Annotated in this window: 96 protein-coding genes, 2 rRNA genes and 1 riboswitch (1 of these 99 running past the window's edge); of the genes, 34 read left to right on the top strand and 64 right to left on the bottom strand. The window is 50.3% G+C overall.

The window, feature by feature from the left end:
* The 4 genes from EZV61_RS07060 to EZV61_RS07045 form a co-directional block, all read right to left on the bottom strand.
* A protein-coding gene (locus EZV61_RS07060) for a choice-of-anchor Q domain-containing protein (protein ID WP_131414790.1) crosses the window boundary here: on the bottom strand, positions 1-2850 show its 5' portion. 69 nt of this gene lie to the left of the window's left edge; 2850 of the gene's 2919 nt are visible here — the first part of the coding sequence; it begins with the start codon at positions 2848-2850; its stop codon lies off the left edge, out of view.
* Positions 2851-3167: 317 nt separating this feature from the next.
* Entirely contained in the window at positions 3168-4373 is a 1206-nt protein-coding gene (locus EZV61_RS07055; RefSeq protein WP_131414789.1) for a hypothetical protein, read from the bottom strand.
* A gap of 85 nt (positions 4374-4458) precedes the next feature.
* Positions 4459-5904, bottom strand: a complete 1446-nt coding sequence (locus EZV61_RS07050; protein ID WP_131414788.1) for an OprD family porin — start codon at positions 5902-5904, stop codon at positions 4459-4461.
* Positions 5868-6824, bottom strand: coding sequence for a type 2 periplasmic-binding domain-containing protein (locus EZV61_RS07045; RefSeq protein ID WP_131414787.1), 957 nt, complete (start codon positions 6822-6824; stop codon positions 5868-5870). Before EZV61_RS07045 ends, EZV61_RS07050 begins: the two co-directional genes overlap by 37 nt.
* 314 nt (positions 6825-7138) lie before the next feature.
* Here EZV61_RS07045 and EZV61_RS07040 point away from each other — a divergent pair, with 314 nt between their 5' ends.
* The 4 genes from EZV61_RS07040 (at position 7139) to lepB (ending at position 14093) form a co-directional block, all read left to right on the top strand.
* A complete protein-coding gene (locus tag EZV61_RS07040) occupies positions 7139-11836 on the top strand; it encodes a response regulator (RefSeq protein WP_131414786.1) in 4698 nt (1565 codons plus the stop codon).
* A 160-nt stretch (positions 11837-11996) separates the two neighbouring features.
* Positions 11997-12284, top strand: a complete 288-nt coding sequence (locus EZV61_RS07035; protein ID WP_131414785.1) for a winged helix-turn-helix domain-containing protein — start codon at positions 11997-11999, stop codon at positions 12282-12284.
* Positions 12285-12435: 151 nt separating this feature from the next.
* On the top strand, positions 12436-13128 hold the full coding sequence (locus EZV61_RS07030; protein WP_131414784.1) for a hypothetical protein: 693 nt from the start codon (positions 12436-12438) through the stop codon (positions 13126-13128).
* Positions 13129-13148: 20 nt separating this feature from the next.
* Positions 13149-14093, top strand: coding sequence for a signal peptidase I (gene lepB, locus EZV61_RS07025; protein ID WP_131414783.1), 945 nt, complete (start codon positions 13149-13151; stop codon positions 14091-14093).
* A gap of 61 nt (positions 14094-14154) precedes the next feature.
* Here lepB and EZV61_RS07020 read toward each other — a convergent pair whose 3' ends face one another.
* The 5 genes from EZV61_RS07020 to EZV61_RS07000 form a co-directional block, all read right to left on the bottom strand.
* On the bottom strand, positions 14155-15384 hold the full coding sequence (locus tag EZV61_RS07020; RefSeq protein WP_131414782.1) for a serine hydrolase domain-containing protein: 1230 nt from the start codon (positions 15382-15384) through the stop codon (positions 14155-14157).
* 109 nt (positions 15385-15493) lie between these two features.
* Complete coding sequence (locus tag EZV61_RS07015; RefSeq protein WP_131414781.1) at positions 15494-16648, bottom strand: helix-turn-helix domain-containing protein; 1155 nt, start codon at positions 16646-16648, stop codon at positions 15494-15496.
* Positions 16649-16727: 79 nt separating this feature from the next.
* Entirely contained in the window at positions 16728-18416 is a 1689-nt protein-coding gene (locus EZV61_RS07010) for a GMC family oxidoreductase (RefSeq protein ID WP_131414780.1), read from the bottom strand.
* Between the two features lie 2 nt (positions 18417-18418).
* Positions 18419-19087 (bottom strand): gluconate 2-dehydrogenase subunit 3 family protein, encoded by a 669-nt coding sequence (locus EZV61_RS07005; protein WP_131414779.1) that lies wholly within the window; start codon positions 19085-19087, stop codon positions 18419-18421.
* The gene (locus tag EZV61_RS07000) at positions 19081-19671 is read right to left on the bottom strand and encodes a peroxiredoxin family protein (RefSeq protein WP_131414778.1); all 591 of its coding nucleotides are present in this window, start codon (positions 19669-19671) and stop codon (positions 19081-19083) included. Before EZV61_RS07000 ends, EZV61_RS07005 begins: the two co-directional genes overlap by 7 nt.
* A gap of 224 nt (positions 19672-19895) precedes the next feature.
* Between EZV61_RS07000 and EZV61_RS19425 the strand changes: the two genes are divergently transcribed.
* The 4 genes from EZV61_RS19425 (at position 19896) to EZV61_RS06980 (ending at position 24379) form a co-directional block, all read left to right on the top strand.
* Entirely contained in the window at positions 19896-20054 is a 159-nt protein-coding gene (locus tag EZV61_RS19425; RefSeq protein WP_165419335.1) for a hypothetical protein, read from the top strand.
* Positions 20055-20637: 583 nt separating this feature from the next.
* A complete protein-coding gene (nirB, locus tag EZV61_RS06990; protein WP_131414776.1) occupies positions 20638-23202 on the top strand; it encodes a nitrite reductase large subunit NirB in 2565 nt (854 codons plus the stop codon).
* Positions 23199-23525: a nitrite reductase small subunit NirD gene (nirD, locus tag EZV61_RS06985; RefSeq protein WP_131414775.1), complete on the top strand. Its 327-nt coding sequence runs from the start codon at positions 23199-23201 to the stop codon at positions 23523-23525. The genes nirB and nirD overlap by 4 nt, the downstream gene beginning before the upstream one ends.
* A gap of 35 nt (positions 23526-23560) precedes the next feature.
* On the top strand, positions 23561-24379 hold the full coding sequence (locus EZV61_RS06980; RefSeq protein ID WP_114337473.1) for a formate/nitrite transporter family protein: 819 nt from the start codon (positions 23561-23563) through the stop codon (positions 24377-24379).
* Between the two features lie 92 nt (positions 24380-24471).
* On the opposite strand, the gene EZV61_RS06975 is transcribed toward EZV61_RS06980, so the two are convergent.
* The 6 genes from EZV61_RS06975 to EZV61_RS06950 all read right to left on the bottom strand — a co-directional run bounded on the left by EZV61_RS06975 (position 24472) and on the right by EZV61_RS06950 (position 30080).
* Positions 24472-25122, bottom strand: coding sequence for a fimbrial biogenesis chaperone (locus EZV61_RS06975; RefSeq protein ID WP_131414774.1), 651 nt, complete (start codon positions 25120-25122; stop codon positions 24472-24474).
* A 155-nt stretch (positions 25123-25277) separates the two neighbouring features.
* On the bottom strand, positions 25278-25685 hold the full coding sequence (locus tag EZV61_RS06970; protein WP_130566770.1) for a GNAT family N-acetyltransferase: 408 nt from the start codon (positions 25683-25685) through the stop codon (positions 25278-25280).
* 141 nt (positions 25686-25826) lie between these two features.
* Entirely contained in the window at positions 25827-27026 is a 1200-nt protein-coding gene (locus EZV61_RS06965; RefSeq protein ID WP_130566769.1) for an ABC transporter permease, read from the bottom strand.
* Positions 27023-28234, bottom strand: a complete 1212-nt coding sequence (locus EZV61_RS06960; RefSeq protein WP_131414773.1) for an ABC transporter permease — start codon at positions 28232-28234, stop codon at positions 27023-27025. The genes EZV61_RS06965 and EZV61_RS06960 overlap by 4 nt, the downstream gene beginning before the upstream one ends.
* Positions 28227-28919: an ABC transporter ATP-binding protein gene (locus EZV61_RS06955; RefSeq protein WP_131414772.1), complete on the bottom strand. Its 693-nt coding sequence runs from the start codon at positions 28917-28919 to the stop codon at positions 28227-28229. Before EZV61_RS06955 ends, EZV61_RS06960 begins: the two co-directional genes overlap by 8 nt.
* A gap of 12 nt (positions 28920-28931) precedes the next feature.
* Positions 28932-30080: an efflux RND transporter periplasmic adaptor subunit gene (locus EZV61_RS06950; protein ID WP_205695339.1), complete on the bottom strand. Its 1149-nt coding sequence runs from the start codon at positions 30078-30080 to the stop codon at positions 28932-28934.
* Between the two features lie 317 nt (positions 30081-30397).
* On the opposite strand from EZV61_RS06950, the gene EZV61_RS06945 reads away from it, so the two are divergent.
* Both EZV61_RS06945 and EZV61_RS06940 read left to right on the top strand, forming a co-directional pair.
* Positions 30398-31738, top strand: a complete 1341-nt coding sequence (locus EZV61_RS06945) for a ferredoxin reductase family protein (protein WP_131414771.1) — start codon at positions 30398-30400, stop codon at positions 31736-31738.
* Between the two features lie 113 nt (positions 31739-31851).
* Positions 31852-32070, top strand: coding sequence for an RNA-binding S4 domain-containing protein (locus EZV61_RS06940; protein WP_114337466.1), 219 nt, complete (start codon positions 31852-31854; stop codon positions 32068-32070).
* A gap of 82 nt (positions 32071-32152) precedes the next feature.
* On the opposite strand, the gene EZV61_RS06935 is transcribed toward EZV61_RS06940, so the two are convergent.
* From EZV61_RS06935 to EZV61_RS06915, 5 genes are all read right to left on the bottom strand, one after another.
* Complete coding sequence (locus tag EZV61_RS06935; RefSeq protein ID WP_114337465.1) at positions 32153-32395, bottom strand: hypothetical protein; 243 nt, start codon at positions 32393-32395, stop codon at positions 32153-32155.
* A gap of 220 nt (positions 32396-32615) precedes the next feature.
* On the bottom strand, positions 32616-36152 hold the full coding sequence (locus tag EZV61_RS06930; protein WP_131414770.1) for an ankyrin repeat domain-containing protein: 3537 nt from the start codon (positions 36150-36152) through the stop codon (positions 32616-32618).
* Positions 36153-36505: 353 nt separating this feature from the next.
* A complete protein-coding gene (locus EZV61_RS06925) occupies positions 36506-37084 on the bottom strand; it encodes a hypothetical protein (protein WP_131414769.1) in 579 nt (192 codons plus the stop codon).
* 199 nt (positions 37085-37283) lie between these two features.
* The gene (locus EZV61_RS06920; protein WP_131414768.1) at positions 37284-37784 is read right to left on the bottom strand and encodes a Mut7-C RNAse domain-containing protein; all 501 of its coding nucleotides are present in this window, start codon (positions 37782-37784) and stop codon (positions 37284-37286) included.
* Between the two features lie 144 nt (positions 37785-37928).
* Positions 37929-39392 carry an MATE family efflux transporter gene (locus tag EZV61_RS06915; protein WP_131414767.1) on the bottom strand — a complete coding sequence of 488 codons (1464 nt, stop codon included), beginning with the start codon at positions 39390-39392 and terminating at the stop codon, positions 37929-37931.
* Between the two features lie 204 nt (positions 39393-39596).
* Between EZV61_RS06915 and EZV61_RS06910 the strand changes: the two genes are divergently transcribed.
* The gene (locus tag EZV61_RS06910) at positions 39597-40361 is read left to right on the top strand and encodes a ribonuclease H family protein (RefSeq protein ID WP_114337458.1); all 765 of its coding nucleotides are present in this window, start codon (positions 39597-39599) and stop codon (positions 40359-40361) included.
* Here the strand turns inward: EZV61_RS06910 and EZV61_RS06905 are convergent.
* From EZV61_RS06905 to EZV61_RS06885, 4 genes are all read right to left on the bottom strand, one after another.
* Positions 40358-42391, bottom strand: coding sequence for a sensor histidine kinase (locus tag EZV61_RS06905; RefSeq protein WP_131414766.1), 2034 nt, complete (start codon positions 42389-42391; stop codon positions 40358-40360). The two genes, EZV61_RS06910 and EZV61_RS06905, sit on opposite strands and share 4 nt — an antisense overlap.
* A gap of 390 nt (positions 42392-42781) precedes the next feature.
* Complete coding sequence (locus EZV61_RS06895) at positions 42782-43540, bottom strand: class I SAM-dependent methyltransferase (RefSeq protein WP_131414765.1); 759 nt, start codon at positions 43538-43540, stop codon at positions 42782-42784.
* Positions 43540-44241: an LrgB family protein gene (locus tag EZV61_RS06890; RefSeq protein WP_114337454.1), complete on the bottom strand. Its 702-nt coding sequence runs from the start codon at positions 44239-44241 to the stop codon at positions 43540-43542. The genes EZV61_RS06895 and EZV61_RS06890 overlap by 1 nt, the downstream gene beginning before the upstream one ends.
* Positions 44238-44612, bottom strand: coding sequence for a CidA/LrgA family protein (locus EZV61_RS06885; protein ID WP_114337453.1), 375 nt, complete (start codon positions 44610-44612; stop codon positions 44238-44240). The genes EZV61_RS06890 and EZV61_RS06885 overlap by 4 nt, the downstream gene beginning before the upstream one ends.
* Positions 44613-44719: 107 nt before the next feature.
* Between EZV61_RS06885 and EZV61_RS06880 the strand changes: the two genes are divergently transcribed.
* Positions 44720-45730, top strand: coding sequence for a 2-hydroxyacid dehydrogenase (locus EZV61_RS06880; RefSeq protein WP_131414764.1), 1011 nt, complete (start codon positions 44720-44722; stop codon positions 45728-45730).
* A 64-nt stretch (positions 45731-45794) separates the two neighbouring features.
* Here the strand turns inward: EZV61_RS06880 and EZV61_RS06875 are convergent, their stop codons facing one another.
* On the bottom strand, positions 45795-46340 hold the full coding sequence (locus tag EZV61_RS06875; RefSeq protein WP_114337451.1) for a DUF308 domain-containing protein: 546 nt from the start codon (positions 46338-46340) through the stop codon (positions 45795-45797).
* Between the two features lie 242 nt (positions 46341-46582).
* On the opposite strand from EZV61_RS06875, the gene EZV61_RS06870 reads away from it, so the two are divergent.
* Complete coding sequence (locus EZV61_RS06870; RefSeq protein ID WP_165569553.1) at positions 46583-47494, top strand: carbohydrate kinase family protein; 912 nt, start codon at positions 46583-46585, stop codon at positions 47492-47494.
* A 64-nt stretch (positions 47495-47558) separates the two neighbouring features.
* Here EZV61_RS06870 and EZV61_RS06865 read toward each other — a convergent pair whose 3' ends face one another.
* Positions 47559-47924 (bottom strand): DUF3192 domain-containing protein, encoded by a 366-nt coding sequence (locus tag EZV61_RS06865; protein ID WP_131414762.1) that lies wholly within the window; start codon positions 47922-47924, stop codon positions 47559-47561.
* A gap of 327 nt (positions 47925-48251) precedes the next feature.
* Between EZV61_RS06865 and EZV61_RS06860 the strand changes: the two genes are divergently transcribed.
* The 4 genes from EZV61_RS06860 (at position 48252) to EZV61_RS06845 (ending at position 55278) form a co-directional block, all read left to right on the top strand.
* Positions 48252-48908, top strand: coding sequence for a BUD32 family EKC/KEOPS complex subunit (locus EZV61_RS06860; protein WP_131414761.1), 657 nt, complete (start codon positions 48252-48254; stop codon positions 48906-48908).
* Between the two features lie 307 nt (positions 48909-49215).
* Positions 49216-50364, top strand: a complete 1149-nt coding sequence (locus tag EZV61_RS06855; RefSeq protein ID WP_114337447.1) for an efflux RND transporter periplasmic adaptor subunit — start codon at positions 49216-49218, stop codon at positions 50362-50364.
* A 21-nt stretch (positions 50365-50385) separates the two neighbouring features.
* A complete protein-coding gene (locus EZV61_RS06850) occupies positions 50386-53511 on the top strand; it encodes an efflux RND transporter permease subunit (protein ID WP_131414760.1) in 3126 nt (1041 codons plus the stop codon).
* Between the two features lie 114 nt (positions 53512-53625).
* Positions 53626-55278, top strand: coding sequence for an alpha-amylase family glycosyl hydrolase (locus EZV61_RS06845; protein WP_131414759.1), 1653 nt, complete (start codon positions 53626-53628; stop codon positions 55276-55278).
* A 118-nt stretch (positions 55279-55396) separates the two neighbouring features.
* Here the strand turns inward: EZV61_RS06845 and EZV61_RS06840 are convergent, their stop codons facing one another.
* Positions 55397-55861, bottom strand: a complete 465-nt coding sequence (locus EZV61_RS06840; RefSeq protein ID WP_165569552.1) for a methyltransferase family protein — start codon at positions 55859-55861, stop codon at positions 55397-55399.
* Positions 55862-55898: 37 nt separating this feature from the next.
* Entirely contained in the window at positions 55899-56864 is a 966-nt protein-coding gene (locus EZV61_RS06835; protein WP_240695163.1) for a LysR family transcriptional regulator, read from the bottom strand.
* A 134-nt stretch (positions 56865-56998) separates the two neighbouring features.
* Between EZV61_RS06835 and EZV61_RS06830 the strand changes: the two genes are divergently transcribed.
* Together EZV61_RS06830 and EZV61_RS06825 are read left to right on the top strand one after the other, a co-directional pair.
* Complete coding sequence (locus EZV61_RS06830; RefSeq protein WP_131414757.1) at positions 56999-58270, top strand: efflux RND transporter periplasmic adaptor subunit; 1272 nt, start codon at positions 56999-57001, stop codon at positions 58268-58270.
* A 1-nt stretch (position 58271) separates the two neighbouring features.
* Entirely contained in the window at positions 58272-61424 is a 3153-nt protein-coding gene (locus EZV61_RS06825; RefSeq protein WP_131414756.1) for an efflux RND transporter permease subunit, read from the top strand.
* Here EZV61_RS06825 and EZV61_RS19420 read toward each other — a convergent pair.
* Together EZV61_RS19420 and EZV61_RS06820 are read right to left on the bottom strand one after the other, a co-directional pair.
* A complete protein-coding gene (locus EZV61_RS19420; RefSeq protein ID WP_165569551.1) occupies positions 61391-61531 on the bottom strand; it encodes a hypothetical protein in 141 nt (46 codons plus the stop codon). The two genes, EZV61_RS06825 and EZV61_RS19420, sit on opposite strands and share 34 nt — an antisense overlap.
* 84 nt (positions 61532-61615) lie before the next feature.
* Positions 61616-62263 carry a PEP-CTERM sorting domain-containing protein gene (locus EZV61_RS06820; protein ID WP_131414755.1) on the bottom strand — a complete coding sequence of 216 codons (648 nt, stop codon included), beginning with the start codon at positions 62261-62263 and terminating at the stop codon, positions 61616-61618.
* Positions 62264-62813: 550 nt separating this feature from the next.
* Between EZV61_RS06820 and EZV61_RS06815 the strand changes: the two genes are divergently transcribed.
* Positions 62814-63278 carry an OsmC family protein gene (locus EZV61_RS06815; protein ID WP_131414754.1) on the top strand — a complete coding sequence of 155 codons (465 nt, stop codon included), beginning with the start codon at positions 62814-62816 and terminating at the stop codon, positions 63276-63278.
* A gap of 137 nt (positions 63279-63415) precedes the next feature.
* Positions 63416-64336 (top strand): CHAD domain-containing protein, encoded by a 921-nt coding sequence (locus EZV61_RS06810; RefSeq protein ID WP_165569550.1) that lies wholly within the window; start codon positions 63416-63418, stop codon positions 64334-64336.
* Here the strand turns inward: EZV61_RS06810 and EZV61_RS06805 are convergent.
* From EZV61_RS06805 to EZV61_RS06790, 4 genes are all read right to left on the bottom strand, one after another.
* Positions 64333-65799 carry a sensor histidine kinase gene (locus EZV61_RS06805; protein ID WP_165419331.1) on the bottom strand — a complete coding sequence of 489 codons (1467 nt, stop codon included), beginning with the start codon at positions 65797-65799 and terminating at the stop codon, positions 64333-64335. The genes EZV61_RS06810 and EZV61_RS06805 overlap by 4 nt on opposite strands.
* Entirely contained in the window at positions 65793-66500 is a 708-nt protein-coding gene (locus tag EZV61_RS06800) for a response regulator transcription factor (protein ID WP_114337436.1), read from the bottom strand. The genes EZV61_RS06805 and EZV61_RS06800 overlap by 7 nt, the downstream gene beginning before the upstream one ends.
* A gap of 177 nt (positions 66501-66677) precedes the next feature.
* Positions 66678-67382 (bottom strand): spondin domain-containing protein, encoded by a 705-nt coding sequence (locus EZV61_RS06795; RefSeq protein WP_114337435.1) that lies wholly within the window; start codon positions 67380-67382, stop codon positions 66678-66680.
* A gap of 13 nt (positions 67383-67395) precedes the next feature.
* Positions 67396-68100 carry a spondin domain-containing protein gene (locus tag EZV61_RS06790; RefSeq protein ID WP_170308600.1) on the bottom strand — a complete coding sequence of 235 codons (705 nt, stop codon included), beginning with the start codon at positions 68098-68100 and terminating at the stop codon, positions 67396-67398.
* A 501-nt stretch (positions 68101-68601) separates the two neighbouring features.
* On the opposite strand from EZV61_RS06790, the gene EZV61_RS06785 reads away from it, so the two are divergent.
* Positions 68602-71226 carry a TonB-dependent receptor plug domain-containing protein gene (locus EZV61_RS06785; protein WP_131414752.1) on the top strand — a complete coding sequence of 875 codons (2625 nt, stop codon included), beginning with the start codon at positions 68602-68604 and terminating at the stop codon, positions 71224-71226.
* A 336-nt stretch (positions 71227-71562) separates the two neighbouring features.
* On the opposite strand, the gene EZV61_RS06780 is transcribed toward EZV61_RS06785, so the two are convergent.
* From EZV61_RS06780 to prlC, 6 genes are all read right to left on the bottom strand, one after another.
* A complete protein-coding gene (locus EZV61_RS06780) occupies positions 71563-72162 on the bottom strand; it encodes a hypothetical protein (RefSeq protein ID WP_114337433.1) in 600 nt (199 codons plus the stop codon).
* Between the two features lie 321 nt (positions 72163-72483).
* Entirely contained in the window at positions 72484-73131 is a 648-nt protein-coding gene (locus EZV61_RS06775; RefSeq protein WP_114337432.1) for a hypothetical protein, read from the bottom strand.
* 155 nt (positions 73132-73286) lie between these two features.
* Complete coding sequence (locus EZV61_RS06770) at positions 73287-73571, bottom strand: hypothetical protein (RefSeq protein WP_130566745.1); 285 nt, start codon at positions 73569-73571, stop codon at positions 73287-73289.
* 38 nt (positions 73572-73609) lie between these two features.
* Complete coding sequence (locus EZV61_RS06765; RefSeq protein ID WP_114337430.1) at positions 73610-74170, bottom strand: NADAR family protein; 561 nt, start codon at positions 74168-74170, stop codon at positions 73610-73612.
* A 43-nt stretch (positions 74171-74213) separates the two neighbouring features.
* Positions 74214-74738 carry a phosphatase domain-containing protein gene (locus EZV61_RS06760; protein WP_158537977.1) on the bottom strand — a complete coding sequence of 175 codons (525 nt, stop codon included), beginning with the start codon at positions 74736-74738 and terminating at the stop codon, positions 74214-74216.
* A 96-nt stretch (positions 74739-74834) separates the two neighbouring features.
* The gene (gene prlC, locus EZV61_RS06755; RefSeq protein ID WP_114337428.1) at positions 74835-76880 is read right to left on the bottom strand and encodes an oligopeptidase A; all 2046 of its coding nucleotides are present in this window, start codon (positions 76878-76880) and stop codon (positions 74835-74837) included.
* A 320-nt stretch (positions 76881-77200) separates the two neighbouring features.
* On the opposite strand from prlC, the gene gorA reads away from it, so the two are divergent.
* Positions 77201-78568: a glutathione-disulfide reductase gene (gene gorA / locus EZV61_RS06750; RefSeq protein WP_131414751.1), complete on the top strand. Its 1368-nt coding sequence runs from the start codon at positions 77201-77203 to the stop codon at positions 78566-78568.
* A 67-nt stretch (positions 78569-78635) separates the two neighbouring features.
* On the opposite strand, the gene EZV61_RS06745 is transcribed toward gorA, so the two are convergent.
* On the bottom strand, positions 78636-79040 hold the full coding sequence (locus tag EZV61_RS06745) for a hypothetical protein (RefSeq protein WP_114337426.1): 405 nt from the start codon (positions 79038-79040) through the stop codon (positions 78636-78638).
* A 204-nt stretch (positions 79041-79244) separates the two neighbouring features.
* Here EZV61_RS06745 and EZV61_RS06740 point away from each other — a divergent pair, with 204 nt between their 5' ends.
* Entirely contained in the window at positions 79245-79940 is a 696-nt protein-coding gene (locus EZV61_RS06740; protein ID WP_131414750.1) for an esterase/lipase family protein, read from the top strand.
* A gap of 32 nt (positions 79941-79972) precedes the next feature.
* Here EZV61_RS06740 and EZV61_RS06735 read toward each other — a convergent pair whose 3' ends face one another.
* From EZV61_RS06735 to EZV61_RS06720, 4 genes are all read right to left on the bottom strand, one after another.
* Complete coding sequence (locus tag EZV61_RS06735) at positions 79973-80587, bottom strand: hypothetical protein (RefSeq protein ID WP_114337424.1); 615 nt, start codon at positions 80585-80587, stop codon at positions 79973-79975.
* Between the two features lie 76 nt (positions 80588-80663).
* A complete protein-coding gene (locus EZV61_RS06730; RefSeq protein WP_205695337.1) occupies positions 80664-81704 on the bottom strand; it encodes an oxidoreductase in 1041 nt (346 codons plus the stop codon).
* A gap of 136 nt (positions 81705-81840) precedes the next feature.
* A complete protein-coding gene (locus tag EZV61_RS06725) occupies positions 81841-82908 on the bottom strand; it encodes a M48 family metallopeptidase (protein WP_240695171.1) in 1068 nt (355 codons plus the stop codon).
* Positions 82909-82910: 2 nt separating this feature from the next.
* Entirely contained in the window at positions 82911-84017 is a 1107-nt protein-coding gene (locus EZV61_RS06720) for a YjgN family protein (protein ID WP_131414747.1), read from the bottom strand.
* A 324-nt stretch (positions 84018-84341) separates the two neighbouring features.
* On the opposite strand from EZV61_RS06720, the gene EZV61_RS06715 reads away from it, so the two are divergent.
* Positions 84342-84920: a YtfJ family protein gene (locus tag EZV61_RS06715; protein WP_131414746.1), complete on the top strand. Its 579-nt coding sequence runs from the start codon at positions 84342-84344 to the stop codon at positions 84918-84920.
* Between the two features lie 63 nt (positions 84921-84983).
* On the opposite strand, the gene EZV61_RS06710 is transcribed toward EZV61_RS06715, so the two are convergent.
* Positions 84984-85166 (bottom strand): helix-turn-helix domain-containing protein, encoded by a 183-nt coding sequence (locus EZV61_RS06710; protein ID WP_407642913.1) that lies wholly within the window; start codon positions 85164-85166, stop codon positions 84984-84986.
* A gap of 238 nt (positions 85167-85404) precedes the next feature.
* On the opposite strand from EZV61_RS06710, the gene EZV61_RS06705 reads away from it, so the two are divergent.
* The 4 genes from EZV61_RS06705 (at position 85405) to EZV61_RS06690 (ending at position 89659) form a co-directional block, all read left to right on the top strand.
* Positions 85405-86298, top strand: a complete 894-nt coding sequence (locus EZV61_RS06705; RefSeq protein WP_240695162.1) for a DMT family transporter — start codon at positions 85405-85407, stop codon at positions 86296-86298.
* A gap of 250 nt (positions 86299-86548) precedes the next feature.
* Positions 86549-87976, top strand: coding sequence for a GH1 family beta-glucosidase (locus EZV61_RS06700; RefSeq protein ID WP_165569549.1), 1428 nt, complete (start codon positions 86549-86551; stop codon positions 87974-87976).
* Between the two features lie 24 nt (positions 87977-88000).
* A complete protein-coding gene (locus tag EZV61_RS06695; protein WP_131414744.1) occupies positions 88001-88858 on the top strand; it encodes a mechanosensitive ion channel family protein in 858 nt (285 codons plus the stop codon).
* Positions 88859-88942: 84 nt separating this feature from the next.
* Positions 88943-89659, top strand: a complete 717-nt coding sequence (locus tag EZV61_RS06690) for a flagellar brake domain-containing protein (protein ID WP_158537975.1) — start codon at positions 88943-88945, stop codon at positions 89657-89659.
* Positions 89660-89683: 24 nt separating this feature from the next.
* On the opposite strand, the gene EZV61_RS06685 is transcribed toward EZV61_RS06690, so the two are convergent.
* The 3 genes from EZV61_RS06685 to EZV61_RS06675 all read right to left on the bottom strand — a co-directional run bounded on the left by EZV61_RS06685 (position 89684) and on the right by EZV61_RS06675 (position 91938).
* Positions 89684-90169, bottom strand: coding sequence for a glutathione peroxidase (locus EZV61_RS06685; protein ID WP_131414743.1), 486 nt, complete (start codon positions 90167-90169; stop codon positions 89684-89686).
* A 58-nt stretch (positions 90170-90227) separates the two neighbouring features.
* Entirely contained in the window at positions 90228-90977 is a 750-nt protein-coding gene (locus EZV61_RS06680; RefSeq protein WP_114337415.1) for a HesA/MoeB/ThiF family protein, read from the bottom strand.
* A 61-nt stretch (positions 90978-91038) separates the two neighbouring features.
* A complete protein-coding gene (locus EZV61_RS06675; protein ID WP_131414742.1) occupies positions 91039-91938 on the bottom strand; it encodes a diacylglycerol/lipid kinase family protein in 900 nt (299 codons plus the stop codon).
* Between the two features lie 260 nt (positions 91939-92198).
* On the opposite strand from EZV61_RS06675, the gene EZV61_RS06670 reads away from it, so the two are divergent.
* Positions 92199-92807: an HAD-IA family hydrolase gene (locus EZV61_RS06670; RefSeq protein WP_114337413.1), complete on the top strand. Its 609-nt coding sequence runs from the start codon at positions 92199-92201 to the stop codon at positions 92805-92807.
* Between the two features lie 16 nt (positions 92808-92823).
* Here EZV61_RS06670 and EZV61_RS06665 read toward each other — a convergent pair whose 3' ends face one another.
* From EZV61_RS06665 to imuA, 11 genes are all read right to left on the bottom strand, one after another.
* Entirely contained in the window at positions 92824-93264 is a 441-nt protein-coding gene (locus EZV61_RS06665) for an Rrf2 family transcriptional regulator (RefSeq protein ID WP_114337412.1), read from the bottom strand.
* A 91-nt stretch (positions 93265-93355) separates the two neighbouring features.
* Positions 93356-94468: a 2-iminoacetate synthase ThiH gene (thiH, locus tag EZV61_RS06660; RefSeq protein WP_130566728.1), complete on the bottom strand. Its 1113-nt coding sequence runs from the start codon at positions 94466-94468 to the stop codon at positions 93356-93358.
* Complete coding sequence (locus EZV61_RS06655) at positions 94465-95244, bottom strand: thiazole synthase (protein WP_130566727.1); 780 nt, start codon at positions 95242-95244, stop codon at positions 94465-94467. Before EZV61_RS06655 ends, thiH begins: the two co-directional genes overlap by 4 nt.
* A gap of 21 nt (positions 95245-95265) precedes the next feature.
* Entirely contained in the window at positions 95266-95469 is a 204-nt protein-coding gene (gene thiS, locus EZV61_RS06650; RefSeq protein WP_131414741.1) for a sulfur carrier protein ThiS, read from the bottom strand.
* Positions 95466-97076 (bottom strand): thiamine phosphate synthase, encoded by a 1611-nt coding sequence (gene thiE / locus EZV61_RS06645; protein WP_131414740.1) that lies wholly within the window; start codon positions 97074-97076, stop codon positions 95466-95468. Before thiE ends, thiS begins: the two co-directional genes overlap by 4 nt.
* Entirely contained in the window at positions 97073-99070 is a 1998-nt protein-coding gene (gene thiC, locus EZV61_RS06640) for a phosphomethylpyrimidine synthase ThiC (protein WP_130566724.1), read from the bottom strand. The genes thiE and thiC overlap by 4 nt, the downstream gene beginning before the upstream one ends.
* A 119-nt stretch (positions 99071-99189) precedes the next feature.
* Positions 99190-99305, bottom strand: a riboswitch (TPP riboswitch).
* 81 nt (positions 99306-99386) lie between these two features.
* Positions 99387-99548, bottom strand: coding sequence for a hypothetical protein (locus tag EZV61_RS19415; protein WP_158537974.1), 162 nt, complete (start codon positions 99546-99548; stop codon positions 99387-99389).
* Between the two features lie 409 nt (positions 99549-99957).
* Positions 99958-100545 carry a DUF4202 domain-containing protein gene (locus tag EZV61_RS06635; protein WP_131414739.1) on the bottom strand — a complete coding sequence of 196 codons (588 nt, stop codon included), beginning with the start codon at positions 100543-100545 and terminating at the stop codon, positions 99958-99960.
* Positions 100546-100597: 52 nt separating this feature from the next.
* Complete coding sequence (locus EZV61_RS06630) at positions 100598-103705, bottom strand: error-prone DNA polymerase (protein WP_131414738.1); 3108 nt, start codon at positions 103703-103705, stop codon at positions 100598-100600.
* Between the two features lie 18 nt (positions 103706-103723).
* Positions 103724-105172, bottom strand: a complete 1449-nt coding sequence (locus tag EZV61_RS06625; protein ID WP_131414737.1) for a Y-family DNA polymerase — start codon at positions 105170-105172, stop codon at positions 103724-103726.
* Positions 105173-105174: 2 nt separating this feature from the next.
* Entirely contained in the window at positions 105175-105879 is a 705-nt protein-coding gene (imuA, locus tag EZV61_RS06620) for a translesion DNA synthesis-associated protein ImuA (RefSeq protein ID WP_131414736.1), read from the bottom strand.
* 257 nt (positions 105880-106136) lie between these two features.
* Here imuA and EZV61_RS06615 point away from each other — a divergent pair, with 257 nt between their 5' ends.
* Both EZV61_RS06615 and EZV61_RS06610 read left to right on the top strand, forming a co-directional pair.
* Entirely contained in the window at positions 106137-107600 is a 1464-nt protein-coding gene (locus EZV61_RS06615) for a multiheme c-type cytochrome (RefSeq protein WP_114337402.1), read from the top strand.
* A gap of 70 nt (positions 107601-107670) precedes the next feature.
* Positions 107671-108240, top strand: a complete 570-nt coding sequence (locus tag EZV61_RS06610) for a NapC/NirT family cytochrome c (protein ID WP_130566719.1) — start codon at positions 107671-107673, stop codon at positions 108238-108240.
* A 71-nt stretch (positions 108241-108311) separates the two neighbouring features.
* Here EZV61_RS06610 and tpx read toward each other — a convergent pair whose 3' ends face one another.
* Complete coding sequence (gene tpx, locus EZV61_RS06605) at positions 108312-108893, bottom strand: thiol peroxidase (RefSeq protein WP_131414735.1); 582 nt, start codon at positions 108891-108893, stop codon at positions 108312-108314.
* A gap of 670 nt (positions 108894-109563) precedes the next feature.
* A complete protein-coding gene (nhaD, locus tag EZV61_RS06600) occupies positions 109564-110940 on the bottom strand; it encodes a sodium:proton antiporter NhaD (RefSeq protein WP_165569548.1) in 1377 nt (458 codons plus the stop codon).
* Positions 110941-111243: 303 nt separating this feature from the next.
* Here nhaD and EZV61_RS06595 point away from each other — a divergent pair, with 303 nt between their 5' ends.
* Entirely contained in the window at positions 111244-112215 is a 972-nt protein-coding gene (locus tag EZV61_RS06595) for a DUF3344 domain-containing protein (RefSeq protein ID WP_165569547.1), read from the top strand.
* 89 nt (positions 112216-112304) lie between these two features.
* Positions 112305-114221, top strand: coding sequence for a tetratricopeptide repeat protein (locus EZV61_RS06590; protein ID WP_165569546.1), 1917 nt, complete (start codon positions 112305-112307; stop codon positions 114219-114221).
* A 554-nt stretch (positions 114222-114775) separates the two neighbouring features.
* Here the strand turns inward: EZV61_RS06590 and rrf are convergent.
* Together rrf and EZV61_RS06580 are read right to left on the bottom strand one after the other, a co-directional pair.
* Positions 114776-114891, bottom strand: a 5S ribosomal RNA gene (gene rrf / locus EZV61_RS06585).
* An 89-nt stretch (positions 114892-114980) separates the two neighbouring features.
* Positions 114981-115343 (bottom strand): 23S ribosomal RNA (locus EZV61_RS06580); the annotation flags it as partial.

Below are 115343 nucleotides of genomic sequence, written 5' to 3'. Positions count from 1 at the left end.
ACTATTAAACAACTCCGACATATCTTCACCAGCATCGATTGCCTGTTCGGTTAACAATTCATCAATTAGCATATCCTCGGTGACCGTCGGCAACAATAATATGTTCTGGTTAATATAAAGAGCATCAAGATCACTGACTAAGTTACTTCTAAAATCAACATATTTTGAATAATCATCATTGGAATTAATCGTTAAATTAAGTAGTTTGGCAGAAGGTAACTCTGAATCTCGATAATAAAGGTTGTTGACAATTAAAAAATGACTCCCATCACGAATGTAGTGGTTTAATAAATGATCCACATTTATCAGTGTATTGTTGGCGATAATGCTGGAGTTGGCAGATGGTTGATAACTATTGTCATCAAAAAAACTTAGTCCCACCCCCAAATCCTCAACCAAATTGTTAGTTAAGTAACACTCACACCCCTCACTGTCATAATTAGCTTCAGCCTCAATTGCCGCACGATGATAGTAAAATTGGCTTTCCTCAATGTTCGTTTCAATAAAGTGAAAATGATTAGCATTGGCAGTGAAATCCTGATAAGTAGCTGAATCGACAACAACAAATTTTTCAGTATCAAAACCGACGTCGTAAAAAGTATTGTGATGCAATATTCCACCAGACATTACCAAAGGAGTATCAGCAACATGAAATGTCATGTTTTGAACAGTAATCGCATTTTGCGTTTCAAAACTGTACGAAGTCGAAAGGGTGGAACCTGGTTGAGCTTTAGTAAGCCATAAAATGGTACCCGCCCCTCCATTAAGCGACAAGTCACCCGAAACACTTAAAGGACCAATATAGTTGCCACTGGGTAAGTCCAAAGACGGCTCATTGTCAACAATGGCACTGTCTATTAATTCCTGCAGCTCTATACTTGGGAGACCAAAAGCCAAAACTCGTTCGGTCGTTGAACTACGGGTATACCCCTCTGCAAATTGGGCAGTAATTTCCCAACGAATAGTTGCAGTGCCCACTTGAGTGGCAGGTAAATAGGATAGTTCTAAAGCTCGTACGTCAGCATAACCACCGGAACATTGGAAGCGCTCAGCATCAATCAATTCGCAGTCAGGTGAACGAAACTCTGTATCGCCATCAACACCTAACAAATCGATACCAGCACTGTTTTCAACTAATTGACCACTCACGGTAACCGTCTCAGGAAAGGCAAAGATATAATTTTGATCAGTCAGATAGATTGGGTAACGCATCGCTTGTTCATCTAACTCAGAAAAAAGGTAGGCTTTACTTGGTGACCCCAATGCTGGGGCGAGTAATTTTCCCGCAAAAGAATAACACAACAGGTTACTTTCTATATCTAAATCTACTGACGTCAACAACGACACATAGGGACACGCCAAGTCAAGATCATTCCCTGCCGTTACCGTTAATTTGACGATAGGCAAATTGTCCTGCAAGTCGCTAAAAAGAGAAGATGGAATATCAAAACAGTTTAAGATATCACCAATGTTTTCCGTATCTTCAATGAGCTGACAATTAAAGGTAGATTCAAATTGCCAATTACCACCAAATGTACCCAGCTCGAACATTACATCAAGGGTTTCAATATTCGCGATAAAAGCTTGGTCTAACTTACCATCTAGGTAAATTTCATTAGAAGACGTTTCATTCGCTGCCAACACTTTATCCAACACCCTGTCACTGCGCGCCCGTAACCAGCCTCCTGGGTGCCAATGTTTGCTATTGGGACTATAGAATGTAATAAACTCTTGATAATTGGTAAAGCCATCCTTATCAGGGTCTTCACTAGCGTCGTTAACTGAAGGATCTAAACTGTAAAAAACCTCCCATCCTCGCCACATACCATCATTATCGCCATCAGACATATCCATCATACCTTGAGTGACTAGCCAGGAAGAGGGAACCGATGCATCAATCTGATATACACCATCATTATGCTGGTCAAAAAGTACGTGGATGAAATAACGATCAGGAATTTCTATTTCATCTTCATCTTGCCTACCAGTAAAAATAGCAGTGGCTGAACTATTGGAAATAGTTAACTCCCCCTCGACTAGAAAATCAGTCACTCCACGAGAAAGACGGGCATCATAAATATCGACAGCGAAAAGTAAATCTTGCCCATTCAACGTAACTTTGCCGAGACTCGCTATGTAGATGGCACCAGAGAATGACCGACGCTCAAGGGAAAGATAATCTTTACTATTCTCATCACATTGATGACGAATCACCATATTTTCTAGCATATAACTATTATCTGGATTTAGATCGTCAACAATTATGTTTATTGTTTCGCTGGCATCACAAGATCCTTCCCCCCGAACAACTTGCGTACCAAATATAGTTTTTAAATCACTGTTACCAGTGCTAATACTTAAATTGTCGTATCGGATAGTGAAGTCCGTCGGTTGTAACAACGCCGGATCGATTTCTTCAATGGTCATCTCAAAGAGCCCTGAAAGGATCAAACCATCTTGATAACACTCATCAAAAGTCGCAGTTACCGTACCCAACAAATTCGTATCATCCAAGCTTCCAGAAAGAACAGCACTGCCATAAGTGCAGTCAATTGGCTCATTAATCGCCACTGCGGCTGTAGCGTAAAATTGTGGGGAAATAAGATTTTCTAGAGGGTTTATAGTGCTATCACCGTCAAAGATAAGATCAACAAATTTAGCGATGTTTTCTGTATCTAAAGCGGCATCCGATCGCAACCCATCGTAACTGATTGGCTCTTCAACGGGAGGTTCTATAGGTGGAGGTACCACAACAGGCTCTTTGCCCCCTCCCCCACCACCACCACCACCACAGCCAAAGGTCGATAGAGAAGCTAAAATAATAAAGGCATTCATTCGTCCTTGAAACATACAAACTCCCAAAAAAAACAAAACTTATTCAGCCCTATCTTATGACAAGTTAATTTATTAAAAAGTTAATAAAGTCAATAAATGTACAAAAAGGAGAGTGCTCATCTGGCTTCTGAAAAGATAGTGACGCAACGGAGTCCAACAGTCATGCTTGATTAACAATGCAATGCGCACGGGCTAAACTCAAAACAAAGTGGATTAAGAGAGATAAAGGTGAGGGATAGCCAGTCGCAACAACCAAGAAGTAAAAGAATTGGAAAGATCATAATGAACAAGCAAAGCCCCCTTACCGGAGCTTTGCTTTTCAAAACATGTAGTTATTCTTCTTCAGCGGGAAAATCGCTCTGATTCATCGGATGGGTATGCGCGACAAATTCTTGCAAGTTAGTAAAGCCGTCATTGTCACTATCCAACGCACCATCGGCCACAGTAGGATCAAGCCCATGGGCGAGCTCCCAACCACGCCACATACCATCACCATCACTGTCTTCCATATCCATCATGTCAGGAGAAGCCATCCACCATGCGGGAATAATCATGTCGACTTCAAGCTCACCGTCGAGCCCCTTATCCAGCATAACTTTAACTAAAAATTCTCTTGGCGCAGGTGAAGTATCATCTTGATACAAGCCTTCGAAAACGAGACTACCAGTGCTATTTTGAATACTGATACTCCCATCAGCCAGCAAAGTCATTTCCCCCAACGGCGAATCAAAGTCATAAACATTCAAAGCGAAAATAGCATCTTCACTAGACACCATGATCTTACCTAAATCGCCTATGTATATGCTGCCAGAGTATGTGTACTTTTCAGTTTCGTAGGAGGTCGATAGCGAATAATCACACTCAATACGTAATCTATATTCCTCCATCAAAATACTATTTTCTGGCATCGAACTTTGCATAATCAGATCAGAAACAGACAGCATGTCACACGTCCCCATACCGCTCGCAGAGACCATGCCAGAGATAATCATCTCCTCACTAGTATCCAAGTTCACGCCTGACAGGTCGTTATACTTCATAGTGATATCAATTGGATCGCCGTAATAAGGATCAGCCTTAGTCCACGAGACTTCAATCTCCCCCGTGATTCGATCATTATCATCAACACATTCATCGAATCTCATCACATAGGAACCAAGGTAAGTGACGTCATCTATTGAACCGCGAACTTCACCAAAGCCGCTATCACAGTCCAGAGCTTCTTCTACACGGACGACAGATTTTTGATGTGCCCCTGGAGACGATAAAGCAGCAAATGCCTTGGGGACTGGGCGCAGAGAAACTGTCGGTTGAGATTGACGAGGAGAAGGAGAGAAAAATGGTAAAGATGACTCTTCGGAAGGCAAAAATTCAACCAAAGCCGCGGCCGACTCTCGATTAATAGGCGCATCTGAAGTTAGACCGTTATATGTGGTTTCTACAACGGGAGTTGAGTCGCCACCGCCGCTACCGCCGCCACAACCCACAAGAATGAATGTCAGCGCCGAAGCTGCCGATAATATACGTCCGTGTGTCATACTATTTCCTATAAATGTTCAATAAATAAAGTATTTCTCGCCTAGGCATATTAAACCGAAGCCTAATAGATGAAAAGCGGTAACATTACAGAAAATCAATTGGTAGGCTGAATTCCAGCTTAATATCCCGCTCGGAGGTAAACATATTGGCGTAGTAAAAGCTGCCTTTGTCATCCTGATGATTACGGTAATGGGTGTAATGCAAGCGGGCGATTAACCCATCCAAGATTCCGCTATTCGCCGCATAGATAATATCGATATTCCAAGCACTCTCTTTGCCATCTTTAGCCTGATGATCTTGCTGCTGATCTACCCAACGCTTGGCTCCCCAACCATAAGCTGCCGACGCACCGATTTGCCAGTCCGGCAAATTAAATGATGACAGTTGATACCAAACGCCGCTGTAGATAGCAGTTTCACCATCGTTGTTCCAGTCAGAGCGACTGTCCCACCAGTATTCCAACGCGCCTTGGGAGTTGGCATAGCCACGGGTCAGCCGTGGCAGATAAGTACCGATACCTTCCGCCTTGGTCGCCAACAGTTCCGCTTTCCACAGCCAGTCTCCACTGATTAGTTGCGCCCGCACCCCCTGCTGCCATGCCAGCCCCTGATACAACTCATAACCGGGGTCATTTTTAGAATCTGCGCCGTAAAACTGATAACTGACACTCAAGCCATCTGCAATCGCCCACTGCTTAGCTAATTTAAAGAAATAGGCATCGACATAATCAGCGGATTGCCCTGCTGAAAATGCCAACGACCAGTCAGCCTCTGGCGGCTGATAATTGGCACTTAGTCCATGAATATAATCGATGCGATTGTCGCCGCTGACGGGGTTCGGATCCCACGCATTCACTTTAGAAAAATGTTGGGTTTTGAGATACCAGGGCGCCTTGTATTCATCCGCCCAGGCGTAGGTTACTGTCCAGTTCTGCGGGGTATATTTGGCTTGGACACCACGGTATGTACCAGGCTGAAATGACCAGTTAACACCGATAATACCCGGCACATGCATCGGCGCGTAACCGGCTTTAACGCGGAATTGTTTATCTTCAGTCCGATATTTCAACACCGCACGGGAAACACTGACGCCACTTTCCGCTTCGCTGCTGTTTTCATCACTCCAACGTTCGCCAGCAAACGAAAACTCATTCTCGATATTTCTTGGCAGCTCATCATCATAGGTCAGGTCAGTGGCGCCAAACGCACTCAGGTTGACGCCAAACTGCTGGTACAACCAACCCGACTTAAACTTCAAAGTGGTTTGCAGTGTGCCGTGATTGAGGTCATCTTTGAAGCGGTTACTTTGACCGCTTTCATCACGCCGCTTTCGCTTCCGCTGCATGTAGGAGAGCAACCCCTGCATCGATGACTTATCAGCCAATTCATCAGCAAAATCTTTATCAACGACGGTAGGGGCTCGGTCATCGGCCATCAATCTGGCGCTGCAGCTCAACAACAGCACACTCAGACAGATAAGTGTCGCGCACGTACTCACTGCTTGCGCTGTTTTACCGGTAACTGCAGCCAATATTCACGCTCATACAGGGGGATAGATTTTGACAGGGTCGGGTTGGCGACTTCAAAAACCACTGCGTCTTTCCATTTATGCAGTGGAAATGCCACCTTAGTCACCTCATGCTTCTTCATGAGTTCAAGCAATGCTCCCTGCTCAATCGCGCGCTGCAAGCCCAACTCCAATCTGGCTGCCAACTCAAAATTTTGATGACTGGTAAAAAAATAGAACGGCACGACATAATGCAGCAGGGTCTGATCATAAGCCAATAGAGGCGTGTCAGGATGGGCTTCATTGTAGGCATCTAACTCACCATAGCCTTCGGTAATGGCACGGGGGAAATAATCGCATAGGCCGCTCTGCAGATACTCAAACATCTGCGTAAACTCCTCAACCCTCACCACTTGATACCCCTGATTTTCAAGAATATCAGTATCCGGCCAGTACTTTCCTTGGCAAGCCTTCAATGCTTGCAACTGCTCAGGTTCAGTGACTGCCGCAAACTTCTCTTTGTCCTCTGGACGAATAATCATCATACGATAGCCAAGCAACCCCATTAGCAACGGCACCCGCGCTGCTCGAAACAAGGTTTCACGTTCTGCGGTAGGCGCAGAAGCCACCACATCAAGCACGCCGCCAATATCCAGCAGATGCAGGATCAAACCTTGATTCAATGCTATCGGCATAAATTCAACCCGGGCAGGCCCATATTCGGGTTCAGTGTTGTCTAGCGCCAGCGCCAATAGAGCCACAAGATAGCTATGGGAAGCATCTTCAGCCGATTGCTTAGGCGTCATCCGTACGATGGTTTCCGCGGCCGAGACGGTTGCCGTCGACGGGCGCTCATCCATCCGGTCGTTAGCTTGACAAGGCTGCAAGGCGACCATCACCAAAGCCGCCAGAAATAAACTAAACCACTTGTCCATGCGCTTCATCTATAACCCATCTTTTCTATCGTGTTTCATCGTCAGCATCACTGCGATAACGGTATTACTCGCCGTACCTCAACTGTAGCAAATCACCAACAGCTGACGACGATGTATGAACGTAGGTTGCTTAAATTGCGATCTAGCCAAGAAAAATCTAATAAAAGCAAAGGCTAGCCCCCGATTATTCACTCGCCTCTAGCCACTTTCATCTATCATTATTTAGTCTGCAACCCTTGACTTGGAGCCTTGCATTGAACATACCTCCGTTATCCTGCCTGAGCCCCCTTATTCGCTGCGGGCGCAAATTTTTCATCGCGCTCATGACGGTTGCAATCAGTGCATTTTTATCGCTGGCAACAGCGGAAGAACAACCGTTACCAGCTGATCTGGCCGAGTGGGTGGAAAAAAATCCGGTGGTCTATTACAGCCCGTCGGGCGATATTCCTCCCGACGACTTTATAAATGCCAAAGGCCAGCATGAAGGGTTTGCCATCGATTTCTATCAAGCCCTGGACGCAGTGCTGCCGATACGGTTTGTGCCCCTCCAAGTACGCACATGGGGCGAGCAGATGGCAGGGCTAAAAGCGGGGGAAATCGATATCGTTTCGGTCTGCGCCGAAACGCCTGAGCGGGCCAAACATTTCCATTTTTCCGATCCCATCGTCAACCAAATCCCGGGATTTATCATTAAAAAAGATAACCCCATTCTGACCAATATCAGTAACTGGTCTGAAGATTTCAAAATTGGTAATACCCATGGCTCTGCATTGGTCGAATATCTAGATGATCATCAATTTGCAGCAGAACTCGTCACGACGAAAGATTATGAAGAGGGGGTGATAAAAGTTGCCAGCGGCGACCTGGATGTTTTTCTCGCCTACAAAGCCACCGCTAACTATTGGGCTCGGTTAGGTAGGCTGACCTCGCTGCGTTTTGTGCCTTTTCCTAACGTCCCTGCCGAACCGAATAATATGTGTGTGCGTCAAGGAGCAAAACCGCTGGCAGCGCTGATTAACTGGGGGATAGATCGCCTCGGACCGGATGAGATGGATCGTATACGCCACACCTGGTATCGAGACGACCTCAATGACATCGTCGAAGGTGGCCGCACTGGTATTAACGAGTCGCTAAGTCCTAATAAAAGCGATCAACTACTGATCGCCACCAGTGTTGGCTTTGGTTTAGTATTCACCGTTATCTCGATTATCTTTCTGCGCCTGCACCGAACTGACCGATTAGCGGATTTCTTTGGCCAGAAAAAATTTCGTCACGGTTTTATTGCCCTGGTACTGATCATCTGCGGTCTGTTCTCCACCTCACTGTTCTTTGCCAGCGATAGCTTCAAGCAAAGCGCCTATCAAAGCTATTTCGATCAACTGCATATCGCCGAAGAGGGCACCGAAACCATCCTCTTTGAATGGTTTAATGAAAAGAGAAACCAGGCAGACCTGATCATTAATCGGGATTTTTCAATTCTCACGCAAATCTTAATTCAGCTGGCGCAGATCAGCGATCAAAACGGTGAAACAGTCAGCGATGTCGACCCTCAGCTGTTACAAAAATCACCCGTCCAAACAAAACTCAGAGATTATATCAGCAGCCGGGTTAATCTCACCGAAGCCACCGGCTATTTCATCCTTGGTCCGGGTAATCTAACCCTCGCTTCCGACAACAGTAATGACATCGGCAAAATCAATTACTTAAATACAGAGGTGCCGGATCTACTAGCAAGGGCCTGGGACGGCGAAACAGTGCTGGTACCACCATTACGCTCCCATGTGCATTTTTTCCAAGAATCAAGCGATCCGATAAAACCACCGACGATGTTTTTGCTCAGTCCCGTGGCGAATCCTCAGGGGCACGTGATCGCAATTTTTGCACGCCGCTTTGATCCGAAAGCGGGCTTCTCTAGTGTGTTCCGCGCCGCGCGTATTGGCCAAACAGGTGAAGTCTATGCCATTAACTCGGCAGGCGAATTTATCACCCGCAGCCGTTTTGAAACTGAAATGATCGAGAATGGCCAACTGAAGGGTAGCCTGACTTCCATTCTCGCACTGGAGATCACGCCAGAGGCACGTGCCAACCTGTTAAATGCAGTGATGCAGCCAGACCAGATTGGTCATAAGAGGGTGCAGGGTTACCTCAACTATCGCAATGACCAGGTGATTGGCGAATGGCACTGGTTAGAAGATTTCGGCATCGCCACCGTGGCAGAAGTGCGCACCGATGAAGTATTGAAAAACTACCGCAATATCGCCAACCTGATGATGGCGACGTTGGTAGTAGCGCTAATCACCATTCTCTCTATCGCCGGTTTCATGCTATATGTCGGCCAGCGCGCCCACGAAGTCAATACTCGCTCTCGCAGTCAATTGGAGCAACTGGTCAGCGAGCGTACCGAGGAGCTGCAGGTGAAGCAGGCGCTTTTAGCGCAATCGGAACAAGATACCCGCACCCTGCTCGATTCTGCCCCCACCGCCATGCTTACACTGACCACGGATGGCGCCATTGTTCAGGCCAACCAGGAAGCCATCACACTGCTGCAGCGCTCTGAGCAAACCATCTGTAACAACGGTTTTGTTGAACTGTTTTTACCATCGCAACAGCATGAGGTGACAGACGCGCTGAGAGGTTATTTCGCCGACTCAAAAACACAAGAGTTACTCCCTGATACAACACTGCAGTGTCCATTACCCAATGGCCAAACCATTTTCGTCGAAGTATCACTGACCCCTATCCAACTGTCCGATGAGATCCTGACCGTTATCGCCATTCGTAATGTCACCGCCGCCCATGAAGCCGCGCAGGCATTAAAAGATGCCAGTCAGGCCAAATCGGATTTCCTTGCCAATATGAGCCACGAGATCCGCACACCAATGAACGCCATCATAGGTATGTCGAGCCTGGCCTTGGATACCGATTTGGGCAGGAAAGCGCGTAATTATGTCAGCAAGGCAAATAAAGCCGCCGTTTCTCTGCTCGGCATCATTAACGACATTCTCGACTTCTCAAAAATTGAAGCCGGCAAACTAGAGATGGAAAGCGTTCCCTTCCGACTCGATGACACCATGGAAGGGCTCGGCACTTTGCTCTCTGTACAAGCCGAAGATAAGTCGCTTGAACTGCTTTTTGACGTTGACCGACGCCTGCCCAAGCAGCTGCTAGGTGATCCATTACGTTTACACCAAATTTTACTCAACCTGGGTTCAAATGCCGTCAAATTCACCGACGAAGGTGAAGTTGTGATCAGCGTGAAAGAGTTAGAGCGCCATGGCGAACGGCTTAAATTGGAGTTCTCTGTACGCGATACCGGCATAGGTATGACGTCTGAACAGCAGGCGCGGCTGTTCCAATCATTCTCACAGGCCGATACCTCGACCACGCGCAAATATGGTGGCACCGGCCTTGGCCTGACGATATCGAAGCGCCTGGTTGAACTGATGGGTGGCGAGATTTGGCTGACCAGCGAACAGGGTAAAGGCAGTAACTTTATCTTTAGCGGTTGGTTTGAGTTAGACCCCAATCACAACGAAAGCGAAGACAGCCCACTGCGCCTCGACGGGCTGAGAGTCTTGTTGGTAGACGACAATCCATCAGCGTTAGAGGTACTGGGCAACATCATGTCCTCGTTTGGTTGTGAGGTAATGAGCACCAGTTCCGGTGAAAAAGCGATCACCTTAATGAAGGAAGATAATCGTGTCTTCGACTTGGCGATTGTGGATTGGAAGATGCCTGATATGGATGGCATCGACACCTGTTTAGAACTGAAAAAGCTATCATCAGGCAATCTTCGCGGTTTCATTATGGTCTCGGCAACAGCCAAAGATCAGGTACAAAAAGACGCTGCTTCGCGGGGAATCGATAGCTTCCTCAAAAAACCGCTTACCGCCTCCTCAGTGTTTGACGCCATGATGTCAATCCTCGGTCAAGAGTACCAGCTCACCCAACGTGCTGCGGCACGCGCCACAGAAGACCGTTCAAGTCGAGATAAGCTTGCTGGCGCACACCTACTACTGGTCGAAGATAATGAGCTCAACCAGGAGTTGGCGATAGATCTGCTCAAAGACGCAGGTATTAGTGTCGAGCTGGCAGAAAATGGCGAGATAGCGGTCGAAATGGCACGAGAAAAAACCTTCGACGGTATTCTCATGGATATTCAGATGCCGATCATGGATGGCTATACAGCGACAGCGAAGATCCGCGAGTTCAATAACGATATCAGCATCATCGCCATGACCGCCAATGCCATGAGTGGCGACCGTGAAAAAGTACTGGCCGCAGGCATGAATGACTATATCTCCAAGCCGATCCAGGTGAATGAGATGTTTGCCACCATCGCCAAATGGATCACCCCAGCCCACACCGCGCTAGCCGCTATGCCCATGCCAAGCGGCCCGTCAGTGGTTGATGATGTCATGGAGCAAGCGTTTAAGTTCATCGATGCCAAGGCAGGCCTGCAAACATGCAACGGCAACCCAGCCCTGTACGCCAAGCTGTTACGTCGTTTTATTGATGGCCAATCTGATTTTCATGAGCGCTTCAGCGAGTTCTGGGGCGAACTGGAATGGCTTGATGCCACCCGTATTGCCCATACTCTAAAAGGAAACGCGGGTAACATCGGCGCCAAGGCGTTGCAAGCCGTGGCCGGCGAACTGGAGCTAGCCACCTCTAATCAGGCCGAACATGAGGTTATCGCCACCTTACTGCATAAAACTCAAAACGAACTCAACGGTGTGCTCGAAGACCTGCGCGTGCTGTTCGATCAAGATGAGTCAGCCGACGCCGACGGTGAGTTTGCCTCGCCCGAGCTTATCCGTGAACGTTTTGAACAGCTAGAACAATATATCAGCAACTATGACAGTGAAGCCCTTGAGGTGGTTGAGGAGTTGGCCGAGCATCAGTTCAGCCCGGCGATCCAAGACAAACTGAAGCAACTGGCGCGACATATCCAGGAGTATGACTTTGAAAGTGGTCAAGACAGTCTAGAAGCCTTACGGCTGGTATTACCGGTAAGCTAAACAGCATAAATCACATAACGGAGAGCGATATGACTCTTCGTTATGTGATTTAGGTTAACCGCTTTACAACCAATCCAGTGACCGCACCAAGCAGATGATTTACTCTAACCATAACGCGCAACGGGGCAGCCCCTCCCCCAATGACAGGAAGCACGCAGTTGTGACTCAGGCCTACAGTAAAACCCAAACCAGCTTCTATCGCCGCTTATATCTGGCCCATTTGATTGATGCAGGTGTCAACACAGTACCAGCGATTATTGAAGCGACGGATATGCCGCGACGTACAGCGCAAGATACCCTGAATGCCTTGAGCGAACTCGGCGTAGAGATTGAGTTTGTCGGTGCCAATAAGAATGGCCACTACAAAATAGTGAGCTGGGGGCCGATCAATCCGCAGTGGGTTAAAAGCCACCAGAGCGAAGTTAAGAAGGTGCTGGGTTACCTGTGAATATCCAGACAACACTGCTAGGTGGCCCTCTGCCACCGCAAAGACCCGCACGATATCGGTGAACCAGCTCCCAGTTTGAAAACAAATAAAAACTAATATTGAGCAAAGGCAAGTAAGCTAGCCAGTCAACGAAGTTAACAATAAATTAACATTGAAAACACTGACGCAAAAATCCTATGCTCAACTTATCGAAGGTGCCGAAGCGCTGCTAACTGATGCGAACGGCGATGCCTTAGTGCTTAAGCTGTTAGATGATGTCATCGTCAAAAAGATTGAATGGCAGAAAAAATTGCGCGCCAAGCTCTACCCACGCGTGAAGCGTTTTGCGGTCAAAAGTCGCCGTTTACGTGCCATGGGTTTTAACTCCGCAAAAGTAGTCGACCTGTTCGACTGTCCAGAGATGAAATGCGGGGTGGTGCTATATGAGATGGTGCCCGGTGAGGAACTGATCCAAAAGCTGGAACGTTCGGACATCGAGACAAAAAGAGGCATACTGAAGAAGGTCGCTGGCTATTACGGCGAACTGAACAATAACGGCGTCTATTGCAGTCCCACCCACTTCCGCAACGTCATGATTGATGAGCAACTCAATCTCGGCTTAATTGATGTCCACAACATCGATTTTCGTCCATGGCGCTTAGGGATGGACGCTCGGGCGAGAAACTTTCGCCGAGTATTCAAATACGCAAAGCACTCAGCGCAGGTAATTGAGTGCGGTGCAGAACAGTTTTTTGTAGAGTATATGAATTACTGCCGACTCAGTGATCGGCAACGCAACAACTTTTTACAACGGCTACGTAAAAACGTGCCGATCTTTTTTAGTGGCGAGCAATTTGTCAGCTAATCATTGTTAAAGGAATTATTGTGACAACGGAATGGAAACCTAAGCGCTGGATAGCGCTGTTACTTGCAATCTTCGTTCAGCCCTTTGGCTTTTTATATATCAACCGAGCAAGTCTGTTCTGGCTCTACTTGCTACTGTTATTCACTGGCGCTATGGCAGATATCGCCCTTCAGCGCCATGTATCTGCGAATGCCTGGTACCAGTACTTCTCATTTTCCCTGTTGGTGATGATCGTCGGGCCCGTTCACACCTATTTTGCTGCCACTGCTAACCATCAGCCGCTTCGCCGTTGGTACAGCCATTGGTGGGGGCTGCTGCTCAGCTGTTTCAGCTTACTGGCTATCCTAGGCGGCCTGCGGATCCTGTTCATTGAACCATTTCAGATCCCGTCCGCATCGATGAGCCCCACACTGACACCAGGGCAACATGTGATCGTCAACAAGATAGGATTTAATAATCTTAGATTTGCTGATCGTACATTCCATCAAGCGGCACCACGTAACCCACCCAAGCGCGGTGATCTAGTGGTATTTCAATATCCGCTAGCGCCTGAAATTGCTTATGTCGACCGCGTTGTCGGTTTACCGGGTGATCGTATTATTTATCGCGACAAGAAGATCTTCTTGCAGCCTGCCTGCAACAAGCCCCTTCAGCCTTGCACTGCGCTAAACGCACTTGAACCAAGAAATAGCGAAGCCTCCCAAGTAATTAATGGCCAACACGGCGCCGTTGTCGTCGCAAACGAACAGCTTGGCGATACTCAGTATCAAATCTGGCTCACGCCAAATCGCCAAGAGCCATCGGCACACTATTATCGTCAACCCAATCAGGATATTGGTGAATGGACCGTACCGGCGGGCCACTATTTCGTCATGGGTGATAATCGCGACAACAGCGTCGATAGCCGATTTTGGGGCTTTGTACCGGCAGAAAACCTCATTGGTAACGTTGCTTTCGCTTGGTAAGGCAAGTACACGCTAGGTGCGCCGTCACCTAGCGTGTACTTGTGCTATTAAATGGCAATGACTACTGCAAACCTCTATGACCCGCTTGCAGGTAAGTGACCACCAGTCTGTCCATCAGCCCTGCCAGCGCGTTCGGTTGTGGCCCCAGCGTTTCCAGACTATCCGCATTGGTTAAGATCGCCACCGCAACCCCAAGCTCAGGCAAATAAGCAGCCACACTCCGATACCCTGGTAGTCTTCCGCCATGGCCGATAATGCGCGAAGTGTACTCCCCATGGAGAAACTCCCCCATCACCACACCTAAGCCATAATTTGTCCCATCAAACGTGGTTTGCAGCTCACTCACCATCGCATCAGACAACAAGCCGCTCTCAATCACAGCGCGAACAAACTGCGCGGTTTCCGTTGCAGTTGAGACCATGGCACCGGCGCCCCATGCCTGCGCCGCATAGATCGCCAACGCCTGTTGTCCGGCATTATCAAGCGCGTCCGAACCATCACCCGGTAACCCTAACCGGTCCATATCCAGCCAAGCATCAGCCAGCGCTTTAGGCATCTCGCTCCCCTCAACCTGCCAGGTTTGGGTCAATGCCAACGGCACCCATAGCTGCTGTTGCATCACTGTCGCCAACGGCATCTCATAAATACGTTCAAGTATTATCCCCAGCAGCAAATAGTTACTGTTGGCGTAATGCCATTGCTGGCCCGGCAGCGAAACCGGTGAGCTTATTGTTGCCAACAACTGCTCGGGGGACCACTGGAATTGGTGTTGTTGTTGCGGAGACACTCCCGCCAGCAACAGCCCCGCTACCTGATCATCTAACTCACCTAAGCCGCTGCTGTGCTGCAATAGCTGCCGTATAGATATCGCGCCGCTCACCTGTCCGTGGCTCAAAGCTTCAATGTCCGGCAACCAGTCTATCAAGGCACCATCTAAGCGCAGCAGACCACTATCTACCGCCATTAGCACCAAGGCCGACAGGTAGATTTTACTGACGCTACCGATGGCAAATTGGCTATCAGCCGTCACCGCTTGCCCCGTGCGGTACTCGCCATAATGCAAGCGATAGTTATCATCATCGCTAACAATCGCCACCGCCATCCCCGGTACCGCGAACGCCTCAGCAAAACTATCCAGTTGCTGCTGTAACTGTTCGGGCACACTGCCACTTGGCTGCACGGTAGGTTGCCCTGGTTTATGTGTCACCGTCGTTTTACTGGAGTGACCACACCCCGATAAGCCAATGGAAAAGGTTAAAAAAAATGCAGATAAAAGTGCACGAAAGGCCATCTGAAGTTCCCTTGTATTGTTGCAGTTTCAAAAGTGATAACCACAGTTTGCAAGGACACAACAGATTGGACGACAGCGCCGATAAACAGCGACGTCTCAGGGTGCGAGTTTATCCACTCACACCCTGTTCAAGGCGAAATTGCGACGGCGTCATGCCGGTTAACTTTTTGAAAAAACTATTGAAAGATGACTTAGAGTTGAAACCAGACTGATAAGCGATATCAAGTACCGTCAGTGCTGAACTCTCAGGCTGAATAAGTAATGATTTCGCCTGCTCTACCCGAAAACGATTAATAAATTGATGAAAGTTCTCATCAAACCCAGCATTAATCACCTGAGAAGTTTGATGCGTTGACCACTGCATCATATCGGCCAGCCGCCCTAAGGTAATGTTCGCGCTCAGGTAAGGACGTTGCTCCTCAATGAGTAGCAACAGCTTGGCTTTGGCTTGCTGCTGTTCCAAATCACTTAACGCATGACGCTGATACTTGGGAGGCTGTTCAAGAGCGTGTAGCTGCGCAGTATCCTGTACATCAAAAAATGTCGTTGGGCTCCATACCAGCCAGATACTCGACGCGATGATCACCAGTGCCATGCCGATATCCAGCAAGGGGGACCAGTCAAACGCCAGCGCCTGATTAAATTGATTAAACACGGTGGCAAACAGCGTCATTAGAAACACCAACGCCGTTGCAACTAACAAACCAACTAACCAATGGAAGCGCGCCAGCATCGGCCCGGCATCATAGCCCTCCAAACAGCGCTGATAGCGATACAGCATCCACGCCAACGCCAGCAAATAGCCAACATAGATAGGGTTAATCAACTGAAACCAGAAGTTCACCTGACTACCGATGGCATAGCTGGGGCGATCCCACGCCATAATGCGCTGAAAATCATCTAAGCCCCACAGCAACCACTGAATATGGAGCAAGGCGAGTAGCGCAGGAATAAAATGCAGCAGTAAACGCCGAGACCAAACAGAGTCACCATGCAACATGCAACGGAAATACAGATACAACAGCGGCGGGATCAACAGCGTTAATGGCAAATTCAGATAAACCAGCCAGGGGTAATCAACATGACGGTCTAGCGGGTAGCCACTGTGTACCCAAAGATAGGCTGATGCAGTTAGCAGCAAACTACTGCTGATAATCGCAACCGGGGCACCACGCTGCTTGCCCAGCACCACCAGCGCAATAATTATCCCCTGCAAAATACCCAACTGGGTGATCAACAGCCCCATCGCCCTTACACCCGCCATGCCATCATCAATGGTTTGAATAGTGTCAGTCTAAACAGCGGCGCATGACAGCTCCATGGACTGGATCATATCTTTGGGCTCACCCCAACTGCGCCTTGATCTTATCCGCCACCCGAAACGCATTGGCGTAGATGGTAAAGGTGGGGGTCACACTGCCGCCGTTGGGCATAAAGCTGCCGTCGGTGACAAACAGGTTATCGGCGCCATGCACGCGGCAGTCGGCATCCAGTACCGATGTTTTAGCATCGGTGCCGAAGCGACACCCGCCAGCAACCAGGTTCGAGGTGGGTGAAGAAAACGCATTACCCCAGGCGTGTTGTGCGCCCATCGCTTTCATCACGGCCACACCTTTATCCACCAGGTACTGCGCGACTTTTAGATCGTGGGGATGAAAGCCAGCCCGCACTTTGGCGACAGGCGAGCCCCAGCGGTCCTTCTCCGTTGGATCCAGCGACACATAACACTCGTCATTAGTCAGCCAGTCGCAGAACACTTCAAACTTAAAATCTTTCTCGCCGCTAAAGTGCGATTTCAGCCGCCGCTTTAACGCACTGCCCCACAACAGATTGCCATCCTGCCACTTCAGGCTGTTGGCATCTGCCGTTGGACTGGGAGGATCAAACACGAAATCCAACGTGCCGCCTTTAACTGGCCGCGAAAAAGCCTGTTTGTCGTCGATCACGTACCAATCTTGTAGTGCACGATTAAAGAACGGCCCGCGCATATGAAACTGCGCCGCTTCCAGTTCACTGAATTTATCGTATTCAAACACGCCATGGCCGGTGCCACCGGCGCAGCAGTGCAGATTCTTGCCCACTTGGTCATGGTTATTACCTAACCCCTGTGGGTGTTTCGGCCCCGGTGAGCTCAGCAGTAATCGGGCACTTTCAATGGCATAACAAGCCACCACAAACACTTTCGCCTGTACCCGTACCGACGCCCCTGCTTTATCAAAGTAATCAGCTGAAGTGACCTGCCCCCGGTTATCGCTATTTAAGCGATACACCTTGGCGTGAGGGATCACCTGACAGTGGCCTTTCGCCACCACCTGATCTAGCAGCGCCGCCCGCGAGCTGGCCTTGGCCCCGGAATGGCAACCGTAGCTACCGCAATAACCAGAGTATTCACAACTACTGCGGCCATTAAATGGCAGCGACAAAATACCCCGCGCCATCGGCAATGGGTGGTATCCCAGAGACTGACACGCCTTATCAAAGCGATTGGCAATAGGGTGTTCTGCAGTCGGAGGAAACGGATAATCAGGGGTTGAACGTGGCTCTAAGTGGGGATGCTTCACCACCTTGCCGGACACGCCCACCAGTTGTTCTACTTTGGCATAATAGGGCTCAAGTTCATCGTAACTTATCGGCCAATCGACGGTGTTCGCCCCTTTTATCCCGCCAAACTCTGATTTTAACCGAAAATCGATCGGCTTCAGGCGATGAAAATAGCCACTCATAAAGTTGCTGGCGCCGCCAACAATGTTGCCCCCCCAAAACTGCGCAGTGGTTTGCCGCGACCACTCACCATCGTCGGGCTCTTCCAGTACATGATGTTCCGCATTTAACTGCGAACGAAACGCATCATGGCGGGTAAGCTGCTCATCTTTGAAGAAGTCGTTTTCTTTAAACCAACCGCCCTTCTCCAGCACGCCAACCGAATAGCCGGCTTCAGCTAACGTATGTGCCACTGGGCCAGCACCTGCGCCACTGCCAACAATGCAGATATCGAACGCCAGACCTTGTCCCTGCTTGATCTTATCTTCCATGACTAAGACTCCTGCATATAACGGTGATAGGTATGATCTTTATCCGGGCGGGGATAGCCGGGTTGGTGCTGTAACCACTGCCAGCCAACCCCATTAGGGTTACCGCCATACACAGGATCTAAGGTCAGCGCCTCCATCACGTAGTAGAGCAGCAGTGACAGCCAGTTTTCACCGGCCTGACTTTGGCTTACCTGACGTAATAGCGTGTCTTGTTGCTCACGGTTAAGCGCGCTGAACGACTGGCCATGGCTGGATTTAGCAAGATCTTCCAGCCAGCCGACGCCCTGCTTCACAAACGCTTTATCGCCCTCTTCTGCATTGGGGGGATCGTCCAGTGCCCACTGCAGATAATCGAGGGCATGAAGATCCCGCGCCGACGGGCCATCGCCATCATCGGGGAATAGCTGCATCTGTACAGCATCCAACACCGCCAGTTCTTGTTTACTCAGATTATCGCTGTCCGCAGGGGCTGCACCTTCTGCATCCGCGGCCAACACCTGCCCCGGCTTACTGGCCAGTAGCCCGGCCAGCAGCAGTGCCGCGCCACTGCGCTGCAAAAACGCACGCCGACTAACGCCGCTGTTAAAGATAAATGCCTGCGACTTAGCAGCGCGTGGCGAACCCTGCAGCGATTTAAACTTGCCTGCCGTTTGCCGATCAGGTTTTAGCATGCTGCGTCTCCCTCACACTGCCCGGCCAACTGGGTGTCGCTCGGTTCAGATAACTGATTCCAGGCCGCCAGATGAGATGCCAGCTGCTTCGGCACACCATCCCGATGTCGGATCACCCCATTGATGTCGACAATAAACTCTGTGGGGGTACCCCATACGCCATACTGGTCGGTCACCTGCGCCCCATGATCGAAGGCCAATGGGTAATTGATGCCGTACTCAGCCTGAAACTCCGCCATCAAAGCAATGGAGTCATCCCAACCGGTATTAATCGCGAATATCTCCAGCTGCTGAGCAAACTGTTGCTGGCGCTTAATCAAGGTAGGCACTTTATGAATACAGTGGCCACACCAGGTATTCCAAAACACCAGGTACACCGCCTTTTTGCCCTTGTAATCACTGAGGCGAAACGCTCTACCATCGGCGTCCGTCAGGGTAAAGTCAGGGGCAATGTTGCCCTCTTCACTGCCAACCACTGGCGCGACGCTGAGTGGTGCCCTCCCCCCCGTATCGGCAGCCAACCTAGGCGAAATAAACGTCAGGCTCAGCAGTGTGCTGGTTAGAAAGGCGTTAATAAAAGACATCTCAAGCGCACCTATGATGATTAAAAAGATAGCCGTTGTTAGCAGGCAGACCGCCTAACCTCTGATTATCGTTCACACTGGCGCTAACAAACTCAAGCCACGCGCCCATCTGTTGATCTTAGTCAGTTTTCACCCGCAGCCGCCACGCGATAACTAAGCAACACGGAACTCAACTGCTGATTTTTTGTCCAACGCCAGTATGAACGGATTAAAGAGGTACCGTTATGTTGATGTTACTACTGACCGTGATGGCATTATTTTTACACATCTATTTTTGGCTTTTCTGCCGCTTAGACAAAGGCATAGAAACAAACTACAACCAAAGCGGCGAGCTGGAGATCGTGCGATTTAAAGACCCAGAGCATGGGCCGAGAATGGTTTAGGTTAATAGCTCCAGTTTAATGCTGAGTGCGGCTATCTCTAGCGGTATATCAACTTAAAGGTGTTATACCGCTGGCCAGTAACCAAGCAGTTTACCCACTAAAAATATAATTAGACCTACCTCGGCGACAAAAAACGTGCCGCTTATTAAGATATCACCCACCACCAGCCACGAATTCATTTTGCGGTATTCTACGGCCACTTCACGCCTGTAGCTTGCTGAGAATATCAGCCCCCAGATCCGAACCAACCAATGTGGTCCACTCGCTATCTCAGATAAGAGATCAAAGAACACTCCACTCCCCCAACAAACACCATTCTCAATATAAAACTCTGCTGTGACATAGATATCCACCCAACTTCAACCAGCATAACCGATTGACTAAAAAGGCATAAATTATTGGCGACAATAAAATCACACACCAGATTAAATAACACACCCGACACCTACCCCAAAAGTAACTTTTGAAATACCACTTTAGGGATAATCGCTAGTGCAAGTTGATCTGACCCCGCGTCAGATTTGATCTCATTTCGTTAACATCCGCTCGTTTTTTATTCCGATGGTCAGTATTAGGAAGTGGTATGAGCAAAACACGTTTAGTGGTGATTGGTAACGGTATGGTGGGTCACCGCTTTATCGAAGAGCTGGTGGAACGTGCCCCAGCTGAACAGTTTGAGATCACCGTGTTTTGTGAAGAGCCAAGAGTCGCTTACGACCGTGTGCATCTCTCCGCCTATTTTGGCCACCATACAGCCGAAGAGTTGTCACTGGTTAAGCCCAATTACTACGAAAAGCACGGTATCAAGGTGCTGATTGGCGAGCGTGCCATCAATATCAATCGAGCTGACAAAATTGTTTACTCCAGCGCTGGGTATGAAGTCAGCTACGACAAACTCGTTATGGCAACCGGCTCTTATCCCTGGGTGCCGCCAATTAAAGGCGCTGAGCAGAAAGATTGCTTTGTGTACCGCACCATCGAAGATCTGAAAGCGATTAAAGCCGCATCCAAAAACAGCAAGTCTGGTGTTGTTGTCGGTGGCGGCCTGCTAGGACTGGAAGCGGCAGGCGCACTGCAGGCACTAGGCATGGAAACCCATGTCATCGAGTTCGCTCCGGTACTGATGGCAGAGCAACTCGACCAACAGGGTGGCGAACAACTACGCCGCAAAATCGAGCAGCTGGGTGTGCAGGTACACACAGGTAAAAACACGCAAGCGATCATCTATCACGGCGATAACGCAGCAGGGGAACAAGCCCGCAACACCATGCAATTCGCCGATGGCAGTCAGTTAGAGGTCGACTTTATTGTGTTCTCTACCGGTATTCGTCCCCAAGACAAGCTGGCTCGCCAGACCGATCTTGCGATCGCCGAACGCGGTGGTATCTGCATTGATAATCACTGCCTCACCTCAGACAAAGATATCTACGCCATTGGCGAGTGCGCATCCTGGAATGGCCGTTTCTTTGGCTTAGTTGCGCCGGGTTACAAGATGGCGCAGATCACCGCAGATCATCTGCTCGGCGGTGACAGCCAGTTTGCAGGCGCAGACATGAGCGCCAAACTGAAACTGCTGGGCGTGAATGTCGGTAGTATTGGCGATGCCAACGGCCGCACAGCGGGGTGTAAAAGCTATGTTTACCTCGACGAGCAAGAAGAGGTCTACAAACGCCTGATCACCTCCAACGATGGCAGCAAACTGCTTGGTGCCGTATTGGTGGGTGATACTTCAGATTATGGCAATCTGTTGCAGTTGATGCTGAACGAGATCGACCTGCCGAAGCACCCAGACACATTGATTCTGCCCGCTCATGCCGGTGCGGAAAAGCCCGCCATGGGTGCCGATGCGCTGCCCGATTCAGCCGTGCTCTGTTCCTGTTTCGACGTCACAAAGGGCAAGATCGCCCAAGCGGTAGCCGACGGTCACACCAGCATGGCCGAATTGAAAGCGGCCACCAATGCCGGCACCGGTTGCGGCGGCTGTGTCCCTATGATCACCCAGGTACTGAATGCCGAGCTGGCCAACGCCGGTATCGAAGTGAAAAACCACCTGTGTGAACATTTTGAATACTCACGCCAAGAGCTGTTTCACCTGATCCGCGTCGACAAGATCAGCAGCTTCGAGCAACTAATCAGCAAATATGGCCAGGGTTATGGCTGTGAAGTCTGCAAGCCGACCGTGGGCTCTATGCTCGCCTCTTGCTGGAACGAGCACATCCTTAATCCAAACCTCGTCGGCTTGCATGACACCAACGACAACTTCCTTGGCAATATGCAGAAAGATGGCACCTATTCGGTGATCCCGCGGATGGCCGGTGGGGAAGTCACCCCGCAAGCACTGGCGGCACTGGCAGCCGTTGCTGAAGAGTACAAGCTGTACACCAAGATCACCGGCGCCCAGCGTATCGGCCTGTTTGGCGCACAAAAGGATGATCTACCCGCCATCTGGGGCAAGCTGATCGCCGCAGGATATGAAACCGGGCAAGCGTATGCGAAAGCACTACGGATGGCGAAAACCTGTGTTGGTAGCACCTGGTGCCGCTTCGGTGTGCAAGACAGTGTTGGCCTTGGCTCTCAAATTGAACATCGCTATAAGGGCATTCGTACGCCACACAAAATGAAGTTTGGTGTCTCCGGCTGTACCCGCGAATGCGCGGAGGCACAGGGTAAAGATCTCGGCATTATCGCTACCGATGCCGGCTGGAACATCTATGTATGTGGTAATGGCGGCATGCAGCCCCGCCACGGCGATCTGCTGGCCAGCGATCTCGACCAAGCTACCCTGCTGAAGTACATAGACCGTTTTATGATGTTCTATATCCGCACCGCCGACAAACTGCAGCGCACCTCGGTATGGCTGGATAACATGGAGGGCGGCGTCGACTATCTGCGTGACGTCATCGTCAACAACAAATTAGGCATTAACGACCAGTTAGAACAAGACATTTGCACGCTGATCAATAGCTATCAGTGCGAGTGGCAAGCCACACTGGATCAACCAGAGCAGCTAGAACGTTTTGCGCACTTCATCAATAGCGACCAGCGTGATGACAACGTGCAGTTTGTGCCTGAACGAGAGCAGCATCGCCCAGCATCCATTCAAGAAAAATCCCCCGTATTTAACATCTCACTGGAGGAAACGGTATGAGCCAGTGGACCGACGTTTGTCAGTTAACACAAATCACCCCAGGCACAGGTGTATGCGCACTGGTAGGCGGCCAACAAGTTGCGATATTTCGCCCCCACACCGATGAGCAGCTATTCGCTATCAGCAACATGGACCCATTTGCTCAGGCCAATGTGCTGTCGCGGGGCATTATTTGCCAGCATGACCAGCAACTGTGGATAGCCAGCCCGCTTAAAAAGCAAAGATTTAACCTTGCCGATGGCCGTTGCTTGGACAACCCAACCGTCACGGTGGCCAGCTATCCGGTGCAGGTTCGCAGCGGTGTGGTCTCGGTACAGGCATAACGAATTCAATTTAACTTAGAAAATTAGGGAACAATATGGCTTACGTAAAACCGGCAGAACTTGCCCAACAGATGATAGATGCGGGTGAAAGCAAAGTATTTATGTCGACCCGCGACACTCTTATTCGCGGCATCATGGCTGGTGCCATCCTGGCCATTGCGGTAGCACTGGCAGTCACCACCGCGGTACAAACTGGCGTACCCATTATTGGTGCCTTGGTCTTCCCCGTTGGCTTCTGCATTCTCAACCTGATGGGCTTCGACCTGTTAACCGGTGTGTTTGCCTTAGCCCCGTTAGCCTTATTCGAGAAGCGCCCCGGCGTGACTAAAGCGGGCGTATTCAGGAACTGGTGTTTAGTCGCCTTAGGCAACTTGATCGGCGCGCTTGCCGTGGCTTTCTTAGTCGCGCTCACCTTTACCATGACTTTTACCGTTGAGCCCGGCGCCGTCGGCCAAGCCTTTATCAAAGCGTCCACCGCCCGCTCGTTAGGCTTCGCCGAACATGGCTTAGCCGGTTGGGTCACCGTCTTCGTCAAAGGCATTCTGTGTAACTGGATGGTCTGTCTGGGTGTCGTCGGTGCCATGGTATCGCGCTCAGTCGGCGGCAAGGTGATAGCCATGTGGCTGCCTATCTTTATCTTCTTCGGCTTGGTGTTCGAGCACGCCGTGGTGAACATGTACCTGTTCCCACTGGGCATGATGTTGGGCGCTGAATTCACCATCGCGGACTGGCTGATCTGGAATCAGATCCCGGTAACGCTAGGTAATTTAGTGGGTGGCTTACTGGTCACCGGTATGAGCATCTATATCACCCACGGAAAAACCCTGCCAGCGCGTAATGCAGAAGCGGTGTAACTCGATATAACCGTCGATTTTTAAAAACCAAAACAGAAAAGGGCAAGCGGAATCGCTTGCCCTTTTCTGTTTTCATGCTCAAGACTTATTCTCTATTCATCTTTTCCATCGACACTATCACTATCCTTGTTCACTACCTTCTCAACTGCATCAGCAAGCCTTTTCGCTTCACGATTGTTCTGTTCAGTTGACTTCACCTGTAATTCCATCAGATCCACCATCTTCTGTTGAGGTGAATTCTTGCCGTTATATATTCGAGCAACAACGAGCCAAATAATGACCACTATAATCATTGGCCCCCACCCAACCAAGAACGCAGCCAGCGGACTTCTTTCATCATCTGATGAAGCTGTGCTATTGCTGCATTCTCCGCTAGGTATTATGTCATACGAGTTTAGAATACGGACTGTGTGAGAGGCGTAGGAAGAGCTCGGCATTGTGGCCAACGTGTAGACTTTAAAAGTTCCTTTCTCGCCTTCAGGCACAACCAATGGATAGAGGTTCTCAGCAACAGCATCAATAAGGTTGCCCTGTTCATCAAAAAAGCTCACCTCAACCAAGACTTCTTCAGCAGGGTAAAGGTTTCCATTATTGATAATGCCAACAACATTGACCCATTGAGCACCGTCATTTTCACTGTATATCAATGACGATCTTTCCACTGTGAGCTCTGCATAGGCAGAAGCCATAGCAGTGGACAAAATAATAAACAAACTGAATAAACTTAAAAATTTCCTTTTCATTACGACTCCTGAACAACCTATATCCACTGTCACTGACCAGCATAAAAATTTAAATTAAACAAAAGATTACAACAAACAGCTACCGACTACGAATTTACTGAATACGCAAAAGCAGTTCGATGGCAAGCTTTCCATCGTTTGTAGACCTACCCAGTTCAATGCTCATCCCCAGCATAGATCCACATTGACGCTGTGCTGCCTGCACGCTCAAAACCCATGGTTTGATAGAAAGCGATGGCGTCACCGTCGGCGGTGAGCATCTGCTGGTGAAAATCTGCATATTTGCTTTGTAGCGCTGTCATGATCTGGCGGCCAATACCTTTGCCCTGAAACTCGGGATGCACCAGCATATGCGGGTAGTAGACCACCAGGTGACCATCAGAAATGGCGTTGGCTAAGCCGATTAAACGCCCATCCAAGCGGGCGGTCACTAAGCCGTGGGAGCCTCGCAGTGCGGCGAGGAGTTGTGACGGTTTGTCTGCCGCAGACCAGCCAACGGCGCGATACAGGGCGACCACTTCGTCGCTGGTAAGCTCATCCTGTGAACTGATAACCACTTCCATCTAAATCTCTTATATCAATGAGTTGCTGTGGCTCACTAGGTTCTAATAAATCGTGACTGGATTGCAAATAAAGATAAACGTTCCATCGATTACGTAAGTACCATCACTGACAACACAAGTTAACTGGATCGCCCTTAACGCTCAGCCTCCATGCAGTGCCTGCACCGGATCTTGGCGCATCGCGCGCCACGCAGGCAGCAATCCGGCGAGTAGCCCCACCAGTGCCGATAGCAGCAGGGCGGCAAACAGAAATAGCGGCTGGATCACCAGCGGCAATCCGGGCACTGCCAAGGCCAGTAGACTTTGGGTCGCCACAACGATCAGTAAACCCGCAACCCCGCCGGCAAGTGCCAAGGTCACCGCTTCACCAAGAAACAGAATGAGTATCAGATATCGGTTGGCACCGAGCGCAGTTAACAAGCCCACCTCAGGAATTCGCTCCTGCTGGGCGATACTCATGATAGTAAAAATCCCCACTGCGCCCACCAAGAGAGAGATCCCACCCAATCCACCGATGGCGGCTTTGATGATGGTCAGCACCTTATCCAGACTGGCCAACATATCCTGTTGGCTATAGAGGGTAAAATCTTCACGCCCATGGCGACGATACAGGTGATTGAATATGCGACGATTAATCTGTTGATCGGTCAACTCCGGCCGGTACACCACATCGATCTCCATCAGGCTTTCACGATCGAATATCGCCAACGCCAGCGCGGCAGGAAGATAGATCACATCGTCCAGATCAAAGCCCAGAAACTGCCCTTTCGGTGCCATCACCCCGATGACACGAAAGCGGCGGTTATCCACCCGGACAAACTCGCCTAACGGATCTTTGAAAGGAAACAGTTCTGCAGCGAGCTTAGACCCCAACACGGCCAATGCCCGCGGTCGTTTACTGTCATCGTCTGGCAGAAACTGGCCGCGGGCGACACTGAAACGCCAGGCATCTGCAGCTTGATGGTTCACCCCCAGCAGATCGCTACTGCGGAGCAAGCCGCCCGCTTTTAGCTCCGCGGTACCTGAGATCACCGGCACCACCTGCTCCACGCCCGGCAAGCGTTGCAGGCTGTCGGCATCCTCCAAGGTCAACGGACGCACCGTGCTGATAATGCCGCCGGAGATCCCCTGGGTGGTGACTTTACCCGGCGTTACTGCCACCAGATGGCTGCCAAACTGGGAAAAGTTATCCAACAAATAGAGCCTGACCCCCTCGCCAATGCCAGTCAGCGTTGTGACCGCCGCGATCCCGATCGCAACCCCCAACGCAGACAGCAGATTTCGGCTGCGTCCGGCAGTCAACGAACGCCACAGCCAGCGCAACATATCTTGTGTTCTCATAGCGCACCACCGCGCAAGCTTTCTACCGGCGGTTTTTGTGCCGCACGGGACGCTGGCATCAGCGCAAACAGCAGCGCCACCAGCGGTGCACAACAGAATGCCGAGACCGCCGCCCATAACGGTACCGCCAGCGGAAACGCCGGATACCACCATGCCATGAGCGCCACTAGCAGGTAGCCGCAAACCATCCCCAATAGCGCCCCAGCCAGTGACAGCAGCGCCGCCTCAGTAAGGAAGATAGCCCGTACCGTGTGATTATCTGCCCCCAGCGCCTTTAACAGGCCGATCTCACTGGCCCGTTGATGGGTGCTGATGAGCATGATGTTCATCATCATGATCCCGGCCACCACCAGGCTGATTGTGCCGATCCCTGCCACCGCCAGCGTCAATGTCAGCAGGATATCGCCAAAGGTACTGAGTAAGGCATCTGGACGCAGCACAGTAATATCTTCCACCCCTTGATGACGATCGGCCATCAGATGGATCACCCGCTGCTGTAACCTGACCAGCGACTGCCCGCCCGCCGACTGAATAAACAAACGAAACAGACCTGAGGTGTTAAACAGCGCCTGTGCCGACGCCACCGGGATCAGTACCGCCTCGTTCAGACGCAAGCCCATATTGCTGCTGTTACTCTGAAAGACACCAATGACCCGAAAGCGGCGGTTATCGAGACGCAGCCATTGTCCCAGAGGCGACTGCTGCGGATACAGTTCGGCGGCCAGATCACTGCCGATAACACTGACCGATTGCGCCCGCTCTACAGCCCCTTTCGGCAGCCCTTGGCCAGCAATCAGATCGAGGTTGTGGGTAGTAAAAAATGCCTCACTGGTGCCCAAGGTAATAGCCTGACGATTACGGGCGCGATAACTGGCTTCTGTGGTGCCAATAATCAGCGGGGCCGCGACAATATCGGCGATCTGCTGTTGCAAGTAGCGCATATCATCGAGGGTAATATCTCTGGCACTGGCACCAGTGATCGGCGGTAAACCACCGGTGGTCTCTTTTTTGCCCGGCAGCAGGATCAACAGGTCTTTCCCAAGAAAGGCAAACTCGTTATCAACGAAGTTCTTGGCACCTTGTCCCAGCGCGGTCATCACCACCACGGAAGCGACACTGATCCCGATGGCCAGCAATAGCATGACGCCACGCAACTTCTGGCGCACCAGTGCCGCCAGCGCAAAACTCAGTAGATCGGTACTACGCATGGTCACTATTACCGTCACTGTCACTGACGATAGCGCCATCAGCCATACGGATCTGCCGACTGGCGCGGGCACCGAGTTCAGGATCGTGGGTGACAATCAACAGCGTGATCCCCTGCTCTCGATGCAAAGCTTCCAGCAGTTCAATCACCTCCTGACCGGACTGACTATCAAGATTACCTGTGGGTTCATCCGCCAGCAGTAAGCTCGGCGACATGGCCATCGCCCGACCTATCGCCACCCGCTGGCGCTGGCCACCGGAAAGCTGATGGGGTTGATGCCTAACACGATCCTCCAGCCCCAGTTGTGCCGCCAGTCTATTGATGATCTCATGGCGCTGTGGCGGTGCTATGCCTGCCAGCGTTAACGGCAACTCCATGTTTTCGAAGGCAGTTAGCCTTGGCACCAGATGAAATGACTGAAAGATAAAACCGATAGAGCGGCTACGCAGCGTTGCCAACGCCGATTCTCCCAAGTGGGCGGTATCTTGAGCATTGAGCAGATAGTGACCGCTATCGGGGCGATCCAGTAAACCAAGCACGTTGAGCAGTGTCGACTTACCTGAGCCTGATGGCCCCATCACCGCCACATATTCGCCATCCCGTATCGCTAAATCGACCGCTTTCAAGCCATCCACCCACTGATCGCCTAACTGAAAACGTCGACTGACATGCTTTAGTTCAATCATCTGCTAGCTCAATCACCGTTCCGCCTGCTGCTGACTCGGTTTTGCACTCACGACCATACCCGGAGTGAACTCAATCTTGGCGGGGTAGCGCACCAGCTGATCGCCCTCGCTGAGGCCTTGTTCGATGCTGATCCAGCTCCAATTACGCAGCCCGGTTTCAGGTGTCACCAGATGCAGGATTTGGCCATCCCAAATATAGCCCTCGCCCTCCTCCCCTAACGACTCAGCCGGCAGACGCAAAGTGTCGTCTAAGCGCGCCACCTCAATCTCCATATCTGCGCTGTAACCGATCAACATAGGGCGATCGACAGGAAAATTGGACAGTTCCGCTTCCACCTCCACCGTCCGTGACTGCTTTTCCAGATCTAGTACATAGGGCGCAATACGACGAACCCGCGCGGCAAAGGATTGCCCGGGGAGCGCGTCCAAGGTAACGATCACGGGCATGTCGAGTGCCAGCTTAGCGGCATCCACCTCATCGATAGGCGCGGAGACATAGAAACAGCGATCATCCAGCAGGTCGATCGCCGGTGGCGTTGCCACACCAGGGGGCGAAGGCGTCAGGTACTCGCCCAACTCACCATTCACTTCGGCGATCACACCATCGAACGGCGCATAAAGCTGGGTCTGTTTGATATGGGCCCGCTGCAGTAACAAACGCGCGGCGATCGTTTGCTCACTGACTTTCGCGGCTTCGCACGCCAGTTCACTGTTGGTAGCGCGGGTACGGGCATTATCAGCACTGGTTTCTGATGCCATGTTGCGTTTGACCAAGGTTTCCAAACGCGCAGATTCGCGGCGGTCGAACTGTGCTTGCAAACAGCTTTGCTGACGCACCAAGGCACTGTGAGCCAATTCCGCCTCGGCTTGCGTCACACTGGCGGTGAGATCCTCATTCCACAGCTCCAGTAGCTTATCGCCCGCTTTTACTCTATCCCCCTCTTGCACCAACAGGGTGGTAACAACACCACCTAACGGCAGCGCCAGACGGGAGCGATGGCAGGACTTAACAGTGCCAGCACGGGTATTGACCACCGTTTCCACCACCGCACCCCGCGATACAGACACTAGCTCAACCATCAGCGGTTGCGGACGCTTAAACCACAGCAATAGCGCGGCGATAAACAGCGCCACTAAGACTATCCAAATCTTCGCCTTCACCTTGGCTCCCGTCCTTTGCCATCCTCTCTCAAAGCATAGCTGGCGCTGAAAATGGCCTATACCCAGCGCGTAGTGTTTTCACCATGATTTTGATCTGTATACGCTTTTTTATGCAGCTAACGGATTGCTGTCGCGGTGATCTGATAGATCGTCATTCCTCTGTCTCAAAAATAAGCGACTGCCGCATTGGGCTAGCCAATCGGCACAAAACTGATCGAGCGCAAGACCCAACCAGACTTAACTTTCCTTAACAATCATTCCCGCCGATTTGTGGTCATATAAATAGGGAGAGTTCTCCGTCACAAGGCTGATAAATTATGCGTCGCTTCTCTGTTTTACTTTGCTCGCTTTTTGCCGCCACGACCCTGCTCTGGTTGATGGCTGAAAATGGCGAGCACCTAAAGTGGGCCTACTTCCCGATCCGTCATTACATGGTGCAATATTCTGGCGTGATGGCTATCGCGGCGATGAGTGTCGGTATGATTTTAGCCACTCGTTTACCCATTCTTGAGCGCCTGACCGGCGGCTTAGATCGCGCCTATCGGCTACATAAATGGCTGGGCATTAGCGCCTTGGCCTTAGGTGTTTTGCATTGGTTCTGGGCCAAAGGCACCAAGTATATGGTGCAACTGGAATGGTTAGTGCGACCGGGGCGCGGCGGCCAAGGTAGATCACACGGTACGGGTGATGGATCAGTGATCAGTACTTTCCTACATCAAAATCGTGACTTAGCCGAAATCATCGGCGAGTGGGCGTTTTATCTGCTGGTGATCCTGATCGCCGTATCACTGTACAAAAAGATCCGTTACGGCAGCTTTATCAAAACCCACAAAGTGATGGGCGTGCTCTATCTACTACTGGTATTTCACAGCGTGGTGTTGATGCGCCATAGCTATTGGGAAGCACCTTTGGGCTGGGTGCTGGGTGGCTTGATGGCGTTGGGGACACTAGCGGCAATTTATTCTCTAGCAGGCCGCATCGGCCAGAACAAACAGTTACACGGCACGGTGAAGCAACTGGACTTCTTCGAACATAACCAAGTGCTGGCAATCGATATCGATACCGATCAGCGCTGGCCGGGACACCAAGCCGGGCAATTTGCTTTTCTGCACTTTGAGGGCGAGGAACCGCACCCCTTCAGCCTGACCTCTGCGCCCACAGAAAAGGGTATTGTGAGCTTTGAAGTGAAAGCGCTGGGTGACTTCACCCAACAGTTACGTCAACGTATTAACAAAGGAGATGCTGTCAGTATTGAGGGGCCTTATGGCAAGTTTGATTTTCAAGACAATCAAAGCCATCAACTATGGATAGCCGGCGGCATCGGTATCGCTGCATTTAAAGCGCAACTGCAACAGATAAAACAGAGCGGTAGCATGAAACCTGTCACTTTGTTCTATTCCACCCAGCAGCCTGATGAGCGCTATATTCAACAACTGCAGCAGCTCGCCACAGACGCAGGGATCACGCTACATATCCATGACAGTGTGCAGCAGGGCTTATTAACCACAGAGATGATTTGCCAATACTGCCGCTACTGGCGTGACAGCAGCATCTGGTTCTGTGGCCCCAAACGGTTTGCCGACGCATTGAAAAAGGGGTTTGCCAAACAAGGTATTAGCGAGCAGCGCTTTCATAGCGAACTGTTTGAGTTTCGTTAGACCGCTGTATTTAGTCAGCAACGGAATTCCATTGGCGAACGCTCTGCAACACCCTATAGTAGGCCGATTAAATCAGCCCACGCTGATAGCAAAACATAACCAAAGGCCAAATCATGAGAGACGTTGAATTAACCAAAGAACCCGTCGAGTTATATAAGATATTAAAATTTGAGGGGCTGGTAGAGAGTGGTGCTGTCGCCAAACAAGTGATTGACGAAGGTTATGTGTCGGTCAATGGCGAAATGGAGATCCGCAAGCGCCGTAAGATCGTTTCTGGTGATGTGATCGAACTGGGTGACGATAAATTTCGCGTGGTTTTGGCGGGGCAGTGATAGCAAGAATCAATCAGATTACGACCATCGGGACGACTGCCTGAACGGGGACTGAATGACAGTCCCCATTGATAAGGCGTCTCTAAGCTAGTTCATCAAATGGAGGATGCAGTAAATCTTCTAGCGGTATGCTTGTTTTCCCAAGCTTCTCTTCTGCCTGATAAACCTTAACCAGTTTAGCTAGCTCAAGCTCATACATGTAACTACTCTCTTCATAATCATCACCATCCACAGTACAAGATTGAGACAGAAAATCATTATGTTTAATAGCCGTTTGAAGCGCTTGAATGCAAACAGACAAAGACCTCAGTTCCACATTAGGCATGTTTAACACCTTTAACTCGAATACCCGCATCATAAACAAGTTTATCGAGTGCACGAATCAACTCTTATTTAGACATATTGTAATTAGCTGGTATTGGTTGGGCAGTAAGCAGAGCTCTTAGCTCTCCAGAGCAAATACGTCGATGAAGCCAGCAACGATGAGCACACAAATATAAGTATTCGTTTTTTCAAAAAATTTAAAATCACGATCAACAATTACACTACAACTGTAAATAGCGCGCGATAGCATGGTGTCCCGCTTCGCTTGCAAGATCAGCCGCCGTCATATTTTTATAACCAGAATTCACTAGTGATAAATCAGCGCCTCCAGCTACCAAAACCGTCATCACATCATAGTAGCCATTCATAGCAGCAAACATCAGCGGGGAATAATCACTCACGGTCAGCGCATCAACTGATGCCCCTGCATCCAACAGAAGCTTTGCGATCTCCGCTTGGACCTTATCACCACCCTTATTTTTGGCCATAGAGGTAAAGTGCAAAGCGGTACTACCTACTTTAGATGTTAACGAAAGATCTGGCTTATATCTGAGCAGTTGACTGACAAACTTTAAATTGCCCTCAAAAACTGCAAGCATTAATGGTGAGCGCCCTTTCTTATTCAAGATGCTCTGGTCAGCACCAGCGGCTAGCATTACTTCTGCCACTTTCCCCCGCTTTCTAATCACCGCAATATGAAGAGCGGTGTTTCCCTTCCCATCCTTACTACCTAACTCCGCTCCGGCATCGATAAGGAGCTTAACAACGCCCGCTTGGACTCTATCGCCCCCTTGGCCATTGGCAACAGTCATTTGTAAGACATCGAGTCCATTTGACGCACGATGTGCAAGGTTTGGTTTACTTGCTAATAACTGCTGCACAAGTGCTAAGTTGCCGTCATGACAGGCCTGCATAAGAGGTGTAATACCTCTAATATTTGCAGCATTAGGCTCGGCAGACGTAGATCTTAACACTTGCGTTAGTAAAGGCTTATTCGCTTTTACCGCCAGCATCAATGGAGTTGCTCCATTTGTGGTTCTGCCGGACGTTTTTGCGCCTGCTTTAATCAACAAGCGGGCTATCTGAGATTGAACACTTTCATCAACATCACTTTTATCAGCGGCTATATGCAAAGCGGACCAGCCTCCTAAGTTGGTTAGATTAACGTTCGCGCCATGCTTAATAAGCAATTTCACAATATCTGTTTGCCCAGAGCTTACCGCCCTCATCAGCGCTGTCACACCATTACTATCTGGCAAATCAACTTTTGCTCCAGCCCCAATTAATGCGACAGTCGCTGGTATGTTGCGACTTGCCACCGCAAATTGAAGAGGCGTCGCTCCAGTGTCGCTTTTCGCATCAATTTGCGCACCAGCTTTTATCAAAGAAGCAATCATCTCTTTTTGAGTGCTTTTTCGAATCTTACTATCCGCCTTTGCCGCCAAATGCAGCAAGCTCCAACGCTTGCTATTTTTGTCATTTGCGTTGGCACCACCACTCAACAGCAGGCGCACCATGGCAGGATCGCCTTCACCTATCGCAATCATCAATGCCGACATGTTATTTCTATTTTTAATCTCAAAATTTAATATCGGGGAATGAGTGATCAATGCCTTGGCAACTTGATACTGTTTAAACGCTACCGCCCGCATGAGTGCGGTATTTCTATTAATCGAAAAAACATTAACATTTGCGCCAGCCAGCATCAGCTTTTCGGCAATCAAGGCTCGCGTACTCTCCTTAACCCTCGCATTCTGATTGGCCGTATATAGCAATGCAGTCAAACCATTCCGGTCAGACATATCCAGTTTTGCACCATTGGCGAGGAGTAGCTCAACGGCTTCTATGGCACCCGCCTCCACGGCAACAATAAGTGAAGTCGTTCTACTATTGGTTTTTGCCTCTACCTTCGCCCCTTTTTGCAACATGACCTTTGCTGTTGCCACTCGGTTCTGATCTAGTACTGTCATCAAAGGTGTCCATCCCGATTGATGTCTCGCTTCGAGCGGCGCCCCAGCGTCAATGAGCAAAGCGGCTATCTCAGCCTGCAAAAGATCTTGTTCATTGCCAATGCCATTCCCCGTGAGATGCAGAGCTGTCCAAGATTCTCTATTCTTTTTAAATAGATCGGGTGCGTACTGCAGCAAGAGTTTCACCATTTCTACATGCACACTATCCACTGCGCGCATTAATGGTGTCCATCCGCGATCATTTTGAGAATTAATATCTGCGCCTAGCTGCAAAAGGGTGCGAACAAGGCCCTGCTTTCCATTATCTGCAGCAAAACCAAGAGCGGTTGTCCCCATCGCACTTCTTATGTCTACAGGAACACCCGCTTCGACAAGCACCCGAGCTATTTCGGCTTGCGCGTCTTCACTTCCTAAAGTTCCATTCGGCGTCGTCATATGTAGCGCTGTTAAACCATCGTTATTGACTAAAGTGGCATCAGCGTTATGCGCTAACAGGTACTCAACGATCTCTTTGCCGCCTCCAAATACAGCGACATGCAGCGCTGTGTTTCCATCACTAGAAATCGCATTCACCTGTGCCCCTGCGTCAATTAATGCCGTAGCCGCCAATAACCGATTAAAACGAGCAGCCAAAAAGAAAGGCGTCGCACCATTAGCTAGAGCAACATCAATAGGCGCGCCTTTACGGATTAGCAAACGGACAATCGGCAACATCTCCGCATCATCGGCTTGCGTATGTTCACTCATGGCGAAATGAAGCAAGCTCCCACCGTCATTAGAACGCTGCGTCAAATCAGGTGACTGCGCGAGAAGCTGCTCAACAATCGCTAGGCTGCCAGATTGCACTGCCGCCATTAACATGGTCTCGCCACTTTCATTGACTAAAGATGAGTCAGCTCCCGCATTCAATAATGCAGCAACTGTTGCCGGACGTTTTGCCACCACGGCAAAGAAGAGCGGGGTTCGGTTATGTTTATCAAGGATATCAACAGAAATACCAGACTTTATCAGCAAGTCGATCACCTCTAGTCGGTACTCCTCCGTCGCTGTATCCGAGTCTCCAGCTAAATAATGCAACAATGTCAGGCCACCCGGGCCAAGAGGGCGCAAGTTAGGTTTACCCTTAAGCACAGCTGCAACAACATCTAAATTACCGGATTGAGTTGCTTGAACAATCGGTGTCACACCTGCAGATTCCGATAAATTCACGTCTGCATTAGCGTCAACTAAAGCGTCAACAAGCAGTGATCGACCATTCGCTATCGCGACCAATAGCGGAGTGACGCCATTGGTTGTTCCAGCATTGACATCAATACCAGCCGCGATGAGTCGCTGGGCGATTTTGATTTGACGCTCAACGTCAACCTCAGGACCGACCACTGCAAGGAGTAATGCATTTGCACCGGCACTGTCCACTTGGTCTATTTCAGCCTTAGCGCTGAGCAGTTGCTCCACCGTCACAACTTGCCCCAGACGAGCGGCCAGCATCAACGGCGATAGCCCATCTTCGTTAAGTGAATTGAGCGCGGTACCCCGCACTAAAAGATAGTTAATGAGCTCATCATTCTGCTGACGAATAGCAAAATGTAATGGCCGATCGCCGTTAGAAAAGACAACATCTAAGTGATCTATCCCTTCGTCATCCAAGCTAAATAATTGATTATAATTACCCTGTTGCAGAGCAGCTTGGTATTGAGATATTTGCTCTGGACTAGTAAAACCAGTGAGAAGAGAAATAAAAAGAACAGCAGAGCAGATGCTGATTGACAGGCGTGGGTTACCATCCATGGAGCGTTCATCCTAAACGTTGTGTATTGTCATACGGGCAGAGATTATAAAATCTAAGTACAGGCTCAGCGCTTTACTTATAACTTCATAATATAAATGACCAATCGAGTAAAGATTACATTAATTTAGGTAAAGACAACATACGCTAGGCCATACAATTTCCTACTAGAAGCTTGGTGTCATTTGCAATTAGCCCAGTCTGGCGATGTGATTGAAGTGGGTGATGATAAATTTCGCGTCATACTGGCAGGTAAGTAAGCGGCTCAACAAGCATAATCCCCCCACTAAGGCTGTAATACAGCCTTAGTGCAGCAATGTTCAACCTATTCATGCCAAGCCAGTTTAATTGAAGCTCACTTTAATAGACGAGAACGGTTGTACCAGCCTTTCAAGTAGTTGGCCGTGGGATACAGAAATGCTGAATCACTATCCGCCCATAACTTCCTATATTCATGTACCTTCACTATTTTCTTCGGAATTCGAGGATCCAATATGGTGATTCGATTACGCCAATAGGCACCATCGTTATGCTCAAACAATGTTTGAATCACAACAAAATCTCCTAACTGCTTATAAGCATTATTCAAAGAGATAAGATCTTCGGAGCTATTCATGGTCGCGGACACACCAGTATCTATTAGTAACTTGGCAAACTGCTCTTCATTCAACACTTTCTTAAAGCCAAGTTTTTCTAAAGTACTCCTAATGAAGGCATCATACATTTTTGGTTGCATGTTGTTGTCAGCTCGATAAACAACAAATTCTACGTCTTCTATCCCCTTATAGAGCGATTCAAAAACGATGCTTTCCTGCTCAATCCTATACTCTGTCTTATAGCGTCGTGTAGGGAAGTTACTATCTTCAGGAGCCAGATAGCTTGCAGTGCAAGCACTAAGCAGAACAAATGCAATAACTAAAACCAACAATTTCACAGCCAAAAACCCATTTACGATTGCAGAACCCGCACCTCCTGATTCGAAGAAAGTAAAGGTACCAGCGGCATAATTAACAGACGAAGATTGTCTCTTATGAAACAAAGTCATGGCAAGGAAATAACAAAAAAACCATTAGATACATGAAGTAAAACAGATTTGTGAAACTTGATTCCGCCTATCCAGGAGTCACTACAATTTAGTATTGCCCAGCAAATGCTTCACTAAAACTCGCCATACGCTGGCGTATACGTGCCACATGGCTGCCCATCCAATAACAGCGACCACAAGCGGGGCAGATAAAACCGGCTTGTGGTGGCGACGCCATATCTGCCGGCAGTTTCAACTTCATCTCCTCTGGCGAGCAAGGACGCAGGCGTTGATTACAACAACTACAGCGACTAAACGGTGTGGCGGTGAGATTGAGATGAAAACGCGTGACCAGTTCCCGCATCTGTTCGTCTACTTTGTTACCCAGCACCAGGTAAACCCGATCCGGCCGTTGCTCATCAGGTAGCCGTTTATCGCGGGTCAGCAAGATACGCTGCTCTAGGTTGGCATGTTGTGCCAGTACCTTGTCGTCAATAGAGGGATGAAATCGAGTATCAAAGCCTAACAGACGTAACCAACGCGCTGTGCCGCCGAGCATGGCGTCACAGTAAAAGCGCGGAGCTTGCGTCGTACTCTCGGGATGGAACACCAGTTCTCCTGCAACAAAGACTGAGCTGGCTAGCCATATCGCTTGCCGCTGTTATGCCTGTTTTTCTGTCCGATAACTTCCTGTCAGCTTAATAAGAGTATAGGCGCAGCGATTAGGTACCCCCAACGCGATACCTTCTGGCGACTATTTGACGTCGGCTTGAGCACAGACTTCTTCATCAGCTACTTCTGCTTCGGCGCACATGTAAGCGCGACTGGAGCAGAACGGCGTCATAGGCATAGCGGGAGACACCAACGCTTCACTTGGTGATATTTGCTGCTGATGCCGTATCGCCATCTTCTTCACTTTGGCCAAGGCCCAGGCCAAACCGGCAATGCCAAACACCACCGAACCGGACATCTGTCCAATCAACACGCCTTCCGCCCCCCAGTAATAGCTTCCAACGAGCACCAGAGGGATCGTGCCGATAGAGGCTTTACTCACATTCATCAATGTCGACAGACTGGGGTAGCCCAAGTTATTGAATGCGGCGTTTGATACAAATAGTGCACCATTAAAAGCAAAACTAATGCTGACCCAGGTACAAAAGAACACTAGAAAATCAGCAGAATCCCCAGATAGACCAAAGGCCGATACCAAGCCATTGCGGGCAAAATAGATCAACAGGCACACCGTTAATACGTAAGCAAAACAGAAGCCCATCGCGTTACGTAACGCCTGCTCGATTCGATCAAAATTCAGGGCGCCATAGTTCTGTCCAATGATCGGGCCAACAGCACCAGACAATGAGTAGATCATACCAAATGCCACCGGGATCAGACGCCCTATCACGGCCCAGCCAGCCACGTAGCCATCACCATATTTAGCGATAGAGGCCGTCACAAATGCATTTCCAATTGGGGTCGCAATGTTGGTCAGAATGGCCGGAAAGGCGACACTCAAAATGGCAGCCAGCTGGGACTGCATTGAGATGAAATCAAATCGAGCAAACAAACGATGTTTATTGAACACCCCAACCAGGGCAACGATAGCAAGGACGAGACGTGCCATCACCGACGCATAAGCCACCCCCTCCAGACCCAGCCCCAACGCAAAAATAAAGATAGGATCCAGCACCGCATTGGTAGCGCCGCCCGCCAAGGTTGACCACATCGCCAGTTTGGCATCACCCACCGAGCGTAACGCGGCACCGCCGCAGATGGCTAAACCAAGAATAGGCAGTGATGGCAAAAGAATTTGTAGGTAATCAACCGCTAATGCATGGGTACGACCTGTGGCCCCCATTAAATGCAACAGGTCAGGCGTATACATCCACACCAACGCAGCGACAACCACGCAAATAGCGAAACCCGCAACCAGTACATTGGTCACCAGATGACACGCTTTTTCCCGATCTTTTTCACCAATAGCCTTCGACACCAAAGCGGTCATCGCAATAGACAGACCAATGCCCACCGACGTCGTAAAGAACAGAATACTGCCGGCGTAACCCACGGCGGCGGCCAGCTCCTGTTCACCCAATAAGCTGATAAAAAACAGGTCGGCCAAGTCCACTAAAAACAGTGCTGTCAGGCCAATCGCATTGGTTGATGACATCACCACGATATGGCGGAAGATACTGCCATGTACAAACTTTGCTGCCGGCACAAATGCTCCACGGGATCAGTTGAATCATGAGTGTAGTAAGCAATACGGCGGAACACAGTATTTGGGTTGTTATGGAGAAATGCCATTTATACTGCGCTAAACCCATTCATGGTCATTGAGACGAGACGAAGGCTTATGCGATGATGCCTCGTTACGCGCAGTTCGGAGATTGCGCCGATCCCTTTTACCGACAGGAACATTACGATGGCCAAAAAGTTTTATGTTGTTTGGGCTGGCAAGCAACCCGGTATTTACACAGACTGGGCCAGCTGCAAAGCCCAGGTCGATCAGTTCCCCGGGGCGCGCTATAAATCCTTCCCGACACAGGCGGAAGCAGAGGCCGCATATGGCGGCGGTACGTCAAGCAAACCCACGGGCAAAGCGCCAGCCAAAAAGCGCAGTAACGGGCAAACAGTGAAGACCTACAGCGCCAAAGAAGTGGACGCCCTGAAAGCGGATATTAAGATCTTTACCGATGGCGGCTGTGAGCCCAACCCAGGTAAAGCAGGCTCTGGGCTGGCAGTATATTTTTGCGGTGAAGTGGCCGAGCTTTGGTATGGCTTATATAACCCAAACGGCACCAACAATACGGCAGAGCTAAATGCACTGCATCAAGCGATGCTCATGGCCAGCAAACAACTAGACCGAGGCCGTAGTGTGGCGATCTTCTGTGACTCCAAGTACTCGATTCAGTGTATTACGCAGTGGGCTGCAGGCTGGGAGAAAAAGGGCTGGAAAAAGCCCTCTGGCGAAATTAAAAATCTTGAACTAATCCAAACCATGTACGCGTTGTATCAGACCATTAAAGGCGATATAAAAATATTGCACGTTAATGGCCATGTCGGCGTGGAAGGTAACGAGCTGGCGGATCGCATGTCGATTGTCGCGGTAGACAAAAAGAGCAAGACTTTCCAACGCTATACCGATCCATTAGATGTACCCGCCATTCTCGCACTCAGAAACGGTTAATCAGTCTCAGCCAGCAGCTTGTCTAAGCGTCCCGCAAGCATATCCATATCGATAGGGCGAATGATCTGTTCGCCCTCATATCGTCCATCGCCCTTACTCTGCACAATACGAATAACAGGGCGTCCGGCGATCTGAGCCTTACTCAACGGTGTCTCTCCGTCGCAAATAATCAGTTGATATTGGTTGCTGCTTTGCTGGGCATGCGCCGGTAGCTGTTGTGGCGTCACTCGCTCATGGCGCCAACCAAATTCAGCCAACATAGTTTCAATCACCAACGCCTCTACCGGAGGTAACTGACATAACAACACTTCACCTTGATGGCCTGCTTTTGCCACCGATTGGATTTTCATTGCCTGCATGCGCCGCCCCGCCAGCCATGCCGTTAACATAGCTTGAGTAATAGGCAGTGGCTGATGATAGACGTCGCTCGCAGTCAGTCGATGAAAACGATCAACCAGCAAGACTCGGTGTCCCTGCCGCTGACAGAGCGTAAGCAAACTCTGCCACACGGTACGGGGAATATGATCAGTATCTAACACCAGGTTCACCCTGGTTTGCGTTTGCTGAAGTAGCGCTTCAGTTGTCACCAGATCAGCCATCAAATGCGTATCGCAACCCAATGATTGTAACTGTGCCTGCACACTTTCCCGCAGTGTTGGCGACTGGCTCACGATGAGTACTTTACCCAGCTCTGGTGCCGGTTGCGGCACATGAAATCCCTCTTCCACTTCAATCGGCACACGGCACCGCAGGATCACCTCTCCTGCTCCCACATGGGTCAGTTGCAGTTCGCCTTGCAGTAACTGACAAAGTTGACGACACATCGGTAATCCCGGCAGCGGATCAGTGGTGGTGGTTAACAGTTCTTTTTGCCACTGCCGGATCAAGCAGCGGCCAGTCTCATGCATTCGCAACAGTAGCTTTCCAGAGGAAACCGACACATTCAGTTTGATATTCCCAGCATCCTTGGCTTGTATTACCTGCCCCAGCATACTCAGTAATATGCGCTTTAGCTGTGTCCGGTCCGTCGTCACCCGGTTGGGTAGCTCCGCTGAGATAATGGCATCACACTCTAAGCCCTTAAGGTGCGCCGTGGGCACGGTTAGTGCCAGCACCTCCTCAAGCAGCGCTCGAAGATCGAAGGTCTCTGGCGTCACTTGCACTTCGCCCTTCTCCAGTAAGCTGATCTGAGTAAGGTCATCAATCAAGTAGAGCAACTGAGCGGCCGATTGCTCGCTGGCGGCAACCAAAGGTTGCTGCCGCGAATCCTCCAGCTGTGCTTTCAACAGTTTCAAGCAGGCTAACTGACCCAGCAACGGTGCTTTTAACTGCTCACCTAGCTGTTGGATAAAGTCACTTTTAGCAATGCTGTTCAACTCGGCCTTGTCTCTAGCGGCAGCCAACTCTTTACTACTGTCGATTAACTCTGCATTCAGCAATTGTCGCTCAACACGCAAACGATAAGTTTCCGTGGTCGATTTATAGAGAAAACGAAAGGTATTAAATGTCAGCGCGAGAAACGGCCCCATCAACATCAAAGCCACCAGCTGATGCTGCTGAGTTCCCACGACCAACCAGTAAACAGAGAATGGCAAAATCGCACTCAAGGCAAAAGCGCAGAATACGCGCCAGCTCATCACCAACACAGCCACAGCGCTAACCACTTCACCGACAACCACCAGCAACGGTACCAGTTGCAAAAGGAATGGTTGCTGCATGGTCAGAATACAAATTATCCCCGCCAACAGGCCAGACGCACACTCCAATCTAACGTAAGCATTTTCCCACTGGTGGGGCGAATCGGTGCTACGTTTTTGTCGAGCCGTCAAATGCCAGCGAAAAACACTGCACAGGACGACCACCCCCAGCCAGCTCAACAAAGGGAGGTATGGCATTGAAGTAAAAAAGCAGAGGTATGCAACGAGAATGAGGCTGGTGGTTGGGAAAACAAAACTTAAGGACGCAGCTTGGCGATACAGAGTATCCACTCTGCCACGATCAAACTCTTCTGCGTGCATTGGTGAAGGCATAGCAACCACTGTAGGGGAGTTGATGTACTCGATTAAAACGACACTATAACAATGCCCCGATATGCGGCACTACTTATCCATGTTGCTTATGCTAAGCCGGTCTCAGACAATGATTTTAGCTTCACAGATTTGCACAATACTGATTTGTCACTGGCGACCCGAAAGCACTTCTTGCAAACAAATTTGGGTTTCTTCACCAGCTCAAGGAGCGGCTCCCCCCACATCAGCGCATTCTGCCGACGATCCCATTTACATATCTGCTTGCCCATGCAAAAAGCTCTCTTGTGCGTAGTCGCACTGTTCAACTGAGTTAAGTTAAGCACACTCTTCTATCATCGAGCGCAGATAACGGCAAAAGATGGCGCTTGCTAAGCAGTACACCCAGCACGCTTAACTGCAAAAATAGATATCAAAACGATGAGTCTTGGTCGTGATCTGCGCGTCTGACTTGCGCTCACACAAAGGGGGCGCATAGTCAGGACGCTTCACCACGACCCGTTTTGTGGCCAGCGCCAGCGCCGGGGCGAGCAATAGATCCGCATCTTCATCGGGGCCAAGCATCGCCTGAAACAGACGCATCTCTTTCTTCACCTGAGCCGATTTTTTGCGGTGGGGGTACATGGGATCCAGATAGATAACCTCTGGCGCATCACCCTGCCAGTCGCTCATGCGATCCACCGCCGAACCGGGTAACAAACGCATACGCTGACCGATCCAAGGGCCGATCTCAGCATCCAATTGTGCTCGCATTAAACCATCTTGCAGCAATGCCGCCGCCACCGGCGAACGCTCTAACATGGTGACCTGACAACCGATCGACGCCAATACGAACGCATCGCGCCCTAACCCTGCGGTAGCATCTAATACCGAGGGGGTGGCTTGCCCACGGGCACCGACCGCTTTCGCTACCGCCTCACCGCGCCCGCCACCGTGTAAACGGCGATGCCGTGCTGCACCGTCGGTAAAATCGACACTCACCGCACCCAATTTCTTGTCTCCGAGATCTTTCAAGCTCAAGCGCTCGGCATCCAGATACAGTAGCAAGCCTGAATCAAGCTGTTTGCGCATCGGCACAAATCCCCACTGCGACACCAGCTGCTGCAGGTGATCACGACGCTCCGGGGTGTCGCTGTGTATCGGTAAGGGCATTAAATTATCCATTGCAGGATCAAAGGTACCAAAATGGGCGCAAGTATGGCGCTGATGGTAGCAGATAATACCAGTGCCAGTGCACTGTAGGCGCCCTGCTCGCCCCCCTCTTGCACGATACGAGCCGTACCTAAGGCGTGACACGCCGTTCCCATCGCAATGCCTCGGGACTTAGGCTCACGGATCCCCATCAAGTTAAGCAAAGGGATACCCGCAATCGCTCCCAACAAGCCGGTAACAATCACAGCTAACGCACCTAACGATGGCTCGCCCTGCATCTGTTCGACAATCATTACCGCAATCGGTGTGGTCACCGACTTTGGCGCTAACGAAATAGCAATTTCTGCCTCGGCACCCACCAAGATGGCTAACACCACGGTACTGGTCAGCGCGAAAATTGTCGCCAACGCCACCACCAGCAGTACGCCCGGTAACTCACGCTTGATCTGCTTTATCTGTTTATACAAGGGCACACCAAGAGCCACCACCGACGGGGCTAACAGATCACTTAACCAATGCCCTCCCGCTTGATAGTCAACATAGGGGATACCCAACCCCAGCAGCAGACAAACCAGCACCAACAGAGTGATTAACACCGGATTCAATAGTGGATGTTCGATCCGACGCTGCAGATGTACTGCAGCCAGATAAACCAGAATGGTGAGCAAAAAATAGAACAGCGGCATCATTAAATCGCTCATTGACGACGCTCCAACGCCTGAAACAACCAACCCGCTAAGGCCATAATCAGCACGGTACCAAGTAAGCAGGTAAGCAAGATCGCCACCAGACTGTTTGCCAGCAACTCAAGATTATCAATTAAGCCAACCCCGATAGGTACAAATAGCAAAGCCATCCAACGGATCAGGAAGTTCGCTCCGGCCTCCACCCAATGCAATTTCACCAGCCCCAAGCTTAATAACAAGGCTAAAAAGATCATGCCGACAATGCTGCCGGGGAGCACACCGCCAGAATATTTTGCCGCCAACTGGCCGACAAAAAGACAGAGAAGTAGGATCAAAACACTACTCACGTAGCTTGCGATATGACGACAAAGGGAAGGAAACGTCACAACAGACTCCCATTAAAGTGTGATCTGCATTATATTTTCACCCTCCCCTGGCAGCAAACCTTTGCTGCCCATCTTGCTAAGAAAGTGGCTAAGAAAACTGAGGTACTATGAAAATCTGTTTGTTTAGCGCCAAAAAATACGACCGTGAGTTTTTTGACCTGCGTAATAGTGAATTCGGTTTTGAGCTGGAATATTTTGATATTCACCTGAATCCTAAGACGGCCACCCTCGCCCAACATGCCTTCGCCGTCTGCGCCTTTGTTAACGACAATCTGGACCAGGAAACCCTGGAAGTACTGGCAAGTCAGGGTATCAAACTACTATTGATGCGCTGCGCTGGCTTCAATAATGTTGATCTGGACGCGGCTAGACGCCTCGGTATGCGCGTGGCTCGAGTGCCAGCTTACTCTCCTGAAGCGGTCGCCGAACACGCCATCGCTCTCATCATGACCCTTAATCGACGTATTCACAAAGCTTACCAGCGCACCCGCGATGCCAATTTCTCCCTCGAAGGCTTAACCGGCTTTAACATGCATGGCCGCACGGCGGGTGTAGTGGGCACAGGTAAAATTGGCTTGGCTGCCGCACGTATTCTGAAAGGCTTTGGCTGCGACCTGCTTGGCTTTGACCCCTATCCCAACCCGGAGTTTGAAGCCCTCGGTGGGCGTTATGTCGAGCTGCCAGAGCTAATTTCCCGGAGTCAGGTGATCACTCTGCACTGTCCACTCACGGCAGAAAATCAACATCTATTCGATGCCACCGCATTCCAACAGATGATGCCCGGCACCGTGTTAGTCAACACCAGTCGCGGAGGACTGGTCGATTCAGTGGCAGCAATCGACGCATTAAAGCAGAGCAAACTCGGTGGCTTGGCGTTGGACGTTTACGAGAATGAACAGGATCTGTTCTTTGAAGATCTATCTGACGAAGTGATCCAGGATGACGTCTTCCGCCGCCTGTCCGCCTGCCACAATGTGATTTTCACTGGCCATCAGGCATTCCTTACCAGCGAGGCGCTAACAGCGATTGCTGAAACCTCCCTCGACAATGCGAAAACGTTTCTCGAAGGTCGCGCTAATGGCAACGAGATCGCTGGCGAAGCGCCAGATCATCACTAATTTGATGGGCTAATCATAGCTTTGTTTTGTTCCCCTCTCGAATGAGAGGGGAGATCCGCAAACGCTAGCTGTCAGCTTCAAACATCACCGGTGAACGGGACACAGTAGACCACACGTTCATTCCCTGCATAAACAGACTAACGCCGAAGCAAACACCAATCAGCCATGCAATGCCACTCGCCCCAGAGAGCACAATTGCCACGCCAAGCAGCATACTTAATGCACCTTTGACTTTTTTGGTGGTCGCTGCAGACAGATCATTTTGCGCTGCACGCCAGCTCAGCACGCCGATAAAGACAAAAAATGCACCCAACATGAAGGCGGCCAATCCCAGAGTCAGTTTTGGCATCAAGATCAGCAATACGCCGACAATCAAATAGCCCCAATAAAGGAAACCGGAGATGGTTTGATAGCCCGCTTGTTTCATCCGTTTACTGACCGCAATCCCCATAACGCCAGTCAAAGTAATCGCTATACCAACAATAATCGCTGCCGCGATCCCTACGGCAAACGGCAGAATAATCGCCAGCCCCCCTAACACCATCATGGCTACCGCCATGAGTCTTGCTATCGTGCGAGCCTGCTCTGTCATTGGCGCTAATCCAGCCATGGTAAATTCCTTAGCTTGTGAAATTTCAATATTTAATAATCAATACGTTAGCGCCTTCGTCACAGTAAGCAAGCACTGTTAATCAACGCTGACATTTTTTCTACTGCCGGTACCCGAAACTCAACGCTATGATCTAGCCAAAAGACAACAACACTTAAGGTTTGCTAAAAAGGGCCTCTAGCGAACTGGTGACAGTAAACCCAATGACTATAACTGGTCGACAACTTCGTAAGGACACGTTTATGGCAACTGAAATCATGGTCTCTGGCTTAATCAATATTGAGACCACACTGGCTATCGATGGTTTCCCCTTGAACTACTTTCCGGTCACTTATGCCTTCGATCGCATTAATACGACGGTCTCAGGAGTGGGATATAACGTTGCCAAAGCGTTACATACACTGGGGCACCCAGTGGAGATGGTTTCGATGATTGGCAACGACGTCAATGCCCCTATCGTCGAAACAGAGCTCAAACAGTTAGGCATTAGCCACCACGGTGTATGTCGCACACTGGCGCAAACCCCAGCATCGGTGATCCTGTATGCCCCCGACGGCCAACGCCAAATCCATGTGGATCTAAAGCAGATCCAAGAGACTGAATTTGATAGCCAGCTATTCGATAAAAAGCTGCGCCGATGCCAGTTAGCTGTGATGTGTAACATCAACTACAACCGCGCCCTGCTCGCAGAGGTGAAAGCCAGTGGTAAGCCCATCGCCACCGATGTCCATGTGCTGGCGGATCCTGATGACGACTACAATCGAGATTTTATGGCCGCCGCCGATATCCTTTTCCTTAGCGACGAAGGCTTGCACGGCCGCGAGCCAGAGGCCTTTATTGGTGAGCTCTATCAACGCTACCACAACCAAATTATTGTCATGGGGCGTGGCCGCGAAGGTGCGTTGATGTTTGTGGCTGAAGACAGTCAGTTCTACCATGCACCCGCCATCACGACCCGGCCAATCATCAATACTGTCGGTGCCGGTGATGCGCTATTTTCAGCGTTTGTACATGGCTGGCTGAGCCTAGGCAATCCCTATCAGGCATTGCAACAAGCGGTGCGCTTTGCGTCTTGGAAGATTGGCGATAAAGGAGCGGCAGAAGGTTTTCTTAACGCCAAACAGCTGGATGAACTGAGTCAGACGACTCGCTAACTATTGTCATCACAAAGTAATAGGGCGCAGCTGCGCCCTATAGACTGCCACCCTGATCGCTCCGTTAGATCTGCGCTACCGCGCTATCACCCCAACCAATCAACTGGCCATTTTTAAAGACTAACGGTGTGCACTCATCTTTGGTGGTGATACCATCTTTTTGCTGGCGCTGTGTGCGGTAATACAACAAGCGATAGTTATCATCGCCCTTCACCAACTTCTCATCAAAATCAGCGGTGCCCATGGTCATTCGCACCTGATCCATCGCCGCGCCGACTTCCATTTTTTCCAGTTTTTCGCGGTTCATTCGCTCCCGATCTTCCCAGTCAGAACTCCAGCTGGTGCGGTCGCCATCGCCGCCAACAGCGATAACACATCCAGTTAATGTCAGTGGCAATGCCAACGCAAGTAGCAAGCAGGTCTTCTTCATACAACTATCCCTTAGTAAGTCTAACTATCTCGGATAGTTAATTAGCAACGCGCATGCCAAAAACATAACCCTCTGTATTTATGAAATAAATTATATAACTGGATACATATTGAACAACAGTAAATAATGAGTTTGACCACTGTGTTGTCGATTTGACTAACTCACTGTGAAAACACTGTTCGCTTTGTTCGATGACAAAAAAGGTGATCGGGCTCTCTGCTTAATCAGAGGAGTAAAACGGGGCGGCTTTCCATTGACCTCAAGCAAAGTCAAATAGATGCAACAACTTAGAATCGCACTATCAGTGACGATGTAATGGAAGCAGTTATGCAAACAGCAGGGCAACAGCTAGGTACAACATTGGAAACCGAGCAAGGGCTACTGACACTCACCGCTTTTCTCGGCCGCGGCAAGTCAGCCTATTCCTATTTGGCCACCAATAACGGCTGCAAATACGTCGTCAAAATGATGCATGACGAACCGTGTCCCTATTATGATTTTGGCAATCAAAACAAAGTCACGGTTGAACTGAATGCCTATCACACCCTAGATCGCCTGGGCATACCCGTACCTAAGTTACTCAGTCACGATGAACAGCGTGGATTTTTGGTCAAGTCATACATTGAAGGCGTATTAGCAAACGACCTTATTGCAGATGGCAATGTCGAAACAGTGTTGCCACAGCTCTATCAGATCTCAAAAATTGCCCAACACGCAGGTCTGAATCTGGACTACTTTCCTGCCAATTTTGTCTGCGCCGACAACCAGCTATTCTACGTCGATTATGAGCACAACCCTTATGACTCTGCCTGGAATCTGCACAATTGGGGGATCTATTACTGGGCAAATAGCGCGGGGATGGCTGACTACCAACGCACCGGCGATATTCTGAACTTAAATCAAACGTTGGATTCAGGCATTCCTATCAAAGCGCCGCTGCAAAGTCGAGTGAACAATTGGCAGCAACGCTATCAACACGGCTAGCGTGACATCGCAGCATCAGTTCACATCAGACAACACGCCGATTTTCTAACGAGCACAGTCTAAATCTAGTGGAAGCTCGATAAGCGACTTGATTCATTAATGAATTTATCAAATTCATGGTTTTTCATAGAGAATATCGTCTATCCTTAAAGCCAGAAAAAATTCGCTGATTCATAAAGTTAGCCACCGTCTTGCAGCATCCGCTCATGGCTAGAATCATCATGATGGGATGTTAAACAACATTTCCGAAATAGACCTCACCATTATCACTTGGGTAATGAAATTTAGACGTAATTTGAGATTCAATATGAACAAAGTACACGGAACATTGCACTGGACACTTTGTATAGTCGGACTCTTGCTAGCTACGGGATGCGACAATAAACAAGCCCCTCCTCCCCCACCGAAACCCAGTGTCATCGTGGTTGCAGCGGGTATTGAATCCATTACACCTAACAGTGAGTTTGTTGGTCGTACCCAAGCCAATGAAGACACCACCATCAACGCCCGTGTCTCTGGGCTACTGCTACGAAGAGTGTTTCAAGAGGGTGCCGATGTCGCCAAAGGCGATCTGCTGTTTGAAATTGATCCAGACACTTACGCCACCGAAGTTGCTCAAGCGGAAGCTCGGTTACAGCAAGCCGTTGCGGCAAAAAAGGTTGCCTTCAGCAATTACAATCGCGGCACGGAGATCTTCGCTGCTGGCGTCATCAGTGCCAAAGAGATGGATGAACTGACCGGCTACAAGCTAGATACCGAGGCGGAAGTCTCACGGGCCAAAGCGGCATTAAAAGCCGCCAAACTCAATCTCAGTTATACCAAAATAGTCGCACCGATCAGTGGCCGAATGAGCCGCTCGAAAGTATCCGAAGGCGATCTCATCTCCCCCGAACGCTCACTCGCAACCCTGGTCAATTTAGATCCTATTGAAGTCAACTTTCAGGCCAGTGAGAAGGTTATCGCCAAGTACCGCAATGACGGTGGTGATAATGGCGAACCAGCGATAAAAGCATCTGATCTGGTCATCGAGATGCGTCTGCCCAATGGCGAGATGTACGAACAGACGGGTCAGATCGATTTTGTCGATAACCGCGTTGACCCCACCACAGGCACCGTCACCGTCCGAGCGCTGTTTGCTAACTCCAACAAAGCGTTACTGCCCGGCATGTTCGTCACTGCAATTGTCAATGTGCCAGAGCAAGTTGAGGCACTACTGATACCCCAGGTCGCTATCCAGGAAGATCAATTGGGCCGCTTTGTTCTGGTAGTTAACAGCGACAATAAGGTGGAAAAAAGGCAAGTGAAAATGTCCGGGCGCTACGGCGTTAAATGGCGCGTGGAGTCAGGCCTCGAAGCCGGTGAAAAAATCATCATCGAAGGGCTGCAAAAAGTGCGTCCAGGGTTAGAAGTTGAAACCCAAATGGCAGAAGCCACACCATTCGAAAATCAAGGCTGATTTTAGGCAGGGAACATACTTATGATCAGTCAGGTTTTTATTAATCGTCCTAAATTCGCCTTTGTTATTGCCATCGTTTTGACCCTCTCAGGGCTGCTGTCGATGATGGTGTTACCGATCTCCGAATTCCCCGATCTGGCGCCCCCCAGCGTGAATGTCAGTACCTCTTATGCCGGTGCCAGTGCTGAAACCGTCAAGGACACCATCGCCAAGGTAATTGAAGCCGAGGTTAACGGCGTGGAAGGGATGATCTACATGGAATCCCGTTCCGCCAATGATGGCAGCTACAATCTCACGGTCACTTTTGAAGTGGGTACCGATGCTGATATGGCGCAGGTCAACGTCAGCAACCGGGTACAGATCGCCACCGCTCGCTTACCTGAAGAGGTCAAACGGGAAGGGGTGAAGGTAGAGAAGCAAAGTCCTAACCTGCTGATGGCTGTCAGCCTGTTCTCGCCGGATGATCGCTATGACAACCTGTTTATCAACAACTACATGGCGATCAATGTTAAGGACAACTTAGCTCGGGTTCCTGGCGTGTCTAAAGCCGACATCATTGGCTCGATGGATTACGCCATTCGCATCTGGCTCAACCCAGACCGCATGGCGGGCTTAGCCATTACCGTCAATGATGTGCGGGAATCTTTGCAAGAACAAAATGTTCAGGTACCCGCAGGACGCATCGGCGCACCACCCGCCAGTGGCGATCAGAAATTTCAATATACGTTGCAAGCCAAAGGCCGCCTCACCGATGTCGAAGAGTTTCGAGAGATCGTGCTGCGCGCCAATGAAGATGGCAGCAGCGTCAGGCTCAAAGATATCGCCCGGATCGAGTTAGGCGCACAAAGCTACGACGCAGAAGCACTGCTCGACGGCCGCCCCTCTTCGTTGATCTTTATTAACCAAGCATCCGATGCCAATGCCCTTGAGGTGGCGAAAGGTGTTCGCGCCGAAATGGCCAAGCTAAAGCAGAACTTTCCGGAAGGGCTAGACTGGGGCGTTTACTATGACACCACCAGTTTTGTTGAGGTATCCATTGAAGAGATGATCGTCACCCTGCTGCAAGCCCTTGGTTTGGTGGTGTTGGTGGTCTATCTGTTTCTACAAAACATCAGACAAACCTTGATCCCGGCGATTGCGATTCCGGTCTCCTTAATTGGCACCTTTGCTTTTCTGTTGGCAACGGGCATGACCATCAACACGGTGACACTGTTCGCATTAATCCTTGCCATCGGCATCGTGGTGGACGACGCCATCATCGTGGTGGAAAACGTCACCCGCTTAATGGAAGAACAAGGGATGTCAGCGCGGGATGCCACCATTGAATCAATGAAGCAGGTCACCGGTCCGGTGATCGCCACCACTTTGGTACTGTTGGCAGTGTTCGCCCCCACCGCGGTGATGCCTGGGATCACCGGCAAAATGTATGCACAGTTCTCCGTAACCATCTGCATTGCGGTACTTATCTCATCGGTGAACGCACTGTCCCTGAGTCCAGCATTGTGCGCCGTGATGTTGAAAGCACCAAAGCAGCATGACAAAGGCTTTCACGCCTGGTTCAACACACAGTTTAATCGCCTCACCAGTGGCTACAGCGGTTGGGTCGCCTCGTTGGTGCGCAAGTCGCTATTAGTCGGCGTGGTCTACCTCGTGATCATCGCCAGTATCGGCGGTTTAAGCCAAGTCCTGCCCACCAGCTTTGTTCCCACCGAGGACAAAAAAGCGTTCTTTGTGGATATCCAGTTACCTGATGGCTCCTCGCTGAATCGCAGCAAAGTGGTGGTTGAACAGATGATCGCTGCAGTTAAAGAGGAACCCGGGGTTGAAAAAGTGATTTCGGTGAGTGGCTACAGCATTGTATCCCAAGCGGTATCGTCCAATGCTGGGCTGTTGATTGTGACATTGGCTGACTGGGATGAACGTGAAGATCCTGCTCTCACGGAGGCGGCCATCGTACGCAAAGTACAAGGCAAGCTAGCAACCTTTCCACAAGCCAGGGCCTTCGCATTCTCCTTACCTCCCCTGCCCGGCGTAGGTAATGTTGGTGGCGTTGAGTTCTTTCTACAAGACACCCAAGGGCGCCCGACAGAAGAGATAGCAGCCACCATGGGCGGCATGATCTTGAATGCCAATGAGCGCCCAGAAATCGCTGGCGCTTTCAGTAACTTCCGTGCCGATGTGCCACAGTTGTTTGTCGATGTAGACAGGCCAAAAGCCAAAGTACAGGGGATCTCGCTGACCGAGATATTTTCGACCCTACAAACCATGTTGGGCTCCTCCTACGTCAACGACTTTAATCTATACGGCAAAGTATTCCGGGTGATGATGCAGGCAGAAACCGAATATCGCGATGAAGAATCCGATTTGATCCGGTTTTATGTGCGCACCCAAAGCGGTGAAATGGTGCCACTGAGTACTTTAATCACCACCAGTCCGATTCTGGGGCCGGAATATGTCCAGCAATTCAACCTGTACAGCGCCACCAAGATCAACGCTTTCCCCATGCCAGGGGTAGCCAGTGGCGACGTGATCAAAGCGATTCAAGAGGTTGCGCAAACCCTGCCCGCTGGCTACACCACCAGCTGGAGTGGGCAAACCTATCAAGAGATCAAAGCCGGCAGTTTGGCACCCCTGATCTTCACGCTGGCACTGCTATTCACTTACCTGTTTTTGGTGGCGCAGTATGAGAGCTGGACCATTCCTGTGGCGGTTATGTTGGCAGTACCAATTGCGGTGTTTGGTGCATTCGCGATGGTGCTGGCGTTGGGCGGCGAGATAAATCTCTACACCCAAATTGGCTTAGTACTATTGATCGGTTTGGCGAGTAAAAACGCCATTCTCGTGGTGGAGTTTGCCAAGCAACTCCGCGAGGAAGGCAAATCCATTCTTGAAGCCGCAGAAACCGCAGCCCGGCTCAGATTCAGAGCCGTGTTAATGACCGCGTTCTCTTTTGTCTTAGGCATACTGCCGCTGGTCGTCGCAACGGGTGCAGGTGCAGCCAGTCGACGTTCATTGGGTAACGCCGTCATGGGCGGCATGTTAATGGCCACCATTGTCGGCACCCTGCTGGTACCGGCGTTCTACGTCATCATGCAAAGCATGCGCGAGAAAGTGAAAAACAAACCCGCAGCCAACTCAACCGAGTAGGTTGAAATTCCACCCCTAGGGTGGATTTAGCCACTACCTTAAAGTGGTTAAATCCTTAGTCATTATCTTAAAGAGCAAATCCGCTCAATAAGCAAATGACCTAGGGAAGTGGAGATGAACAAAGCGAACATAGGTGGCATCCTGTTAATCAGCACGCTGCTATCCGCCTGCGGCGGCAGTAGCAGTGGCTCAACAGCCGGAGGCGGCACCACCACGCCACCGGCGCCTACTTACCAAGCCTATCCGTGCGATGCAGACCTTTACGAACAGGCCAACCGCCTGCGTATCTATCAGGTGATGACGGAAGCGTTTATCGATGGTAATACCAACCTAGGTTACGGCATCGGTTACGGCCCCAGCCCGCACGAAGGCGACATTCAGGGCATTATCGACTCACTGGATTACATTCAATCCTTGGGAATGAATGCGATCTGGCTAACCCCCATATTTGAATCCATTCCACTGTCCAGCCAAGACGACTCTGTCACCCGACTTGATGCTACCGGCTATTTCGCCACTAACTATTTCGCCATCGACCCCAATTTTGGCGATTTAGAAGATGCCCGTAACCTGGTTGACGAAGCCCACGCCCGTGGCATCTATGTGTTCTTTGATGCTGTGTTTGGCCATCATAAAACCAACGCACCTGGCTACGCCTCGCCCAGCGGCTTAACCCTGTCGGGACAAGGCCAAAGTTACAACGGCCTAGCCAGCACACAGCTCAGTGTGTTTCCAACCGATCTCGACTTCGTCAAAGAAGTGGCGAGTTACTGGATTGAAGAACTGAAAATTGATGGCTGGCGTCTAGACGTGGCTAACGAAGTTCCCGTCGGCGCTTGGGGCGAAATACGCCAACTGGTCGAGCAAACAAGCCAGTCCGTCGAGTATCAAATGGATGGCGATACCGTCAATCCACTAGGCTACATGGTGGCCGAGATCTTTGATGGCAGCGGCCAATTCGTCAGGGATCTGGGCTATGGGGAACCAGAACAACCGGGTATCTGCTCCGCCTTTGACTTTGCCATGCGCTATCAAGTGGTTAAAACCTTAGCCGTCGAAGAAAGCGGCGCAGGTGATCCGCTGCCCAGCCAGCTACAGCTGGGCTGGCAACTCAACCAAGACAACCCCAGTCATGCCCACCCTAACCTGTTTGTCTCAAACCATGATCTGGTGCGGCTTGGCGATTTAATCCAGCGCGGAGGCTTCCCCGCGCAAGAGTACTGGTCCAGACACCGTGCCACCTACAGTTTTGTCGCCGCCTACACCGGCCCGATTACCTTGTACTACGGCGATGAAATTGGCGATGATGTGGAGAATTTTGACCAACGTAACAGCCCGTGTAACGGCATTACCGTGATGTGCGATGACCATGTGGCACGCTCCAGCGGCAAGATTGAAGGCCTGCCCCACGGTGACGATCGCACCCTCTTTCAAGCGTCAGCAGAACAGATCGCATTGCGCCAATACATTACCGAACTGATGCAGCTTCGCGACCAACACCCTGCCCTCTACAACGGCCAACGCATCGCCCTACTGGCTGACGACAGCACAGGTTTATATGCAGACCTGAAAGTGGCCGACAGTGAGCGGATCCTGTACCTGTTAAATACCACGAGTACAGACAGTGCATGGACGGTTGATGCTACTCAGTTAGCGAACGCCGCCTCACTGACCAACCTGCTAACAGGAGAAACAGTGGCAGTGAATGGCAATGTGAATATCCCGATCGCCGCACTGACAGGAGAGTTTTGGTTACTGAATAATTAGCGGCAAGGTGAAGATCGGCAAACTGTCACTCCCCGGTTTACCGATCTTTTTCTTTCTTCTATCTGATTTAAGCCCTCTCCTAAGTGAGAGGGCTTAGGTGAGAGATTTTTCTACAGCCCTAAACCCAACGCCTGACCCGCTGACAGTATTCTTGGTAACTCTCACCAAATTTCTTCTCTAACGCCTGCTCTTCGTGGCGGATCTGGTATCTGTCCATAAATAGCCAGTAGGCGACAACCCAAAGCAGAGTCCATGGGTTGCCCAAAATCAGCACCCAAGCAAACAGGGCGATAACAAATCCAACGTACATGGGATTACGGCTGTAATTAAAAACACCTGCCACCACCAGCTGGTTGCTTTGCTCCGGAAATCTAGGGTCAACGGTGGTTTTAGCGCGGCGGAAGCTGATGACTGCGGCAACGCAAATGCTCGCGGCCAGCAGACATAAGGCGAACCCCAACCAGAAGGACGTGCGCGTCACCAGGGAGCTCATATCAAAACAGGCGCAGCTAAGTGCCATCAACACCGCGACCAGTATCGCCAGCGGCACTGGCATATGGATCCATCCCTGCTGCTTTTTCATCATTACTCCTTTCACGCAATTTGAACGGCTAATTGACCTAGCTAGCGTCTTTGCACTGCGGGCAGATCCGCGCTTTCAGTTCACTCATATGCCGATCGTAATGCTCTTTGATAATGCGGTTTACATGGCCGCGCAACCAGCACAAGCCCTTGTCGTTTTCCTGCCGTTTATGCCATGCACTGCCAACAGATGTTGGGGCTATGTCGATCGGTGGCTCCATCACCGCCAGTTCACCATTAAAAATGGCCTGCTCAACGGTAGAAGACGGGATCACTGTGATCAAATCTGTTTCTTTCAACAAGGCGGGCACGGTAGCAAAGTGATTTACTGTCATTGCCACTCTGCGCTTCATCCCTTTTTGCGCCAAAACCTGATCGGTGTAGCCGGTGATCTCGCCAGACAGAGACACCAACAGATGGTCCGCGGCGGCAAAGCGTTCCAGTGTCAGTGGTACTTTTGTCAGCGGGTGGTCCAATCGCATCACGCAGGCATAACAAGGGTTAAACAGGAACTCGGTTCGGATCACGTTGGACGTGCTGGATTGCGCCCCCACCAGCATATCGACATCGGCGTCATGAAGCAGTGATTCGGCATTCGAGATAGTATACGGCACCGCATGAATATTGATGCCCGGGGCAGATTGTTCAATGACTTTTCGTAACGGCCGCCACACCACATCAACGATGGCATCGGCAACCGCAATACGAAATGTACGCTTGGCAGTCGCGGGATTAAATTCATTCTGGTCGACTGCATCTCCCAACTGCTGCAGCGGCTCACGGATCTGCGCCCAAAGGTTCTGAGCATACGCCGTCGGCTGAATATTGCGCCCATCTTTGACGAACAACTCATCTTTCCACACCAGCCGCATACGTGACAGGGCATTAGAAACTGCTGGCTGACTGAGCGCCAAGCGATCTGCCGCTCGGGTGATAGAGCCTTCAGTCATGATGGCATCAAACACCATCAAAAGGTTTAATTCCTGATTACGCAAAACATCCACCTACCATTTTGAGTTGTTATAAGTAAATCACAGATCCATAACATTTGTGAATGCATTGCATATAAATTAATAATTATTTTTATAAGGTGATCTTGATCATACTTCTCTCCACACCACGCTTTGGAGGGAAAGTGATGTTCGATTTCAACCTATCTAGATTCAAAAAATGGGCGCTGGCGGGAGGCTCTCTTCTTCTATTAGCCGCCTGCGGTAGTGATCCGCAAACCCAGCCCACCCCTTTGATGACGCCACCATCGGTCTCTGTAGCGCCGGTCATCAGTCAACGATTAACTGAGTGGGACGAGTTCACTGGCCGCCTTGAAGCACCAGAAAGTGTACAACTGCGCCCACGCGTCTCTGGTTATATCGAGCGAGTGGCATTTGCCGAAGGTGCATTGGTTACGGCTGGACAACCGCTTTTTTATATCGACAGCCGCCCATTTGAAGCAGAAGTTAAACGCTTGCAGGCCGAGCTTAACGTCGCAAAGAGCCAGCAAAAACTTGCGGACCTCAGCTATAACCGGGCACAAAAGCTAACAGCAACCCATGCCATGTCGGAAGAGATCTATGACCAGCGCCAAGCCGCATTAACCCAGGCGTATGCCAACGTGGCTTCAGTCAATGCCGCACTTGAGCTGGCGCAACTGAACCTCAGCTACACCGAAGTCACTGCCCCGATCAGTGGTCGCGTATCCAAAGCCAACATCACCAAAGGTAACTACGTTACAGCAGGGGACACCATCCTCACCTCTCTGGTCTCTACCGACAAGGTGTATGCCTATTTTGATGCCGACGAACAGACCTATCTCAAGTACGTCAAGTTGGCGCAAGAGGGCTCCCGCGCCAGCGATCGCGATGTACAGCATCCGGTGATGATGGCGCTGGCTAATGACACCGATTACCCCCACGAGGGCATCATCGATTTCATTGATAATCGCGTCAATCCGAGCACAGGTACGATCCGTGGTCGTGCCGTCTTTAGTAATGACAAACAGATGTTCACCCCTGGTCTGTTCGCTCGGATCAAGCTCACCGGCAGTGCCAGCTACCAAGGCATTCTGATCGATGACAAGGCGATAGGTACCGATCTGAATAACAAGTTTGTGCTGATCTTGGACGAAACCAATACCGTGCAGTATCGGCCCGTAATACTCGGCGAGAAACTGCAAGGCCTGCGGATTATTCAGTCAGGCCTCAAGGCGGGTGACACCATCGTCGTCAATGGTCTACAACGGGTGCGTCCAGGTACACCCGTTGCGCCACAACAAGTCGCTATGACCGACAACAAAACACTGGCCAAACTCAAAGCCATACAACGGCAGTTAGACAGCCAAGCCAACCGAGTTCACCTCGCTGCGGCAGGGCTTAGTACGCAGAATGCCAGCACTGCAGTGACCGGAGGCTAAGATGAGATTGTCACAGTTCTTTATTCATCGGCCGATCTTTGCTGGCGTATTGTCGCTGATGATATTCATTGCTGGTGCCATTGCCGTATGGCAACTACCGATCACCGAATACCCGGAAGTGGTGCCTCCCACCGTTGTCGTCACTGCCAACTACCCCGGCGCCAATCCAAAAGTGATTGCCGATACCGTCGCCTCGCCGTTAGAGCAGGAGATCAACGGCGTCGAAGATATGCTGTATATGTCATCACAGGCCACAGCTGATGGCCGCATGACGCTTACCCTGACCTTTGCCATCGGCACCGACCCCGACGATGCCCAAGTATTAGTCCAAAACCGTGTTGACCGTGCCCTGCCCCGGCTGCCACAAGAGGTACAACGTTTAGGGGTGGTCACCCAGAAGTCCTCACCCGACCTCACCATGGTGGTTCATCTGACATCGCCGGATGACAGCTACGACATGCTATATCTGTCGAACTACGCCCATCTCAATGTCAAAGATGAGTTGGCACGCGTGCAGGGGGTAGGAAACGTCGAACTGTTCGGTGCAGGCGAGTTCAGCATGCGTGTCTGGCTAGATCCGGAGAAGGTCGCGGCACTGGGGTTAAACCCCGGTGATATCGTGGCCGCGATCCGGGAACAAAACCAGCAGGCAGCGGCAGGTTCGCTCGGCGCGCAACCCACCGGCGACAGTGAATTCCAATGGTTAATCAATGTAAAAGGTCGCCTGTCTGATGAAGCAGAGTTCGGCGATATCATCATTAAAGTCGGCGAACAGGGAGAAATATCCTATCTAAAAGATGTGGCTCGTATTGAACTAGGTTCTGACTTCTACGCTCTCCGTTCTTTGCTAGACAACAAACCTGCGGTGGCTCTGCCTATCTTTCAGGCACCGGGTTCCAACGCGATTCAGATCTCTGATGATGTCCGCGCCACCATGGCTGAATTGAAACACTCTTTCCCGGCAGGCATGGATTACGCCATCGTTTACGATCCCACCGTGTTTGTCCGCGGCTCAATTGAAGCTGTGGTAAGCACATTATTTGAAGCGATTTTACTGGTGGTACTGGTCGTCGTGCTGTTTTTGCAGACCTGGCGCGCCTCTTTGATCCCGTTAGCTGCCGTACCGGTTTCTCTGGTCGGTACTTTTGCCATCATGCACCTGCTGGGCTTTTCATTTAACGCACTGTCGTTGTTTGGTTTAGTGCTGGCCATCGGTATTGTGGTCGATGATGCCATTGTGGTGGTCGAGAATGTCGAGCGAAATCTGCGCGAAGGGTTAAGTCCGGTTGACGCCACCAAACAGGCGATGCAAGAGGTGACCGGCCCAATTATTGCCACCACACTGGTGCTGGCGGCAGTTTTTATTCCCACCGCCTTTATGTCAGGTCTTACCGGCCAGTTCTATAAGCAGTTTGCACTGACCATCACTATCTCTACGGTGATCTCGGCGATCAACTCGCTGACCCTGAGTCCAGCACTGTCCGCATTGCTACTCCGGGCAGAAGACGCGCCAAAAGACAAGCTCACCAAACTGATAGATTTTCTGTTCGGCCGTTGGTTATTTGCGCCATTCAATCGTCTATTTGATAAAAGTGCCCGCGGCTATACGGCAGGGATCGGCAAACTCATCCGCTTAAGCGGTGTTGTCGTGATCCTCTACGCTGGATTGATGGCATTGACCTATCACCAGTTCAACACCACCCCAACAGGCTATGTACCGGGGCAGGACAAGATGTATCTGGTGTCATTTGCTCAACTTCCCGATGCCGCTTCGCTAGATCGCACAGAACAGGTGATCCGCGATATGTCCGCCATCGCCTTACAACATCCGGGCGTAGAAAATGCGGTCGCTTTTCCCGGCCTCAACATCAATGGCTTCACCAACAGCTCTAGTAGCGGTATCGTTTTCGTTGCCCTGAAACCATTTGCTCAGCGCACCTCGCCCGAGTTATCCGCCAATGCCATTGCCGGCCAACTTAACCAACAATTTGGTGCCATTCAGGATGCGTTTATTGCCATTTTCCCACCGCCGCCGGTGCAGGGCTTAGGTACCATTGGCGGCTTCCGCTTGCAGATAGAAGATCGCGCCAACCTCGGCTATGAAACCCTCTATCAAGTGACGCAGGAAGTCATCGGCAAAGCCTGGGCTGCGCCGGAACTGACAGGAAACTTCAGCAGTTTTCAGGTCAATGTACCGCAACTGGACGTCGATCTGGATCGCGCCAAGGCAAAGAGTCAGGGCGTACGCATTGATGATGTTTTTATCACCATGCAGGCCTATTTAGGTTCTCTCTACGTCAACGATTACAACCAGTTTGGCCGCACCTATCAGGTCAATGTGCAAGCAGACCAGTCATTCCGTCAGGAGCCAGACCAGATCAGCCAACTGAAAGTGCGTAACCAACAGGGCGAGATGATCCCCTTAGGCTCCTTTGTCACAGTAGAACACAGTGCCGGACCCGATCGGGTGATGCATTACAACGGCTTTACCACTGCTGAAGTCAATGGCGCGCCAGCGCCGGGCTATAGCTCAGGCCAAGCGCAAGCGGCGATAGAAAAGATCTTAGATGAGACCCTGCCTATTGGGATGACCTACGAATGGACAGATCTCACCTACCAGCAGATCCTCGCCGGTAACGCCGCCATGTATGTGTTCCCCTTAGTGGTGCTGTTGGTGTTTCTGGTATTAGCTGCCACCTATGAGAGTCTGAGCCTCCCCATGGCGATCATTCTTATTGTGCCAATGACACTGCTATCGGCAATGACCGGCGTGATCCTGACCGGTGGCGATAACAACATTTTCACCCAGATCGGCTTCATTGTGCTGGTGGGGTTAGCCACCAAGAACGCGATTCTGATTGTCGAGTTTGCCAAAGAGTTGGAAGAGCGTGGCATGGGGGTGATAGAAGCGATTAAGGAAGCGGGACGATTACGTTTACGCCCGATCCTGATGACATCGTTCGCCTTCATCATGGGTGTGGTACCTATGGTGTTTTCAACTGGTGCAGGTGCAGAGATGCGCAAAGCCATGGGTGTTGCCGTGTTCTCAGGCATGATAGGGGTCACCGTATTTGGCTTAGTACTGACACCTGTTTTCTACTATCTGCTACGTCGGCGTAGTCAGCCGCCATCAGCAGCAAAAGCCGATAGATAGATAGATAGATAGATAGATAGATAGATAACCCAAGTTTTGAGGCACTCGACCACACCACCGAACCCTCCTAATCTCGGTGCGGGTGCCTCATTTTCTAATTCCTTCACCACTGCTCCACGTTGAGCCATGTTCCAACAATAAAAAACCGGCCAGATAGGCCGGTTACTATTTTGGTCAGAGAGTTACAGCATTTATCCGCGACGACGAACGCGACTCATCCCCAACAAACCTAACCCCAACAGACCCACGGTCATAGGCTCAGGTACAGCTAGGTGAGGGGTCACGTCATTAATGGCCATCTGGATCTGGTCAAGATTGTTATGCACACCGTCGTCTGCGGCAAAAACATACAAGTTGGCATCAATAAAAGGGTTGGTTTCCCAATAAAAACCAAAGTGATCTACCTCGCCGTCATTAAACATCTTCTGGCTATAGTAGACCTCAGCATCGGACTGGAACCAGAGACCAAAGGCATAGCCTTCTGCCAGGCTCAGATCAATAGCACCAAAAGTTGACAGCGCTTGTTCACCCGCGATATCCCAAACAACATTCGACTCATCACCCACTTCTGCGGTGGAATCAAATATCTGTAGCGTCGAGGCAACGACATGATTCACAGTATCGTAGTGGTATAAACCAAATGCATGATCAAACGTATTATTCTGACCAGCTAAAAAGGTCATTTCGAAACCGCTGTCATCAAGTGTGGCATCGAAATCAGTCAGCGTGAATAAACTATCACCACTCTCCTCAATACCGTTCAAGTCTGCAGGGATCATTGGCGCTGCTGTTGCTACTCCAGAAAACAACAAGGCAGCGAAAGCTAAATAAATTTTCATGATTGCCTTCTCCTTTAGCAATAAATAAATGTGCAAATCAGATTGCCGTGTAGATATACCAAAAATAGAAAGCTCACGTACGTAAAGAGTTTTGACATATATCGTGCAGCTAAAATGCACAAAAATACGCCAACTGCACAGTAACTAAGCAAAAACCCAAACAAGCCGCCTTACCATTCAATAATAAGTGTGCGTTACCGATACCAATTGAATCAATTATGTTTTTATTAGATTATTTAAGAAAAGAAAATAAAAACACCTGCTAATTTAACGCACCATTTTTACTTATATTTTTTTGTGAGAAATAAGGGTTTATTTATAACAAACAATAAATCATTAGCCTGATTGAGTATTTTTAACTCACATCCTTAATCTTTATTTAATCAGGTGGTAATACTTTAGAGGGGGCTAAATCCAAGAAAGAACTAGATGATGGGTAATTGAACTTAGGTCCGTATCGAAATAGAGATTAATCAATAGAGAGTTAGATTTGAACTGATATTCCCAATACGCCACAATCAACATCATCTTGCCAATCTCGAATAGCCCTATGTCTGAATACTCCGCAACAATAAGCTGGCAAAAGCGGCCAGAAGAAACCTTTATCGACAATCGCTATAGTCGTGCCCATGAATGGCAATTTGACGGCGGGGTGACTGTACCCGCCTCATCTTCTCCCCATGTCGTGCCTCTCCCCTATTCGGTGGAAGCCAATGTCGATCCAGAAGAAGCTTTCATTGCCGCACTAACGAGCTGCCATATGCTGTTTTTTCTCTCGTTGGCAGCAAAAAAGCGTTGGCTGGTCACCAGCTATATTGATCACGCCATTGGTGTCATGGCTACAAACAGTGACGGCAAAATTGCGATGACCGAGGTCACCTTACAGCCAGCTGTGCGCTTTGCAGACAAGCAGCCACCAGCCGAGCAGTTGGAGGCTTTGCACCACCAAGCCCATGAACTCTGTTTTATCGCAAATTCGGTTAAAACGAAGATCACCATCGCTGCAACACGTTGAACAGCTACAAAAACAGCTGACACACATCGCTTCATCACTATGCCAAACAGATATTCGGTCCATACTTACCTATGCCAATGCATGAAACAGTGACGACAGGTAGCGGTTTACCACGCATAAAGAGGCAAAGTGAAACGATGAAGAACAAACAAAAAAGAGCAGTTCAACTGCCACCTTTACTCGCAAAGCAGAGCCTGATTTTACTGGCAACAGCGCAGGCTCAGCAGGCCAATATTTTTCGCAGCTCCACCCGAGTGGAGGGTCTGCACGACTATCGTGTTGCACTGCGTAAACTGCGCAGTTTAGTCACACAAATGAAAAAGCTGTTCCCCGATGATTGCGCCCAACGGCTCAATCAACAATTGGGCTTGATGGCACGTAAAACCAATACACTCCGCGACATTGATGTCTATCAACAGCAGTGGCAGCACTACCAAAAAAACCTAACCAGGAAACAGCGGCAGTTACTGGCCAAACTCACACTCAAGGAGAAGCAGCACCAGCAGCGAGAGCGGGCCCGAGTTATCGCTTGGCTTAGTAGCAAAAATTACCAACGCACTTTTGCATCGATCCAACACTGGTTTGCCCTCGCGGAGCAAGAAGCGATAGCAGAAGCTGCACCTTCGCCGTCTCTGATCAGTTGGTTGCAAAAACAGATGAACAAACGTTATCAGGTGATCCGCGCAGCGGCGCAGGCGCTACATGAACCAGTAGCAGATGAGCAGCTACACGCCCTGCGAATTCAGGGCAAGAAGCTACGCTACCTGGTTGAACTGTTCCCTCAAGCTAGCGAAAAAACAGATTGGGAATTACTACACAAGCCACTGAAAAAACTGCAATCCCACTTGGGGAATGTCAATGACTGTGCAGTACAACTGCAGGGGATCAGGCGAAAACAAGCCAGGCTGATGCAACAGCAATATCCCCACCAGGCCGCAACATTAAATGCCTTACTGGAAGTAAAGAAACAGATAAAACAACAAGCCCGAACAGAGAAAGCGGCGGCGCTAAAGCTATTGACAGCGCTTCAGCACTTGCCACCATCTATTCATGCCTAACTGGCCAGCGGCAAGCTAAAGCCAAACGTAGAGCCCTGCTGTTGGCTACTCTGCACGGCGATTTCACTGCCGTGCAATGCCACTAGCTGTTGCACAATCGCCAAGCCTAAACCGGTATTTGCCCCCTCACCGTTAACGCTATTACTGGCGCGATAGTGCGGGTCAAAGATCAACGGCACTTCAGCTTCGTTAATGCCACAGCCATTATCTGCAACCGCCACATAGATAGCATCATTGGCGGCAGCTATTTTTATGATCACCTCGCCTCCCGCTGGCGTATGGCGCAATGCATTGTCAATCAGGTTCACCAGAATCCGCTCCAGCTTGCCAATATCAGCCAGCGCCTGCTGCTGGTGGATATCGGTTTCGACACGCAAGCGTACACCTCGCGCCTCAGCCATTAACTGCAAACGCTGCACGACATCATAGGCCAGCTCTGCCACCACCACAGGTTCGGGATTAAAACGGATGTCGCCGCCTTCCAGACGCACTAACTCAAATAGTTGCTCGACCAGCAAATTCAACTGACGCGCGTTTTTCAACGCGACCTCAATTAATTGCGGCTGACGCTGCTCAGCACTTTGCAGTAACCAGGTTTCCAGATAACCCTGAAGGGATGCCAACGGCGTTCGGAAATCGTGGGAGACATGGGAGATCAGTTCTCGTCTTAACTGCTCAGTGGTTTTAATCTGTTCCAGCTGATGCTCGATATGCCCGGCCATCACATCAAAGCCCTGATTCAGAGAGACCACCTCTGCTGGAGTCCAACGATGATGCCGTACCTCAGGTTCATTGCGACGAGAAAAGTCATGTTGGGTGAAGTGCTCAAATCGACGCACCAGCTTGGTTAACGGCCGCGTCAGTAAGACAAACAGCAATACCAGCAACACTAAACCGAACAGCAGCGCTGCGCCCATCAAGCGCCAACTGTCTTGTAATACGCGACTAGTGGCTAACATGTCAGCTAAAGTCTGCCACTGCTCACCACCAATGATCACGTACAGATACCCCGTCAGCTCACCCTCAGCATTTTCAATTGGTGCTGCAGAGAAGATACGTTGGCTCGTTGCCGAACGAGGGTCATCGCCATACAGAGGGAAGTCAGCACCGGCAAAGAACGAATGGATCGGCTGCAGGCTGATACGTTGGCGCAACACCTTGCCTGGCGGTGCTGAATAGGCCAAGAGTCGCCCAGTCGTATCCAGTGCATAGATCTCCCAATCAGGCCCAAGCAACATCATGGTGTGAAAAGCATCTTTCAAGATACTGGCGTCAATGGTGCCCTGTTTTAGCTGTTTGTTGTCATACACCATGTGTGCAGCAAGGCCGCGGTGCAGGCGCTGTTCCACCTCTTCGCCATAGGTTTGGTAACTGGCCAATGTCCAGCTCCCGACACCAATACCCACCAGCAAAAACAACCCAGCGGCATATAACGCGAACTGTCCAGAAAGGGATTTCAACATGAATGTTCGCCTGCAAATTTGTATCCCACGCCCCACACGGTATGGATCCATTTGGGTTGCGCCGGATCTAATTCCAGCTTGCTACGCAGTCGATTGACAGTGGAATTAACGGTATGGGCATAGCCGTCATGCCGATGCCCCCACACTTGATTCAACAATTGATCGCGGCTAAACACGCGCCCAGGTTGGCTTGCCATATGCCATAGCAACTCAAACTCGGTCGCCGTCAAGTTCACCAACTGTTCGGCAACATGGACTAAGCGGGTAGCGGGATCAATTGCCAGCTCGTCAACCAGGATAGGTGCAGGACCCGTTTCTTGCTGTTGATGGTGGCGATGGTAACGACGCAACAGCGCTTTCACTCGCGCCTGTAGCTCCAACACACTGAACGGCTTTGACAAGTAATCGTCAGCACCACTCTCCAGCCCCATCACCAGGTCTTGTTCACCGGACTTGGCAGTGAGCATCAAAATGGGAATATCTTCATTGATCCGTCTGAGTTGTCGACACAAACTCAAACCATCAATACCACCGGGTAACATAATGTCGAAAATCGCCATGTCATAGTCCTGATGCAACTGCCGCGACGCCTGTCTACCATCCGGGTAAGCATCCACTTGGTAATCCATCATGCCCAAGTTAATACCCACAAGGTTCGCGATATCTGCGTGATCTTCCACCAATAAAATCTTGGCTTTCATAGCCTGCCCCTCTGGCACCAGTGTTTAATGGCTGTCATGCCACCTGGTTGTTGCATCTGGTTCGTTAGAGGTAGAGACCGGTCAAGCTGTGATTAAATTTCCTGCAATCTTTGAATGCGTGTTCGCAGACTGAAAGTGAAGCCCCGCCATCGGGAGCTTCACTCCAGTGCTGAACAATCACTCCGTGCGAGTAATGGTTACCTTCATCACCGGATTGTCAAAACGATGACTAAAGTTCAACGCTGAATCGGTCAGGCCATCATCCGCTGTCACCACGCCCGCATGCACATAAACGCGATCAATATCATCACGGGTGGCAGCATAACCTTCGCCGCCGCCAGCAGGTCCAGGTACAGTCGCAGCCGTTTCGCTATTGGCTTCGGTACCAGCATCATAAGCCATGGTGGTGGTCGACCAACTGTCACCCACCGCCAGTTGCTCTAAACCCCAGCCATTGACACCAGTGAAAGCATCATTGGTATTCACTAGCATGGTGGCCAGTGTCAGATTTAGGTCGATACCCTCTTCGAAGCTAAGTACCATCATCTCTGAGGCACCCGGCATAATCACGCCCGCACCAGAGGCAGAAGCCCAAAGCCCTTCGATAGCGAGCAGTTGACTGTTGTCACCGCTTTCAGCCATCACCTCCAGCGGCACCAACGCGGCATCACCGAGAGACCAGGCCTGAATGGTTTCATTGTGAACCAGTGCTGCCACTGGTGATAATGGTTGGTTGGCAGTCAGATTGACCACTTCAACCTCATAGCTGCGCATCAGTGGATCCACAATGACAATTTCATCATCATCGTCGTCACTACAGCCACTTATTACCGCAACCGCGAGCAACGCAGTGCCAAGACGAAAATAGCTTTGCTTGTTCATATCGCCTCCCTGGTTACTGTACGGTAACGGTCAGTTTTGCCACCGGATTCAACCAGCGATGAACACGGCTATCTAGATCTGATACACCGCCCTCTGCGTCTGTATCACCTAACACACCGGGATGAATATGAACCGTGCTATTCGGTTGGGTGGCTGTGACACCACTACCGTTCATGCCCGCATCACCACCTGGCGCAGCAGGTATCCCGGGAACACCTGGCATACCACTGCCATCAACAACCAGTTCGTCATTAGCTTCAGTACCGGCATCGTAACCTTTCAGATACACCGTATAGGTACCCGCTTCAGATGGGATCATCCAACGGTCTAATCCAACAAAACCGTCGTTGGTCGGCAACAACATAGCAGTCAAAGAAAGGTACGCCATATCACCACTGTCCAGCATCACACCTTCAATGCTCGCGCCCGGTGCCAACAGGCCACCAGCAGGATTACTCACGACAGGCATACCGTCCAGCGCGGTTGCCATCGCAGAGATATCGCCCCCCTCTGCAATGGCTTGCAGTGCGGCCGATGCTGCCATTCCAGTCTCATACATATAAACGTCGCCAGGATGGGCTGCGATAATCAGTGGTGTGAAATAGACGCCTTGCGTCAGGTTCTCAACTTTGATCTCTAACTGTGCCGCTGATGCGGGTACGGCAAAACCTGCAGCGATCATGGCTGCCAAAGGCAAACGGGTAAGAAATTTAGTCATCGGTAACGCTCTCCATGTTTAATGTCGAGGGTAAGTGTCGCCACCAGATCTCCGTATCAGATTGCAAAAACATCACAAAACCATCACAAGCTGTCGCAGCGAGTCATGACCATAGACAAATTTAAACACTCTTCACATCGACTAAGACAGCGTGCCTAAGGCACTAACAACAGAGCGCCACTTGGTGACAAAGATCACATTATTGCAGGCGCAACTTCAGCGTATTTCGCAACAATTTTCACAATCACGAAAGCGCACTAAACAGCCAAATTGATCAAACACTGATCAGCCCGATCTTATTGATAACAACAGCGCAACCAAAAACCCACTAAGCCAACGAAAAATTGCTACACAAAGAAAACATTAATCTAAATAAATCAGGCTGTTATTACTTTTGACCCTGCTCAGCAAATGGTTTTTAACCTGTTCCTAACGGACCACAAAAAATAGAGTCCGTAACAAAAAAATAAGCACAGTCCATCGACCCAGGAGTATTTTCCAATGCCTGTTTTGCAAAAAAACACGGTCGTAAAAACGATCGCTTTATTCGCAGGGGTACCTCTGCTCGCTCAGCCCGCCTTCGCCGACGACAGCACAGCTGAAGATGTCGAGCGTATTGAAATTACCGGTTCTCGCATCAAACGCGCAGACATGGAGAGCGCAAGCCCGGTACAACTTATCTCCGCCGAAGATATCGCAGCCGGTAGTTACACCTCAGTAGAGCAGGTGCTGCAGCAATCCACAGCCTCTGCCGGTATGGCAACCGGCGCATCCAGCAACAACGGCGGGGTGGGTGCTGCGCGGGTAGATATGCGCGGCATGGGTGTACAACGCACCTTGGTGCTGGTTAATGGTCGCCGGATGGTTAATTCGGGCACGGGCGCGGATGCCGCAGTGGATCTCAATACTATCCCGCTCGCCATGATCGAACGTATCGAAGTGCTTAAGGATGGCGCCTCTGCCGTGTATGGCTCCGACGCCATTGCTGGTGTGGTTAACATCATCACCAAAAAGAATTTTGAAGGACTGGAGCTAAGTGGCACTTATGGTGGCAGTAGCGAAGGCGATGCCAATACCGGTGATATCAGCCTACTGATGGGCGGTAGCAGCGATCGCGGTAATTTTGTGGTCGGTGCCAGCTATGTAGATCGTGGCGATGCTTGGCAAAGTGACCGAGGCTGGTCTGATTGCGCATTGGATGGCTCGACTTCTCCCTCTTGTATCCCAGGCAGTTCCACTATCCCTGGCGGCGCAATTAACCCAGGGGATGGCTGGAAGCAGCGTGATCCAAACACCGGTGAGTGGGTCGCTCAAACAGACAGTTTTGACTACGTCCCCTACAGCTACCTCTACACACCTCAAGAGCGTGTCAGTGTATTTGGTAACGGCAGCTATGAACTAAATGATGATCTAACAGCGTTCACCGAATTCCTCTATACCAAACGTACCTCAGATCAGCAGATGGCACCTTCACCAGTCACCGGCGTCACCTTCAGTGAGGATGCTCTGGGTAACCCATACGACAGCGCCGTCAGCTATAAACGGAGAATGACTGAGGCGGGAGCCCGAGAATTCGAACAGATCACTGACACCACGCGTATTGTCACAGGCCTGCAAGGATATCTTGATCTCGGTAGCGGTTACGATTGGGATCTTTCCTACACCTGGGGCAGAAACGACGCTACCAGCAAAGTACATAACCTCATCAACAACAAAAAGATGATGGAAACCGCCTACGCCGACACCTGTGGTCAAAACGGCGTACCATGTCAGGACTGGTTTGCCCCGGAAGGCGAAATTAGCCAGGAAACTCTCGATTACGTTACCTACACCGATCAGTCGACCGGTGGCAACGAGATGAATGTCGTCAACTTCAACCTCTCCGGCGATGCTTTCGAGCTACCTACCGGTACTGTCGGTTTTGCTGCAGGATTAGAGTATCGGGAAGAGAAAGGCTGGTACCAGCCCGATTCTGTGACCGTGGCAGGCGAGAGCTCACAGTCACAGCAAGACGCAACCTCAGGCAGTTATGACACCACCTCAGCCTATGCTGAGTTTGCCATTCCGCTGCTCTCTGATATGCGTTTTGCTGACGACGTTAGCCTGGAGGCTGCCGTCCGCTGGTTTGATTACAGTACCTTCGGCAGTGACAACACTTGGAAACTGGGTCTGACCTGGAAAGTGGATGATGAATGGATGCTACGTGGCGTGCGCTCAACCGCTTTCCGCGCTCCTAGCGTGGATGAGCTTTATGGCGGCAATGTCGGTTCATTCGACTATGTCACCGATCCCTGTTCCGGCTATGGCGCGCTTGACCCAAGCAGCAGCACTTACCAAATGTGTCATTCCGAAATTGGTGACACCAACTATCAGTTCAACGATTTTCAGATCGAATCCACTTGGTTAAGTGATGATGATCTGCAACCAGAAACCGCTGATACCTGGACCTTTGGCGTAGTTTATAGCCCTGACTATATCGACAACCTGTCACTTACTATCGACTACTACAAGATCGAAATCGACGATGCCATCGTACGTATTGATAGTCAGCAGTATTTAGATGCGTGCTACGGTGGTAATGCTCAAACGTGTGACACACTGAATATCAGCCGCGATTCACTCACTGGCGAGATCAGTAATGTCGATCGTCCACTGACTAACGTTGGCTACCAAAACACCTCCGGTATCGATAGCAATATTCAATACGGTTTCGAAGGGTTTGGTTTAGATTGGAGTGCTAATCTGGACAGCACTTACCTGATCGAGTTTGAAGAAGATGGTAATGACTATGCAGGTACCATCAGTGGTATGACGGGTGGCTATGCGCGTTGGCGCAGCAACGCCAGCCTGAAAGCCGCTGCGGATAACTGGGATATTTATTACAAAATGCGCTATATCCACAGTATGGATGACCTTTATGAAGATTATGAAGTCTCTTCTGTGACGTACCACGATGTTTCAGGTCAATATTATGTAAATGACAGCTTGAGCCTGAAGGTAGGTATAGATAATCTATTCGACAAAGAGCCACCCTACGTACCAAGCTATTCAGATATGAATACGGTACCGGAAGCATACGATGTGTTAGGCCGTTACTTTTACGCAGGTTTCACCTACCGCATGTAAAGAATGTCTCGACTCTGTCAGTACAGGGTCTGAGCAAAAGAGCGTTGTCCAAAATCCCTTGTATGGGGCAACGTACCCCCCGAAAGCGCTTCGTTAGAAGCGCTTTTTTTTATGTACAGGATGTACGGTCGAAAAATGCTCCATGCATTTCCGACATTCCCACCATCCATGGCGATCGTACACCCACTACGCTACGCGGGGTGAGCTTTGTCGCGGGTGCATGGCACCCAATACACTTCGTGGGGCGTACTAATGCACAGGAGTGATGCTGCGCAAGGTGGGCTTTGTTGCGAACGGATGCCTCCTTAAGAACAGCGGCGTACTAAATCACGCAACTTAGTAAGCATCATCCCAACGCTGCCACCAACCAGAAAATCCTCGGGTAAGGTAGTGCTTAAGTCCTATCAGCAGCAACAGTAGGGTCATCGGCAGGATCAGTAACATCCACTTAGCGGTCACCGGCAGAGGTAAATAGCTGGTATCTAATACCAGCAAATTGCCAGTAAAGTGATAGTGATGACGAAATGCTTCTTCGAGATCTGCGGGGAGCCGCATTGTTGACAGGTAGCCCTTCACTCGCGTTTCCCGAAACAGATCCGCTAATACCGGCTCATCCTGCTGCTTGATCAAATAGGTTAGCTGCGGCTCATCACCCGCATGTACCACCACAGGCACGTAATAGTCGGTTTGAAACGGTTGCGCACTATCATCCGGTGGCATGAGCACTTCATAGGTGTTGGTGATCTCTCGCAGACCACCATTTAATTCAACATAGCGATTTTGGGGAGCCTGCGGGAACAACTCATTGGCTTGTGCCACCACAGGTTGTTCACCATTGCGCTGCCAATAGTTCACCGCATCCCATGCGCCGAGCAGTAAAGCGATGACCGCCACTAACTGGCAAAAACTGGTGGCCTTGAGAATAAGAGTCTTCATATGCGCTCCTTGCATCTAACCCTGACCTGATGAGGGGATCTATTACGGAGAATGAAGTAATTAAAGCATCTGATTTAAACGCAAAGATATAACCTGCTCACATTTCGACCAAGGCGTAACAACACAGATCCAATAGTTTGAAGTATGCGGCGAAAAGCGGGGAAATGAGAGCTAAAACAGAGCGAATGGCTAGTAAAAGTAACAAATGTTAAATTAGATAACACAGTGTTAGGCGGGCGCTAGCAGAGAATATAAGCCAAACCCTTACCTATAAAAAAGACCTCCAACTGGAGGCCTTATCTACTGGTGGCGTATCAGAGCCTAGCTGCGACGCACGGCACCTAATCCAACCACAATCAAGCCCATCAGCAAAATTGCCGCTGGCGCAGGAACCGAAGCCTTACCTTCAAAACCTTCAATGCGAACGCCGTAGCCACCACTGATGGGGTTACCGCCGATCAAGTTGCTACCATTCACTTGAATACGCTGGCTACCTGCGATAGCTGCAGGGCTGCTAGGCCAGCCTAACCGGGTGCCATTGATACCGAAAATCGACACGAAGTAACGACCGGCATCTAAGAAGAAGTCATCCACATCAAATGTCACTACCGGAAAAGAGCTACCAGCAGAGCCGCCCAAACTGTCATCACGCACGTAATCACTGCGATCCAAGGTTTGCGCAAACAGTGACGTAGTCAGACCAGCATCAAAAATCTCAATGGTTAGCTCATCCATATAACGGTCAGCGGTGGCAGACACATCATGTAACTGCGCAGCGATCTGCTCTACTGTCGAGCCCGCAGCCAGATCAAAACTGGTTGCCGCACGGTACTCACTGCTACATGGCGTACAAGAGCCTCCGGCAGCAGAGCCAAGAAACGGATTTTCATAGAGGGGAGCGGCTGAAGCACTCTGAGAGACAATCATTACCGCAGCGGCGGCCAAACCTGAAAGAGACTTAAACATCATGGATACTTCCTTTATTACTGCTAACCAAATTAAGTTTAATTTTTCATAGCAAAAAAGAAGCCAAACAAGTAATATATTGAATTAAAAGGATTAAGTTAACCGCCAAATATAAGCACGCACTAAAACGTAAAAATATTAGACATCTGACAAAGGTATTATTCGATCTGCTTAAACCCCTGCCCCATTCGGAACAAAACCATCATAACGATCATCGGTGCGAGGCTGTAAATGAGCGCGTCGATATTGGTAAACAGATGCACCCCACCGATCACCAGCGTCAGTAGAAAGAGCAGATAAATCGGCGCAGTCAGTCGCAAGCGCACACTGCACATTGGGCAGGTAAATGATGAGTTAAACACGCCATGTCGCTGCAAGCTCGCGTTCAATAGCGTGGTATCGATGGTCTCTTTACAGGCAGGACAACGGTAAATTCTAAACATTGAATTCGCTTATCTGAAACAGCCAGTGATGATGATTATCAGACCACAAGATCTGTGAAACGTTGCCGAACTTCCATCAATGCGAAACCCAGCAAATTAGCGCCTTTCCACTGATTGGGGTTTTCAGCATGAGGATCATCTGCGGATAAACCGATCCCCCAGACTCTATCAACGGGACTAGCTTCAACCAAGATCCGCTCTCCGGTTCCCAGAAGAAAAGCTTTTAGCTCAGCATGTTGATCGAATTTTAGTAAGTTTGCTTGCACCACAATTTCAAATCGATGCTGACACCAAACTTGTTCGTCAAAGTTAAGCACTTCCCTACCAAATTTTTTGGCTGCTCCCGGATTCGAAGCAGTAATAATTCTTTCGTAGGCACACTGGTCGCCAAAGAGCTTAGCTTTCGCTGCCATCATGTAGTGTTCAGCAGTAAGAAATTTAACCCCATCATCGATAAAAGGAGCTTCATACCACTGACTAAAGCAACTCTTTGAAACGCCTTTCTCTGGCTTTTTATGGCCCCAGAAAAAAACGTACTTTACGCAATTTCCATAATTAACGTAATCAACTAACTGTTGTATATCCCGCAGCTCAGGCATCGAACTCTCAATCAAAGGGGCTATGACTCGTAAATACTAGCGACTAATCCAATCCCAAAAACTCACGGCGACAAGGCATCGTCAGAGCTCCAGGGCGCAAAGATTTTACCAATTTTTCTGCTTCAGTTTTGTCCATACCACGCTCAATCAACAAGCGTGCGGCAATAAACCCCGTACGTCCGGTGCCCCCCTTACAATGCAAGGTGACGTTGCACCCGCTATCAAGCAGGTTATTTAGCCGCTTACTCACCTGCGGCCAACGCGCTTCAAAATCAGCATTGGGCAGATCTTCATCAGGGATCGGCATATGGAACCACTGCATATCGAAGTGAGAAACTTTATCGCCTAGATCTTCAACCTTATGTTTTACCAGCTCTTCGGACTCCATCAGCGTCACACAACACTCCGCTCCCCAATACAGCAGATCATTGAGATCCTGCTCCATCATTTCACTAAAGTCCTGATCCCCCTCTCGCTTGCCAGGGCAAGGATGCAAACCAATTTTGCCCTCACAACCGGGGATGTTTAGTTCGTAAACGGGCAGCTTATCTAAACGTTTACCTGGCATTGTCATGTTCCTCTTTGAAAAAATACCGGCGCCTAGGCGCCGGATAGATATTAAGTGGTCACAGCTCCAGTGAGCCTTGCCGGTGAAAAGCCGCGATTACGCTGCTTCACCAATTCCTGAATGCCGCAACAAAGCATCCACTTCGGGTTCACGACCACGGAATGCGCGAAACAGATTCATCGGTGAATCGCTACCGCCTTTGCGCAAAATTTCATTGAGGAAGCTCTGCCCCGTTTCGCTGTTGAAGATACCCTCTTCCTCAAATCGGCCAAAGGCATCAGCAGACAGCACTTCTGCCCACTTATAGCTGTAATAGCCTGCCGCATAGCCGCCACCAAAGATATGACCAAAGCTATGTTGGAAGCGATTAAATTCACTGACCGGCACCACAGCGACCTTATCGCGGATCTGATCCAAGGTGTGCTGCACCTGCGCGCCCAATGTGGGATCGAAATCCAGATGCAGGTGGAAATCAAACAGGGAAAATTCCAACTGACGCAGCATCTGCATAGCACTTTGGAAATTCTTCGCCGCCATCATCTTGTCCAGCATCGATTGTGGTAGTGGCTCTCCGGTTTCAAAATGGCCAGAGATAAACGCCAATGCTTCCGGCTCCCAGCACCAGTTTTCCAAAAACTGACTGGGCAACTCTACAGCATCCCAAGGTACGCCATTAATACCAGAGACGCCGGCCGTTTCCACTTTAGTGAGCATATGGTGTAAACCGTGGCCAAATTCATGGAACAAAGTAATCACTTCATCATGGGTAAACAGCGCTGGCTGACTACCGACTGGGCCACTGAAGTTGCAGGTCAGGTAGGCCACAGGGATCTGCAGTTCATTGGCTTCGGTACGCCAACGCGCCTGACATTCATCCATCCAGGCTCCACCCCGCTTGCCTTCACGAGCAAACAGATCGAGGTAGAAGCTACCTTGCAAGCTGCCATCAGCATTGAAAATATCAAAGAAACGTACATCTTTATGCCAGGTGTCGACGCCTTGGCGCTCAACGATATCCACGGCAAACAGGCGCTTTGCGACTTCAAACAGGCCGCTGACCACGCGGTTTTCCGGGAACCAAGGGCGTACCGCCTCAGCATCAATGGCATAAGTATGTTGCTTCAGCTTTTCCGAGTAATAGGTCAGATCCCAAGCCTCGGCGTTTTCAACACCGTGTTGCTGTTTGGCGTATGCCCGAAGCTCATCCAGCTCTTTCTGCCCCTGAGGCTTAGAGCGCTCAGCCAGGTCATTGAGAAAGCCCAGTACCTGGTCACTCTTCTCCGCCATTTTGGTGGCCAGCGAGTATTCGCCATAGTTGTCAAAACCTAACAGGCGTGCTTTTTCGTGGCGCAGGGCAACAATCTCATCCATTACCTCGCTGTTGTCCCACTTACCGGCGTTGGGGCCTTGATCAGAAGCTCGCGTAGCGAAGGCCACGTAGATCTCTTTACGTAGCTCCCGGTTGTCACAGTAGCTCATCACGGGCAAATAACAGGGGAAATCTAGGGTCAGCAGGTAACCCTCTTGTTCTTTTGCCGCAGCGGCCTGCTGTGCAGCCGCTAACGCCGTGGGAGGTAAGCCCGCCAGCTCAGATTCATCGGTGATCAACTTGCTCCAGCCACGGGTAGCATCAAGCAAATTATTGGAAAACTGCGAGCCCAACTCACTGAGTCGAGTACTGATCTCAGTAAAGCGCTTCTTCTTATCCTCGGGCAGAGCAACACCCGCTAGCTCGAAGTCACGTAACGCCTGCCGGATCACCTCTTGCTGCGCTTGGCTCAAGCTGGCGAACTGCGCGCTGTTAGCGACACGCTGATAGGCATCAAACAAGCCCTGATGCTGTCCAACCCAACTGCCATATTCGCTGAGTAACGGTAAACAGGAGTCATAAGCGTCACGCAGTTCGGGGGTATTTGCCACACCATTGAGGTGTCCCACCGGCGACCAGGCACGACTGAGTTTGTCATTCACTGTATCCAACGGTGTGATCACCGCTTCCCAGCTCTGCTCTTGGCTGCTGGCGACCTGCTCCACCACTGCTTTACAGTCAGCGATCAACTGCTCAACGGCAGGCTTAACATGCTCAGGCTTAATCTCGCTAAAACGTGGCAGGCCGGAAAAGGATAACAACGGGTTGGTCATGGATGATCCCTGATCTGATAAAGAGTCTAAAGGGGGTTATCGGGGTTTAAAGGCCTCTTTTCAAGTCAAGCCGTGACATTTGTCATGACCGACTGGTGACAGCTGTGGCTAACGACAAATAATGCGGTGATGAATACTTCACTTACCCAGCCAAAACGGCATACAAAAAACGGATTTGAAAAAAGAGGACCAATGAACAAGCGTGAACAATTAACCACAACGGTTTACTGCCATAACGATTTAATCCACAGCGTCGATTTTCATTCAGCGCCAGTCGGGCTAGTATCCATAGTTAAACGCAACCCTTTGTTGGAGAACATATGAGCAAGCATTTCGACTTTATTGCTATTGGCGGCGGCAGTGGCGGCATAGCAACGGCGAACCGTGCTTCGATGCGTGGCATGAAATGCGCCATTGTCGAAGCCAAATTTCTGGGTGGTACCTGTGTCAATGTCGGTTGCGTACCCAAAAAAGCGATGTGGTTCGCAGGCCAGATCGCCGATGCATTCAAATACGCCCCTGACTATGGCTTTGACGCCACGGTGAAGGGTTTAGACTGGGGCAAGTTAGTGGCCAGCCGCGAAGCTTATATCTCGCGTATTCATGGTTCCTATGATCGTGTACTTGGCAATAACGGCGTAGCGGTAATTAATGGTTTTGGCCGTTTTGTTGACGCCCATACCATTGAAGTGGATGGCGAAACCTATACCGCTGATCATATCTTGATCGCCACCGGCGGTCGGCCCCAGATCCCTGACGTACCGGGTGCTGAATTAGGTATCGACTCTGACGGCTTCTTTGCGCTAACAGAGCAACCAAAGCGAGTTTTAGTTGTGGGTGCAGGCTACATTGCCGTTGAGATTGCCGGGGTCTTTAATGCCCTTGGCAGTGAAACCCACCTCGCCGTGCGCAAACATAAGCCACTGCGTAATTTCGACCCGATGCTCGCTGATACACTGGTAGAAGTGATGGCAGAAGACGGCTTGAACCTGCATACCGATGCCACACCCAAAGCTGTCCATCAGCATGATGACGGCAGCTTAAGCATGGAAACCGAGAGTGGCGAGATGATTGGCCCCGTGGACAGCCTGATCTGGGCAATTGGTCGAGACCCAGCCACAGACAATATCAATCTAAAAGCCGCAGGTATTAGTCTCGACAGCCGTGGCTATATCCCGACAGATAAATTTCAGAATACTGAGATCGCCGGTATCTATGCGGTCGGCGACAATACGGGCCGCGCGCAGCTTACCCCTGTCGCCGTTGCCGCCGGACGGCGTTTGGCTGAACGCCTGTTCGATGGTCGCGAAGGCTTACATCTGGATTATGAGCAGATCCCCACCGTGGTATTTAGTCACCCGCCGATAGGAACCCTAGGATTAACCGAGCCTGAAGCGATAGAGATCCATGGTGAAGAGAATATCACTGTGTATAACTCGCAGTTCACCGCCATGTATTCGGCACTGACAGAGCACCGTCAACCGACCAAAATGAAATTAATCTGCTTAGGCGAAGAGCAAAAAGTGATTGGTATTCATGGCATCGGTTTTGGTATGGATGAGATCCTGCAAGGCTTTGCCGTGGCGATGAAGATGGGGGCAACCAAAGCTGACTTTGATGCCACGGTGCCGATCCATCCCACCAGTGCGGAAGAGTTTGTTACGCTGTCACCACAGGTATATCGCTAACCACGATACGATCGAAAAAGCCGCCAGACTGGCGGCTTTTTTAAACCCATCGACAGCAAGTCTCAGGTCAGCTTTGGCGCTTAAATATTTGCCCAAACAACACTACTAATGGCAACGCAACCGCTGCCTGCGCCCACCATGGACGAGCGGGTTCAAACAGGATCCAACTGGCAAACATTAGCACCTCACTCCATGCCAAAAGTTTAATTAGCCGCTTACCACAAACACTGATCTCACTAAGTAGGCTAATCACCACAGACCAAGCCAATGCTGTAAACGAAATAACCACCGCGGCAAGTAAAAAACCGGTGGCATGACTCGCGATGAGCTGGGATCCCAATACTGCCGCACCAAAGCACAGCGCCAAGTAGTGGCTGATGGTTTGTGTTTTTAACAGTTGTTGCCGAACATCATGCAGCAGATGATGAATTGTTTGACGCCAATGGGCCGAGGTACGAAAGGTGGCAGCCATGGTTCACTCCTTGAATACGCCGCTGTGCGTTAATTGAACACCTTGTTCATTTACTACTCTAGAACGCCGTTAGATCATTCTCAAGCGATATTCGACTAATTTATGCCTCTGGTCTTGATGTCGTGAACCATTTCGCATTATGCAAAGTTCCAACAAACCGGGTAGATGCCATACTCAATAGTGTCGTTCATCAGGAGAAGCTGAATGTCATCGCCACTGCGCGCTCCTCGCCTGCTAGAAACCCTACGAGAGGGATTGTGCCTGTTCGAGTTTTTGGCTCTGCTCATCTCTTGGCCGTGGCTAAAGCGCGCCCATACCAAGATCAACAAGCGCCGGACGATTTTGGTGATCCCCGGTTACACCGCCTCAGACAAAACAACCTGGTGCTTAAGATTGTTCTTACGTCAACTTGGTTATTGTGCGGAGGGCTGGCAACAAGGCCGTAATCATGGCCGTGTTGAGCAACTATTACCTGCTTTGGAACAACGTTTATTGGCGATCAGTCATCGCGATGGTGAAGCGCCGGTCTTACTGGGCTGGAGTCTCGGCGGGTTTCTCGCAAGAGAGCTAGCCAGAACACTACCGCAACATGTATCGCAGGTGGTTACGCTAGGGACGCCCGTTATCGGAGGTCCTAAATACACCATAGTTGCCCGTCATTATCGCAGCTGGGGCTACTGTCTCGATGAGCTGGAGCAAACCATCGCACTGCGCAATCAACAGGCATTCAGCATGCCCGTGATCGCGCTATATAGTCGCTACGATGGCATTGTCCATTGGCGTGCTTGTCTCGACCAACTCACCACAACGACACACTACCCCGTCACAGCCACCCATATCGGTTTAGTCGGATCACCCTGGGTGTTTATAAAAATCGCCCGACTGTTAGGTGATCATTGAGGAGAGCGAAGAACGCCCCCTTGAGCAACAGATCAATTTAACGAGGGTAGTTCAGAGCCTACCTTTGCCACCAATGAATCCACCGCAGCGGATGGGCTATCCAGCACCATCTCAGTATCGGTTGTCAGTGTCCAAACCGCTTCTTCAGTTGCCACATCAAACAAAGCCGATTCAGCGCGCATAACAAAGGTCTCATAACTCGTCGCAGGAATGCGTGCATATCGGTAGCTCTGATAGAAATAGCCATACCAACCGCGATAGGTATCAACGCCTACCACGCGAAGATGCGCGGGAACATAGGTGGTTATGGTTTCTTGGCCAACAGGGCGCACCAGCAATACCCCATCAATCCCATCCTCGGCAAGTCGCTTAACCACTTCCTCTCTCTCCATCTCATGTAAACGAGGATAGAGCTCAGACGACAATGAGGTCTTTACCCCTTCGCTGGCGAGCGAATCGGCCAAGCCTTTTTCGAGAAAGTATTGATAAGCGGGATCATAGATCACGCCAACCACCAGCACATGGGTAAATGGTTTATGCGGGTTGGGATCCTGCCACTGCTCAACCTGCTTAGTACTTTGAACGGCACATCCACTCAGCAACAAATACAGCGAGGTAACAACAATGGCGCGATAGAGAGTGATCACAGGTCACCTAAGTTAAAGGATGGCGTAGCCATCACTTTAGCCCGCGCAGCTGCGTTATACCAATAGATTCATTCGGTTAGTCACAAGAGACTCGACATCCAGACGCGGCACTCTCTTCACTCAACGCCAACAAGCGTATCACTTCAACCGCGTCCGTTATCGGCACTGGCGCTGGTGCCTGCCCGCGTATCGCATCCAATAGCTGCTGATAAAAGCCAAGATAATCACCATGCAAGGTAGCGACCGGCTGATGTTCAGTGGCAAAGTAGAGCTGCCCCCATAACGCTTCGGCTTCAATACCAAAGCTAGATGCCTGTGGATCCATACCGCTTTTCAGCGCGTCTTCTTGCGGATCTAATCCCGATTTCAGGTAGGTGGCCAATTCGCCTTGTAACGTAAATCGAGGATTAGCCGCAGCCATATAAGGGGAAGCACACAACACCACCTCTTTATCGGCGTAATGCAACTGCAGCTTAAAGTAATCCACAGCCTTCGCTGCTGGACGCAATGCTCTGAGGGTGGCGGTTAAATGGCTTGGTTGACCAAACAGCTGTAACGCTTGATCCAGCAGGTGCGGGCCGAGATCCCAAAAGATACCGCTGCCCTCACCACCATTTTCCCGCCAGCGATCCCGCGGCTGTGGACGAAAGCGGTCGAAGTGACTTTCAAAATAGTGCGCCTTGCCAAGGCTGCCATCGGCGACTAGTTTTTTCACCGTCAGGAAGTCACCATCCCAACGACGATTCTGAAACGGTACTAATAGGCGCTCCTGCGCCGCCGCAAGTTGCTGCAGCGCGACAGCATCCACATAATTAGTCGTCAGCGGTTTTTCCAACAACACATGTTTACCGGCCGCTAACGCGCAGCTAGCCAAAGGGGCATGACTATCGTTCGGACTGGTGATGATCACCAAATCAAGATCTTCATGGCCACAAAGCGCATGATGATCTGACAGCACCTCAACATCCGGTAACAACTGATGCACTTTAGCGGCATCAGAACTACTAACGGCACGGATCTCCACCGCCTCCGTCGTTGCCAACGAACGTAAAAAGGGCACATGAAATGTTTGTGCCGCGTAGCCAAAACCAACAATGCCGACCCTAATGTTACTCACGATAATCTACCTTGTTCATTCATCCGCCGAGTCGCTCCAGTGTAACGCTAAACCATGGGTATCAATATGCCAACGTCACCGCATAAAAAAAGCCCATGTCAGAACGACATGGGCTTTTGCAAACGCGAATGGTGCATTACTGCGCTTGCTCAGCCTGCCGAATACGCTCTTCGCTAGGCGGATGACTGGACAGATAATCTAACCAGCTATCGCTATTGGGATCCTGAGAGGGCAGCTCGTCCTCCTCTATACCTTCTGATAATAACGCCTGATGTTTTGCCATCATCTTGCGCATCACATCGGCAAACAGCGTCGGAGGAAGACCATTGGCTTTGAGAAACTCAAATGCGTAACTATCAGCATCGCGCTCAAAATCCCGAGAGTAAGCGGAGCTGATGATATAGGTCGGCAACGCCGCAAACAGATCACCAAATGCCGATGCATCCCCCACCACCAACACGGCAATCACCGCAACGGTAGAACCCTGTAAGGTCTGGCGTAAACTATGCCGTTCAACCACATGGCCAATCTCATGACCGAGTACAGCTAATAGTTCTTCGTCACTGTCCACCAGCTCAACCATCTGATCGGTAAACACCAGCGTGCCATCAGGCAAGGCAAACGCGTTCGCGCCAATCTCTCCACCATCGCGAAGTAACACCCTAAAGGTGTATTCACTATCGCTAGGCAGATAAGGTGCAAACAGATCGTGCAACTGCTGCTGCCGCACATCTGACAGTTTACTTTCACTCAATAAACTACGATCCAGTAGCGCTAAAGTCGTCTCACTTGAGTGATCTAAAACAGTGGCAGGAAGTTGATATGCCACCACCTTGGATGCGCCGGGAATGCCATAACTAACCATCCACCAACAAAACAGCGCCACCAAGATGACACTTGCCAGTACAAACTTGGTATGACTCTCAAGGAAGTTGAGAAAACGATTGCCACTATCTCGACCAAACGCAGCCAACCATTGATCAATGGCGTCATTGTCTGTGGTTTCAAAGCGGCCACCGTCCGGCAGATCGATATAGCGCGGTGTATTCCCAATACGCGGAGAGACCGTCACCTCAGCTAAACTACATTGACCTAAATGACGGCTATCAACCGCTAGCAGTTGCAGCGAACCATCGGCGCCAGTGCGCATGGTGGCGAGCGTCTGTGCCGATGACTCGCCATCATAGTAGGTGCCAGCAATCATGCTCACAGACCTAGCTCGATATCAAAAACGTCACCGATCTCTTCACCAATCGCATTGCCGGCATCAATCTGCGCAGCAACAAAACTGTCCAAATCATTCCCTTCCAGCACTAGGGTTTCAGCCCGATAACGCACCAAATTACAAATCACCCAAGGGATAGCGAAACCAAGAGTGACGATGATCAGGAGCGCATTAAGCAGATAGAGTTTGGTTAACGCTTTGGCATCCAACTGGCTCTTGAATTTGTTCTCTTTTAACTTGGTATTGTTGAACAACAAATTACCCAAGCGAGCGTTGACAAACGCTTTGACGAAAGTGAAGCCAATGATACCCACCAAGACAGTAATGCCTGTACCAATTGTGGCCACAGCAGGTGCATCGAAGGCCGCACCCGCAAAGCTCAAGCCGCCGAGCACAAACAAGCCGATATAGAGAACGGTGGCAATCAGCATCGCCATCAGAAACGTGATGTAGTATTCACCCACATCTAACTTTGCTTCAAACGGCGCGTCGCCATATTTTGTGTTATTCACCAAATACTTATTCAACTGGCGGATCCACCATGGAAAGGCGATACCGAAGCTAAAGAGCACTGCCAGATAACCCAAGACAAAATTGCAAAATGCGGAGCCGTAACTGCCAGTGAAATCGAAGCGGATATTCCTAAACGCTGTGTTTCTCATATTAAAACGCAAACTGCGGTTAATGATCCAAGGCGATAAGAATAGAAACAACGGGATGGAAACCACCATAGTTTCCACAGGAAACTGCTGGTTTAAAAAGAAAAAAGCGACAAAAAGCACTACGGCGATGATACGCCCTTTGAGGATCGTCACAGGGTTGGCGAGATACTGAAAACTGCCACCAGCCACCTGCATGTTGCCGTAAAAATACTGATGTGTACGTACCTTGGCCCAAGCGGCATAAATACCTAAGGTCAAGATGGTCAAAACAATATTAACTATCCAGATACGAAAAAATTCACCACCAAGACCATGGAAGCTAAAGGGGTGGCTCTCAAACTCAATCGCGGCTTCGGTAGGGGTAGCACTGACCGTTGACGTTGCTGCCGTCAAATCGGCCTCAGGGGTATTAGGGGACTGTTCCATCACTTACTGCTCCTTTTTACAAACATCTTTCATGGATGATCTTCAGTTCATCCATTCCTAATGGAAATATCCCGCCTATGCTACCGAAACAAAGCGGCACTGTTGATTAGAAAATTATCAAATCGAGAATTTAAGCAAATAAAACGGGGCAAAACTCACCTATCCTTAAGCCTAAGTTACCTTTGTCTGTCCGCTTGCTAGAGCAGCTATCGACCAAACTGCTGCCAGATCATGGCCACAGGCGATTCAAGCCAAACAGCCACATTCATTGATGCTCGCCAAAAACAGTTAAGAGGTTGAGCAAGTAAACGTCAGGAGTAGCCTATGCGGCTCATATTACTTTTGCTCAGTGCACTGCTGCTGTTCAACGTCTCTGCAGGGGGGCTATTGGCCAAGCAAGTGCTCCCCAAAGTAGAGGTCAGCAATAAAGGTCAACTTACCATCACAGCAAAAAATGATGTGAAGTATCAAGACTGGAACAGCACAATGCTCACTGGCAAAGCCAGATTGGTGCTACACATCGCCTCAAAAAAGAGCGCCAACGATATCAATCTCGAGGCGATGCAAGCCGTAACTGATGCCAAGCTAGACCCACACTATTTTCAGACCACCACCATAGTTAATGGCAGCGATTCCGTTTGGGGCACAGCTAAATTTATCCGCAAGTTGTTGGAAGAGCGTACCTTACAAGAGCCCGGTGCGCGCTTTGTACTAGATAACCGCGGCCGCGTCAGGAAAGCATGGGGTCTGCAAACCGGTGATTCCGCCATATTGATCGTTGACGCAAACAATCAACTGCTGTGGCATAAAGAGGGCAAACTGGATGTACTGGATATCGAAGGCATACTGGAGATCATTCGCGCAGAGATAACACGATTGACCAAAGCATCAGGCACCAGCTAAATAGCTAGTGCCGGAACGCTCTGACCAATAGTTACGTGATGCGCTACAACAGCGAACGCGGCGTTACAAACCACCCAAACGATCTGCGAGTATTTTGTAACGCTTAACATCCTCTTCATCAAACAGAGGATTTTCACCGTCAGCTTCTTTCGGCACTAACAGTTTTTCACGGGCAAGACGTTCAACTCTAACTTCGGAAACTTTTAAGAATGCGGCGACATCGGCCACAGACATCATCTGCGACATAGGTAACTCCATAGGCAGCGTAGTAATAACTTCGGTGTACTAATTAAAGCTCGAACTGCCGAAGTTTGCGAATAGCAGGCAGTCATCTATTGGAGCTACCTCACTTAGTGGGCTCAACTATGCGCTGGGCATAGCAAAAATCTCAAGTAGATTGAGTGCGTTATGTGATCCAGCAAGAGTAGTCCAAGGCATCAGTGAGCTGATAATATCAACAGGTGAAAATCTCCGAGGTTACTTATTGCAAGCGATTAACGCCAAAGACCCAGCTCGCGCCGTTCTTTTTGCGCTCACAGCTGTATTACTCTGGTCGACAGTGGCCACCGCATTTAAGTGGTCACTGCAAACGCTGTCACCAGCACAGCTGGTGTTTCTTGCTGCGTTATTCTCCTCCCTGTTTCTCGGCATAGTCGTTGGCTGGCAAAAGAAGCTGCATCTATTGGTCTCCACCTTCCTGCAACGTCCCTTGCAGTTTGCTTTGCTCGGTGCGATCAACCCATGTTTGTACTATTGGGTGTTGTTTGAAGCCTACGACCGACTTCCCGCACAACAGGCACAAACCCTGAACTACACTTGGGCGATCACCTTAACCCTGCTCTCTGTCCCTCTGTTAAAACACCGCGTCACCAGACCACAATGGCAGGGTGCGGCGCTCGGTTACTTCGGTGCCGTGATCATCGCTACCCGAGGAGATCTGCTGGCATTGCAGTTTGATTCCACCCTCGGCGTGCTATTGGCGTTAACCAGTACCCTGCTCTGGTCCATCTACTGGATCTTTAACGCCCGCCATCAAGCAGATCCGGTGGTGAGTTTGCTGCTCTGTTTTATCATTGGTACGCCTTGGTGTGCAGTATTAGCGGGCTATCAAGGCGCCCTATGGCCTGACGACTGGCGTGGTTGGCTAGGGGCTGCGTATGTTGGCCTGTTTGAAATGGGGATAACCTTTATCCTCTGGCTTACCGCCATGCGCCTTACAGACAGCGCCGCCCGCGTTGGTAATCTGATCTTTCTATCACCATTTTTGTCACTGCTGTTTATCTACGGCTTACTTGGGGAGGCGATCCATCCCGCCACCTATATTGGACTGGCGTTTATCGTCTGTGGCGTGCTAGCCCAGCAATGGCGACGAAACTGATCTCAGGCTTAAGTTGAAGCCAACGGTGTCACAATATCGTCATACAATCGCTCTATGATCACCGCACCTGGAACCTCTGGAAGGTTGTTTGCTGCCAACACCCCCTGTCGCCGTAGCAAACATTTGGGGACAACTCATTACCCTATCCTCAGCTGGATGAACGTCTGAGAGCAAGCTTATGCCTTGTTATCAGACGTTTTTTTTATTAATCCGACTACACTTAACAGATTCCGGTCCAACGTATCACTTTATGAACTATCAATTTCCAAAGGACTTTATCTGGGGCAGTGCGACAGCTGCCATTCAAATAGAAGGCGCTGCCAGCGAAGCAGGCAAAGGACCATCGATATGGGACGATTACTGCCAACAACACCCCGAACGGATCTTTCAACAAGCCAACCCCGCCATTGCTTGTGACCACTACCATCGCATGCCTGAAGATGTGGCGCTAATACAGCAAATGGCTCATAACGGTTACCGTTTCTCACTCTCTTGGCCACGTTTATTACCCCAAGGCACGGGGGCACTCAATAGCAAAGGGGTGGCATTTTACGATAGATTAATTGATCGGCTCTTAGCCGCCGGTATTGCACCTAACGTCACCCTCTATCACTGGGATCTGCCGCTTGCGCTGGCGCAGCAGGGCGGCTGGGGAAATCGCCAAACCGTTGATCACTTTGTGGCCTACGCCGAGCACTGTTTCCGCTTATATGGCGATAGGGTGCCCCATTGGGCGACGATTAACGAACCTGCTTGGAGCATACTCAACGGTTACGTAACAGCACTGCACCCGCCCTGCGTACACAGCTATAAACAAGCGATTCAAGCAGCCCATCACATGCTCTGTGCCCATGCCCTCACGATACAAAAATATCACCAAGGCGATCACAACGGACAGATAGGCATAGTGCTCAATATGTCGACCGTCTACCCCGCAACGCAATCAAGTCAGGATCGAGCCGCAGCACAATTGGCTGATGGTGCGCTCAACCGCTGGTTTATCGACCCTGTGCTGCTGGGTCGTTACCCCGAAGATATTTGGCAATACTATGCCGACTGGGATCTGTTACCCGAGCATTCCGGTGAAGAGTTAGGCTGGTTTACCGAAGACAGCATCGATTTTATCGGCGTTAATTATTATTACCCGCACTATGCCAGCGGTGATGCCACAACCACTCAGTTTCATCTCAATACCACAGGTGAAAATGATCCACAGCAAGATTGTGTCTTTTCCATCAAGGGTGCCTTCAAGTTTGTCAAAAACCCGCAAGGGCGTTACACCGATTGGGATTGGGAGATCTACCCGGAAGGACTGCTCCAGCTTCTGCAGCGGGCCGAAAGCTACCGTCCGGGGATCCCCGTCTATGTCACCGAGAATGGTATCGGCTTACAAGATCAGTTGGATTTTTCTCCTTCGCTGCCAGTACAGCAACATGTCGATGATCAGGAGCGTATTGATTTCGTTGCCGAGCATCTAAAGGTGATCCACCAAGCGCTGGCGGAAGGTGTCAATGTGAAGGGCTACTATATGTGGTCATTGATGGATAATTTCAGCTGGATCAACGGTTACAAAAAACGTTACGGCTTTCTCTACATCGACCGCGACAATAACCTGCAACGTTATCGCAAAAAATCCTCATACTGGTACCAAAGTGTGATAGAAAACAATGGCTTTTAGTTTGCAACACAAAGGAGTTGAACAATGGAAGAACAGTTAGAACAAAGCATGGATCAAGGGGTCACCCTGCTGACCACCCTGACCGAGAAAGCGATAGAAGTTGCTGTACTTTATGGCCCGAAGCTACTGCTGGCCATAGTGGTACTGTTTGTCGGCCTGTCGGTGATCAAGGGGATACTAAAGGTGATGGACGCCGCCATTGGCCGCGCCAAAGTAGAACCAACGCTAGCAAGCTTTCTACACAGCATCACGTCGGTGATCCTGAAAACCATACTGATCATCATCTTCGCTTCAATGATTGGTGTTGAAACGGCATCTCTTATCGCGATGCTGGGTGCTGCAGGTCTAGCCATCGGTTTAGCCTTACAGGGGAGCCTGGCGAACTTTGCCGGCGGCGTATTGATCCTGCTGTTCAAACCTTTCAAAGCGGGAGATGTGATCGACGCTCAGGGTTTTGTTGGACGCGTAAAAGAGATCCAGATCTTCAACACCATCATGCTCACCATGGATAATCAAAAGGTCGTGATCCCTAATGGCATGTTGTCGAACGGCTGCGTAAAGAACCTGTTTAGCGAAGCGACCCGCCGTGTCGATCTCACCTTTGGCATCAGCTATCAAGATGACATCGCTCAGGCAAAGGGTATTTTGGATGCACTGGCGATAGAGGATGAGCGCGTACTCACGGATCCGGGCCATGAAGTTTATGTCAGCGCCCACGCCGACAGTTCGGTCAACCTGCTGTTGCGCGTCTGGGTTAAATCCGATGACTATTGGGCTGTGCACTTCGGTTTAATTGAGCAGGTGAAACTGGCGTTTGATAAAGAGAATGTCACCATTCCGTTCCCACAACGAGATGTGCATCTGCATCAGGTGAATAGCTAATAGCAGAAATACCACTTTCTCTCGCCAACGGGAGAAAGTGGTCGCACTATTTTTACCGAAAAAGCGTAACCAGTGGAGGCTAACGTGAGCGAACAAACCAAAGATACCGTTACCGACCGTCAACTGGTGATTGATACGCTGAATCGACTGCGCCCAGCCGATCTATTGGACTTTCAATTCGGCATTGGCAGCAAACCCAGGCTCAAATGCAAACTGATTGGCTACGAAGAGACCAAGTATATCGTTGTCGCAATCCCGGAGTTAGCCAGGGTCAGTTACAAAGATCAGCTAACTCTTGGTAATGGCTGTATCGTTCGTGCAATTATCGAAGGGGATGCCGGTCAATGCATCGCTTTCAAATCCACCATAAACGGCGTCATCAATCACCCACAAGCATTGCTGTTCGTCGACTATCCAAAACAAGTGCAGATGTTCAGCCTGCGTAACCAAATACGTATTACTACCCACGTACCAGCCACCTTGATATACACCACCACTGACGCAGCGGGTAAAGATGAGTCTACCGAGGCGTTTCACGGTACCATTATTGACCTATCCGTTGGCGGTTGCCGACTTAAACTGCCTTGGCATCTTGGTCAGGGCCGCCTATCAGCGCAAGAGGTGCTGGTAAAGATCCTCTTTCCATCACGCCCCGATGAGCCGTTATTGATTGAAGGGGAAGTGAAGAGCCAAAACCGCCACGACGGTAAGCATATTACCCTAGGGATAAAATTTGGTGAGATCCAGGAGTTGATCGAGCTGTTTAATCAGTTAGGCATAGAGGAGAATGATATCAGCTAAACATCCCTCTCCTCGTGGCTCGAGTTACTCCGCCAACGCAGCTTCAATGGCAGAGGTCATCTGCTCTGGCTTAGTCGCCGTCGCAAAACGTTTAATCACCTTGCCCTGCCGGTTGACCAAGAATTTAGTGAAGTTCCATTTAATCCGTTCGCTACCCAGCAGCCCTTTGGCATTCTTTTTAAGATAAGCAAACAGCGGTGCAGTATTGTCTCCATTCACTTCAATTTTGCTAAACAGTGGAAAGCTGATGTGGAAATTGAGATCGCAAAACTGAGCGATCTCGACATCACTGCCTTGCTCTTGGCTACCGAACTGGTTACAGGGAAACGCCAACACCTCAAACCCTTGTGCAGCGTACGTTTTATATAGATTTTCCAAGCCCTCATATTGCGGCGTAAAGCCGCACGCGCTGGCGGTATTAACAATCAACAGCACTTTGCCCTGATAGTCAGCCAGTGAGACAGTCTCACCACGATTATTGGTGGCTTCGAAGCCGTAAAGATCACTCATTTAGCTGTGCCTCATCAATAAATGAAAACAGTGGATACAGCCAAGCTAACAGGTCGGATCACTTTGCGCAAACGGGACACTGTGGATCTTTATTGATGCTGAAGTTATGCCACTGCAGGGTTTTACCATCAAATAAACGGAGCTGATGTAAGCTAGTTAACGGCTGCCCCAGCAGCGCCTTAACGGCTTCTAACGCCTGCAAGCTACCCATCACACCCAGCAAAGGCCCCACCACACCACTGTTACTGCAATTGAGCCGCGGTGCATCGGTCGTTTCAGGGTACAAGCAGTGATAGCAAGGCGCATCGCAGTCAGTATGGTCAAACGCACTCAGTTGACCCTCAAACCGGATCGCCGCCGCCGTAATCAGGAGCACACCATGCTGGCGACACACACGATTAACCGCGTGACGAGTAGCGAAATTATCGCTGCAATCCAACACCAGATCGACCTCGGGAATATATTCATTCAGCATCCCTTCATCGAGATGTTCGGGGATCGCCTCCAGCATGATCTCGTCATTCAATTGCTGCAGTGTCTGCTGCGCTAAGTCGACCTTGTCTTCGCCGATATCATCGCTGCGATAAAGGATCTGCCGCTGCAAGTTACTGAGATCAAGCTGGTCACCATCGGCTAACAATAATCTGCCAACTCCCGCGGCTACCAAGTATTGCGCCACCGGACAGCCTAACCCACCCATACCGATGATAAGCACACTGGCGGCTTTCAATTTTAACTGACCCGCCTCGCCAATATCATCGAGCAGGAGGTGGCGGCTATAGCGAAGCTGTTCTTGGTTGGTGAGCATAATGACTAAGCTGTATCGCTGTAATTGGGGGGATCAAGATAACCAATCAAGCTCAGGCTGGCTAGCGGAGTCCGAGGCAACGCACTCGGATGGTTTCATTGGCACTGGAAAAGCGAAAACGATTAGCGAAAAACGGTTCGCCATCAATATGCGCCGGGATCCGCGTTTCTGAGCGGATCTCTAGGGTGTCCAAGTTGACTTGTTGCACCTCAGGAGCAGAGACATGCGCCCCTTTAGCGACTTTGAACATCATCGGCAGGCGTGACCAGGTACCCATAGGCGCCAAACGTATTAAAGACAGTTCATTGTTCTGCAGACTGGCATTCGGCGCCACCTTGTAACCACCGCCACTGAATGCGCTGTTAGCCACCGAACACATGAGAAACTGTTCGTCACTCTTCCACTTACAATTTACAAACTTAGCGCGGTGCGGGTGATAGCCAAATAGGCTACCTAAAATAGCACTGTGGTAAGCAGCGCGGCGGCCGCCACGACGCCCTGCCACTCGATGGGCGACAAAGCCTTCAAACCCTAATCCGACCGAAGTGAGAAAGTAGCTGCCATTGCAGCGTCCCAGCGGCATATCCTGAGTCGGGGTAAACAGGGCAATATCTATCTGCTCAGTCTCGCAGGTACCCAGCTCAAGCGAACGCACCAGGTCATTACCGCTACCAGCAGAAACAAAGCCAATATTGAAATCCAGATGGGGTAAACGATTGATAATTTGATGGGCGGTACCATCACCACCAACGATCACCAAGTTAGTGACTCCGGCGTCAGCAGCATGTTTTAACTGGGTTGCGAGATTCTCCAAAGCATAGCAGTGCAACAAGCGGCCTTTATGACCCGATTGTTCGATTCGTTGCATTACTCGCTTTGCCAGGCTGAGCGCCTGACCACTGCCACTGAGTGGATTAACAATCACCGCATACATCGATTTGCCCCAGTTAACTAACGTCAAACCTCCTTTTCGACGTAGCTTAAGTCCCTAAAACTGAAAGGAATTGATAGTTCTTTTTTTAGGGTTTCAGATTATATGCCGTTTTTTTCACCACTTAGAGGCGCTGATCACATTTTATTAACATGGTTTTAAAATAAGTTCATTTGCTGACGTTATTTTCTTTCAGATCAAGAAAGTGGCGGAAACAAGATGTAACAAGACGAGGCCTACAGCCGACAGGTATAATGACCGTGTTGATGCGCTTACTTGGCCAGTGATCTATGAATTTTTCCGACTATTCCCACTACGACGCTCTGATTTTCGATATGGACGGCACGCTGCTCGACACCATGGCGTTGCATGAACAAGCCTGGCGCGACACCTTAACCTTTATCGATCTGCCAGTACTGCCAGAACTAATGCGCTCATTGGTCGGGTTGCCGACCCTGCGCACCATGGAGATCATCGCTGAGACCGCCGGTATCGCAGCGCGTGATTTCACACCGGGCGTCGGCTTTAAGCAACAACGGGTGGATGCGCTCATGCTGCAAGGCGTCGCCACCACGCCGATCGTCGATATTGCCCACTATTACTTAGGCAAAAAACCACAAGCGGTCGGTACTGGCTCAGGTACAGAAGAAGCCCACAGCTTATTGAAAATCGCCGGGATCGCCGAGCTGTTTTCTGTGGTGATAGGTGCGGATCGGGTCACCAGACACAAACCTGATCCAGATACTTTTTTACTGGCGGCACAAGAGTTAGCCGTAGATCCGAAACGTTGCGTGGTGTTTGAAGATGGCGATGCTGGCATTGACGCCGCACGGGCAGCGGGAATGGATGCTGTTGATATTCGAGCCTTTTGGCAGCCAAAACCCGGCTACTTTGAATAAAGTAACGGGGAAAATGTTACTCCGGGAGTCCGTCCTGCCATAGCAGCGGGATTAGGTCATCTTTGTTCTCAACCAAGTCTGCCAGTGTGTACTGATCCAGCACTTCAAGAAACGCATCAACAGCGCGCGTTAAGGCAAATTTGAGACGGCAGGCGGGCGTTAAACAGCACGCAGGAGACTGGCAATCAATACCATCCAGTGCGCTCTCCAACGCTCTAACCACATCACCGATACAGACCTCTTCAGCGGCCAACCCCAGCTTTATACCACCGCCCTTGCCCCGGGTTGATGACACATAGCCGAGCGTGGCCAGCTTATGTATCACTTTCACCATATGATTACGGGAGACCTGATAGTGCGCCGAGACCTTGGCAATGCTGGTCTGCTTATCAGCCGGCAATAACGCCAGATAGATAAGTGTTCGCAAACCAAAGTCGGTGTAGGTGGTCAATCGCATAACTGGTCGTCACACAATGAAATAAGTGGAGTGCCATTATACCAGCTCAATACTCGATGACATCCACTTAACCGACGCCACCTGATTCCAATCAAGTCAACGCCCGATCCCAATCCTTCCACACCGGCTGAAAGCCCAAGCGACTAATACTGGCCGCCACCTGTTCTGGGCGGCGTTCGTCAGAGATCTCGAACTGTTCTAATTGTGGTTTAACCCCATCAGCGTAGCCGCCCGGTTGGGTTTGCGAAAACGCGCTCATGGTGGTAATCCCCAGCGGCAAGACTTGATCACGGAACGTCGCCGATTCTCTCGTCGACAGCGATATCTCCACTTGCGAATTAAGCAAACGATAAGCACAGATCAACTGCACCAACTGACGGTCGTTCATGATCGATTTTGGTTGCAGTCCTCCGGTGCAAGGGCGCAAACGCGGAAATGACAAGCTATAACGTGTTTTCCAGAACTGTTGCTCCAGATAGTGCAGGTGCGCAGCAACATGAAAGCTATCCACCCGCCAGTCATCTAAGCCAATCAGCGCGCCTAAACCAATTTTGTTGATACCGGCACGCCCCAAGCGTTCAGCGGTTGCAAGACGCCAATCAAAATCCCGCTTTTTCCCTTTGGTATGGTGCTCAGCATAAGTACGGCGATGATAGGTCTCCTGATACACCAACACGGTATCAAGCCCCAGACTGATCAGCTGTTCATACTCATCTTGCGCCAGCGGCTGCACTTCCATGGAGATATGGGAGAAATACTCTCGCAACAGCGGTAGCGCCTGGGCGAAATACGCCATCCCCACCTTACGTTCCGACTCGCCAGTGACTAACAACAGGTGGTCAAAACCCATCTGTTTAATCGCTTCCGCTTCACGACGCAGCTCCACCATATCAAGGGTTTTCCGGCGTATCGGGTTGTGCATCGAAAAACCACAGTAGGTGCAAATATTGCTGCACATGTTTGACAGGTACAGTGGAATATAGAGCTGAATGGTATTACCAAATCGCTGCCGAGTTAACTGAGCGGCTTGCTGTGCCATCTGTTCCAGAAACGGCTCAGCAGCAGGGGAGATCAGTGCCTGAAAATCATTCAGATCACGCTTAGGTTTAGCTAACGCACGCCGCACGTCAGCGGCGGTTTTGCCATTGATAGTGAGAGACAAATCATCCCAATCCCAATCGGCGATCAGCTCGGCAAAACTCACAGCGCCTCCAGCGGTTGATCCAGAAACGCAGTCAATGGGCTACTAGCCACTGCCGCAGATTGACGCCCGGCCAAACCCGCTTCATAGGCCATCCGTCCGGCCTCTACCGCCAGTTTAAATGCCCGAGCCATGGCGACCGGATCCGCGGCAACGGCAATGGCGGTATTCACCAGCACCGCATCAGCGCCCAGCTCCATCGCCAGGGCGGCATCAGATGGCGCACCGATGCCAGCATCAACCACCACAGGCACGTGAGCCTGCTCAATAATAATCTCTAAGAACTCTCGGGTACGCAGCCCTTGGTTCGAACCTATGGGAGATCCCAATGGCATGACTGCCGCACAACCCACCTCCTCTAGCCGTTTACACAGCACAGGATCGGCATGAACATAAGGCATCACCACAAAGCCCTGTTTCACCAACGTTTCTGCTGCTGATAGGGTTTCAATAGGATCTGGCAGTAGGTATTTGGGATCCGGATGGATCTCCAGCTTAACCCATTCGGTACCTAACGCCTCGCGCGCCAAATTGGCTGCAAACACCGCTTCTTCGGCGCTTTTAGCACCAGAGGTATTGGGCAGTAGTGACACACCCGCATCGATCAGAGGCTGCAAGATATCGTCATCACTGGCGTTAAAGTCCACCCGTTTCATCGCCATGGTGACCAACTCACTGCCACTGGCCAGCAATGCGTCGGTCATCCATTGACGACTGGCAAACTTACCGGTGCCGGAGAATAACCGACTGCTGAATTGCTTCTTCGCTATGCTTAACATGGTGTAATCTCACTGTTCAATTTAGCCACCGGCGATCGCCTTAAATAGCTGCAAATCTTCATCGCCAACCAACTCATGCAGATGCCACTGCGCCCTTGGTAATACCTGTTGATTGACTGCAATCGCCACCCCAAGGGTGTCGACTTCAGTTAACCGCAGCAGATCGGCGACGGTCGAGCTGACAGGGCAGTCCACCGCCTCACCGTTTACTTTTACAGTGATCATAAGCAGGCTCCTGCCACTCTATTTGTCTCAGCAACAGCCACAGGATCACCGGCAATATGCTGTAATTTCGCAATCATCGATTCCGCCACAGTGGCTTTAGTGATCGCACTGACTACGGCGAAGCTCCCCACCCCAGTGTTCATCACTGCGCTGGCGCGTTCGGCATCAATGCCGCCAATGGCCACCAGCGGCGTATTGGGTAGCAGTTGCACCTGCTGCGCCAGGCGAAATAGCCCCTGAGGCTGAGAAGGCATCTGCTTGGTTTGGGTGGCAAAGATATGGCCAAGCGCCAAGTAGCTAGGTCGCAACTGGGCAGCACGTAGCAGCTCATAGATACCATGGGTACTGATGCCCAAACGCAATCCAGCGCGCTTAATGGCTGCCAGATCGGCGGTTTGTAGATCTTCCTGTCCCAGATGAACACCATAGGCACCCAACTCGATAGCTAACTGCCAGTGATCATTTATAAACAGACGCGCTTGATATTGATGCCCAAGAGCCACTGCTGCCGCTATCTGCTGGCGCAGATCTGGCGACTGAGGATCCTTAATCCGCAGCTGCAATGTCTTAACGCCCGCCGCGAGCAAACGCGCAAGCCAAGCAACAGAATCGACCACCGGATATAGACCCAAGCGTTGCGGGCAAGGCGCAAAAGGTACTGGCGAGACCAACTCATCCGACGCTGTTAACTCAGCCAGCGATGCGCCAACCCGCGGCAACATAACGCTATCCGTTGGCCATCCCAAATGCTTTACAGGGCCGGCGCCAGCACCCAATGACACTGCCGCAGCTAAGCCCTGCTGCAGATAACCACGGGCAAACACCAGGGCATCTTCTAATGCATATCCTTGCGCCCAGATCGCCGCGATGGCGCTAGCCAAACTACACCCCGTACCATGGCCATGGGCGGTGTCCAAACGTGGCGCTGATAGATAGCGCTGACTGTCTCCATTGCTCCAATAGTCCAAACAGTGATCAGCCAGCAGTTGATAATGCCCACCTTTGATCAAGACCGACCCGACGCCCAGCGCCAGTAGTTGCTTGATCACGGGTTCAGGTAGCACACCATCTTGCAATGCCATACCCGCTAACAGTGCGGCCTCCATGGCGTTCGGCGTGAGTAGATCGATCCAAGGTAGCAAGTGTTTAGTAACCGCAGTCAAGGTGGACTCAGCAACTAAGTTGTCTCCGCTACTCGCCACCGCAACGGGGTCATAGACCACCAGCGGTACGCGATGCCCTGTTTGCTCCGATGTTTGTTTTAACTGCTGCAGCCATTGGCTGACCATGACCACTTGTGACACCGTGGCCAACAAGCCGATCTTGATGATCCGCGGTGGCAAATCTGCAAGCAACACATCCAGCTGAGATTGCAGTACCAGATCAGACACTGGATTAACCTGAGAAACGGCCACCGAGTTCTGCGCCGTCACCGCGGTGATCACAGTACAACCATGGGCACCTAAGCCATTAATCGCCTGCAGATCCGCTTGAATACCGGCTCCAGCACTACAATCCGAACCACCAATGGCCCAAACGATGGCAGAGACTTGGCCTTCTCCACCACCGGCAACCAGCTCACCACCACAGGTATAAGGGGTGATCATTCGCTGACTTTCTCCCCTTCTGCAGCGGCAACGTCGGTCGGCGCTTTATAGAGTTCGCTGCCTTGCTGGCGGAAGGTTTCAGACATCTTCGCCATCCCTTGCTCGGCTCCTTCGACACTGTCCACTGCCACCGTAATAGTTTCATCCAGCAGCTTAATGCTGATCTGCTCCTGCTTTGCGGCAAATTCACGCACCTCTTGAGAGATCTTCATCGAGCAGAATTTCGGCCCACACATGGAACAGAAGTGCGCCAGCTTGCCCGACTGCTGGGGGATTGTTTCATCGTGATAAGCACGGGCGGTGTCGGGGTCAAGGGAGAGATTAAATTGATCTTCCCAGCGGAACTCAAAACGTGCTTTGGAGAGCGCGTTGTCCCGTACTTGAGCACCGGGATGGCCTTTGGCTAAATCGGCCGCATGCGCAGCGATCTTGTAAGTGATCAACCCCTCTTTCACGTCGGCTTTATTTGGCAAGCCAAGGTGCTCTTTTGGCGTTACGTAACACAACATAGCGCAGCCGTACCAACCGATCTGCGCAGCACCAATACCTGATGTGATGTGATCATAGCCGGGCGCAATATCTGTGGTCAGCGGCCCCAGCGTATAGAAAGGCGCTTCATGGCAGGCTGAGAGCTGCTTATCCATGTTCTCCTTGATCAACTGCATCGGCACATGACCAGGACCTTCGATCATCACCTGCACATCATATTCCCAAGCGATTTTGGTCAGCTCACCCAAGGTATAGAGTTCACTGAATTGTGCCTGATCGTTAGCATCCGCGACCGAGCCGGGACGCAAGCCATCACCCAGGCTGAGGGAAACGTCATAGGCAGCACAGATTTCGCAAATATCGCGGAAGTGGCTATAGAGGAAGTTTTCCTGATGGTGAGACAAGCACCATTTCGCCATGATTGAACCACCACGGGAAACGATACCTGTCATCCGTTTCGCCGTCATCGGCACATAGGCCAGCAACACGCCGGCATGAATGGTGAAGTAATCAACGCCCTGTTCACACTGCTCAATCAAGGTGTCACGGAATACATCCCAAGTGAGATCTTCCGCCACCCCTTTCACTTTTTCCAATGCCTGATAGATAGGTACGGTGCCAATCGGCACCGGGCTATTACGGATGATCCACTCACGGGTTTCGTGAATATAGCGACCCGTTGACAGGTCCATCACAGTGTCGGCGCCCCAGCGGGTTGACCACACCAGCTTCTCTACCTCTTCCTCAATCGAAGAGGTCACCGCCGAGTTACCGATATTGGCATTCACCTTGACCAAAAAATTACGGCCAATAATCATCGGCTCCGACTCTGGGTGATTGATATTGGCTGGAATAATCGCCCGCCCTTCAGCCACTTCGTTACGAACAAATTCCGCTGTTATCTGCTTTGGTAAATTCGCGCCGAATGCCTCGCCCGGATGTTGCACAGCCAGCTCCGCTGCCACTTCAGCCCGGCCCATATTTTCACGCAGCGCAATGTATTCCATCTCTGGGGTGATCACGCCTGCGCGGGCGTAATGCATTTGGGTGACACAACGCCCCGCCAAAGCTCTTTTCGGCTTAGGTAGATGCTCAAAACGGATATGGTCTAAGCCTTCGTCGGCAAGACGCTGCTGGGCAAACAGTGAGCTGGCACCAGCGAGCGCTTCAGTATCATTGCGCGCTTCAATCCATTGTTGACGCAAGCGCGGTAAACCGCGTTGCAGGTCGATGCTGGCATCAGCTTCTGTGTAGTAACCTGAGGTATCATAAACGCGGATCGGCGCGTTATCTTCAAATTCAGGCTGCGCTTTTGTGCCGCCAACTAAGGTTGGCGACAACGAAATTTCACGCATCCCGACTTTCACGCCAGGTAATTCACCCTGCACAAAAACTTTATGCGAATTAGGAAAAGAGAGATCTGCCAAATTGGCAAAAAATGCTTGCGCGGCGGCACGGGCGTCGCGCCGTGGATTGCTTTCTGAAACAGTCGTGGTTTGTGTCATTGTGGCCTCACGTTAATCCGTAGTAACAGTTAACGCCGGCGCACCGATAGATGAGTGGTTCAGTAGGATTAAGGGCTATGGCTTCTGCTAGGTATCGCAGCTGTTTGCGATAGACAACAGGGACACGCCCTCTTGTTTCCCTTCGCAGGCATTAACCTGATCAGGTTCAACGGATCCCGCTTTCGCGATCTCAGCCTATCTACCCAAAGGTAGCTCGGCACTCCGACAAGATATTGGCAACGAGTATAGGGGAAATAGAAAGGGCCGCACAAGTGCGACCCTTTAAAAACTAGTGCAAGAGATAAAGCCCTGAACTTCAGGCAGCGTAACTCTCTTCATTTGTGGCCTGAGGGCTGCTTTCGTCAGCGATCAGAACGAGTTGCTTTAGGTGATCAAAAATATCCACCATCACAGTGCGATCCGTCGCCAGTTGTTTTCGCAGCGCTTCCACTTCTGCTGCGGTCATGGCTTTATCCATTACAATCTCCAACTGGGTTATTTAAAATTGGTTATAAATTGGTCTGCGCTAAGAGTAGTAATCACTAAAAAATACGGTCTGATCTAGCGCAACAAATTCTCAATTAGCTATTTATTCGTCATTTAATGATGCAATTTTAGTCAATTGTTTACGTTTTGTTAAATTTTTTAGCGAAAAAAAGTAACTTTTTTATAACACGCGGTTTTACAAAGATTTTTCTGCACTGAAAATAGTTTTATGACAACAAAGCGAAGCCATCACGCTCAAATACGGGATAATTTGCGACCCAGATCACATCTACAAAATAGCAATAGTCCAAACCGTTGGAAATTTACTCAAAAAAAAGAGAGCAACAATTTGCTCTCTTACTTTGAAATCACACGAAATGTTAACAATTTCATTTACATATTTAGCTCAACGCGCGCTTAACCAGTGCCAACATGGCTTCAGGTAAATCAAGTTGCAACGCTGCGGCATGACCCGCCTCAGACATCTTTGCCCAAGTCTTACGAATAATGCCTAACATCTTCTCTTCCGTATGCTTGGCTGCAAAGTCAGCGAAGTAATACTCCAGAAAAACCAGACAGATAACATCTTCTAAGGTCTGGCATTCGGCATCACGCTTAATTTTCTCTTTGCGCAGCAGTTGTTGGGTACGTACCGCATCGTCTTCGCTGTAGCCTTGCTCACGCATTAATTCCGCAGCCAAGTCTGCGTGCATTTTGCCCAAATCGGTACGCCACTGATGATAACCCTGACGATCCATCGGATAATCGCTGCGTGGGATCGCCCACCGCTTAATATGCTGCGCACGGGCCGCGATCTGCAGATGCTCACTGGCACCCGGCGCAAACTGTGCCAACCGCTCACTCATCCGTTGCCCATATAACAGCTCTTTTGGCACTTCGACCTCATGACAAAATTCCATATTGGGGTCTTGGCTATTCACCTGATCGATAGCCTCTAAAGTCAGATCTAAAGCCGAATTATTGTCCATGGGTCATCCTTCGTTATCTTTGTCTCAGGTTTAAATTAGCAGAATTAGAGAGTTAGCAGAAATCCCGCGACTTTAATCGCAGCGCGTGTAACTCATCGCTCCGATCCGTCAGTTTACCAGCAATCAGGTGCACTACCTCCCCTTGCTGATCTAACACGCCCCTGACCTCCAACAATCGGGCAGTCAAATAGGGCTGTTTTTGTGCCCGCGCCGTTGCCTGCCACACCACCACATTGGCATTCCCGGTTTCATCTTCCAGAGTAATAAAGGTCACTCCCGAGGCGGTACCAGGGCGCTGTCGTCCCGTCACCAGTCCCACCACGGTAACTAACGCGCCATGGCGCATGGTGCTGAGCTCTGCGGCCGTCTGACAACGATACAGAGCCCCTTGTTGCCGTAACATGGCCAAAGGATGGCGCTCCAGCGACAAGCCCATTGCAGCGTAATCGGCGAAGAGTGCTGCCGACTCCGTCGGCGCCGCCAACTCAATACCACCATCATCGATCCTCGCCGCAAGCAGCGGTGTTGCCTGCTCGGCACCGGACAGCAGCCAGCGCGTTTGATAGCGGTGCCCACCTAAAGAGCGAAAAGCACCGGCCGCCGCCAGCGCTTCCATTTGGTCTTTAGCTATGCTGCGTTGACTTGCAATTCGCTGCTGAAAATCAGCCATATCAGCGAATCCCTGCGCTGGGCGCTGGGCAACCAATAGCGCAGCCGTGGCGTAAGACAAACCTTTCACTAAGCGTAACCCCAAACGCAACCTCGGACTTGGCTGGGAGGTCTCTGCAGCCCCCTCTTTCCGCTGTTCGTTCTGCAGCTTATGATCCCAATCGCTATAACAGATATCCACAGGCAACACGCCGATGCCGTGGCGTTTCAGATCCTGTACCAGCTGGTCAGGGCTATAAAATCCCATCGGCTGGCTATTTAGCAGCGCACAACAAAAAGCGGCCGGATAGTGGCATTTAAGCCAAGCCGACACATAAGCCAGCAGCGCAAAACTCGCTGAATGGGACTCAGGGAATCCATACTCACCAAAGCCACGGATCTGACGAAATACCTGCACTGCAAACGCTTCGTCATAACCATTGTCAGCCATGCCCCGCAAAAATTTTTTTTCAAACAGATCCAGTTGGCCGCTCTTCTTCCAACTCGCCATCGCCCGCCGTAACTGATCCGCTTCGCCAGCACTAAAGCCCGCTGCCACCATCGCCAATTTAATCACCTGTTCCTGAAACAGGGGAACGCCAAGGGTGCGAGACAGCACCGCCTCTAGCGCTGCATTTGGATATGCCACCGGTTCCAAACCCTGCCGCCGACGTAGATAGGGATGCACCATGTCCCCTTGGATCGGCCCAGGTCGGACGATGGCGATCTGTACCACCAGATCGTAGTAGCAGCGAGGTTTTAATCTTGGCAGCATATTCGACTGAGCACGGGATTCGATCTGAAACACGCCGACAGTATCGGCGCGGCACAGCATCTCATACACCTCCGGCTGCTCCCACACCACCTGCGCCATCCCCATCGGTTGTCCGCTCTGTTGCTGGATCAATGCAAAGCATTTGCGAATGGCGGTTAGCATGCCCAATGCCAGCACATCCACTTTCAGCAAACCAAGATCTTCCAAATCATCTTTGTCCCACTGGATCACGGTACGCTCTGCCATCGCGGCATTTTCGATCGGTACCAGTTGATGTAGCGGACCAGCGGAGATAATAAAGCCACCGACATGCTGTGATAGATGACGGGGAAAGCCAATCAACTCGTTAACCCACTGGATCAACAACTGACCCATCGGCAGATCCGCCACCCCCAGCGCCACCAGTTGTTGCTGCCAGCTCTGCTCACGGTCACGGCGATCCACTTGGTGTAGCCAGTATTCCAGCAGGCTCTGTTCAATCCCCTGTGCTTTACCGACATCCCGCAGCGCACTCTTGAAACGATAACAGATCACCGTCGCTGCCAAGGCCGCTCGATCTCGCCCATATTTTTGATAGATGTATTGGATCACCTCTTCACGGCGTTCATGCTCAAAATCAACATCAATATCCGGCGGCTCATTGCGCTCTTTCGAAATAAAGCGCTCAAACAATAGCTCCACCTTGGTGGGATCAACTTCAGTGATCCCCAAGCAGTAACACACCGCAGAGTTTGCCGCAGAGCCCCTACCCTGATGTAGGATCTGCCGGGACTTGGCAAAGCGCACGATGTCGTAAATGGTCAGGAAAAAGTATTCGTAATTCAGCTCGGCGATCAGCCCTAACTCTTTGTCCAGCAACGCTTTCACTTTGACAGGGGTACCTTGGGGAAAGCGCCATTGTTCTCCCTTAGACACTAACTGCGCCAAATAGCGACTCGCAGTCAGCCCTTTAGGCACAAGCTCCGCGGGGTATTCATAGCGCAATTCATCAAGGGAAAACTGACAAAGATCGGCGATCTTGACGCTATTTCGCAACATATCTGCGGAGAATAGCTTTTCCAGCACAGGCAGCGGACGCAGTACATGTTCAGCATTTTGCCGTAACGCCGCCGCTACCTGAGTCAACGGTTGGCGATAACGAATGGCGGTCAATAGATCTTGTATCGGTTGCCGTTCACGGCAATGCATATAGACACAGCCAGCAGCCACGACAGGTAGTTGATAATCCCTGCTCCAGCGCATCAGCTGCTGACGTTGCTGCTTATCATCATGTTGCAGTAAGCGATGATGCAACAACCATAAACGCTGCTGAAACTGTTCGACTAACATAGCGGCAATGGCCTGAAAACGCTCAGCATCTTGCGGCCACCACAACAGTAGGCAGTGGCCAAGTGAATTCAACAAATCCTCGACGGACACACGATAGCTACCTTTGCTACAGCGCCGTCGAGCCAGTGTAATCAACCCACATAGCTCGCCATACCCCTGTCGGCTAGGTGCCAGCACCACGCACTGCTCACCACATTCCAGCCGAAACTCACTGCCCAGCAACAGCTTGATCCCATGCTGTTTCGCTGCCACATGAGCTTTGACCACCCCCGCCATCGAACACTCGTCAGTTAATGCTAATGCTTGATAGCCCAAGGCTGCCGCTTGTGCCACCAACTCTTCGGGATAGGAAGCACCACGTAAAAAGCTGTAGTGACTAAGACAATGCAACTCAGCATATTCAATCATGCAGATCCACCTTCAGCATCAGCCAAACCACCCGTGAAGAAACCACTCACCACTGGCATCTTTGAAGATCCAACACAGTGCGCCCTGCTGATCCCACGCCAAATAGTAGTCCCGTATCACCTCATCACCGCTGGCACTCTGCCACCAGCCGGAACAGATCCGTTCCGGGCCATCCAGAATAGTGATATCAGGTTTACTTAATCGACATGGGACAGGCAGCAACCAACTCGGTCGACGCGACGAACTCGCCACCGGTGAAGCTGACATCACAGGATCTACCGAGGTGCCGGGCGGCACAGACTTCCAGCTTCGTTCCGGGCGATGATCACCGGTCACCGTCATGCCATAAACAGCACCTTCCCCTAACTTACTCTGCAAACGCCCCAGCAGCTGGCCTTGAGTTAACCCTTCCCCCTGCCGCTGCTGTAGTAGATCAGTTGTCGCTGATGTGATTGCAACCAGCTGCTCACAACAAAGTGATAACCCCAACACTGGCGCGGGTAGATGCTGCTTTTCCAACTGCAGTTGCGCCAGCTGCCACCACTGCCTAAATCCCGTCTCTGGCGAGGAAGATCGCAATACGATAGAGGTTGCAGCAATATCTCGATGGCTGAGAGTGAGCAGGCATTCTGTGGTTGCCAGTTGCCGCTGACGAAGGTAATCCGTTAACCCCTGCAACAAACGGCGCAGGGGGAAAAGTAAACCGTGAAGGTGGTAAATTTCAGCGACCAGCGGTTGCGATAACTCAAATCGTGGCGGTGCTGAAAACACCTTAAACGAGGGCATTAAACGCCCCTGCAGTTCAAGGATCCAACAGAGCAAGGGCGCGCCCAAGCGACGTCGGATCTCCACCACTGGCAGCGCTAGCAGTTGTGATAACGTTTGCAGTCCTAAGCCCGATAATCCTTGCTGCTGCAAAGGGGTAAAAGGCAAGCTCTCGACGGCAAGATCACCGAGACGTTTAGCTGTTTTTTTAGCATCAAGTGATGACCAGTTAGCGCCTGCCTGCGCCAAGGTGATCGCTGCCCGCGGTGTCTTAGCGATAGCGTACTGCCAACTAAGATCTTGGGTTAATAAGCTACGCTTTAACTGACCAAGATAACCCTCTACGCCGCCAAACAGACGCAACATACTGCCCACTTCCAGCAGTAAGCTGTGGGGCGGAAATAACAGAATGCGGGAAGCAAAATCCCCCGCCCATAGCGCCATGGCATGCAATGCTGTGGCTGACAATTGCGCAACATCGCCCTCAACCAGCTGATCTTCAGCTAATAAAGTGATGTCATCGGTCAATGCCAACAAGGTCGCCAGAGACATACCTGGCCGTACCCCCAACACCACAGCTTGCTGACTGCTCTGCAGTACCCGTTGCTGCCGATCCAACAAGACCACAACACCAGACGTCTCATGGCTGCGACAGCACCAATCAAGCGCTAAGCGGGGGAAATCTAACGCTAACCAGAGCATGCTTACGCCCGCCAAGGGCCGACAATGACACTGTCAGTCTCTGCTGCCGGTAAACTGAACTTGTCAGCCAGCGAAAGTGGAAAAGGCGATAACGGCCACCCACCACGACGTTTAAACAGCTCTACTAGCAACTGGCTATTACTATGACTTTCTAACCATAGACGGGTAGGCGCTGGCGAGCTGAGATCTCTGACCGCTTGCTGCCTGATCCATTGGGGACGAAAAAGAAACAACGGGGTTTGCCCACGCTCCGCCGCCAACTGTAAACGGCGCAACTGGGACGTTTGGGGCTGTTGAGCAGGATCGAGTAACCAGAACAGCACCACACTACATGCTCCGGAGCTCAACGCTTGCTCTGCGCTCCAGAGCTGCGCCGACATATCTTCAACCCCAGCAATCACCAGTTGCTGTTCCACAGGCAAGCAGGCCTGCAGCAACCCTGGCGCATAAGGCACCATAGGCGGAGCGATCCACAACTGGAATTTGTCCACGGATGCCAGCGCTGCCATTGCCGGCAGCAGCAACTGTACTTCACCGATGCCGAGTCGCGGCAACAGCAGCTCCGTTACTTCCTGACGTCGCCACCCACCATCGAGCGCCTTGTCTAAGACAGCATAACCAGTGGCGAGTGATTCACAAGACGAAGCTCGTGGCGCGGCGCCCTGCCATAGCAAGCCAGAGTCAAAAAGTGGATCCAATAATGGCATAATCACCTTAAAATATACTGTATATGTATACAGTATATTTTAAGGTGATTGATTCGGCAAATAGCTGCTGGCGGAGGAAAATTGATCTATTACAACTGCACTCATCATTTAAACCCATACAAAGTGAGCTGATTAACATTTATCCAAAATCCATATTTAATATATGGATTTATTGTCTACTATTTGTTCACTTACATATCTGTCGGATACAGATGTTGTTGCCCAACCATCACGGATGCCGAGACGGACAGCAGACCATGAAAAACGGACGAATAGCACTACAGACCACCTTCTTTGCCACGCTGGTATTGCTTACCTGCAGCGCCCTCTTTAGCCTGGCTTACGCCGCCCCCAAAGCACAGATGCTAAAACCTTTTGCGTCGCTCAGTGACGAAAGCAAGCAGTGTGCTGCCTGCCATAAAGAGCAAAACCCCGCCCTGTACCAGCAATGGGGGCGATCTAAGCATTATGGTGCCAATATTGGATGTTTTGAGTGTCACCAAGCCGATCCCAATGATGCTGACGCCATCAAGCATGAAGGGTTTGATATTGCAGTGATTGTATCGCCAAAAGATTGCGGGCAGTGCCACAACAAGGAAGTCGAAGAGTTTGCCGCCAGTCATCATGCCAAAGCGGGGCAGATCATTGGCTCACTGGATAACTTTCTCGCCGAGGCGGTGGAGGGACAGTTGAGCTTTAACGGCCAATCCCCCGCAGCAGTCAGCGGTTGTTGGCAATGTCACGGCGCCGAAGTCAAAGTATTAGCTAACGGCGACCTTGATCCAACCACCTGGCCCAACACAGGTATTGGCAGACTCAATCCTGATGGCTCAGTTGGTGCTTGTAGCGCCTGCCACCAGCGTCACGAGTTCTCCATGGTTCAGGCCCGTCGCCCTGAAGCCTGCGGAAAGTGTCACCTAGGGCCAGACCATCCGCAAAAAGAGATCTACGAAGAATCCAAGCACGGCATTAATTTCTTTGCCAACGTTGAGCATATGAATCTGGGTTCAGCGAAATGGATAGTTGGCGAAGATTATGATGCAGCCCCCACATGTGCCACTTGCCATATGTCAGCCACTCGCGAGCTACCTTTAACTCATGACGTCGGCGCTCGTATTAGTTGGACATTACGTCCTGCAATTTCGGAAAAAGTCGACGCGAAAGCGATTGCTCAAGGCAAGCAAGTGAAGCCTTGGGAAGAGCGCCGTGCTGATATGAAGAACGTGTGTAGTGCCTGCCACACCAGTGGTTGGATCGAGAACTTCTATACTCAGTTCGATAATTTAGTGGTGCTGTATAACGAGAAGTTCGCCCGTCCGGGTAAATCTATGATGGATCTGCTGACGAAGAATGAGATGTTAACCGAAGTCCAGTTCGATGAAGAGATTGAGTGGACCTGGTTCTACCTCTGGCACCATGAAGGTCGCCGCGCTCGCCATGGTGCAGCAATGATGGCACCTGATTACGTGCAGTGGCACGGCATGTTTGAAGTGGCTGAACGCTTCTACGTTGAGATGGTACCTCAATACCTGGAAGTGGTAGAGAAAGCAGAGCATGCAGGCAAGAAAGAGCAAGCAGCAGAAGCGAGAAAACTGCTCGACGAGATCTTATCCAGACCTGAACACGCTTGGTTCTCGGGTAAAGAGCCTGCAGATATCAAACAAAAGCGCCAAGAAGCACAGAAGGCTTTTAAACAGCGCTACCAAAGCGAGAGCAAATAAGTAGCACCTAGCATTGCGGATCAGCTTGAATGAAAGCTGATCCGCTTTTTACCTATCAGCAAGGATTTTTATGAACCAGCATAGAAAGCCCAGCCGATTATGGAAGCAAACCCGCAGCCGTTGGCTATTAGGGATCCCTATCGGTGGTTTCATCGCGTTGGTGTTAGGTGCTTTGGGCGTGGTGACCTTTCACGGTGTGATGGACTTCACCAACACGAATGAGTTCTGTTATGGCTGCCATATTGGCCGGGATACCATTGTCGAGGAGTATCAGGCCTCGGTACATTTCAACAATCGCTCAGGTGTCATTGCCACATGCGCTGACTGCCATGTGCCAAAACCCTTTGTCGACAAAATGATTGTCAAAGTCAAAGCCACCGCCGATATCTACTATCAGTTGATGGAAACTGTCACCCTAGAGAATTTTGAACAGGAGCGATTACGCTTAGCCGAGCACGTTTGGCGAGATATGACGGCCAGCAACAGCCGTGAATGCCGCAGTTGTCATACACCTGAAAGATGGGATAGCGAGGCCCAACCTATCCGCGTCAGAACCAATCACCAAAAGATGCTTAGCCAAAATATGAATTGTATCGATTGCCATCAAGGAGTGGCTCATAAACGGCCGGTAATTGAGTAGAAATCAGCGCAGCTGATACACCATAGCGCAACAAAAGGGGTCGATAACGACCCCTTTTGATTTTTGCAAAGCTAGTCCTGATGAAGCTTCTTAATCATCGCCAGAGCGGCATCATAGTCAGGGTGTTCACTCACCTCTTTGACCAGCTCCTGATACTGTAGCTTGCCATCCTTATCAATAATTAAGATAGCACGCGCCAGCAACCCCCTATCCTTGATCAACAAACCGTACTGCTCACCAAAGTTGCGCCATACCGCATCGGACAGCACAGGCATTTTGTCGACATTTTCCACTTCACAAAAACGCTTCTGAGCGAATGGCAGGTCCGTAGACAGAGTGATTAAAATCACATCTGCCGGCAGCTTCGCCACCTCACTGTTAAAACGTTTGGTTTGCAAAGAACAAACACCGGTATCAATGCTGGGTACCACAGATAACAGCACAGTTTTGCCCTGGTAGTCACTCAGCAAGATCGGTGCAAACTTGCTATCTACGACCTTAAATTCTGGTGCAGGCTGCCCAACTTCCACACCGGAGCCTAGCAGCACCAATGGCTGGCCACCTGCGGTGACCAAGCCCTCACGCTCAGTCAGCTCTGCCCAGGCAGAAAAAGATAAACAGACCGTCAGTATCACAAAGGGAAGTCGAAGCATTGTTTCTCTCTCAGTTAGTTAATTCTTAGCTTGTCTGCATACGCTAGCATAAGTAAACAGATCAATGGCAAGCATAACTAAATCCGCTAAACAGCAGAGTGGCAAGTTGTTGCGACAGCTATTAGGAGAGGAGTACGTAACAAAAAGATCGTCGCTTATCGCACAAAGTATTGGTGCCTAGAGGAGGTAAACTTGCAGCGGAATTGGTCGCAGACTTGCCCTGCCCCCAGATAACTTTGAGGAAGACACCAAACGCTTGAATGAAGCACCTAAGCCATTGGCGAAGATAGATTTGCAGCACAAGTTCAGAGCAAAACCGGTAGCGGCCTTGCTCTTTTTTATCGGTTTAATCTACTTAGATTTAACAAATAATCACTAACATCAAGGCAACAACACCGCAAATAACAGCAGCAATATTAGCCAACGGGTAGCGCTTTTCTTCAGGGGTCAAATGGAAAAAAGTCATACATCACCTCTTACGTCAAACCACAAGAGGCATCCATGCAATGAAATAGATCGGCCTGTCCTTACCGTTCTGAACATAACGGCGCTTGCCGATCAGAATTTTATATTAACAAGCTTTTAACGTTCAGTGCCGCGAAGCGGATCACGGCATAACCACTAAATTTTTAGAGCCCTCACCAGCTATTAAGTTCCTGCTATACCGCACTCAACCATTAACCAGATAGTGGGTAGCCACCGCGGCAGCATAGCCAAGTAAGATTGCCCATGACCAACGCAGATGCCCTAAGAAACTATAATGGCCTTTCCCAATGCCCATTAACGCTACACCAGCAGCAGAGCCTATCGACATCACACTACCACCGATCCCCGCGCACAAGGTGATCAGTAGCCATTGGAAATCATTCATTTCAGGGTTCATCTGCAGGATCGCAAACATCACAGGAATATTGTCAATCACAGCAGAGATCAGGCCAGCAACGACATTAGCTGTGCCAGCGCCATAGCCGAGATAAAGTGCGTCAGAAACCCAAGCCAGATAACCGATGAAGCTAAGTGCCCCCAAACAATACATCACCCCAAAAAAGAACATTAAAGTGTCCCATTCCGCCTCAGGTAACTCTGAGAACAGGTTATGCTCACGATCGGGGTCTGATAGTGGCAGGCGGTGACTACGCAGAAATATGGCCAGCATCAAAATTGACAACCCGGTCATCATTCCTAGATAGGGCGGTAGCCCCAACAGCTGTTCAAAAACCACAGCCAGTACGATGGTGACAAGGAACAAACCACAATACATCCTGCCATGGCGTTTCAACACCACCTTATCTCTGCTGATGACGGGTGCCCCGCAAGGTAAAAACAGCGTCAAAATCACCGCTGGCAACAGGAAGCTCACCAGTGAGGGCAAAAAGATCTGCAAAAAACCAACAAACTCAATCTTGCCAGCCTGCCAAACCATCAGGGTGGTGATATCTCCGAAGGGAGAAAATGCACCGCCCGCATTGCACGCAACAACAGTATTAATGCAGCCCAAAGAGGTAAACTTAGGTGAATCTTTTCCCACCGCTATCACCACGGAGCCGATCACCAAGGCCGTCGTTAAATTATCGGCCAGTGCCGACATAAAGAACGCAATACTACCGGTTAGCCAAAATAGACCTTTATAACCATAACCTCGACTCACTAACCCACTTTTCAGTAGTTCGAACAGTCCACGCCCTTCAATCTGCTTGATATAGATTAGCGCCACCATAAGAAATAGAAAGAGTTCGGCAAACTCATCAAGGTTATTCGTTACCGCCAGACGGATCTCTGCATGGGGAACATCATGCTGATATGCGATCACAGCAGCTAACATCCACAACAATCCCGCACTGAAGATCATCGGCTTGCTTTTACTGATGCCAGTTTGCTGTTCAAAGAACACCAATAGATAGGCAGTGAAAAAGATCAACAACATCAGTAAGGCCAAAGGGCCGGACATCATGCTGTCCGCACCAACAAACGCAGAAAAATCACTGGCAAGAACAACACCAGCAAGCAAAACCATCACCGCACCTAACCAGCGCCAATAACGAAACATCTCGGGCTCCAAACAGTGTCACATTTTCAAGTTGCTACCCATAAAGAACTAAGTACTTACTATTTCTACAGAGCCTATAAAAACTATACGCGGAAGTTACAAATCCTATTGGTGTCTAATTATTTTACAAGGCATATATATATTAGTTTTTGTTGTAACCCACCTTGATGATTTTTAAGCAAAAAGCTATCTGGCAAACATATTGCTTTGCTATCAATGACAGCGATGCATATGCCGTGTTATGCCGTCGCTAAAACACCAAGCTGTATATGGAAATTTGCAATATTATTAAGGAATCACACGATGAAAACCGCAAAGCAACTCTTAAAAGTGAGTGCTGTTGTTGCTTCTTTAGCTGTATCAGGGATGGCATCAGCTTCACTTACAACCTTCCAAACATTTACTGGTAATTATGGCGTATCGTCCGATGGTTGGGGCGGTACAGATCAATCCGGCACTATTTCAGCCTCTGTCCCTGCAGGTGCTACAGTAGTCGCCGCATATCTCTATTCAGCAATGTATAGCTCACCCACTGCAATGGGGGATGTCACACTTGATGGCACAACCATCAACAGCTGGGATCAAGAGTATACCAATGCAATCCCTAGTGTTAGCGACACCTTCTTCCGCACCGGACGCAAAGATGTCACGGCACTGGTTAAGCCGACGATTGATGGTGGCCCTGGTGGGGTTTATGACTTTAGCCTTCGGGAGTCTGATAGCAGAACAGACGGTGAAGCATTGATCGTAGTTTATGAGATGGCTGGCCTAGAAGTCTCTACAGTCGCTATCTTAGATGGTGGAGCAGCACTGGCTGGAGACAGTACTCAGGTGAACTTCTCTGACCCTGTGGATACTACAGATCCAGCGTTCTTCGCAGAAATGCGTTTGGGTATCAGCTTTAGCTGCTGTAACCAGAAGTCTAATGTCGATGTTAATGGTCAACTATTAACCAATAATGCCGGCAACAATGATGATGGTGAACTTGTAGCAAATGGCTCATTGATCACCATGGGTGGTTATGATGACGATCTGCTTAACCCTAATGCTTACAACGAAGACGATGAGCGTTATAACTTAGTACCGTTCATTAACGATGGTGATTCCAAAATTACTGTCGATACAGATAATCCATCCAATGATGACAATATATTTGTTGCCTTGTTCCACGTTAAAGGCGAAGCAACATTTACCCAAGATGTACCTGCGCCAGCACCATTAGCGCTATTGGGCTTATCACTGTGTGGTTTATTTGCACGTAGTCGCCGTAAGTAATTGCTGCGCTAAAACTGAGAGCGGCGGGGATTTTTCCCGCCGTTTTTTATTCTAGAATGTTAGTTCGGTTAAGCGTAAAGGAATTACAGATGAGCCGTTTACTACTAACGATGGCACGTGTAACAGTGCTCAGCGTGAGCCTGTGCAACCTTGTTATTGCAGCCCCTATCAATCTGACAGAAACTAAATCTCAGCAATATTTGGAGCAAGCTTTTACCGGCGCCAATGAGATGGGGATGGTTGATTTAGGAACAGGCAAAGGCGTCAACGATCTTAGCTGGCTAAATCAAGTTGTCGCTGAAGGGCTTTACTCTCAAACCTCTAGAAACCAGATACTGACACTAATATCCAACCAAGATTATCTTGATGCAGAAACAGCTGCTCGCAAGTGGATTGCCGAGCGCCCAGCGGATCTGACCGGACACCAGTTATTTATCTTAGCTCTACTCGGGCAAGGTAAAGACCAAGCCCTAAGTGCTCACCTCATCGAGCTAAAGAAACTCGCACCAAACTTACATGACACTACCGCATTCTTGGCTGCGACAGGCTACGCAAAGAAGCGGCAGTTTTATCAAGCTCTGGAGCTCCTTAACTCCCCACTAACTGGCAGTTCAGCACAAACGTTAAAAGGCCAAATCTTATTCCAACAAGGTCGAGTCGATGAGGCGACGAAAGCATTAAAGATCGCACTAACCACTAAACCCGATAACTTGGGCGCAACGGTATTGGTCACCAAGTTAAGCTTAGCCACCAGTCAACTGCTTGACGCCAAGCGGTATGCTCAAATTTGGCAGAAGCTTGCCCCCGAAGATGTTGGACCATCTATGATACTCAGCGCGGTTGCGATGATAGAAAACCAACCCAGTAGCGCCAAGAAAGCCATTACAGAGACCCTCACTCGCCACCCCGAAAACTATGTCGCAATGCTCGACTTAGCATTGATAGCTTGGCGTGAAGGCGATCTAAAGACAGCTAATTCACAGCTAGAAAAGCTGAAGGCTGTAGATAGTCGTGAACCGTTACAGCTCGCTAGCCTGATGTTACTTAATTCTGATAAGGAGAGTGATAAGAAAAAGTTAGCATCAACAGTAGCAAAGCTTATCGAAATAGATCCAAACGACCCAATGCACCAACTGTTACGGATTGCGGTGCAAGCGACGGTCTCAGAAACAGATCTGTTACCACTATCGAATCTTTATATCGATTTGAAAGATAAGTCGATCCGCCAACAAGTTGCCACAGCCACTAACGCTAGCTGGTCAAGTGTCGCCTATAGTTACTACCTGTACCGCCAAGGCTATTTTGCCATGCTCCTCGCGGACAAAACTAACAACCAAAATCCGCTATACCAAATCAACCTGGCGAGAGGCCATTGGAAGAGCGGTGATAGCGATAGCGCGCAGCGCGCCTATCGCGCATTTCAAGATGCCAACCCTAAATGGGTTATTCCACTACTCGAAGTCGCGGATATTCAATATTTTCTCAATGGCGCAGATGCGGCACTAAGCGGCTATCGTCAAGCCCATTTAAAACGCCAAGATTGGCCAGAGTTAACTGTGAGGTTAGCGAATCTACTGTTTACCAGCGGAAAATTTGAAGACGCGCTAAGTTACTACCAAACACTCAGTAGTCAATATCCCAAAAATGGCGTCTTCCTTGCCCAGATAGCCATGACGGAACTCGCATTAAAGCGTAACAACGAGGCATTAGTTAATGCCCAGAAAGCCCATACATTGCTGCCGCAACACCCTGAAATAACCAAGGTCTTAGCACAATCGTTTTATAGCTTAGGGAACTGGGATAAGGCACAGCTTAACTACCTCGAGGCGCTAAAACAGGGCGTGCAACTGGAGTTAACAGATCTGCTTAATCTCGCGAAGAGCTTTGAAAAAAGCGGCAACAAGAAGCAAGAGATACGTTTTCTTGAGCGTACACTAAGTCTCGGTGTCGATTTTCAACAGGCAAATGAAGTCAAACAAAGGCTCAAGGTTCTCAATGGTGCATAGCGCAAATTCCCCTTAGTTAATTTCACTCGCCAAGAAGTGAAATCCAACAGTTAGAAGTTAATTACAGCAATAAAAATTAGAAAGCCCGCATTTGCTGATGCGGGCTTTTTTATCGTCTGATCGCTAGGTGAATAGATCTAATGTCTACCAAGAATGCTTGCGCGTTGGTCTGTATCCAGCCCTGATTGATGGCTCTTTCAGCTTGATGACAACACTAAAGGGCCGTCGCTAAGTGCACTGAAAACAAAAAAGCCCCTCGCTTTCGCGAAGGGCTTTGCTGTTTTCAACGGTCTTAAACGCAAAAAGGCTACCCTATCGGGTAGCCTCTTCACTGTATTAGGTGTCTGGCGGAGTCCTGCCTACGGGCATAGCCCTTCGGCGTTCGTGACTGAGTGAGATACTCAATCTCACGCCAGGCGTCACTCACCCTACTAGCACAGGCTAAGGAGGCGCCGTTGGCGCGCTGTCTACCTCCCCATGTGAGAGCGACACTAAACGCACTGGAAATAAAAAAGCCCTTCGCTTTCGCGAAGGGCTTTTCTATTTTATTAGGTGTCTGGCGGTGACCTACTCTCACATGGGGAAGCCCCACACTACCATCGGCGCAATTGCGTTTCACTGCTGAGTTCGGAATGGGATCAGGTGGTGCCACAACGCTATGGCCGCCAGACAAAAACTTAATTAGGAAAATGCCGACTGTCACTCTATCGATTTTGGCGTGTCTTGCACGTCACTCGCTTAAAACTTCTTAGGGGTTGTATGGTTAAGCCTCACGGGCAATTAGTACAGGTTAGCTCAACGCCTCACAACGCTTCCACACCCTGCCTATCAACGTCGTAGTCTTCAACAACCCTTTAGGGGACTTAAAGTCCCAGTGAGAACTCATCTCAAGGCCTGCTTCCCGCTTAGATGCTTTCAGCGGTTATCAGTTCCGAACTTAGCTACCGGGCAATGCCATTGGCATGACAACCCGAACACCAGAGGTTCGTCCACTCCGGTCCTCTCGTACTAGGAGCAGCCCCTTTCAATTCTCAAACGCCCACGGCAGATAGGGACCGAACTGTCTCACGACGTTCTAAACCCAGCTCGCGTACCACTTTAAATGGCGAACAGCCATACCCT

The sequence above is a fragment of the Corallincola luteus genome (assembly GCF_004336975.1).
Classification (GTDB): Bacteria; Pseudomonadota; Gammaproteobacteria; order Enterobacterales; family Neiellaceae; genus Corallincola; species Corallincola holothuriorum.
The sequence above is the reverse complement of the archived record's forward strand: the minus strand, read 5'-3'. Positions and strand labels throughout refer to the sequence as shown.

Coding starts and splice junctions, on each gene's coding strand:
- EZV61_RS06865 (WP_131414762.1), bottom strand. CDS start 47,924: ATGAAGAAGACCTGCTTGCTACTTGCGTTGGCATTGCCACTGACATTA.
- EZV61_RS06830 (WP_131414757.1), top strand. CDS start 56,999: ATGTTCGATTTCAACCTATCTAGATTCAAAAAATGGGCGCTGGCGGGA.
- imuA (WP_131414736.1), bottom strand. CDS start 105,879: ATGCCATTATTGGATCCACTTTTTGACTCTGGCTTGCTATGGCAGGGC.
- EZV61_RS06875 (WP_114337451.1), bottom strand. CDS start 46,340: ATGGCTGGATTAGCGCCAATGACAGAGCAGGCTCGCACGATAGCAAGA.
- EZV61_RS06870 (WP_165569553.1), top strand. CDS start 46,583: ATGGCAACTGAAATCATGGTCTCTGGCTTAATCAATATTGAGACCACA.
- EZV61_RS06980 (WP_114337473.1), top strand. CDS start 23,561: ATGGCTTACGTAAAACCGGCAGAACTTGCCCAACAGATGATAGATGCG.
- EZV61_RS06800 (WP_114337436.1), bottom strand. CDS start 66,500: ATGAAAGCCAAGATTTTATTGGTGGAAGATCACGCAGATATCGCGAAC.
- EZV61_RS19425 (WP_165419335.1), top strand. CDS start 19,896: ATGTTGATGTTACTACTGACCGTGATGGCATTATTTTTACACATCTAT.
- EZV61_RS07000 (WP_131414778.1), bottom strand. CDS start 19,671: ATGTCTTTTATTAACGCCTTTCTAACCAGCACACTGCTGAGCCTGACG.
- EZV61_RS06850 (WP_131414760.1), top strand. CDS start 50,386: ATGATCAGTCAGGTTTTTATTAATCGTCCTAAATTCGCCTTTGTTATT.
- thiC (WP_130566724.1), bottom strand. CDS start 99,070: ATGACACAAACCACGACTGTTTCAGAAAGCAATCCACGGCGCGACGCC.
- EZV61_RS07045 (WP_131414787.1), bottom strand. CDS start 6,824: ATGAAGCGCATGGACAAGTGGTTTAGTTTATTTCTGGCGGCTTTGGTG.
- EZV61_RS06820 (WP_131414755.1), bottom strand. CDS start 62,263: ATGAAAATTTATTTAGCTTTCGCTGCCTTGTTGTTTTCTGGAGTAGCA.
- EZV61_RS06685 (WP_131414743.1), bottom strand. CDS start 90,169: ATGAGTGATCTTTACGGCTTCGAAGCCACCAATAATCGTGGTGAGACT.
- EZV61_RS06630 (WP_131414738.1), bottom strand. CDS start 103,705: ATGATTGAATATGCTGAGTTGCATTGTCTTAGTCACTACAGCTTTTTA.
- EZV61_RS06880 (WP_131414764.1), top strand. CDS start 44,720: ATGAAAATCTGTTTGTTTAGCGCCAAAAAATACGACCGTGAGTTTTTT.
- EZV61_RS06895 (WP_131414765.1), bottom strand. CDS start 43,540: ATGCCCTTACCGATACACAGCGACACCCCGGAGCGTCGTGATCACCTG.
- thiS (WP_131414741.1), bottom strand. CDS start 95,469: ATGATCACTGTAAAAGTAAACGGTGAGGCGGTGGACTGCCCTGTCAGC.
- EZV61_RS06625 (WP_131414737.1), bottom strand. CDS start 105,172: ATGCTCTGGTTAGCGTTAGATTTCCCCCGCTTAGCGCTTGATTGGTGC.
- EZV61_RS06860 (WP_131414761.1), top strand. CDS start 48,252: ATGCAAACAGCAGGGCAACAGCTAGGTACAACATTGGAAACCGAGCAA.
- EZV61_RS06665 (WP_114337412.1), bottom strand. CDS start 93,264: ATGCGATTGACCACCTACACCGACTTTGGTTTGCGAACACTTATCTAT.
- EZV61_RS19415 (WP_158537974.1), bottom strand. CDS start 99,548: ATGGATAAAGCCATGACCGCAGCAGAAGTGGAAGCGCTGCGAAAACAA.
- EZV61_RS06905 (WP_131414766.1), bottom strand. CDS start 42,391: ATGCCTTCACCAATGCACGCAGAAGAGTTTGATCGTGGCAGAGTGGAT.
- EZV61_RS07005 (WP_131414779.1), bottom strand. CDS start 19,087: ATGCTAAAACCTGATCGGCAAACGGCAGGCAAGTTTAAATCGCTGCAG.
- EZV61_RS06715 (WP_131414746.1), top strand. CDS start 84,342: ATGCGGCTCATATTACTTTTGCTCAGTGCACTGCTGCTGTTCAACGTC.
- EZV61_RS06960 (WP_131414773.1), bottom strand. CDS start 28,234: ATGCGTAGTACCGATCTACTGAGTTTTGCGCTGGCGGCACTGGTGCGC.
- nirD (WP_131414775.1), top strand. CDS start 23,199: ATGAGCCAGTGGACCGACGTTTGTCAGTTAACACAAATCACCCCAGGC.
- EZV61_RS06760 (WP_158537977.1), bottom strand. CDS start 74,738: ATGCCAGGTAAACGTTTAGATAAGCTGCCCGTTTACGAACTAAACATC.
- thiE (WP_131414740.1), bottom strand. CDS start 97,076: ATGATCACCCCTTATACCTGTGGTGGTGAGCTGGTTGCCGGTGGTGGA.
- EZV61_RS06795 (WP_114337435.1), bottom strand. CDS start 67,382: ATGAACAAGCAAAGCTATTTTCGTCTTGGCACTGCGTTGCTCGCGGTT.
- gorA (WP_131414751.1), top strand. CDS start 77,201: ATGAGCAAGCATTTCGACTTTATTGCTATTGGCGGCGGCAGTGGCGGC.
- EZV61_RS06840 (WP_165569552.1), bottom strand. CDS start 55,861: ATGAAAAAGCAGCAGGGATGGATCCATATGCCAGTGCCGCTGGCGATA.
- EZV61_RS06720 (WP_131414747.1), bottom strand. CDS start 84,017: ATGGAACAGTCCCCTAATACCCCTGAGGCCGATTTGACGGCAGCAACG.
- EZV61_RS06975 (WP_131414774.1), bottom strand. CDS start 25,122: ATGAAAAGGAAATTTTTAAGTTTATTCAGTTTGTTTATTATTTTGTCC.
- EZV61_RS06845 (WP_131414759.1), top strand. CDS start 53,626: ATGAACAAAGCGAACATAGGTGGCATCCTGTTAATCAGCACGCTGCTA.
- EZV61_RS06590 (WP_165569546.1), top strand. CDS start 112,305: ATGAGCCGTTTACTACTAACGATGGCACGTGTAACAGTGCTCAGCGTG.
- EZV61_RS06710 (WP_407642913.1), bottom strand. CDS start 85,166: ATGTCGCAGATGATGTCTGTGGCCGATGTCGCCGCATTCTTAAAAGTT.
- EZV61_RS06785 (WP_131414752.1), top strand. CDS start 68,602: ATGCCTGTTTTGCAAAAAAACACGGTCGTAAAAACGATCGCTTTATTC.
- EZV61_RS06610 (WP_130566719.1), top strand. CDS start 107,671: ATGAACCAGCATAGAAAGCCCAGCCGATTATGGAAGCAAACCCGCAGC.
- EZV61_RS06855 (WP_114337447.1), top strand. CDS start 49,216: ATGAACAAAGTACACGGAACATTGCACTGGACACTTTGTATAGTCGGA.
- EZV61_RS06670 (WP_114337413.1), top strand. CDS start 92,199: ATGAATTTTTCCGACTATTCCCACTACGACGCTCTGATTTTCGATATG.
- EZV61_RS06970 (WP_130566770.1), bottom strand. CDS start 25,685: ATGGAAGTGGTTATCAGTTCACAGGATGAGCTTACCAGCGACGAAGTG.
- EZV61_RS06765 (WP_114337430.1), bottom strand. CDS start 74,170: ATGCCTGAGCTGCGGGATATACAACAGTTAGTTGATTACGTTAATTAT.
- EZV61_RS07040 (WP_131414786.1), top strand. CDS start 7,139: ATGACGGTTGCAATCAGTGCATTTTTATCGCTGGCAACAGCGGAAGAA.
- EZV61_RS07020 (WP_131414782.1), bottom strand. CDS start 15,384: ATGGCCTTTCGTGCACTTTTATCTGCATTTTTTTTAACCTTTTCCATT.
- EZV61_RS06935 (WP_114337465.1), bottom strand. CDS start 32,395: ATGCCTAATGTGGAACTGAGGTCTTTGTCTGTTTGCATTCAAGCGCTT.
- EZV61_RS06595 (WP_165569547.1), top strand. CDS start 111,244: ATGAAAACCGCAAAGCAACTCTTAAAAGTGAGTGCTGTTGTTGCTTCT.
- nirB (WP_131414776.1), top strand. CDS start 20,638: ATGAGCAAAACACGTTTAGTGGTGATTGGTAACGGTATGGTGGGTCAC.
- EZV61_RS06700 (WP_165569549.1), top strand. CDS start 86,549: ATGAACTATCAATTTCCAAAGGACTTTATCTGGGGCAGTGCGACAGCT.
- EZV61_RS06775 (WP_114337432.1), bottom strand. CDS start 73,131: ATGATGTTTAAGTCTCTTTCAGGTTTGGCCGCCGCTGCGGTAATGATT.
- EZV61_RS06825 (WP_131414756.1), top strand. CDS start 58,272: ATGAGATTGTCACAGTTCTTTATTCATCGGCCGATCTTTGCTGGCGTA.
- EZV61_RS06945 (WP_131414771.1), top strand. CDS start 30,398: ATGCGTCGCTTCTCTGTTTTACTTTGCTCGCTTTTTGCCGCCACGACC.
- EZV61_RS06955 (WP_131414772.1), bottom strand. CDS start 28,919: ATGATTGAACTAAAGCATGTCAGTCGACGTTTTCAGTTAGGCGATCAG.
- EZV61_RS06770 (WP_130566745.1), bottom strand. CDS start 73,571: ATGTTTAGAATTTACCGTTGTCCTGCCTGTAAAGAGACCATCGATACC.
- EZV61_RS06740 (WP_131414750.1), top strand. CDS start 79,245: ATGTCATCGCCACTGCGCGCTCCTCGCCTGCTAGAAACCCTACGAGAG.
- EZV61_RS06635 (WP_131414739.1), bottom strand. CDS start 100,545: ATGGACAATAATTCGGCTTTAGATCTGACTTTAGAGGCTATCGATCAG.
- nhaD (WP_165569548.1), bottom strand. CDS start 110,940: ATGTTTCGTTATTGGCGCTGGTTAGGTGCGGTGATGGTTTTGCTTGCT.
- EZV61_RS06615 (WP_114337402.1), top strand. CDS start 106,137: ATGAAAAACGGACGAATAGCACTACAGACCACCTTCTTTGCCACGCTG.
- EZV61_RS06695 (WP_131414744.1), top strand. CDS start 88,001: ATGGAAGAACAGTTAGAACAAAGCATGGATCAAGGGGTCACCCTGCTG.
- EZV61_RS07055 (WP_131414789.1), bottom strand. CDS start 4,373: ATGACACACGGACGTATATTATCGGCAGCTTCGGCGCTGACATTCATT.
- EZV61_RS06805 (WP_165419331.1), bottom strand. CDS start 65,799: ATGTTGAAATCCCTTTCTGGACAGTTCGCGTTATATGCCGCTGGGTTG.
- EZV61_RS06680 (WP_114337415.1), bottom strand. CDS start 90,977: ATGCTCACCAACCAAGAACAGCTTCGCTATAGCCGCCACCTCCTGCTC.
- EZV61_RS06965 (WP_130566769.1), bottom strand. CDS start 27,026: ATGAGAACACAAGATATGTTGCGCTGGCTGTGGCGTTCGTTGACTGCC.
- EZV61_RS06810 (WP_165569550.1), top strand. CDS start 63,416: ATGAAGAACAAACAAAAAAGAGCAGTTCAACTGCCACCTTTACTCGCA.
- prlC (WP_114337428.1), bottom strand. CDS start 76,880: ATGACCAACCCGTTGTTATCCTTTTCCGGCCTGCCACGTTTTAGCGAG.
- EZV61_RS06930 (WP_131414770.1), bottom strand. CDS start 36,152: ATGGATGGTAACCCACGCCTGTCAATCAGCATCTGCTCTGCTGTTCTT.
- EZV61_RS06655 (WP_130566727.1), bottom strand. CDS start 95,244: ATGTTAAGCATAGCGAAGAAGCAATTCAGCAGTCGGTTATTCTCCGGC.
- EZV61_RS06745 (WP_114337426.1), bottom strand. CDS start 79,040: ATGGCTGCCACCTTTCGTACCTCGGCCCATTGGCGTCAAACAATTCAT.
- EZV61_RS06910 (WP_114337458.1), top strand. CDS start 39,597: ATGGCCAAAAAGTTTTATGTTGTTTGGGCTGGCAAGCAACCCGGTATT.
- EZV61_RS07015 (WP_131414781.1), bottom strand. CDS start 16,648: ATGGCGGGTGTAAGGGCGATGGGGCTGTTGATCACCCAGTTGGGTATT.
- EZV61_RS07010 (WP_131414780.1), bottom strand. CDS start 18,416: ATGGAAGATAAGATCAAGCAGGGACAAGGTCTGGCGTTCGATATCTGC.
- EZV61_RS06790 (WP_170308600.1), bottom strand. CDS start 68,100: ATGACTAAATTTCTTACCCGTTTGCCTTTGGCAGCCATGATCGCTGCA.
- EZV61_RS06780 (WP_114337433.1), bottom strand. CDS start 72,162: ATGAAGACTCTTATTCTCAAGGCCACCAGTTTTTGCCAGTTAGTGGCG.
- tpx (WP_131414735.1), bottom strand. CDS start 108,893: ATGCTTCGACTTCCCTTTGTGATACTGACGGTCTGTTTATCTTTTTCT.
- EZV61_RS06725 (WP_240695171.1), bottom strand. CDS start 82,908: ATGATTGCTGGCACCTACTATGATGGCGAGTCATCGGCACAGACGCTC.
- EZV61_RS06815 (WP_131414754.1), top strand. CDS start 62,814: ATGTCTGAATACTCCGCAACAATAAGCTGGCAAAAGCGGCCAGAAGAA.
- EZV61_RS06890 (WP_114337454.1), bottom strand. CDS start 44,241: ATGAGCGATTTAATGATGCCGCTGTTCTATTTTTTGCTCACCATTCTG.
- EZV61_RS06940 (WP_114337466.1), top strand. CDS start 31,852: ATGAGAGACGTTGAATTAACCAAAGAACCCGTCGAGTTATATAAGATA.